Source organism: Desulfobulbus alkaliphilus, assembly GCF_016918545.1.
GTDB classification, from domain to species: domain Bacteria; phylum Desulfobacterota; class Desulfobulbia; order Desulfobulbales; family Desulfobulbaceae; genus Desulfobulbus; species Desulfobulbus alkaliphilus.
In genome coordinates, this window is record NZ_JAFFQC010000010.1 from 1 (window position 1) to 115,343 (window position 115,343).

The 115,343-nt window shown below is 55.0% G+C and carries 102 protein-coding genes and 1 tRNA gene (1 of these 103 running past the window's edge); 44 read left to right on the forward strand and 59 right to left on the reverse strand.

Going from position 1 to position 115,343, the window contains the following annotated elements; genetic code table 11:
* Positions 1 to 211 (forward strand): hypothetical protein (locus JWG43_RS06970; RefSeq protein ID WP_205242117.1); only part of this gene is annotated, 211 nt, incomplete at its 5' end.
* Here the strand turns inward: JWG43_RS06970 and JWG43_RS06975 are convergent.
* The 3 genes from JWG43_RS06975 to JWG43_RS06985 are packed head-to-tail and all read right to left on the reverse strand — an operon-like array spanning position 212 to position 1,895.
* The gene (locus JWG43_RS06975) at positions 212 to 883 is read right to left on the reverse strand and encodes an RluA family pseudouridine synthase (RefSeq protein ID WP_205242119.1); all 672 of its coding nucleotides are present in this window, start codon (positions 881 to 883) and stop codon (positions 212 to 214) included. It abuts the gene before it with no gap.
* Positions 880 to 1,671, reverse strand: a complete 792-nt coding sequence (locus tag JWG43_RS06980) for a hypothetical protein (RefSeq protein ID WP_205242121.1) — start codon at positions 1,669 to 1,671, stop codon at positions 880 to 882. Before JWG43_RS06980 ends, JWG43_RS06975 begins: the two co-directional genes overlap by 4 nt.
* A gap of 23 nt (positions 1,672 to 1,694) precedes the next feature.
* A complete protein-coding gene (locus JWG43_RS06985) occupies positions 1,695 to 1,895 on the reverse strand; it encodes a DUF2905 family protein (protein ID WP_205242123.1) in 201 nt (66 codons plus the stop codon).
* A 230-nt stretch (positions 1,896 to 2,125) separates the two neighbouring features.
* Here JWG43_RS06985 and JWG43_RS06990 point away from each other — a divergent pair, with 230 nt between their 5' ends.
* From JWG43_RS06990 to pgeF, 5 genes are all read left to right on the forward strand, one after another.
* Positions 2,126 to 4,603 (forward strand): hypothetical protein, encoded by a 2,478-nt coding sequence (locus JWG43_RS06990; protein WP_205242125.1) that lies wholly within the window; start codon positions 2,126 to 2,128, stop codon positions 4,601 to 4,603.
* A gap of 9 nt (positions 4,604 to 4,612) precedes the next feature.
* Positions 4,613 to 5,986 (forward strand): DNA polymerase III subunit delta, encoded by a 1,374-nt coding sequence (gene holA / locus JWG43_RS06995; protein ID WP_205242127.1) that lies wholly within the window; start codon positions 4,613 to 4,615, stop codon positions 5,984 to 5,986.
* Between the two features lie 195 nt (positions 5,987 to 6,181).
* Positions 6,182 to 6,499 (forward strand): ATP-dependent Clp protease adapter ClpS, encoded by a 318-nt coding sequence (gene clpS / locus JWG43_RS07000; RefSeq protein ID WP_205242130.1) that lies wholly within the window; start codon positions 6,182 to 6,184, stop codon positions 6,497 to 6,499.
* Between the two features lie 267 nt (positions 6,500 to 6,766).
* Complete coding sequence (clpA, locus tag JWG43_RS07005) at positions 6,767 to 9,043, forward strand: ATP-dependent Clp protease ATP-binding subunit ClpA (protein WP_205242132.1); 2,277 nt, start codon at positions 6,767 to 6,769, stop codon at positions 9,041 to 9,043.
* Between the two features lie 90 nt (positions 9,044 to 9,133).
* The gene (pgeF, locus tag JWG43_RS07010; RefSeq protein WP_205242134.1) at positions 9,134 to 9,889 is read left to right on the forward strand and encodes a peptidoglycan editing factor PgeF; all 756 of its coding nucleotides are present in this window, start codon (positions 9,134 to 9,136) and stop codon (positions 9,887 to 9,889) included.
* 158 nt (positions 9,890 to 10,047) lie between these two features.
* Here the strand turns inward: pgeF and JWG43_RS07015 are convergent, their stop codons facing one another.
* Genes JWG43_RS07015 through JWG43_RS07025 form a run of 3 tightly spaced genes read right to left on the reverse strand, consistent with a single transcriptional unit; the run spans position 10,048 to position 13,261 of the window.
* Positions 10,048 to 10,779 (reverse strand): endonuclease/exonuclease/phosphatase family protein, encoded by a 732-nt coding sequence (locus JWG43_RS07015; RefSeq protein WP_205242136.1) that lies wholly within the window; start codon positions 10,777 to 10,779, stop codon positions 10,048 to 10,050.
* A 22-nt stretch (positions 10,780 to 10,801) separates the two neighbouring features.
* On the reverse strand, positions 10,802 to 12,220 hold the full coding sequence (gene pcnB / locus JWG43_RS07020) for a polynucleotide adenylyltransferase PcnB (RefSeq protein ID WP_205242138.1): 1,419 nt from the start codon (positions 12,218 to 12,220) through the stop codon (positions 10,802 to 10,804).
* Between the two features lie 54 nt (positions 12,221 to 12,274).
* Positions 12,275 to 13,261, reverse strand: a complete 987-nt coding sequence (locus tag JWG43_RS07025; RefSeq protein WP_205242140.1) for an NAD(P)H-dependent flavin oxidoreductase — start codon at positions 13,259 to 13,261, stop codon at positions 12,275 to 12,277.
* Between the two features lie 452 nt (positions 13,262 to 13,713).
* Here JWG43_RS07025 and hisS point away from each other — a divergent pair, with 452 nt between their 5' ends.
* The 3 genes from hisS (at position 13,714) to JWG43_RS07040 (ending at position 17,234) form a co-directional block, all read left to right on the forward strand.
* On the forward strand, positions 13,714 to 14,988 hold the full coding sequence (gene hisS, locus JWG43_RS07030; protein WP_205242142.1) for a histidine--tRNA ligase: 1,275 nt from the start codon (positions 13,714 to 13,716) through the stop codon (positions 14,986 to 14,988).
* A 101-nt stretch (positions 14,989 to 15,089) separates the two neighbouring features.
* A complete protein-coding gene (gene aspS / locus JWG43_RS07035) occupies positions 15,090 to 16,877 on the forward strand; it encodes an aspartate--tRNA ligase (RefSeq protein WP_205242144.1) in 1,788 nt (595 codons plus the stop codon).
* 186 nt (positions 16,878 to 17,063) lie between these two features.
* Complete coding sequence (locus JWG43_RS07040; RefSeq protein WP_205242145.1) at positions 17,064 to 17,234, forward strand: ankyrin; 171 nt, start codon at positions 17,064 to 17,066, stop codon at positions 17,232 to 17,234.
* Between the two features lie 182 nt (positions 17,235 to 17,416).
* On the opposite strand, the gene gap is transcribed toward JWG43_RS07040, so the two are convergent.
* Together gap and JWG43_RS07050 are read right to left on the reverse strand one after the other, a co-directional pair.
* Positions 17,417 to 18,421: a type I glyceraldehyde-3-phosphate dehydrogenase gene (gene gap, locus JWG43_RS07045; RefSeq protein WP_205242147.1), complete on the reverse strand. Its 1,005-nt coding sequence runs from the start codon at positions 18,419 to 18,421 to the stop codon at positions 17,417 to 17,419.
* A gap of 294 nt (positions 18,422 to 18,715) precedes the next feature.
* Positions 18,716 to 20,989, reverse strand: coding sequence for a shikimate kinase (locus JWG43_RS07050; RefSeq protein ID WP_205242149.1), 2,274 nt, complete (start codon positions 20,987 to 20,989; stop codon positions 18,716 to 18,718).
* Between the two features lie 126 nt (positions 20,990 to 21,115).
* Here JWG43_RS07050 and JWG43_RS07055 point away from each other — a divergent pair, with 126 nt between their 5' ends.
* The 9 genes from JWG43_RS07055 to JWG43_RS07095 all read left to right on the forward strand — a co-directional run bounded on the left by JWG43_RS07055 (position 21,116) and on the right by JWG43_RS07095 (position 28,218).
* Positions 21,116 to 22,063, forward strand: a complete 948-nt coding sequence (locus JWG43_RS07055) for a DnaJ C-terminal domain-containing protein (RefSeq protein WP_205242151.1) — start codon at positions 21,116 to 21,118, stop codon at positions 22,061 to 22,063.
* A gap of 1 nt (position 22,064) precedes the next feature.
* Positions 22,065 to 22,373 (forward strand): chaperone modulator CbpM, encoded by a 309-nt coding sequence (locus JWG43_RS07060; RefSeq protein WP_205242153.1) that lies wholly within the window; start codon positions 22,065 to 22,067, stop codon positions 22,371 to 22,373.
* Between the two features lie 36 nt (positions 22,374 to 22,409).
* The gene (locus JWG43_RS07065; protein WP_205242155.1) at positions 22,410 to 23,765 is read left to right on the forward strand and encodes a DNA recombination protein RmuC; all 1,356 of its coding nucleotides are present in this window, start codon (positions 22,410 to 22,412) and stop codon (positions 23,763 to 23,765) included.
* Entirely contained in the window at positions 23,762 to 24,202 is a 441-nt protein-coding gene (locus JWG43_RS07070; protein WP_205242157.1) for an RT0821/Lpp0805 family surface protein, read from the forward strand. Before JWG43_RS07065 ends, JWG43_RS07070 begins: the two co-directional genes overlap by 4 nt.
* Before the next feature lie 43 nt (positions 24,203 to 24,245).
* Positions 24,246 to 24,626 (forward strand): secondary thiamine-phosphate synthase enzyme YjbQ, encoded by a 381-nt coding sequence (locus tag JWG43_RS07075; protein ID WP_240193439.1) that lies wholly within the window; start codon positions 24,246 to 24,248, stop codon positions 24,624 to 24,626.
* A gap of 171 nt (positions 24,627 to 24,797) precedes the next feature.
* A complete protein-coding gene (locus tag JWG43_RS07080) occupies positions 24,798 to 25,013 on the forward strand; it encodes a hypothetical protein (protein ID WP_205242159.1) in 216 nt (71 codons plus the stop codon).
* Positions 25,014 to 25,227: 214 nt separating this feature from the next.
* On the forward strand, positions 25,228 to 27,000 hold the full coding sequence (locus JWG43_RS07085; RefSeq protein ID WP_205242161.1) for a UbiD family decarboxylase: 1,773 nt from the start codon (positions 25,228 to 25,230) through the stop codon (positions 26,998 to 27,000).
* Between the two features lie 66 nt (positions 27,001 to 27,066).
* Positions 27,067 to 27,810 carry a pseudouridine synthase gene (locus JWG43_RS07090; protein ID WP_205242162.1) on the forward strand — a complete coding sequence of 248 codons (744 nt, stop codon included), beginning with the start codon at positions 27,067 to 27,069 and terminating at the stop codon, positions 27,808 to 27,810.
* 123 nt (positions 27,811 to 27,933) lie between these two features.
* Complete coding sequence (locus tag JWG43_RS07095; protein ID WP_205242164.1) at positions 27,934 to 28,218, forward strand: HU family DNA-binding protein; 285 nt, start codon at positions 27,934 to 27,936, stop codon at positions 28,216 to 28,218.
* A gap of 13 nt (positions 28,219 to 28,231) precedes the next feature.
* Here JWG43_RS07095 and rimO read toward each other — a convergent pair whose 3' ends face one another.
* The 7 genes from rimO to hemL all read right to left on the reverse strand — a co-directional run bounded on the left by rimO (position 28,232) and on the right by hemL (position 33,754).
* Positions 28,232 to 29,581, reverse strand: coding sequence for a 30S ribosomal protein S12 methylthiotransferase RimO (rimO, locus tag JWG43_RS07100; RefSeq protein ID WP_205242166.1), 1,350 nt, complete (start codon positions 29,579 to 29,581; stop codon positions 28,232 to 28,234).
* 102 nt (positions 29,582 to 29,683) lie between these two features.
* Positions 29,684 to 30,490, reverse strand: coding sequence for a nucleoside phosphorylase (locus JWG43_RS07105; RefSeq protein ID WP_205242168.1), 807 nt, complete (start codon positions 30,488 to 30,490; stop codon positions 29,684 to 29,686).
* 139 nt (positions 30,491 to 30,629) lie between these two features.
* Positions 30,630 to 30,890 (reverse strand): ATP synthase F0 subunit C, encoded by a 261-nt coding sequence (gene atpE, locus JWG43_RS07110; RefSeq protein ID WP_205242170.1) that lies wholly within the window; start codon positions 30,888 to 30,890, stop codon positions 30,630 to 30,632.
* A gap of 87 nt (positions 30,891 to 30,977) precedes the next feature.
* Positions 30,978 to 31,700 carry a F0F1 ATP synthase subunit A gene (atpB, locus tag JWG43_RS07115; protein WP_205242172.1) on the reverse strand — a complete coding sequence of 241 codons (723 nt, stop codon included), beginning with the start codon at positions 31,698 to 31,700 and terminating at the stop codon, positions 30,978 to 30,980.
* 14 nt (positions 31,701 to 31,714) lie between these two features.
* Positions 31,715 to 32,161, reverse strand: coding sequence for an ATP synthase subunit I (locus tag JWG43_RS07120; RefSeq protein WP_205242174.1), 447 nt, complete (start codon positions 32,159 to 32,161; stop codon positions 31,715 to 31,717).
* Complete coding sequence (locus JWG43_RS07125) at positions 32,154 to 32,381, reverse strand: AtpZ/AtpI family protein (RefSeq protein WP_205242176.1); 228 nt, start codon at positions 32,379 to 32,381, stop codon at positions 32,154 to 32,156. The genes JWG43_RS07120 and JWG43_RS07125 overlap by 8 nt, the downstream gene beginning before the upstream one ends.
* 83 nt (positions 32,382 to 32,464) lie before the next feature.
* Positions 32,465 to 33,754 carry a glutamate-1-semialdehyde 2,1-aminomutase gene (hemL, locus tag JWG43_RS07130; protein ID WP_205242178.1) on the reverse strand — a complete coding sequence of 430 codons (1,290 nt, stop codon included), beginning with the start codon at positions 33,752 to 33,754 and terminating at the stop codon, positions 32,465 to 32,467.
* 485 nt (positions 33,755 to 34,239) lie between these two features.
* On the opposite strand from hemL, the gene trxA reads away from it, so the two are divergent.
* The gene (gene trxA / locus JWG43_RS07135) at positions 34,240 to 34,569 is read left to right on the forward strand and encodes a thioredoxin (RefSeq protein ID WP_205242180.1); all 330 of its coding nucleotides are present in this window, start codon (positions 34,240 to 34,242) and stop codon (positions 34,567 to 34,569) included.
* 164 nt (positions 34,570 to 34,733) lie between these two features.
* Positions 34,734 to 35,582, forward strand: coding sequence for an outer membrane protein assembly factor BamD (gene bamD, locus JWG43_RS07140; RefSeq protein ID WP_205242182.1), 849 nt, complete (start codon positions 34,734 to 34,736; stop codon positions 35,580 to 35,582).
* A 140-nt stretch (positions 35,583 to 35,722) separates the two neighbouring features.
* Here bamD and JWG43_RS07145 read toward each other — a convergent pair whose 3' ends face one another.
* Together JWG43_RS07145 and JWG43_RS07150 are read right to left on the reverse strand one after the other, a co-directional pair.
* The gene (locus tag JWG43_RS07145; protein WP_205242184.1) at positions 35,723 to 36,340 is read right to left on the reverse strand and encodes a P-loop nucleotide/nucleoside kinase family protein; all 618 of its coding nucleotides are present in this window, start codon (positions 36,338 to 36,340) and stop codon (positions 35,723 to 35,725) included.
* The gene (locus tag JWG43_RS07150; protein WP_205242186.1) at positions 36,337 to 37,353 is read right to left on the reverse strand and encodes a hypothetical protein; all 1,017 of its coding nucleotides are present in this window, start codon (positions 37,351 to 37,353) and stop codon (positions 36,337 to 36,339) included. The genes JWG43_RS07145 and JWG43_RS07150 overlap by 4 nt, the downstream gene beginning before the upstream one ends.
* A gap of 376 nt (positions 37,354 to 37,729) precedes the next feature.
* Between JWG43_RS07150 and larB the strand changes: the two genes are divergently transcribed.
* The 5 genes from larB (at position 37,730) to JWG43_RS07175 (ending at position 43,543) form a co-directional block, all read left to right on the forward strand.
* The gene (gene larB / locus JWG43_RS07155) at positions 37,730 to 38,485 is read left to right on the forward strand and encodes a nickel pincer cofactor biosynthesis protein LarB (protein ID WP_205242188.1); all 756 of its coding nucleotides are present in this window, start codon (positions 37,730 to 37,732) and stop codon (positions 38,483 to 38,485) included.
* A gap of 395 nt (positions 38,486 to 38,880) precedes the next feature.
* Positions 38,881 to 41,448 (forward strand): protein translocase subunit SecD, encoded by a 2,568-nt coding sequence (gene secD / locus JWG43_RS07160; protein ID WP_205242190.1) that lies wholly within the window; start codon positions 38,881 to 38,883, stop codon positions 41,446 to 41,448.
* Complete coding sequence (locus JWG43_RS07165) at positions 41,441 to 42,184, forward strand: YkgJ family cysteine cluster protein (protein ID WP_205242192.1); 744 nt, start codon at positions 41,441 to 41,443, stop codon at positions 42,182 to 42,184. Before secD ends, JWG43_RS07165 begins: the two co-directional genes overlap by 8 nt.
* Before the next feature lie 5 nt (positions 42,185 to 42,189).
* On the forward strand, positions 42,190 to 42,882 hold the full coding sequence (locus tag JWG43_RS07170; protein ID WP_240193440.1) for an HD domain-containing protein: 693 nt from the start codon (positions 42,190 to 42,192) through the stop codon (positions 42,880 to 42,882).
* Between the two features lie 10 nt (positions 42,883 to 42,892).
* Complete coding sequence (locus JWG43_RS07175; RefSeq protein WP_205242193.1) at positions 42,893 to 43,543, forward strand: HAD family hydrolase; 651 nt, start codon at positions 42,893 to 42,895, stop codon at positions 43,541 to 43,543.
* A gap of 109 nt (positions 43,544 to 43,652) precedes the next feature.
* On the opposite strand, the gene JWG43_RS07180 is transcribed toward JWG43_RS07175, so the two are convergent.
* On the reverse strand, positions 43,653 to 44,309 hold the full coding sequence (locus JWG43_RS07180) for a DUF4388 domain-containing protein (RefSeq protein ID WP_205242195.1): 657 nt from the start codon (positions 44,307 to 44,309) through the stop codon (positions 43,653 to 43,655).
* 353 nt (positions 44,310 to 44,662) lie between these two features.
* On the opposite strand from JWG43_RS07180, the gene JWG43_RS07185 reads away from it, so the two are divergent.
* Positions 44,663 to 47,050 carry a ubiquitin-conjugating enzyme family protein gene (locus tag JWG43_RS07185; protein ID WP_205242197.1) on the forward strand — a complete coding sequence of 796 codons (2,388 nt, stop codon included), beginning with the start codon at positions 44,663 to 44,665 and terminating at the stop codon, positions 47,048 to 47,050.
* 47 nt (positions 47,051 to 47,097) lie between these two features.
* On the opposite strand, the gene JWG43_RS07190 is transcribed toward JWG43_RS07185, so the two are convergent.
* The 10 genes from JWG43_RS07190 to dnaG all read right to left on the reverse strand — a co-directional run bounded on the left by JWG43_RS07190 (position 47,098) and on the right by dnaG (position 60,102).
* Positions 47,098 to 48,069 carry a KpsF/GutQ family sugar-phosphate isomerase gene (locus JWG43_RS07190; RefSeq protein WP_205242200.1) on the reverse strand — a complete coding sequence of 324 codons (972 nt, stop codon included), beginning with the start codon at positions 48,067 to 48,069 and terminating at the stop codon, positions 47,098 to 47,100.
* 400 nt (positions 48,070 to 48,469) lie between these two features.
* Complete coding sequence (locus JWG43_RS07195; protein ID WP_205242202.1) at positions 48,470 to 49,204, reverse strand: biotin--[acetyl-CoA-carboxylase] ligase; 735 nt, start codon at positions 49,202 to 49,204, stop codon at positions 48,470 to 48,472.
* A gap of 532 nt (positions 49,205 to 49,736) precedes the next feature.
* A complete protein-coding gene (locus JWG43_RS07200) occupies positions 49,737 to 49,967 on the reverse strand; it encodes a dissimilatory sulfite reductase D family protein (protein WP_205242203.1) in 231 nt (76 codons plus the stop codon).
* Between the two features lie 77 nt (positions 49,968 to 50,044).
* The gene (dsrB, locus tag JWG43_RS07205; RefSeq protein ID WP_205242204.1) at positions 50,045 to 51,187 is read right to left on the reverse strand and encodes a dissimilatory-type sulfite reductase subunit beta; all 1,143 of its coding nucleotides are present in this window, start codon (positions 51,185 to 51,187) and stop codon (positions 50,045 to 50,047) included.
* Between the two features lie 46 nt (positions 51,188 to 51,233).
* Entirely contained in the window at positions 51,234 to 52,520 is a 1,287-nt protein-coding gene (dsrA, locus tag JWG43_RS07210) for a dissimilatory-type sulfite reductase subunit alpha (RefSeq protein ID WP_205242205.1), read from the reverse strand.
* A gap of 268 nt (positions 52,521 to 52,788) precedes the next feature.
* Positions 52,789 to 54,387, reverse strand: coding sequence for a glucose-6-phosphate isomerase (locus JWG43_RS07215; RefSeq protein ID WP_205242206.1), 1,599 nt, complete (start codon positions 54,385 to 54,387; stop codon positions 52,789 to 52,791).
* 29 nt (positions 54,388 to 54,416) lie between these two features.
* Positions 54,417 to 55,079: a ribulose-phosphate 3-epimerase gene (gene rpe, locus JWG43_RS07220; RefSeq protein WP_205242207.1), complete on the reverse strand. Its 663-nt coding sequence runs from the start codon at positions 55,077 to 55,079 to the stop codon at positions 54,417 to 54,419.
* A gap of 351 nt (positions 55,080 to 55,430) precedes the next feature.
* The gene (gene dprA / locus JWG43_RS07225) at positions 55,431 to 56,558 is read right to left on the reverse strand and encodes a DNA-processing protein DprA (protein ID WP_205242209.1); all 1,128 of its coding nucleotides are present in this window, start codon (positions 56,556 to 56,558) and stop codon (positions 55,431 to 55,433) included.
* A 7-nt stretch (positions 56,559 to 56,565) separates the two neighbouring features.
* Positions 56,566 to 58,095 (reverse strand): sigma-70 family RNA polymerase sigma factor, encoded by a 1,530-nt coding sequence (locus JWG43_RS07230; protein WP_205242211.1) that lies wholly within the window; start codon positions 58,093 to 58,095, stop codon positions 56,566 to 56,568.
* Positions 58,096 to 58,308: 213 nt separating this feature from the next.
* Complete coding sequence (gene dnaG, locus JWG43_RS07235; RefSeq protein WP_205242213.1) at positions 58,309 to 60,102, reverse strand: DNA primase; 1,794 nt, start codon at positions 60,100 to 60,102, stop codon at positions 58,309 to 58,311.
* Between the two features lie 565 nt (positions 60,103 to 60,667).
* Between dnaG and JWG43_RS07240 the strand changes: the two genes are divergently transcribed.
* Complete coding sequence (locus tag JWG43_RS07240; protein ID WP_205242215.1) at positions 60,668 to 61,393, forward strand: hypothetical protein; 726 nt, start codon at positions 60,668 to 60,670, stop codon at positions 61,391 to 61,393.
* A gap of 33 nt (positions 61,394 to 61,426) precedes the next feature.
* On the opposite strand, the gene JWG43_RS07245 is transcribed toward JWG43_RS07240, so the two are convergent.
* Positions 61,427 to 62,890, reverse strand: a complete 1,464-nt coding sequence (locus tag JWG43_RS07245) for a DNA integrity scanning protein DisA nucleotide-binding domain protein (protein WP_240193441.1) — start codon at positions 62,888 to 62,890, stop codon at positions 61,427 to 61,429.
* Positions 62,891 to 63,420: 530 nt separating this feature from the next.
* On the opposite strand from JWG43_RS07245, the gene JWG43_RS07250 reads away from it, so the two are divergent.
* Entirely contained in the window at positions 63,421 to 63,615 is a 195-nt protein-coding gene (locus JWG43_RS07250) for a hypothetical protein (protein WP_205242217.1), read from the forward strand.
* Positions 63,616 to 63,908: 293 nt separating this feature from the next.
* On the opposite strand, the gene upp is transcribed toward JWG43_RS07250, so the two are convergent.
* From upp to JWG43_RS07265, 3 genes are all read right to left on the reverse strand, one after another.
* Positions 63,909 to 64,535 (reverse strand): uracil phosphoribosyltransferase, encoded by a 627-nt coding sequence (gene upp / locus JWG43_RS07255; RefSeq protein ID WP_205242219.1) that lies wholly within the window; start codon positions 64,533 to 64,535, stop codon positions 63,909 to 63,911.
* 174 nt (positions 64,536 to 64,709) lie between these two features.
* Positions 64,710 to 65,585 carry a uracil-DNA glycosylase gene (locus tag JWG43_RS07260; protein ID WP_205242221.1) on the reverse strand — a complete coding sequence of 292 codons (876 nt, stop codon included), beginning with the start codon at positions 65,583 to 65,585 and terminating at the stop codon, positions 64,710 to 64,712.
* A 54-nt stretch (positions 65,586 to 65,639) separates the two neighbouring features.
* Positions 65,640 to 65,972, reverse strand: coding sequence for an FtsB family cell division protein (locus JWG43_RS07265; RefSeq protein WP_205242223.1), 333 nt, complete (start codon positions 65,970 to 65,972; stop codon positions 65,640 to 65,642).
* Between JWG43_RS07265 and JWG43_RS07270 the strand changes: the two genes are divergently transcribed.
* Positions 65,971 to 66,195 carry a 2-thiouracil desulfurase family protein gene (locus JWG43_RS07270; RefSeq protein WP_240193442.1) on the forward strand — a complete coding sequence of 75 codons (225 nt, stop codon included), beginning with the start codon at positions 65,971 to 65,973 and terminating at the stop codon, positions 66,193 to 66,195. The two genes, JWG43_RS07265 and JWG43_RS07270, sit on opposite strands and share 2 nt — an antisense overlap.
* A 235-nt stretch (positions 66,196 to 66,430) precedes the next feature.
* On the forward strand, positions 66,431 to 66,643 hold the full coding sequence (locus JWG43_RS20205; RefSeq protein ID WP_504208222.1) for a 2-thiouracil desulfurase family protein: 213 nt from the start codon (positions 66,431 to 66,433) through the stop codon (positions 66,641 to 66,643).
* Between the two features lie 69 nt (positions 66,644 to 66,712).
* Here the strand turns inward: JWG43_RS20205 and tatC are convergent, their stop codons facing one another.
* Complete coding sequence (gene tatC, locus JWG43_RS07280) at positions 66,713 to 67,444, reverse strand: twin-arginine translocase subunit TatC (RefSeq protein ID WP_205242225.1); 732 nt, start codon at positions 67,442 to 67,444, stop codon at positions 66,713 to 66,715.
* A gap of 202 nt (positions 67,445 to 67,646) precedes the next feature.
* Here tatC and serS point away from each other — a divergent pair, with 202 nt between their 5' ends.
* The gene (gene serS, locus JWG43_RS07285) at positions 67,647 to 68,918 is read left to right on the forward strand and encodes a serine--tRNA ligase (RefSeq protein ID WP_205242227.1); all 1,272 of its coding nucleotides are present in this window, start codon (positions 67,647 to 67,649) and stop codon (positions 68,916 to 68,918) included.
* Between the two features lie 164 nt (positions 68,919 to 69,082).
* Here serS and JWG43_RS07290 read toward each other — a convergent pair whose 3' ends face one another.
* Complete coding sequence (locus tag JWG43_RS07290; protein ID WP_205242229.1) at positions 69,083 to 70,039, reverse strand: D-alanine--D-alanine ligase family protein; 957 nt, start codon at positions 70,037 to 70,039, stop codon at positions 69,083 to 69,085.
* 538 nt (positions 70,040 to 70,577) lie between these two features.
* Between JWG43_RS07290 and rpsU the strand changes: the two genes are divergently transcribed.
* On the forward strand, positions 70,578 to 70,769 hold the full coding sequence (gene rpsU / locus JWG43_RS07295) for a 30S ribosomal protein S21 (protein WP_371925164.1): 192 nt from the start codon (positions 70,578 to 70,580) through the stop codon (positions 70,767 to 70,769).
* A 34-nt stretch (positions 70,770 to 70,803) separates the two neighbouring features.
* Positions 70,804 to 71,730, forward strand: a complete 927-nt coding sequence (xerD, locus tag JWG43_RS07300; RefSeq protein ID WP_240193443.1) for a site-specific tyrosine recombinase XerD — start codon at positions 70,804 to 70,806, stop codon at positions 71,728 to 71,730.
* A gap of 61 nt (positions 71,731 to 71,791) precedes the next feature.
* Here the strand turns inward: xerD and JWG43_RS07305 are convergent, their stop codons facing one another.
* The 13 genes from JWG43_RS07305 to JWG43_RS07365 all read right to left on the reverse strand — a co-directional run bounded on the left by JWG43_RS07305 (position 71,792) and on the right by JWG43_RS07365 (position 85,874).
* Positions 71,792 to 73,966 carry an ATP-binding protein gene (locus JWG43_RS07305; protein WP_205242233.1) on the reverse strand — a complete coding sequence of 725 codons (2,175 nt, stop codon included), beginning with the start codon at positions 73,964 to 73,966 and terminating at the stop codon, positions 71,792 to 71,794.
* Positions 73,967 to 74,223: 257 nt separating this feature from the next.
* Positions 74,224 to 75,006 carry an MBL fold metallo-hydrolase gene (locus JWG43_RS07310; RefSeq protein WP_205242235.1) on the reverse strand — a complete coding sequence of 261 codons (783 nt, stop codon included), beginning with the start codon at positions 75,004 to 75,006 and terminating at the stop codon, positions 74,224 to 74,226.
* Positions 75,007 to 75,127: 121 nt separating this feature from the next.
* Entirely contained in the window at positions 75,128 to 75,589 is a 462-nt protein-coding gene (gene dut / locus JWG43_RS07315; RefSeq protein WP_205242237.1) for a dUTP diphosphatase, read from the reverse strand.
* A gap of 174 nt (positions 75,590 to 75,763) precedes the next feature.
* Positions 75,764 to 77,857, reverse strand: a complete 2,094-nt coding sequence (gene pnp / locus JWG43_RS07320) for a polyribonucleotide nucleotidyltransferase (RefSeq protein WP_205242239.1) — start codon at positions 77,855 to 77,857, stop codon at positions 75,764 to 75,766.
* Between the two features lie 220 nt (positions 77,858 to 78,077).
* Positions 78,078 to 78,347, reverse strand: coding sequence for a 30S ribosomal protein S15 (rpsO, locus tag JWG43_RS07325; RefSeq protein WP_205242240.1), 270 nt, complete (start codon positions 78,345 to 78,347; stop codon positions 78,078 to 78,080).
* A gap of 156 nt (positions 78,348 to 78,503) precedes the next feature.
* A complete protein-coding gene (gene truB, locus JWG43_RS07330; protein WP_205242241.1) occupies positions 78,504 to 79,271 on the reverse strand; it encodes a tRNA pseudouridine(55) synthase TruB in 768 nt (255 codons plus the stop codon).
* 3 nt (positions 79,272 to 79,274) lie between these two features.
* Positions 79,275 to 80,267, reverse strand: a complete 993-nt coding sequence (locus tag JWG43_RS07335; RefSeq protein WP_205242242.1) for a DHH family phosphoesterase — start codon at positions 80,265 to 80,267, stop codon at positions 79,275 to 79,277.
* The gene (rbfA, locus tag JWG43_RS07340) at positions 80,254 to 80,658 is read right to left on the reverse strand and encodes a 30S ribosome-binding factor RbfA (protein WP_205242243.1); all 405 of its coding nucleotides are present in this window, start codon (positions 80,656 to 80,658) and stop codon (positions 80,254 to 80,256) included. The genes JWG43_RS07335 and rbfA overlap by 14 nt, the downstream gene beginning before the upstream one ends.
* A 5-nt stretch (positions 80,659 to 80,663) precedes the next feature.
* Positions 80,664 to 83,438, reverse strand: a complete 2,775-nt coding sequence (gene infB, locus JWG43_RS07345; RefSeq protein ID WP_205242244.1) for a translation initiation factor IF-2 — start codon at positions 83,436 to 83,438, stop codon at positions 80,664 to 80,666.
* A gap of 40 nt (positions 83,439 to 83,478) precedes the next feature.
* Positions 83,479 to 83,685, reverse strand: a complete 207-nt coding sequence (locus JWG43_RS20210; protein WP_205242245.1) for a YlxR family protein — start codon at positions 83,683 to 83,685, stop codon at positions 83,479 to 83,481.
* Positions 83,685 to 85,091, reverse strand: a complete 1,407-nt coding sequence (nusA, locus tag JWG43_RS07355; RefSeq protein WP_205242246.1) for a transcription termination factor NusA — start codon at positions 85,089 to 85,091, stop codon at positions 83,685 to 83,687. Before nusA ends, JWG43_RS20210 begins: the two co-directional genes overlap by 1 nt.
* A gap of 20 nt (positions 85,092 to 85,111) precedes the next feature.
* On the reverse strand, positions 85,112 to 85,654 hold the full coding sequence (gene rimP / locus JWG43_RS07360; protein WP_205242247.1) for a ribosome maturation factor RimP: 543 nt from the start codon (positions 85,652 to 85,654) through the stop codon (positions 85,112 to 85,114).
* A gap of 144 nt (positions 85,655 to 85,798) precedes the next feature.
* Positions 85,799 to 85,874, reverse strand: a tRNA-Gly gene (locus tag JWG43_RS07365).
* A 137-nt stretch (positions 85,875 to 86,011) separates the two neighbouring features.
* On the opposite strand from JWG43_RS07365, the gene JWG43_RS07370 reads away from it, so the two are divergent.
* Both JWG43_RS07370 and JWG43_RS07375 read left to right on the forward strand, forming a co-directional pair.
* A complete protein-coding gene (locus tag JWG43_RS07370; protein ID WP_338033248.1) occupies positions 86,012 to 88,702 on the forward strand; it encodes a CBS domain-containing protein in 2,691 nt (896 codons plus the stop codon).
* A gap of 231 nt (positions 88,703 to 88,933) precedes the next feature.
* Complete coding sequence (locus JWG43_RS07375) at positions 88,934 to 89,560, forward strand: site-2 protease family protein (protein ID WP_205242248.1); 627 nt, start codon at positions 88,934 to 88,936, stop codon at positions 89,558 to 89,560.
* Between the two features lie 171 nt (positions 89,561 to 89,731).
* Here JWG43_RS07375 and JWG43_RS07380 read toward each other — a convergent pair whose 3' ends face one another.
* Positions 89,732 to 91,510, reverse strand: coding sequence for an AMP-binding protein (locus JWG43_RS07380; RefSeq protein ID WP_240193444.1), 1,779 nt, complete (start codon positions 91,508 to 91,510; stop codon positions 89,732 to 89,734).
* Between the two features lie 440 nt (positions 91,511 to 91,950).
* Here JWG43_RS07380 and JWG43_RS07385 point away from each other — a divergent pair, with 440 nt between their 5' ends.
* On the forward strand, positions 91,951 to 93,075 hold the full coding sequence (locus tag JWG43_RS07385; protein ID WP_205242249.1) for a D-alanyl-D-alanine carboxypeptidase family protein: 1,125 nt from the start codon (positions 91,951 to 91,953) through the stop codon (positions 93,073 to 93,075).
* A gap of 209 nt (positions 93,076 to 93,284) precedes the next feature.
* Here the strand turns inward: JWG43_RS07385 and JWG43_RS07390 are convergent, their stop codons facing one another.
* Both JWG43_RS07390 and JWG43_RS07395 read right to left on the reverse strand, forming a co-directional pair.
* A complete protein-coding gene (locus JWG43_RS07390; protein WP_205242250.1) occupies positions 93,285 to 93,656 on the reverse strand; it encodes a response regulator in 372 nt (123 codons plus the stop codon).
* 95 nt (positions 93,657 to 93,751) lie between these two features.
* Positions 93,752 to 94,687, reverse strand: a complete 936-nt coding sequence (locus JWG43_RS07395) for an Lcl C-terminal domain-containing protein (protein WP_205242251.1) — start codon at positions 94,685 to 94,687, stop codon at positions 93,752 to 93,754.
* Positions 94,688 to 95,004: 317 nt separating this feature from the next.
* Here JWG43_RS07395 and glgX point away from each other — a divergent pair, with 317 nt between their 5' ends.
* From glgX to JWG43_RS07420, 5 genes are all read left to right on the forward strand, one after another.
* Positions 95,005 to 97,101 carry a glycogen debranching protein GlgX gene (gene glgX / locus JWG43_RS07400; RefSeq protein WP_205242252.1) on the forward strand — a complete coding sequence of 699 codons (2,097 nt, stop codon included), beginning with the start codon at positions 95,005 to 95,007 and terminating at the stop codon, positions 97,099 to 97,101.
* A gap of 4 nt (positions 97,102 to 97,105) precedes the next feature.
* Positions 97,106 to 97,639, forward strand: a complete 534-nt coding sequence (locus tag JWG43_RS07405; protein ID WP_205242253.1) for a GDSL-type esterase/lipase family protein — start codon at positions 97,106 to 97,108, stop codon at positions 97,637 to 97,639.
* 741 nt (positions 97,640 to 98,380) lie between these two features.
* Positions 98,381 to 99,250, forward strand: coding sequence for a DNA-binding protein (locus tag JWG43_RS07410; RefSeq protein ID WP_205242254.1), 870 nt, complete (start codon positions 98,381 to 98,383; stop codon positions 99,248 to 99,250).
* Between the two features lie 14 nt (positions 99,251 to 99,264).
* Entirely contained in the window at positions 99,265 to 99,843 is a 579-nt protein-coding gene (locus JWG43_RS07415) for a 5' nucleotidase, NT5C type (protein ID WP_205242255.1), read from the forward strand.
* Positions 99,844 to 99,870: 27 nt separating this feature from the next.
* Complete coding sequence (locus JWG43_RS07420) at positions 99,871 to 100,329, forward strand: NUDIX domain-containing protein (protein ID WP_205242256.1); 459 nt, start codon at positions 99,871 to 99,873, stop codon at positions 100,327 to 100,329.
* Between the two features lie 38 nt (positions 100,330 to 100,367).
* Here JWG43_RS07420 and JWG43_RS07425 read toward each other — a convergent pair whose 3' ends face one another.
* The 3 genes from JWG43_RS07425 to JWG43_RS07435 form a co-directional block, all read right to left on the reverse strand.
* Positions 100,368 to 101,120 carry a hypothetical protein gene (locus JWG43_RS07425; protein ID WP_205242257.1) on the reverse strand — a complete coding sequence of 251 codons (753 nt, stop codon included), beginning with the start codon at positions 101,118 to 101,120 and terminating at the stop codon, positions 100,368 to 100,370.
* A gap of 482 nt (positions 101,121 to 101,602) precedes the next feature.
* Positions 101,603 to 103,402, reverse strand: a complete 1,800-nt coding sequence (gene typA / locus JWG43_RS07430) for a translational GTPase TypA (protein WP_205242260.1) — start codon at positions 103,400 to 103,402, stop codon at positions 101,603 to 101,605.
* Positions 103,403 to 103,628: 226 nt separating this feature from the next.
* The gene (locus JWG43_RS07435) at positions 103,629 to 104,948 is read right to left on the reverse strand and encodes a DEAD/DEAH box helicase (protein ID WP_240193445.1); all 1,320 of its coding nucleotides are present in this window, start codon (positions 104,946 to 104,948) and stop codon (positions 103,629 to 103,631) included.
* Between the two features lie 351 nt (positions 104,949 to 105,299).
* Between JWG43_RS07435 and JWG43_RS07440 the strand changes: the two genes are divergently transcribed.
* Both JWG43_RS07440 and JWG43_RS07445 read left to right on the forward strand, forming a co-directional pair.
* A complete protein-coding gene (locus tag JWG43_RS07440) occupies positions 105,300 to 105,920 on the forward strand; it encodes a hypothetical protein (protein WP_205242263.1) in 621 nt (206 codons plus the stop codon).
* Positions 105,921 to 105,956: 36 nt separating this feature from the next.
* Positions 105,957 to 106,298, forward strand: a complete 342-nt coding sequence (locus tag JWG43_RS07445; RefSeq protein ID WP_205242265.1) for a histidine triad nucleotide-binding protein — start codon at positions 105,957 to 105,959, stop codon at positions 106,296 to 106,298.
* 113 nt (positions 106,299 to 106,411) lie between these two features.
* Here the strand turns inward: JWG43_RS07445 and JWG43_RS07450 are convergent, their stop codons facing one another.
* The 5 genes from JWG43_RS07450 to JWG43_RS07470 form a co-directional block, all read right to left on the reverse strand.
* Entirely contained in the window at positions 106,412 to 107,710 is a 1,299-nt protein-coding gene (locus JWG43_RS07450) for a CBS domain-containing protein (protein ID WP_205242267.1), read from the reverse strand.
* Positions 107,711 to 107,771: 61 nt separating this feature from the next.
* Entirely contained in the window at positions 107,772 to 109,787 is a 2,016-nt protein-coding gene (locus JWG43_RS07455) for an acetyl-CoA carboxylase biotin carboxylase subunit (RefSeq protein WP_205242268.1), read from the reverse strand.
* Positions 109,788 to 109,795: 8 nt separating this feature from the next.
* Entirely contained in the window at positions 109,796 to 111,349 is a 1,554-nt protein-coding gene (locus tag JWG43_RS07460; RefSeq protein WP_240193446.1) for an acyl-CoA carboxylase subunit beta, read from the reverse strand.
* Between the two features lie 133 nt (positions 111,350 to 111,482).
* Positions 111,483 to 112,610 (reverse strand): sodium ion-translocating decarboxylase subunit beta, encoded by a 1,128-nt coding sequence (locus JWG43_RS07465; protein WP_205242269.1) that lies wholly within the window; start codon positions 112,608 to 112,610, stop codon positions 111,483 to 111,485.
* 164 nt (positions 112,611 to 112,774) lie between these two features.
* Positions 112,775 to 113,182 carry an OadG family protein gene (locus JWG43_RS07470; protein ID WP_205242270.1) on the reverse strand — a complete coding sequence of 136 codons (408 nt, stop codon included), beginning with the start codon at positions 113,180 to 113,182 and terminating at the stop codon, positions 112,775 to 112,777.
* Positions 113,183 to 114,366: 1,184 nt separating this feature from the next.
* On the opposite strand from JWG43_RS07470, the gene JWG43_RS07475 reads away from it, so the two are divergent.
* Positions 114,367 to 114,831 (forward strand): CBS domain-containing protein, encoded by a 465-nt coding sequence (locus tag JWG43_RS07475; RefSeq protein WP_205242272.1) that lies wholly within the window; start codon positions 114,367 to 114,369, stop codon positions 114,829 to 114,831.
* Positions 114,832 to 114,846: 15 nt separating this feature from the next.
* Here JWG43_RS07475 and JWG43_RS07480 read toward each other — a convergent pair whose 3' ends face one another.
* Positions 114,847 to 115,343, reverse strand: partial view of a hypothetical protein gene (locus JWG43_RS07480; RefSeq protein WP_205242274.1) — the 3' portion only. 100 nt of this gene lie beyond the right edge of the window; 497 of the gene's 597 nt are visible here — the last part of the coding sequence; its start codon lies beyond the right edge, outside the window — the gene reads right to left on this strand; the stop codon is at positions 114,847 to 114,849.

A 115,343-nucleotide genomic window follows, 5' to 3' on the forward strand; every position in this document is an offset into this window, starting at 1 on the left:
TACGTTCATAGAAACCTCCCTGTGGTATATTTTGGGCGAGCTGGTTCTCGACCCAACTGTTGCTAAAACATTATACTCACATGGAGGTTTCTTTTCTTTGCCGGACTTATGCATTCAAACACTTCCCCTATTTTCTGAATTTTGCCGGATGTTCCTGGTTTTTACCCTCAAAATAGGGGAAGTGTCCCTAATTACTGAGGAAGTGCCCTGATTACTCGAGGCTGGTCAGGAAGGTCGGGGCAAAGGGGGGTGGGGAGGTGAATTGCAGCCACTGGTTGCTGTCCGGGTGTCGGAAGGCGAGCTGGGCGGCATGGAGCAGCAGCCCCTGGCCCGGGGAGGGGGTCCCGTAGAGGCGATCACCGACAATGGGGCAGCCGAGTCCCAGGGGATGACTGGCATGGAGCCGCAGTTGATGGGTCCGGCCGGTGAGGGGCTGGAAGGCCACCAGGGTCCGTTGATCCCTGGTGGCAATCTTGCGCCACCTGCTGATGCCGGTTTTGCCGTGGATGGGATCGTATACCTGGCGGGGTCGATTATGGGGATCGAGGCGGAACGGGAGGGCAATCTCGCCCGCGGGTGCGGCGACCACCCCTTCCACCAGGGCGGCATAGTGTTTGACCACCTGCTGGCTGGCGAACTGGGCCGAGAGGTGGCGGTGGGCTGCCCGGGTCAAGGCCAGGACCATCAACCCGGAGGTATCCATGTCCAGGCGATGCACGGCCGGCTGGGTAATGCACCCCGGCAGGAGGTGGCGCAGGCGGGCGACCACCGAATCCGCTCCGGCTGGCCCCCGACCAGGCACGGAGAGGAGCCCGCCGGGTTTGTCGATCACCACCAGGGAGGGATCGCGGTACAGGAAGACCAGGGAAGGGCAGCCGGTCATGACAGGCCACAGAGCATGAAGCCGAGAATCGGTCGGCACTTTTCCGCACAGGCCGGATAGAGGTGGCCGTGCTGCCTGGTGGCCGAGCGGTTGGCCCGCCCCCAGTACATTTCCGCTAGGCCTTCCGGCCGCAACCCCAGCTGGGCGGCGTGGTGGAGCAGTTTCGGGGCGCAGCAGTCGCCCGTTCCGGTCGGTGGCAGGCCCCGACCGAGAAAGACCGTTGTCAACGGGGCCTGGTCACCGCGAAAATTGACCAGCTGATACAGGCCGTGAATGGCGCCCATCAGCTGACGGGACAGGATTCGGCGCTGTTCGCGCAGCAGCAGGCGCGCCGGGGCATGCTCGGGCAGGCGGGTCAACCGACGGCCAAGTGCCTTGATCCGCGATTCCACCGGAGCGCTCAGGCGTTGGAAGGCAAGGGGGTCGAACACCGGCCCCACCCAGCCCGGCACCTGCCACAGCCCGTTATACTGGCCGGAGAAGGCACGGAGCACGACCGGAGTGCCGCCGGCGTCCCGGCAGGTCAGCACCCCGAACATCTTGCCGCCGGCCTCGGCGAAGAGCCCGGCGGTGGCGCAGCGGGGATCGGCCAGGTCCTCGGCCACCTCCAGATCGATGCGTCGATGGCGCTCGAGCTGGACCATTAAATCGTGACAGGCCTGTTGGGCGGCACCACTGGGCAGAAAATGGTCACGCTCGCATCGTCGGCACCAGCCCCCGCTCACCAGGGGGCCGTCGGCCCGGGGGCGTTGCCGGTGTTTGCCGGGAGGAGAAAATAGTTGCGGCATGATCGAAAACCTGCACGCGTTGCTCAGCGACGCAACCACCAGATGAGCAGCGAGAGCACCACACTGATCACAATCGAGCTGCCCAGGGGGAAAAAGAAACGAAAATTTTCCCGGACGATGAGGATATCACCGGGCAGGCGCCCCAGGGGCAGTTGCCGCAGCCAGGGCCAGAGCAGGGCCACGACGATGCAGCCCAGGCCGATAAACAGCAGGGTCCGGTTCACGGGTTCCTCCCGCCGGTGCGGGCCTCGTCAGCGATCCCATGGCGTGCCCGCGGCGGGATCTCCCCCTGCCCTCGGGTTTGAAAAAAGAAAGGGAATACTTTACTTAACCGCTTCATTGGAATAAAATGTCCTGATTAGTATCAGGTCTCAAGTCGGTGGTGGGATTCCCGCCCGAGGCCGATCCCGCTCCCCGGACCTCATCAACCTTTTGCCTATCCATACCGCATTCCATGTACGCTCTCACCTCCGGCAACCGCTCAATCCGGTTCCGCCCCTGTGTTCTGCTCCTGACCTGCGCCCTGCTCCTGATAACCGCTCCCTGGGTCCTGGCCCAGCAGGATGCGCGATTTCAACCCGATGAATTCAGCCGCCAGCAAACCATCAGCCTGTATGAACAGATTCCCGGCCTGACCAGGGACCAGGTGGCCTATGGCCACACCGCCATCCGTGCCATGCACTATAACGCTCAGCGCATCTTTCGCAAGATATGCGCCATGGAAGGCGTCACTTTCCAGCAGGCCCGCGAGGCCGCGGAACTGCTCACCCAGGAACGCTTCACCTTTGAACAGGTGCTGGCCTTCGAGGCCCTGAGCGATCTCGGCCCGCTGCCCATTGACCTGGGCCTGACCGGCCTGGCTGCGGTGCAGACGCTGCGTTTCGAAACCTCCCGTTCCTTCCGCGCCTATCTCGGTGTGCAGGGGGTTGCTCCGGCCCAGGCGATCACCGTCATTGCCCAACTCAACGGCCTCTCCGATGCCCACAACCGGGCCGCCCAGGCCCTGTACGCCATCCCCGACCTGCGGGTCGCCGATGCCCTCCAGGGGATGTCCACCCTGATCCGCCTCACCAATAGACAGGTACGGGCCGCGGAAACCTATGGCCGGGTCAAAGGCATGGACAGTGAAACCATGCTCGACGGTCTGGTGCTGATCCAGCGACTGCGTCAGGATGACGCCTGGAACGCCCGTTCCCTGTTCATGAACCCCTCCCTCTCGGGCCAGGAGGCCTGGGACTGGCTGATCAGCTATTTTGCCCTGCCCATGGATATGCAGGAGGCGCAATACGCCCGGCTCGACGACCGCAACAAGTCCGTCCTGCTCCAGGGGCTCTACGATGGTGGTGAGGAGATCATCTGGAAGATCAACAACCTTCACGATGTGACCGATCAATACGGCTACGAGATCTCCGCCGGGGTCCTCAACCGCTACACCAAGGAACAGCTGCGGGCCCTGTTCAATCGACTCGACCCGCTGGTCATCAACCGCTTCGGCGCCCGCTTTGAACAGGCCGACCGGGCCCAGGCAGTCACCATCCTGCGCGAGGCCACCAGTGCCGCCCGGGTGCAGACCGCCCGCAACCTGACCACGGCCAACATCTACGCCATCATGGCCCAGGGCAGCGAACTCTATGATTCCTCCTTCCGCAATGTCCTGGTCCCCGTGCTCCGCACCAGAATCGCCGATCGCCACCAGGGCGACCTGCTCAACTTTGTCCGCTTCACCGACCCGGAGAACCGGCTGGTCTCGGACTTCATTGTCAGCTGCGCCCAGAAAGGCCGCCTCACCGCCTTTTTCCCCACCGACAGCAACCGACAAAAAGAGATCCTGTCCCTGGTGGCCGACTCCGCCTTTCGCGACGAAGATTCCATCCTCCTTTTTTCCGCTTCCCTGACCCATCTGCTCCAGGTGCTCGAGCCCCAAGCCCGCTCCTATTTGATCGGTCTCATGGGTGAAAAAACGGGCACCGAGAATCCGGTGTTCGCCCGCCTGATCAACGTCATTCTCCAGTATTACCTGCAAAGCCACCCGGACCTGCTCCAGCCGGCGGACCGCTCGCTGATCAGCCGCCTGGCCATCCACCACGGGGCCATCAACCTGGCCGCCTACCGGGTCACCCCTTTCGCGGAATGGAAAAGCAATGGCCGCCTGGGCTCGGTGTCCATGTTTCACCCGGATGATGACGGCCGTCAGTCCTTTATCTCCAACGCCAACCTGCTGCGGCAAAGCGGCTACCGGCTGGAGCCCTCCCAGCAGTACACCCCCGGGGACTGGAGCGCGGAGCGGGAACGGCAGATCCGCCAGACGATTCGCACCGCCTCCCTGCCCGCCCTGTTCGAGGCCATGCGTACCCAGCATTTTGCCGTGACCTTTATCAAAACCATCAACGGCATCACCCTGCACCACACCCAGTTCGTCTACACCGACAGTGCCAATCAGATGGAGATGCTGCGCCGCTTCATCCGTTCCGGTGATGAAATGCTCGCCCAGCGCGGCCACAGCTACTGGCGCTCGGAACAGATCATCGACCCGCTCACCCAGCTGCTGAGGGAAAACCGGATCACCGAGGAGGAATTGCGGGGGAAACAACGCTTTCTCAGCCTTGGCTCCTGCGGGGGGGTCAAGGCCTACACCAAGCTGACCCGCCTGTTCGAGGGGTCGGTGGATCTTCTCGCCACCATCGGCACCGGGGTGGCTCGGATCAATGACCCCTATAACAAGGCCCTGTTCGAGATCGTGGTCAACAACCCGCCGACCATCTCCTGGCAGAACGTTGCCCAGCAGACGGCCTTCATCTTCCAGGGGGGCCATGGCCAGGATTACCTCCAACCCGGTTCGCTCACCGCCATCCTCCACAAACTCCTGGAAGAGAGCCGCTGGGAAGCGGACGCCGATGCCGCGGTGAGCGGCGTGGCCCGGCCGCGGGACTGAGGGACGGGAATGCCGGTCCACACCAGGGAAACCCTGCCGCGGCTTCTGGACCAACCGGACAGCGGCGGTTTTCAGGTCTATGTGCTCTGCGGCGAGCGCTATCTCTGCCGCAATGCCGTGGAGCAGTTGGAGAACAGCCTTCTCCAGGCCGGGGGCACGGTCCATGCCATTGACGGCGACCAGGAGGATATGGCCGCCACCCTGGCCAGGCTGCGCAGTTTCAGCCTCCTGCCGGGACGGCAGATCTACCGGGTGACCGACACCCGCCTGTTTCTCTCCCGCCAGGTGGCCAAAAACATCTGGGACCGGGTGACCAAGGCCCATACCGGCGGCAAGACCGAGCAGGCGGCCCGGACCCTGCGGACCTTCCTCGAATGCGGCGGCCTGGATCCAGCGGCCCCTGATACCGACCTGGAGGCCATGGCCGCGGCCGAGTGGCAGCAGCATTTCGGGTTTGCCAAGCCCGGAGACGATCTTGCCTGGACCAAACCCATCCTCGAAGACAACCGCGCTCGGGCCGGGGCAACGGCGAAGGCTGCCGGCGCCGATCCCGGTGACCTGCTCCTCAAGACCCTGGATGCCGGCATCCCCAAGGCCAATGTGCTCATCCTGGTGGCCGAGGAGATCGATAAACGCAAAAAACTGTTCAAGGCGCTCAAGGAACAGCAGGTCATCATCGACCTCAGCGTGGAGACCGGGGCCGGCGCCCGGGCGCAGAAAGCGCAGAAGGCTGTTTTGCAGGATCTGCTCCGCCAGACCCTGGCCGAGGACAATAAAACCATGGCCCCGGGACTGGCCGAGATCCTGTTTGAGCGGGTGGGCTTCCATCCCGTGGCCCTGGTCATGGAAATCCGCAAGGTGATGCTCTCCATCGGCGACCGCCGGCAGATCAGCCGTGAGGATCTGGATGCCCTGGTCGGGCGCACCCGCCAGGAGGCCCTGTTCGAACTGACCACCGCCATCGGCCGCCGTGACCTCAAAGAGGCCCTGGCCCTGACGGAACGGGTGCGGAGCAACGGCATCCACCCGCTCGCCATTGTCGCCACGCTGCGCAACTTCGTGCGCGGCCTGCTCCTGTTCCGGGCCCTGGGCGAGCGACCCGAGCTGCACTTCCAGCCGAACATGACCCCGGCGGCCTTCCAACAGGTCTGCCTGCCCCGCCTCAAGGAGGGCGATCTCTGGCAAAAAGAGCTGAGCGGCCACCCCTTTGCCCTCTATATGCAGTTCAAGACAGCAGCCGCCTGTCCCCTGACTCTGCTCACCGGCTGGATGAACCTGCTGCTGGAGACCGAACTCCGTCTCAAGGGCTCGCCCATCGCTGAAGCCATCGTGCTTCAACACCTGATTCTCGCCATGCTCGGCCCAAAAACAGCAAAAGAATAACCCAACGGTTCGGGTGACCTTGCAAAATCAAATGCGGGCATTAAAATAGAAACATGGGATGCCGGGTTCGAGGTTTATTCCGCCTCGAGGGGCATGGCCGGAGAAGAGCAACCAATGCATGGATTGCTTCGCAGACCGCCAACCCGAAAACCAGGAGACCTTTTGTGGGTCTTTTCCCCCTGTTGAACAATGGCTATGAGCAAAGAAAAAACGATCCAGGCGGAGCGCATCGAGTCCTCCGCCGAAAACACCGTACAGGAACCACCCCTCTACAGGGTCTTGTTGCACAATGATAATTACACCACCATGGATTTTGTGATCATGATCCTCCAGACTGTTTTTCACAAAGGCCTGGACGAGGCGACCAGAATCATGCTCAATGTGCACCACCAGGGGGTGGGTATAGCGGGAATATACACCCGTGAAATCGGAGAAACCAAGGTGGCCGTTGTCCACCGGATGGCAAAGAAACATCAATTTCCTCTGAAATGTTCTTTGGAGAAAGATTGCTGAACCAGACGCGAGCCCAGGCACCCCAGGTTTTCATGGTCACGGTTGCCCGCATTGAGAGGCCGGCTGCACGGCAGCACGGCAGCAATGGGTATCCAGCCCGGCGCAGACCCGGGCCGCTTGCCTTCGATGACAATAATAGAGGAACATGGTGAACAACCCAGTCACAAAGCCGATGACTGGGGAGCTGAACCTGCCGGGATTGGGTGCGGATGCGCCGTAATCCGACGAACAAGGGAATGCCCCGCATCGCCCTCGAGGTAAGAAATTATGCTGAGTAGAGAGCTGGAACTCGCCCTGATCAAGGCGATCAAGGAAGCCAAGAATCATCGTCACGAATACGTCACCGTCGAACATATGCTCTACGGACTGCTCCATGACGATCTCGCCCGCCACATCATCGACAAGTGCGGGGGCAACAACGACAATATCAAGGAACGCCTGGAACGCTTTTTCGAGTCCGGGATGCCGATCATGAAGGAAATCGGCGGTGAACCGGCCCAGACCGTGGCCTTCAACCGGGTGCTGCAGCGGGCGGTGAGCCATGTGCAGAGCTGCGGGAAAAAACAGGTGGATACCGGTGACGTGCTGGTTTCCATTTTCACCGAGCCCGATTCGCATGCAGTCTATTTCCTGGGCAGCGAAGGCGTGGGACGGCTGGAGGTGGTGGAGTACATCTCCCACAGCCTGCCGGAATTCCTCCAGAGCGAGCCCCTCAGGCAGGCGCCGTCCGGTCCCGGGCAGCCGCAGCCGAAAAAGAAACAGGATAAAGCCACGGACACTCTGGAAGAGTTTACCGTCAATTTTGCCCGACGGGCGGCGGATGGAACCATTGATCCGCTCATTGGCCGCGACTCCGAACTGCACCGGATGATGCAGGTCCTCTGCCGGCGGAAAAAAAACAACCCGCTCCTGGTCGGGGAACCGGGTGTGGGCAAAACCGCCATGGCCGAAGGTCTGGCCCTGCGCATCCATGAAGATGGGGTCACCCGCAAGACAGACAAACCGGATCCCAAAAAGATGGTTCCGGACCTGCTCGCCGACACGGAAATCTATATGCTCGACCTCGGCACCCTGGTGGCCGGGACCAAATACCGGGGCGATTTTGAAAAAAGGCTCAAGGACGTGGTGGCGGCCATCGAAAAGAAAGACAAAGCCATCCTGTTCATCGATGAAATGCACACCATCATCGGTGCCGGTGCCACCAGCGGGGGCTCCATGGATGCCTCGAACCTGCTGAAGCCGGCCCTGCAGGCCGGCACTATCCGCTGTATCGGTTCCACGACCTACGAGGAATATAAAAACCACATAGAAAAGGATCGGGCTTTGTCCCGCCGTTTTCAGAAGATCGACATCGAAGAACCCTCCGTGGCCGATACCTGCCGCATTCTCCAGGGGCTGCAATCCCGTTATGAGGAGCACCATCAGATCCGCTACGCCAAGACCGCCATCGAGGCCACCTCCGAATTGGCGCACCGCTACATCAACGACCGTTATCTTCCGGACAAGGCCATCGATGTCATGGATGAAGTCGGCGCCTTTTTCCGTCTGACCAAAAAGACCGGCCGCACGGTCGGGGTGCGCGATGTCGAGCAGATTGTCTCGAAAATCGCCCGGGTGCCGGTGAATGTCAAATCAGGCAACGATACCCGGGATCTGCTGCTCCTGGAAGACAAACTCAAAGCCACCATCTTTGGCCAGAATGAGGCCATCACCGCCCTGGCCAAGGCGGTAAAACGTTCCCGGGCCGGGCTGGGCAATCCTCAATCGCCCACCGGATCTTTTCTTTTTGCCGGGCCAACGGGCGTTGGCAAAACCGAGGTAGCGCGGCAACTGGCAGCGGGGCTCTCCGTTCATTTTGAACGCTTCGACATGAGCGAATACATGGAAAAGCATGCCGTGGCCCGCTTGATCGGTGCTCCTCCCGGCTATATCGGCTTTGATCAGGGTGGCTTGCTCACCGATGCCATCCGCAAGCATCCCTATTCCGTGCTCCTCCTCGATGAGATCGAAAAAGCCCACCCGGACGTCTTTTCCATTCTGCTCCAGGTCATGGATCACTCCACCCTCACCGACAATGCCGGGCGCCGGGCTGACTTCCGCAACGTCATCCTGATCATGACCACCAATGCCGGTGCCCGGGAAATGAGCGAACGAGCCATTGGCTTTCTCGGTGATTCCACCGGAAAAGAACAGAAAGCCATTAAAAGTCTCTTTTCTCCGGAGTTCAGGAACCGACTCGACGCTGTCATCAGCTTCGCGCCCCTGGCCATGGACACCGTGGAAAAAGTGGTGGACAAGATGGTCATGGAGTTGCAGCAGCAACTCATCGACAAAAAAGTCCACATTTCCCTGTCGCCCGCGGCTCGTTCCTGGTTAGCTTCAGAGGGGTACGAACCGGCCTTTGGCGCCCGCCCTCTGCGACGGCTGATCATGAAGGAAATCGGCGACGTCCTCACCGAGGAAATCCTTTTCGGTGCCCTGACCAAAGGTGGTGCGGTCAAAATCGGCAGGAAAAACAACAAGACCGTATTCACCTACCTGTAAAGCGCCACGCGTGCCACCGGGTTGCTCGACTTGCAGCCCGGTGGGTCTCTTGGCGCTTGGACCAAGAGGGTATGCCGCCTCCCAGATGCCATGAGACTCCACACCCCCTCCCTCTCCTATTACACCAGCAGCCTGCTCCCGGTTCCCCATGGCATGTTCCGCCGGAACGGCGGGACCAGCACCGCTCCCTTTGCCTCCCTCAACTTCAGTGACAATATCGGTGACCAGCAGGAACGGGTGCAGGCGAACCGGACCCTGGCCCTGGAAGCTCTGCGCCTCAGCGCCCTGGTCTCGGTCAGGCAGGTCCACGCCGACCGGGTGCTGGTCGTCCAACCGGCTGACCTCACCAGCGAGGCGGATGGATACGATGCCATCATCTCCACCCTGCCCGGAGTCGGTCTGCTCATTCAGCAGGCCGACTGCCAGGCCATCCTGCTTTCCGCGCCTCGCCAGGGAGTAGTGGCAGCTGTGCACTGCGGCTGGCGGGGCAGTGTCAACGGGATCATCGCCACAACAATCCTCCGCCTGAAAACAGACTTTGGTGTCGATCCCGCTGAGCTACGAACCGCTATCAGTCCATCCCTTGGCCCCTGCTGTGCCGAATTCATCAATTATCGCCAGGAACTTCCTGCCTGGATGCATGCTTTTCAGCCCCGGCCCGGGTATTTTGATTTCTGGGCCATCAGCCGACAGCAATTGATTGCCGCGGGTGTTCCAGCACAAAAAATCGACATTGCCGCGGTCTGCACCCGCTGCGACCCCCATTTCTTCTCCTATCGCCGAGCCTGCCACCACGGCAACGGCACCACCGGCCGCAACGGCTCGATCATCGGCCTGCCGCGGTAAGCGATGGACCGCGCGGGCAAACGAGACAGCCGTGTACCCACCAATCCCTGGTTTCTCGAGACACATTTCCCATTTAATTAGGGACACTTCCCTATTTTTTCGAGAAAAAATAGGGAAGTGTCCCTAATTAAATGGGAAGTGTCCCTAATTAAAGTGCTTCAGAATTCCACGTCACAGATCAACGGGGCATGGTCGGAGAAGCTCACGGTGGGTATTTCGAAATGGACGGTGCGCAGTTCCCGGCTGTGGAGGATGAAATCAAGTTCCCGGGTGGGCGCCCGGCTGGGGAACGAGGCTTTTCTCTCAGGGTTGGCGCTGACCAGACCGGTGGCACCGAGGAACAGTTCAAGTTCCCTTTCTCCCCACAGGACATTGAAGTCTCCGGCAAGGATCATCGGTCGATCCACAGCCCGGATCAATTTATACAAGCGCTCCAGCTGATATTGCCGGTTGCGGTAGGTCAGCGAAAGATGGACCAGAAAAATAGTCAAGCGTTCCGTGCAGACCTGGATGACCAGGCGCTTCATCCCTTCGTCAAAAAAATGAAACCGATGGCTGAGAATGGGCATCCTGGTGAGGACGGCATTGCCCTGGGTGCTGAGCAGAGGCATTTTATGAGCCATCGATGCAGAGCCATACTTGGTCTCGATGACATAATGATAGCCAAGCTGCTCGGCGATCATTGCCGCCTGACAGCATTGACCGGTGCGAAAAGAGCCGCCATCCACCTCCACCAGGCCCATGGCATCGGGTTTCACTGTGCGGATAAACTCGACAATCTTATCAAAGGTCGGCCTGGAGGTGCGCAGATACCCTGCATAGGGAAACGGAACGTGGAAACGATGCCCGTTGCCGGCACCGTAGCGGATATTATACAGCAAAAAACGCAAGCGATTTCCTTCCCTGCTCATATCACCGGCGATGGCGCCGCAGGCCGAACACCCCGCTTCCCGCACTGCTGAAAGCCGGGTTGAGCCCCCGCCGGCCCGTTGGTCCGGAGGTGCCGCCATCGTGCCGGTGTTGCCCCTCGGTCACCACCTCGACCGCTTCCATGACCTTTTTCTCCTCGCGGACCTCGGAGACGAACTGCTCCGCATTGACCTCGCCAACCCCCAGGGACTCGAGATACACGTCATAAAAACGAGAACAATTGGCATAATAGCTTTTCTTGCGCAGCCATTTGGGATCCGGTCCGCCCTGGCTTCTGGCATGATGGAAGGTCGCCAGGTTCACCAGCAAAGTGGTCACCGCATCCCTGGCCATACGCTGAATATTGAACAATTCGCCGAAACAGTGGTCGACATCTTCTCGAATACGCTGGGAGACATGGCGAAACGCCTGCCCGCGAACGTTGGCCTCGGGCAAATTGAACCGCCGCCTGGCCCATGGCAGCAAGAGGGAAGCAAACAGGAGGGCTTCCGGCATCTTGACGGCGTTATCCCCGTCCTTGCTTGCATGCAGTCGATCCAGGGCCATGCAAACATGTATCAGCTCTTGACAGACCGCCGCCCTGTCGTCCCCTTGCAGATATTCCCTGTACATGGGAAAAAGCGTGGCCCACAGGGTGGAGGTCATGCAGAGTTCGGCCCAAGCCCTGCTTGCTCCGGATTGCAGATCCTTGAGAATCTCATCCCGGATCCGGGATGGCGGACAGAGCTTGAGTTTATCCTGATGCCGTTGCAAAGCGGCAAACGTCCGCTCCTCGATGGTGAACCCGGTCCGGGCGGCATGCCTGATGACCCGCATCATGCGGACAGGGTCCCTGGTAAAACGACGATCGGGATCACCTACCATGCGGATGATTCCTTGATCAAGGTCCCGAACACCATCGGTATAATCGATGATGGTGTGATTTTCGATTTCGTAAAAAAGAGCATTGATGGTTAAATCACGGCGAAAGGCATCATCTTCCAGGGTACCAAAGGTGTTGTTGGCCGCCAGCAGCTGATCTTCGCCATTCATATCAAACTCGCTGTGCGAGCGCAGAGTTGAGACCTCGATAATCTTATTGCCACGAAAAAAGACCTGCACCAGACGAAACCGTCGGCCAATCGTCCGGCTGTTGCGGAACAACCGCCGCACCTGGCCGGGCCGGGCATCAGTGGAGATATCGAAATCCTTGGGAGAACGACCAAGATAGAGATCACGGACGCCACCACCGACCAGATACCCCTTGAACCCGGCATCACGGAGGCGATAGAGCACTTTCAGGGCTTCCCGGTCAAGCTGCTGTTCGCGGATGGGGTGGGCCGATTCAGAAATGATAACAGCCTCTTTACAGGGAGGGCGCTCGTCCCCATCAAGAATGGATTGCTGTGGGTCAAAGGTCATGGGTCCGCAGGTGCAGGATGGCTGAAATCTGAGGGTAAGGTTACATTCAAAGAGTTAGCCCTTGACGATATCGCCCTTCTTCTCCTTGTAGACGGATTCGGCTGCCTCGATGAACCGGTCGAAGATCTCGCGAACAGAGAGAATTTCTTTCATTTTATAGGTATTGGCCCCGGCAAAGACCAGCCCCTGGTCGACGTCGCCTTGCTGGGATGCGGTCAGACGATCATTGATACAGTACCGGTAATTGCACTTTTTCAAGCACTTGAACCGGCAGGCTTCCGCGGAAATATCTTCATTGCCAAGCATTTTGTCAACAAAGGGAGTCTTGATGGCCCGACCCGGCATCCCCACAGGGGAAGAGACCAGAACAATATCCTCCTTCCCCGCCTGCAGGAAGACGTCCTTGAATTCCTGGGAAACCGAACACTCCTTGCTGAGGACGAAGCGGGATGCGATCTGTACACCGTCAGCACCGTAGGTGTCCATCATCTCCGCCATGTCATACCCATCGGTGATGCCGCCGGCGGCAATCAACGGAACCTTGGAAACCACCTTGCGAATAGAGGGAAAAAGCTCTCGCAACGGTTCAGTGGTCCCCAGATGACCACCAGCCTCGGTGGATTCGACAATGACGGCCGCGGCGCCGAGTTTCTCTGCCAGCCTGGCAAAGGAAGGCGAGGACACAATCGAAACAATGGGAATATTGTGCTGTTTGCCGATTTTGAAAATATCCCGGGAAAAACCGGCACCGGTGATGATCATATCAGCGCCTGCTTCTATGGACCCCATCACCAGCTCATAAAAATCCCGCATGGCGTACATGATATTGACGGCGATGATGCCTTTGGTTGCACTCTTCGCCTTGTGGATATCTTCCTGCAGCTCCGGCACCGGAATTCCGGATCCGCCAATGGTCCCGATACCGCCACACTCGGCTACCGGAATAGCCAGAGCCGAGGTAGACACCCGGATGGACATCCCGCCTTGAATAATAGGTATTTTGGCAATTAACGAGCCGATCTTGAGTTCTGGCAGTTTCATTGAGCTCACGTGGTCAAATATTGCGGTCTAGGTAGGGTGAACAAAAAAATTCCACTTTCCACGGTCGAAACCGGTCAAGGATGCAAACAGTGCCGCGCTCCCGCTTGTTTGTCAAGCATGGAGGGACATATTCCTGCATCCGTGACGGCTGGACTCTTGTTTAGGATACATTGAGCTGTGCCCAGATTGTACGTACAGCGGAATCCTTGACAATACCTTTCACCAGCCTCCCTTCGGGGCATCCGTGCGCACGCCATCTTCATCGCCCACGGATCCAGGCTATTGAAAGGCAAAAAAAGCTCCAATTTTATACAATAAGAATTTTACCACAAAGAAGCCACATCGGCTTGACTTTTAACCTGTTTTTCGATTAAATTTTCAATTTTTTACTGCTCTTCACCTTCTTTCAGAACTACAGATCATTCACATCAGGTTCCATTCCGGAGTTTTTTTTGAAAATTCAGGCTATCAACGGTTTTAAGGATATTCTCCCCGACAATGCCGGCCTCTGGCGGCGCGTGGAGCAGTTGGCCCGCAACATTTTCGATCGCTTCGGGCTGCGGGAAATCCGGATGCCGATTCTGGAAAAGACGGAACTCTTTACCCGCTCCATCGGCGCCGCCACCGACGTGGTGGAAAAAGAGATGTACACTTTCGCGGATAAAGGTATCACCATGCGTCCAGAGGCCACGGCCTCGATCATGCGCGCCTTTATCGAGCACGGCCTCCATGTCCGCCAGCCGGTGCAGCGCCTCTATACCATCGGCCCCATGTTCCGTCACGAGCGGCCGCAGAAAGGCCGCCTGCGCCAGTTTCACCAGCTCAACGCCGAAGTCATCGGTGCTGCCGAACCCCATGTTGACGCGGAACTCATCGCCATGGGCCGCATGCTGCTCGACGAACTCGATCTTCAGGCGAGCCTGGAGCTCAACTCGCTTGGCTGTCCGGCCTGCCGTCCCCCTTTCAAAACCGATCTGATCCACTATCTTGAACAGCGGCTCGAGGGGCTGTGCAGCGACTGCCAACGCCGCACCCACACCAACCCCATGCGGGTCCTTGACTGTAAAAAAACCTCCTGCCGACAACTTGTCCTGGAGGCACCTTCCATGCTCACAGCCCTGTGTGCGGATTGCGATGAGCATTTCCAAGCCGTCCAGGGAGCGCTGCGGAATCTGGACATCACCTTCCGCCTCAATCCCTTCATGGTCCGCGGCCTGGATTACTACACCCGAACCACCTTCGAATTTCTCACCACCGATCTCGGTGCACAGGCCGCGGTGGGTGCCGGGGGGCGCTACGACGGTCTGATCGAACAGCTCGGCGGCCCATCCCTGGGCGGTATCGGTTTTGCCATGGGTCTGGAACGTCTTGTTCTCCTCCTGGAACAGCGTGATCATTCCGAGCATCTTGGTGCTGACACCACCGATTTTGCCCTGGTTTCCCTTGGCACCACCATCGATGCGGTCAGCCTGCTTGCTCACCATCTGCGCAGACAGGGATGCAGGGCCGCCATCGATTACAGCGGTCGCAGCCTTAAGGCCCAGCTCAAACAGGCCGATCGGGCCAGAGCCCGTTTTGCCCTTATCATCGGCGACGACGAATGGACCCGGGGCGAAGCAGTGCTGCGCAATATGCGCACTCAGCAGCAACAGCCGTTTCCCCTGTCCGGTTCCCCGGAACAGCAAAGTCAACGCCTGGCCGAGCTGCTGCGATCCCAACCAGATTGACAACCGCGCATCGCCGGCGGAAAACGATCCCTCGCCAAAGCGGGCATTGCCTTTTCCAGATCGTCCCCCCGGGTCGATCTGCTTTTTGTGGAGAAAGAGACATGGATTCAATGGGAGCGCTGCGGCGCACACACACCTGTAACGACCTGGATATCGATTCCCTGGACCGGGAAATCACCCTCATGGGCTGGGTTCTCCGCCGCCGTGACCACGGCGGCGTCATCTTCATCGACCTGCGGGACCGCTGGGGCATCACCCAGGTGGTGTTCAACCCGGAAATCAATCCTGATGTCCATGCCAAAGCCCATCAACTGCGCAGTGAATGGGTTATTGCCGTACGCGGCACTGTCTCCCGGCGCCCAGAGAACATGGAAAACAGCAAACTCAAGACCGGGGCCATCGAGGTTCTGGTGCGGGAACTGCGGATTCTCAACACCAGCCAGACCCCGCCCTTCCCCCTGGACGAAGAGGTCGAGGTTGCCGACACCCTGCGCCTGCAGTATCGCTACCTTGACCTGCGCCGACCTGAAATTGCCCGCAACCTGATCCTGCGTCATCAGGCGGTGCAAACCATTCGCGCCTTTCTCAACAGCAACGATTTTCTCGAAATCGAAACCCCCGTGCTCACCCGGTCCACCCCGGAAGGGGCCAGGGACTATCTGGTGCCAAGCCGGGTCCATGCGGGAAAATTTTTTGCCCTGCCCCAGTCGCCGCAACTTTTCAAGCAGATCCTGATGATTGCCGGCATGGATCGATATTATCAGATCGTCAAATGCTTCCGCGACGAAGACCTGCGCGCCGACCGCCAGCCTGAGTTTACCCAGATCGATATGGAGCTGAGCTTTATCAGCGAAGAGGAGATCATCACGCTTGTCGAGGGCATGATCACCACCCTCTTCAAAGCCCTCGGCCAGGTCGAACCCCGGCCGCCTTTTCAGCGCATGACCTATGACGAGGCCATACGCCGGTACGGGACTGACCGGCCGGACACCCGATTCGGCCTCGAACTGGTCGACCTGACAGACACCCTGCGTGACTGCGGCTTCAAGGTCTTTCGCACCGCCATAGAGAACGGTGGCGTTGTCAAGGCGATCAACGCCAAGGGGTGTGGAGGCTTTTCGCGCAAAGACCTGGACGACCTGACAGAATATGCCGGCCGCTTCGGTGCCCGCGGCATGGCCTGGGTCAAAGTCAAGGATAATGAGTGGCAATCGCCGATCACCAAATTTTTCAGCGAGGATGAACTCCATGCCATGGGCGGCGTCCTCGATGCCCAGCCAGGCGACCTCATTCTTTTTGGAGCCGACACGACCAAAACCGTGCACCAGGTCCTCTCCGAGCTTCGCCTTGATCTGGCCAGGCGCCTCTCTCTCATCCGGGAAGGGTCATTCCATTTCCTCTGGGTCACCGATTTTCCTCTGCTCGAATACGATGATGAACAGAAGCGCTACACCGCGGTGCACCATCCCTTCACCGCCCCCAATGAACAACAGCTCCACCTCCTGGAAACCGACCCCGGGGCGGTGACAAGTCGGGCCTACGACCTGGTTCTCAATGGCAGCGAGATCGGTGGCGGATCGATTCGCATCCATAATCCAGCCACACAGAAAACAGTGCTCAAAGCTCTTGGCATCGGGGCCGAGGAAGCCCAGGAAAAATTCGGCTTTCTGTTGCGCGCCCTGGAACTGGGCGCCCCACCCCACGGGGGCATCGCCTTCGGTGTCGATCGACTGATGATGCTTCTCACCGGTTCTTCCTCGATTCGCGACGTTATAGCCTTTCCCAAAACCCAGAAGGCCACCTGTCCCCTCACCGATGCACCGACAGCGGTAGCACGCAAACAGCTGAGCGAATTGTTCCTGCGTCCGGATTGGAAAGACAAAACCTGAATAACACTCACGGATCCAGGAAAACCTGAACAACCCACCCGTTCAGGTCCCGGCCACCCTGGTCCCGCGGGTATTCGCGGTCCGATGTGTGACCATGACGTCGAAGCCATTGATTTTTTCAAATATTGATTCTATATTGAAACAATATTGAGATATTTCGATACCCATTATCCAAAGGAGGTTCCAATGAGCAAAGAAACGAAAAAAAGACCCTGTCCGACCTGCATGGGAACAGGAGTCATCCCCGGCGTATGTGAAACCAGTGGTGAATGGCAGGCCAAGACCCCGGACGGTCAGATCTGTACGCCAGACGCTAACTGCCCGACCTGCAAGGGCAAAGGATACGTTGAAGACTGACATTTTCTGGTGCCGGTGTCCTTGATCCTGGCCGCCGGCTCGCCTGGAGAGTGTTGACAACCGGATGCCCGTTCAATCCACGTGGTGAACCTGAACGGCACATCCGGTTTTTTTGTGTCCGAAGCCCGGGAGTTCTTGCCCGGTGTTTCCCGGAAACAAGGAAGCGGGTCAACAGGACCCGATCATAGCGGCTTGTTGGCCTCCATGTGCAGCACCAGATCCAGCATCCGGTTGGAATAGCCCCATTCATTGTCATACCAGCTCATCACCTTCACCATGGTGCCCTGGGCTTTGGTGCATAAACCATCGACAATCGAGGAGCGGGGATCGCCCTGAAAATCGATGGACACGAGGGGGTCCTCGGTATACCCCAGATAGCGGTTAGCGGCAGCGGCAAGCGCCTTGTTGACCTCGGCCGTCGTTGTTTCCCGCTCGACTTCAATGACCACATCCACCAGGGAAACATTGGGCGTGGGCACCCGAACCGCCAGGCCGTCAAACTTATTTTTCAACTCCGGAATAACCAGGGCCACAGCAGCAGCGGCACCGGTTTTCGTCGGCACCATGGACAAGGCGGCGGCCCGGGCCCGGCGCAGGTCGGAGTGAGGGAAATCGAGCAGTCGCTGGTCCCCGGTGTAGGCATGCACCGTTGTCATGAGCCCGCGCTTGATCCCGAAATTATCGAGAATGACCTGGGCCACCGGGGCAAGACAGTTGGTGGTGCAGGACGCATTGGAGATCACATGGTGGACCGTGGGATCATATTCGACCTCATTGACCCCCATGACAATGGTTTTCACCTCCCCTTTGGCCGGTGCGGAAATGATAACCTTGGCCGCGCCGGCATCAATATGCCCCTGGGATGACTCCTGGTCACAGAAAAGCCCTGTACATTCCAATACATACTCAACCCCCATGGCGGCCCAGGGTATTTCGCCCGGTTTACGATGGCTGGTGATGGGGATGGTCTTGCCATCCACCACGAGATTGTTTTCCTCAGCCCCAATCTGCTGATCGGAGGTGCCCATGACAGAATCATACTTCGCCAGATGGGCCAGGGTCTTCACATCAGTGAGATCATTAATGCCGACAATTTCAATGTCAGCAAAGGCCGGGTCTTGACGAAGTGCCCTGAAAATGTTTCTGCCAATCCTGCCAAAACCGTTGATTCCTACCTGTATAGCCATAATGTCGCGCTCCTTATATTCGTTACGGATGTCGGATACCCGATACCGGGCAGGTGACCGGGTGACGCCCGGGCCCCGCTCGATCGCTGCAAACTGAACGATTCGGGTAATAGCTTCGTTGCAAATGCCTTTGCTGGACAGTACCCTTCGGTACACCGCCAGTGACTGTCCGTCCACTGACTCCGAAAAAACGCGCTTCAACCAGGTTCAACCGATGGCTGGGCGCACGATACAACAGCCCTTTCCCCACGCCCCTTTTCCCCTCACCCGGTCACCTTCACCGCGTGTTCCGGTTCAATCCCGACGGCGCATGACCATGGCCCGCTGATAGAGGTGAAGGTAGGCATTGAGCACCATGGTCCAGGTGTGATACCGGTCAATCCGCTCCACCGCCGCCTTCTGCATGGCCCGGATTGTCTCCGGTTCGTCCTGGTACAGGACCAGGGTTCTCAACACGGCCCGGGCAACAGATGCCGGAGTGTTGGTACTGTAGGCAAATCCGGTCTCTCCGTCAATGACCTTTACCAATCCGCCGACCCGGTGGACAATGGGCAGATTGCCGAGCAGTTGGGCGATATAATCAGTGAGGCCACAGGGTTCGTACCGGGAAGGGATGAGAAAAAAATCTCCGGCAGCATAGACCTTGTTGGCCAGAAGAGAATCATATCCTTTGAGAAAACAGACCCTGCCACGACCAATACGGGAAATCGCCAACTGTTCCAACTGCTTCTCGAACTCCGGATTGCCGGAACCAAAAACCAGGTATTGATGGCTCTTCTCCTGTGACAGGGTCTCCACAATCGCCTCTATGAGCACATCCACCCCTTTTTGTGCGGTCAGGCGCCCAATAAAGGTATACAGTGCTTTATCCACCCGTGGGTCCAGGGTTCCCAATTGCTTGACCCGCTCCCAGGCCCCTCCGGCACTGATCCGCGTCAACAGATCGATCTTACAGTCCCTCTTGCCGTCAAGCTCCCCTGTGCGGAGATCAAAACCAGATGCCAGACCCAGGGTTTCCGGCCGGGTAGGATCAAAGGATGCCGGGTCGATGCCATTGGTGATCCCGGTCAACCGGACCCCCCGTTCCAGCAGGGCATGCCCCAGCCAGCCTGTGCGGACATCATCCGGCGTGCCCTGCAGTTCCCGGCCGTAATTTTCACTGACAGTATTAACAACGGCATAGGGGGCAGCGGCGATGAAGGGATCAAAACTGCCGCCGAGAAGCCCGGCATCAATCACCCGTTGCGGCAGGCCAGTGATGGCCCGGGCAAAGTCGAGATCACCCACTTCCTGGTGGTACCCGACCCCGGCATTATGAATGGTGACCACGGCTCCAGTGTGGCGAAAATAATGCCGGTAGGCACCTGCCTCCCGCATCATCGCCGGTAGGGTCGCCGCATGTCCATCCTGGCAGTGGATGATATCCGGACGGTCATCAAGCAGGATCATCAAATCCAAGGCTGCCTTCTGGAGAAGAATATTCATGGCGAAATAATCGAAATGCCCGTCTCCGCTCCGTTGCCAGCTGACCTGCTGTTCATCCTCATTAGTGTACGTGTACACGCCGCGTTTATCCGCAAATCGGTCCGCTTCCACCAGATAGACCTGCACCCCATGGTGCCAGGCCTCCCAGATCGCCACTCTTTCCCGCCGCTCCTCACCAGGGTAATTCATATCAACGGTAAAAACATGTTCATGACGACGACCGTGGATACGCCCGCCTGTATGCGTCAGGGCCAGAGGCCGGAAACCGAGGCGCAGAGTGTCCATGAAACCATAGCGAGGCAGAATCACCCGGACCCGGCACTCATCCTCAAGGGCCAGTGTTTCGGCAAGCTGCCGGCACACATCCTTGACACCGCCGGCACCAGCCAACCCGTCGTATTCCCGGGTGACCATCCAGACCGATCGAATTGTTGTTCTGTTCTTTTCAATCATTACTGTTGTATTTTTCGTCTCCACCGGGACCTCCGACTGCTTGCCGTTCGTGGGACCGGGCAGTTTTTCTTGATGATATCCGCTGCGAGCCATCTGCCTGATGATTGCCTCCGCCAGTTCTTCCGGCGTCTTCCCGGACGAGGTGTCGAGGCTGAGGTCTGACCCGGCCCTGTACAGAGGCCCGCGTTTTTTCAGGAGTGCTGCAATTTCCTTTTCCGGTGCGGCACCGGTGAGGGATGGACGTTGCCCAGCGGATTGGGGATCACTCTGCATGCGGGCGGTAATGGTGGCAATATCGGCATCGAGCCAGACCACAAAGCTGCGCCGCCGGAGTTGTCGCCATGCATCACTGTGCTCAATGGCGCCCCCTCCGGTGGCGACAACTGCCCGGTCCATGGTGCCTGCCATTTCCTCGAGCAAGCCGCGTTCCTGTCGGCGAAAAAACGCCCACCCGTGTTGCTTGACAATATCAGCCACCGTGGCACCCAACCGCTGGCAAAGAAGGCTGTCGGTATCAATGAATCTGTAGCCGATCTTTTCTGCAAGAACTTGACCCACCGAGGTTTTTCCGGTGGCCCGAAATCCGGTGAGAACAATATGGCCCGCTTTTTCATGCCGTTCTTTACTCATAGGATAAAAGATCCTCCCGCTTCTGTTCAAGAAGAAAGCGTTGTTTGATTTTTTTCTTTTCTTTTCAAGAAGCTGATCTTACTGTAGATAAATGGAAATCACACTCTCTGTTTCCCGGACGATGCCATGGAATATAAAGACTACTACCAGATACTCGGAGTTTCCCGCGAAGCGACCCAGGACCAGATCAAACAGGCCTATCGTAAGCTGGCCCGCAAATATCATCCCGATGTCAGCAAGGAGAAAGACGCGGAAGCCAGGTTCAAGGATGCCGGTGAGGCCTATGAAGTTTTGAAAGACCCGGAAAAACGAGCCGCCTACGACCGTTTTGGTGCCAACTGGCGCGACGGTGAACCCTTTGAGCCACCGCCTGACTGGGATACAGGTTTTGCATTCCGAGGGGCGGGCCCCATGGGGGGAGGCTCTACAGGCTTCAGTGACTTTTTCGAGTCCCTGTTCGGTCAGAGCTTCGCAACGGAAGGGTCGAGATCGTCAGCCTTTCGCATGAAGGGGGAGGACCAGCACGCCAAGATCATCATCAGCCTGGCTGATGCCTACCACGGGACCAAACAGACCATCACCCTTTCCCGGCCGATCGCTGACGAATATGGGCGAGTCAGCACCAGTCCTCATACGCTGCATATCGTCATTCCCAAGGGAATAATCGAAGGGCAGCGCATCCGTCTTGAAGGCCAGGGACAGCCGGGGTACGGCGGCAGTCCTCCCGGCGACCTGTATCTGGAAATCGCTTTTCAGCGTGATCGCCTCTTCCATGCCGAAAAACGGGACATCCATCTCAACCTGCCGATCACTCCCTGGGAAGCGGCTCTGGGGGCCAGCCTCACTGTCCCCACTCTGGGCGGTAATGTCCAGCTCAAAATTCCTCCCGGCTCGCAAGGAGGCAAAAAACTTCGTCTCAAGGGCAAAGGCCTGTCGACTCAAAACCAGCAGGGAGACCAGATCGTCACCCTGCAGATCGTCGTTCCCGAGGCAAAGACCGAAGAACAACGTCAACTCTATGCGACCATGGCGGCCAAGATGCCATACAACCCGCGCGCTGACCTGGGATTTTGATATGATCGAACAACGAACAACCTATATCCAAGGCATAGTCCTGAATGAAGAGACGCTCTGGACCCTGGCGGAGATCTGCAGGTTATGCGACGTCTCCACCGAAACTGTCCTTGCTATGATCGACGAAGGCATCATCTCTCCCCGGGGTGCCGAACCTGAGCAATGGTGTTTCACTCTGGTCGAAATCAAAAGGGTCCAGACCGCTGTTCGCCTGCAGCAGGATCTCCGGATCAATCTTCCCGGATGCGCCCTGGCGCTGGACCTGCTCGAGGAACTCGAAGAGCTGCGCCGTCACGTTCGCCCACGTTGATCCGGATCCAAACGCCCGTTCCACCGCCTGACAGCCGTGCCGGTTCTCCCCGCCTTCCTCGACCAGCTGCACCACCATTCCTTCCTTTTCGGTCTGGCGGCCGGTTTCCTGGCCACCACCCTGGGGGTCCTTGTTCTCCTGGGCATTGGCCAACGGCGGCGCCTGCTCCATGACCTCCGCATGGAACGGCTCCGGGAGGACAACCAGCGCCTGGAGGAAGAAATCCTCCGCCTGCGGCAGGAACGCAACCAGCTTTTCAGTGAGGTCCGAAAAACCGAGGTCGACAGCGCCTCGCTACGTTCAACCTGCCAGGCCCTGCGGGACCAGGTCACGGAACGGGAACAACTCCTCGCCGAGACGCGCAGACAGATCGAGCAGAATTTCCAGGTCCTTGCCGGCAACATTCTGGTCGAAAAAGGCGAGCAACTGCACCGTGAACATCAAGCCAACCTGTCCCTGCTGCTGCAACCGTTCCGCACCCAGCTGCTGGATTTCAAAAACCGGGTGGAAAACATCCATGACCGGGACACTCGGGACCGGGTCGCTCTCCGCACCGAAATCGAACAGCTCAAACAGCTCAACCAGCAGGTCAGTACCGATGCCACCAACCTGGCGGACGCCCTGCGCGGCAAAGCCAAAATCCAGGGGCTGTGGGGTGAAATGGTGCTGACCAGACTTCTCGAGGCCTCCGGTTTACGCAACGGCCGGGAGTTTGCGGTCCAGGTCAGTCTCAAATCCGAAGAGGGAGTGACCTTTCAGCCGGATGCACTCATTTTTCTTCCCGAGAACCGCACCATTATCATTGACGCCAAGGTTTCGCTGCACGCCTTTGTCCAGGTACACAATGCCATTGATGACCCAAAAAGGCAACAGGGGGTGCAGATGCACCTTGCATCAATACGAAAGCATATCAACCAACTGGCCGGCAAACAGTACCACCATCTCATCGGCCCGGGATCCCTTGAATTCGTGCTTCTTTTCATTCCCATCGAAGGAGCCTTCCAGCTCGCGGTGCAACAGGATGCGGATATCCTCACCAGCGCCATGCAGAAAAAAATCATCCTCTCCAGCCCATCGACCCTGCTCGCCATCCTCAAGACAATTCATCATCTCTGGCGTATGGACGAGCAGAATCGCAACAGTTTAATCATTGCCAAACAGGCTGGGAGTCTTTATGATAAATTTGTTGGTTTTGTCGAGGCCCTGGAGGACATCGGATTCCGGCTCAACCAGAGCCAGCAGGCCTGGCATACGGCCAGAAATCGCCTGACCACCGGTCAGGGAAATCTCATCGCCCGAACCGAGGCCCTGAAACACCTGGGAGTACAGGCAAGCAAGGAACTGCCCGCCTCCCTCAAGCATAGCTCAGCCACACAAGAGGACACACCATGAAACATCTGACAGCTATCATTGCCCTGTGCTTTCTGTTCACCCTTTCCTCCTGCGCCACCAAGGGACAGACCGGGGCGGTGGGAGGAGCCGCGGCCGGAGCCCTCGTCGGCCAGGCCATCGGCCACAGTACCTCAGCGACCCTGATCGGCGCCGCGGTCGGCACCATGCTCGGCTACATCGTCGGCAACGAAATGGACAAATACGACCGGCAACAGCTCAATCACGTCTACGACCGAGGCGTTTCCAACCAGCCCACCTCCTGGATCAATCCCGATACCGGTCATCAGTATGCGGTGACCCCGCAACCTGCGTTTCAGGACCCCAGCACCCAGCGTATCTGCAGGCGGGCCGAAATCGAAGCCCTTATCGACGGCAGGGTCGAGAGGACCTACAGCACGGCCTGCAGGAACCCGGATGGCAGCTGGGAACTGCAATAACTGACCAAAAGAGGCAGGCGTGACCCTCACAGGAACAATATCGTTGCCCACCGCCAGCCAGCGGGCCATGATTGATGTCACCCGGGAGGTCCAGGAACTGGTCGCCGGCAGCGGTGTCGCTGCCGGCATCTGCATCCTGTACACCCCCCACACCACCTCCGGGCTCATCATCAATGAGGGGGCGGACCCGGACGTCGGTCAAGATATTCTCGGCGCACTCGAGCACATTGTCCCCGCGAACTACCCGTACCGCCACCTGGAAGGAAACTCGCCTGCCCATTTGATGGCCGCGCTGACCGGCACCAGCATCACCGTCTTCATCACCGGGTCGCGATTGCAGCTCGGGACCTGGCAACGCCTTTTTTTCTGTGAATTCGATGGGCCGAGGCAGCGCTCACTGTGGTGGAAAATACTCGCGGGATAACCCCGGGATCCGTGAGCGCTATTCCGCCCCGAAGGGCGGCCGGTGCAAGGTGTTGTCAATATTGTCAAGGGACTTGCTGCAATGATACTTTGATTCCAGCAAGATATATCCAAAACAAAAGTCCAGCCATCACGGATTCAGGTCATTTTTTCTGACCGCAAGGGACCTGCTATGTTTTTTGGAATGAACCGCACCACGGATGAGCAATCCCTCGTCACTTTTCTCCAACGCTTCAGCGATGAACGTTTGACCAGCATCCTCGTCCCCCGGATGGCGGAGCAGGAGATCCATCAGCTTGTCGACCTGTGCACCGCCATCATGCGGAACCATCTCTCCGGCGAGGAGTACCATGCGCTTTTCCTTGGTGAAGAACATCACCACGACTGATCGGCTTCCTGCTAATCGACCACGGCACCCTGTCTCTACCCCGCCGGGGCTGCCCGCATCAAGGCGCCGGAACGGGTAGCCACGGCGGGATCAATCCACCGGATCCTGTGACCGCTTCCATGGCGGGAGCACGGTCAACCCGAACATTGGGACCCAAACCCCTGATTGGGTCTCCGTTCACTTCTCCCCTGAACCCTCTAACGCGAATGTCTCCATGCAAGCACTTGTCAACCTGCAAGCTTTTCTCGATGTCCTCAAAAAAAACGACCAATTGCTGACCATCGACACACCGGTCGATCCCTATCTGGAAATAGCGGAAATCCATCGCCGGGTCATCGCCAGGGGCGGTCCTGCCCTGCTGTTCACCCGGGTCAAGGATTCCGCTTTTCCCGTGGTCACCAACCTGTTCGGGACCTCTCTGCGCCTGGAACTGGCCTTTGGCCGCCGTCCGCTCGACTTTGTCCGCGACCTGGTACACCTGGTGGAACATTCGCTGCCTCCTTCCCTGTCGACCCTGTGGGATGCCCGCTCCCTCCTGCACCAGGGTCTCAAGGTCGGTCTCAAACAGGTGAAAACCGGCCCGATCCTGGCGCACTGTCAGCAGCCAGCCCGCCTGTCAACCCTGCCCATGCTCACTTCCTGGCATTCCGATGGCGGTCCTTTTGTTACTCTGCCCCTGGTCTACACCGAGCACCCTGACGGCCAGGGGCACAATCTCGGCATGTACCGCATCCAACGCTATGACGACACCACCACCGGCATCCACTGGCAGATCCACAAAGGGGGCGGATACCATTACCATGCCGCCGAACTCAACAACCAGTCCCTGCCCCTGACCCTCTACATTGGCGGCCCACCGGCCCTGATGCTGGCAGCCATCGCCCCCCTCCCGGAAAACATACCGGAGCTGGTTCTGGCTTCCCTGCTGCAGGGGCGGAAATTACACATGGTTGCCGATCCCAGGGGTGGCCATCCGCTTGTTGCCGAAGCCGAATTCGCCATCAAAGGGACGGTGCCTCCCCACCTGAGACACCCCGAAGGACCGTTTGGCGACCATTACGGCTATAACTCCCTCCAGCACGACTATCCCGTTTTCCAGACCAGCCACCTCTACCACCGCCGGAATGCCATCTATCCGGCCACGGTTGTCGGTCGACCGAAACAGGAAGATTATTTCATCGGTGATTTTCTCCAGGACCTTCTTTCACCGCTCTTTCCCCTGGTCATGAAGGGAGTGCTGCAGTTGAAAACCTTTGGAGAAACCGGTTTTCATTGTCTGGCAGCGGCCCGAGTCACCGACCGCTATCCCCGGGAAGCTTTTGCCGCCGGTCTCCGCATCCTCGGCGAGGGACAACTCTCTCTGACCAAATTTCTTCTCCTCACCGATGGCAGCATTGATGTCGCTGATTTTCCAGCTTTATGGCAGCATATTCTTGAGAGAATACACTGGGAAAGGGACCTCTTTGTCTTTGCCAATGTCTCGCAGGATACCCTCGACTACACCGGACCCTCGGTTAATAAGGGCTCCAAGGCCATGATGATGGGACTGGGACAGGAAAAATGCCGGGAATTGCCCCGGGAATTCCAGGGCACCCTGCCCGACCAGTGCCACAGCCCGGAGGTCTACTTACCAGGAACCCTTGTTGTTGCCGGCAGCCCCTATGCGACCGCCCCGAACCTGGCCCGGGAAACAGCCCGGCATCCGGGAATCTCCTCCTGGCCGGTGGTCATCCTGGTTGATGACACCGGGGCCGCCACCTGCTCCCTGCAGGAATTTCTCTGGACCTTTTTCACCCGCTTTGAACCAGCCGCCGATATCCATGGCAGGGAGCAGAATGTCCATCGTTTTCATGTCGGCCTGCAAGCTCCCATTGTCTTTGATTGCCGGATGAAGCCCTGGTATACGGAAGTGCTCGAAGTGGACAAACCGACCAGGGAAAAGGTGGATGCCAAAATTGACAGCTTCCTGCCGGCACGATTCCGCTGAGCAGGCCGAGTTTCAAGGTGCTCCGGGTGCCATGACCGGTACGTCTGTTTTTTATGCCAGTATCTCATGAAAGAACGGCTGCAGAAAATCCTTGCCAAGGCCGGCATCGCCTCCCGCAGAGGATCTGAACAGTTGATCAGAGCCGGACGCATCCGCGTTAATGATGCGATTGTCACTGAGATGGGCATCAAGGTCGATCCAGGAATCGATATCGTCACCTTTGATGGTCAGTGCATCAACATCGAGGAAAAGCAAACGGTCCTTGTCAATAAGCCTCCCGGGTACGTCACCACCCTGTCTGATCCCCAGGGTCGTCCTGTCGTTGCCGACCTGGTGGCGGACATACCCCTCCGGCTTTTTCCGGTCGGCCGCCTCGATCTTGAAAGCGAGGGAGCTTTGCTCATGACCAACGATGGTGAACTCGCCGACCGCATTCTCCATCCCCGCTACGAAGTAAAGAAAACCTATCAGGCAGAAGTCGTGGGGATGCCTTCAAAGTTCCAACTCAAACGACTGGAACAGGGCATCAGCATTGACGGGGTGCAAACCAGGCCGGCATCCATCCGGGTTCTGCAACAGGGGCAGAATCGAACCCTGATCGAAGTCGTCATTCATGAAGGTAAAAAACGACAGGTACGGAAAATGTTTCTCGCCATAGGGCACCGGGTGCTGCGCCTTAAGAGAACCGCCTATGGCTGCCTCCACCTTGGCACTCTTTCCCCCGGAAAATACCGGCGCCTGAGCCAGGCGGATATAAAAAAAATCTTTTCGGAAAAAATTCCCTTTACAATCAAAAACATACCTGCTTAAATTTCACATGACACCCGGGATCATCGACATGGCCAATACATCGCACTAATCCTTACCGGTTGCCGGGTGCAAAGAGGTTGACCGTTATCAGGTAATCCGAGAGAAGCCGCAGGGAGAACAGGTATGAACAAATCCGAACTGATTGAAGCCCTGGCCGAAGCGATGAACATTCCCATACGTGAAGCCGCTTCAATCACCAACACGATTATTGAAACCATGAGCGATGCTCTCGCAAAAGGTGAGTCCATCGAAATTCGTGGTTTTGGCAGCTTTGTCGTCAAAGAATATGAATCCTATACCGGCCGAAACCCGAAAACCGGCGAAAAAATTCAGGTGAGACCGAAAAAACTGCCTTTTTTCAAAGTCGGGAAAGACCTTCGGGAACAGGTCAATAGGGGAAAAGTCTAAAACAGCCTGACCCTTATTCAACGTTTATTTTCTTGCTGATAACCTCTCCCACCAAATCATAGGTGTGCGCCTCGGTGATCCGCACGGCAACGATGTCACCGGGGCGAACCTCACCAGCGGTAATATAGACGCAGCCATCTATCTCAGGTGCCTGAAATCTGGTCCGCCCTTCCAGGAGCAGATCACTCTCTTCACTGACGCCTTCGATCAAAACCGGTTCCACGCCTCCGACATAACGCTGCTGCAGTTCCGCGCTGATCGCAGCCTGAACCCCCATGATCCGCTGATACCGGTCAACCTTTGCTTCTTCCGCCACTTTTCCGGAAAAGGTTGCCGCGGGACTGCCCTCTTCGTCCTGGTATTGAAAGACGCCGACATGTTCAAGTCGCCAGGCCAGCAGAGCTTCGGCCATCAGGTCAACATCCTGCTCGGTTTCTCCTGGAAAACCAACCATGAGGGTGGTGCGCAGCGCGCACCCCGGCAGGTATCGCCTGACCCGATCAATCAGATCGTCCAATGAGGTGCGGTCGTAGTGACGATTCATCCGGGTGAGAACAGGGTCACTGACGTGCTGAAAAGGAATATCAAGATAGGGCAGCAAACGCTTCTGCTCCGCCATAAGCTGCAACAGATCGTCAGTCACACTGGCCGGATACAGGTAGAGGAGGCGAAACCAGGGGATGCCGGTCTCCTTGAGCAGAACGGAGAGCAGATTGACCAGGTCTTTTTCCCCGGTTCGATCGGTGCCATAGGCGGTGAGATCCTGGGCAATGAGGGAGAGTTCCAGAACCCCTGAGCGCTCCAGAGCTTTTGTTTCGACCAGCAGGTCGGACTTGGTTCGACTGCGAAGCCGTCCGCGAATGGATGGAATCATGCAATAGGCGCAGCGATTGTCACACCCTTCGGTGATCTTCAGGTAGGAACGAAAGAAGGGGGTCGCAATCCTCCTGGTGACCGAACTGTCCATGACATAGGTCGCGCCCCCGGGATTGACGGTGAGGTTCGAAGGTGCTGCCGGCGCGGCAAGCATCTGATTGATCCGGGGGAAATCATCCAAACCGACAAACAGATCCACCTCCGGTAATTCATCGAGCAAAGAACGCCCATAGCGTTGCACCATGCAACCGGTAACGACCAGGCGCACCGCAGGATTCAGTTCCTTGCACGCCGCCAGTTCGAGAATAACGTCAATGGCCTCCTCCACTGCCGGCTGGATAAAGCCGCAGGTGTTGACCAGGAGCACGCTGGCGTCTTCCGGTTGCTCCACCGTTTCATATCCATCTCTTTCCAGAGCAGCGAGCATCACCTCGGAGTCAACCAGATTCTTGGGACAACCGAGACTGACCAGGTACAGTGTTTTCATGATATCATTCGTATAGGTTGCTGCTGCCCGGATCCGTGAGCGTTCCCGAACCCAGAATGATTACAGTGCGATAGAGGCAAAACAAGTCCGGCCGTCACGGCTTCAGGTCATTGTTTGCATGAAGTTGCATAGTCTTGCGAGCAGATTATGAGAACAGGCGCGGAAATTTTTCTGCCTGTAGTTCGGGTTCCACTCGGCGGCATACAATTCATCTGAAACCAGCAGAACCGCGGCCAGCGATACTCCCCGAAACCTGGCCACCGCCTGAAGAGCGGCAAATTCCATGTCGACAGCGAGAATCCCGTCAGCGCTGTATCGCTTTATTTTCTCACGGGTTTCCCGATAAACCGCATCCGTGGTCCAGATACAACCCTTTTTTGGCTCAAGGCCCCAGGTGGCCAATGCAGCAGCCAGCACATCCGACAGCACATCGGCCACCACTTCTTTGACCTGATAGTGACTGCTGGTCCCCTCTTCACTGAAAGCGCTTGTCGGCACAAAGACATCACCAACCCGAAGGGCAGGGGTCAAGGAACCGCACCAGCCATACAGGACTATCTTTGAGGCACCGAGGACGATGAGCTTTTCCAGGCAGATGGCAGCCATGGGGGCGCCAACGGCGGGTCCGGCGACAAAAAACCTGTCACTGGCATACAAGTGCGCATTGAAGAGAAAAGAACGCTGTAAATCGTACCGTTGGGCAAGGTGAGAAAAACTGTGCTTATCTGAAGGGTTGACAGCAAGAATTCCAGTCGCGGGGAGTTGCGGTTCGCCGGGCAGGCGCTGTGGATTGATGACGCAGGACTCCTTCATCGGCGATGGGCTCTTAATGATGATTATTTCAGCGGCGCGCCGGCTGGGCCGAATATCTGGACCGGCAGCAGCCAATCTCGAGGAAAAAATCTGCATCCGTGACGGCAGGATTCTTGCTTTGGATACATAGTACTGTCAACATGTTATACTGGCAGAAGCGCTGGAAATGGCAAAAAAAAGGGGCCGTGGCAACAGCCACAGCCCTTATGCCGGTGTTGGTTCTCAGTGTTGAGAATTACAGGCCGAGTGCAGCACCAAAAGGATTCGCATAGAGGAGAATAAATGCGATAACCAGACCATAAATAGCGATGGACTCACAAAGAGCCATACCGATGATCATGGTGACGGTGATGGCACCCTTGGCCTCGGGATTACGGGCAACACCTTCACAGGCACCCTGGAGACCACTTCCCATACCAATACCGGCGCCAAGACCGGCAACACCGACGCTGAGAGCAGCACCGATACAAATCAAAGCGAGACTAAGATGTTCCATTGTTTGGTTCCTCCGTACATAGTACTTGTTATATTTAAGTTGGCCTTCTTCTCCGTTGAACGGCAATCTAGGTAGAGACAACAGGGATCAATGCGCTTCCTCCATGGCCCCGGCGCAGTAGATCATGGCAAGCATGACGAACACAACCCCCTGGATAACGGAAACGAGTACACCAAGGGCAAGAATGGGCAGGGGGGCAAAGTAGGCGCCGGCAAGCATGAACAGAACGGTCAGCAGGACTTCCTTGGCAAATATATTCCCGAAAAGACGCATGGAGAGGCTGATCAGGCGGGCAAAGTTGCTGATCAGTTCGATAATGAACATAAAGGGTGCCAGCACTTTGCTCGGCCCCATGAAATGTTTGTAATATTTGAGCCCATGATACTTGAACCCCAGGAAATGGTGGGTGACCCAGACAATGAGGGTCATTGCCAGAGTGATGTTCAGGCTCGATGTCGGTGACAGAAAGCCGGGAATGACTCCAATCAGATTGGAGACAACGATATAGAAGAAAAAAGTCGCCAGCATGGGGAAGAGCATTTTCGCTCCCTTTTCCCCCAGAGTGTCCGTACAAGCGCCCATGAGTCCACCAATGGTCACTTCCCAGAAATTCTGACCGCTGCCCGGGATCATCTCCATTTTACCAAGGGTTAATTTGGGGACGATAATAAGAAACGCCATGACCATCCAGGTGTAGGTCATGTAGGGTGCGCACAGTTTTTCCAGGAAGGTGTGGCCGATCGGGGTGTGCGGGACCGGCAATCCTAATAATTCAAGAATCAATGAAATAAAAAGTATCGGGTGTTCCATGGCCTACACTCTCCTCAAACTTTGCTCGGCATCCTGCATAACCCTGTGCTCAAGCCGATAATGACAACGCTGAACATGACCGTCATCAGTCCCAGGGTCAGGCCGATCATGTCGATCGTCATCCTGGAGGCCAACACGGCAAAAAGTAAAAAAAGGACCACCAGTCTGGCAAAAAATTTCAGCATAAACTGGGTTTTCTGTAAACGAATCAACGACGCATGCCGGTCCTCGGATGCACTTACTTTGTGCACTAACCCATGGACATCGCGCTGCAACAACCAGAAACTGACGTTCACCAGCAAGCCGCCGATGAGCACGGACCTGACAAAAACCCAGGAATAAAAAAGCCAACCGCATCCCGCCAGCAACACCAGCAACACCAGACTGAAGATCATAATGCGGCGAATGGCCAATTCCCAAGGGTCGGCCACAGCACCAGTCTGCGTTTTTTCTTCAGTCATTGCTGATTTGTTTAGTCAGTGTCCACAGGGTTTTAAAGCCTGCGACAATACCGAAGGCGAAAAAAACAAAGGTCAAATAAGGTGCCGTCTTGCCAGAAAATACTTTGTGGTCAAGCACCCAACCCAGACCGAAGCCGATCAGGATTGAAAAAACGAAACTCATCCCCACATGGCTGTAGAGTACCAATTGTCTGAACATCTCCCTACGTTCATCAGCCATCTGGTATCCTGTCCTTCTGGCCCGGACGTTATCGGTGAAGCTACTGGTAGCATGCGCGACGGGCCAGCGCAATAATTTTTTAATTAAACCATCAATTTTTTGAATGATGCTTCAGTCATAGTCAGCGCTTTTTCCAAGTCATTCCGTTGATGCGCCGACGAGATGAATGCCGCCTCGAACTGGGAAGGCGCCAACCATATCCCCTGGGCCAGCATCTGACGATAATGCTGACCATAGCGCTCGGTATCAGCCCGCATGGCCGAAGTGAAATCGGTCACCGGTCCTTCGCTAAAAAAACAGGTCATCATCGAGCCAATGCGGTTGACAACCACGGGCACCGGCGACCTGGCAATTATCTGTTCCAGTTCCTCGCCAAACCAGGCGCTCTTTTCTTCCAGTTCTTCATAAAAGCCGGGGCGGCCGACAACGTCGAGCATGGCCAGGCCGGCGGCCATGGCCAGAGGGTTGCCGGAGAGAGTCCCGGCTTGATACACGGGACCTTCGGGGGCAATCATATCCATGATTTCTCTTTTACCACCATATGCACCCACGGGTAAGCCGCCACCGATGATTTTGCCAAGGCAGGTCATGTCAGCCTCGATTCCAAACCGTTCCTGGGCGCCCCCCGCGGCCAAACGGAAACCGGTGATCACCTCATCAAAAATCAAAACAATACCCAACTCGGCGGTCAACCTGCGCAGGGTGCGGAGAAAAGCGGGATCCGGAATCACAACGCCCATATTGCCGGCAACCGGCTCGACAATCACGCAGGCAATGTCCAGTTTTTCATCCCGCAGCGTCTGTTCGAGAACCTCGACATCGTTATACGGAATGGACAAGGTATTTTTAACGATATCTCCAGGCACCCCCGGACTTCCCGGAATGCCGAGCGTGATCAGCCCGGACCCGGCCTTGACCAGAAACGAATCGGCGTGCCCGTGGTAACAACCGTCGAATTTGATCACCATCCGCCGGCCGGTATACCCTCTGGCAAGCCGAACCGCACTCATGGTGGCCTCGGTGCCGGAATTGACGAATCGCAATTTTTCAAGGGAGGGCATGGCGCTCCGCACCCGTTCCGCCAGCGCAACCTCAAGAGCACAGGGCGCTCCAAAACTGGTTCCGGCAGCGGCGGCCTCACAGATTGCCGCCACTACCTCCGGATGGGCATGCCCTAAAATCATGGGTCCCCAGGAACCGACAAAATCAATGAAGGTGTTGCCATCCACATCAACAAGCCGGCACCCAGCCGCGCTGGCAACGAAAAGCGGATCGCAGCCCACTGACCTGCAAGCCCTGACCGGTGAATTGACTCCCCCTGGGATAGACCTTTGCGCCTGGGCAAAAAGCTCTGCCGAACGTTCGGTTTTCATCTCTCTCCTGCAATAATCCTGAATCGGTGAGCGTTCGTCCGTGCGTCAGCTTCGTTGTTCGTGGCCATTCGATTAAAGTTGACTTTATCGGACGGTTACGGGGAATGAAAATGGCGTACGGACGGATACCCCGAAGGGCGGCTGGTGAAAGGTATTGCCAAGGGTCCATCTTCAATTATAAAATAATTACAACGAGATATACCCAAAACAAAATTTCAGCCGTCACGGATTCAGGATAATCAATGCCCGATATCGGGCCTTCGCTGATACCGGGGTATATAGCATGGTCGTTTCGGCCCTGTCAAAAGCAAAAATGATTTCAGCCCATTTGATCATTGACAGAGTCGCAAAGATGTTACATTTTTCTTGTCACCAGAAAATGAGCGAGGTAGAGTACAATTTTACATTTATTCAACAAATAACCGGCGGAAATGCAACATATCTTCACCGTTTTTCCCACGGTTATTCTTCAAGGAGACACATCAATGGCAACAGACAAAGTAGCACATGTATCAGACGGCGAATTCGACAGCAAGGTTCTTGGCAGCGATCTTCCCTGCCTGGTGGATTTCTGGGCCCCCTGGTGCGGCCCGTGCAAAGCGATCGGTCCGGTAATCGATGAACTCGCGGCAGAATTCGACGGCAAAGTCGTTATTGCCAAAATGAATGTCGATGACAATCCGGCAACCCCTGGAAAGTTCGGTATCCGCGCCATTCCCACCCTGATCCTGTTTAAAGGCGGTGAAGTTGTCGATCAGATCACCGGTGCTGTCGGTAAATCACAATTGCAGGACCTTATCAACAAGGCCCTCTGATCCTTTCAGATACGGCTTCCGGAAAGACGTTCTCCGCCCACCTTGGCGGGATTCAGGCAAGCCACTGTACCCCATGCCTGAATCCGTGACAACTGGACGCTTTTTTGGAATATATTAACTGTAATCAGGTTATAGAAGTTCAGACAAGGCCGCGAGGAAAGGACATGATGAAAATGCGGCACTCACACCCGGCAAATCACCGCCTTCTCGCGCTGCTGCTTTTCCTGGCCCTGACAGGTTTCAGCCTCTCCGGGTGTGCCACATTTGAAGGGATGTTCAGCAGTTTTACCTTTGGTGAACAGCAACCAGCTTTGGATCAGCAACCTGAGATGCTGCTCATCAAAGGCATGGAGGCCTTTGATGTCGGCAACTACAGCGCTGCCATCAAGGCTTTCAACACCATTCTCGATGAGCACCCCTTCAGTCCCCAGGCCATGCTCGCCGAATTGAAAGCAGCCGATGCCCACTATTACAGCGGAAAATACCCAGAGGCCAAAGCGCTGTACACAGCCTTTGAGGAACGCTACCCCACCAACGAGGCCATCCCCTACGTCCTCTTTCAGAGCGGCATGAGTGACTTTAAGCGTACCGACCGCATAGACCGGGACAAGTCGAGCGCTCAGGATGCCATTCAATCCTTTTCCCGCCTGCTCCAAGCCTATCCACAATCACCCTATGCCGGCGAGGCCAGGGTCAAAATAGAGGAGGCCAGAGAATTTCTGATCAACCACGAATACATGGTCGCGGTTTTCTACGTACGGACCAAAAGGTACGATGAAGCCAAGCATCGGCTCAATTACCTGCTGACCGTGTACCCTGAGTCGACCATCGCTCCAAAGGCCAGGGCCCTTCTTGATCGCCTGGAAGCAGACAATCCCCCAGTCTGGGGACTTGGCAGATGGCTGCCTCGTTTCATGACCTCTGAGCGAGACAGCGTTGATGAGGAGGCATTGACCCGAACCGATCTGTCACCCATGGGAGATGGTGAGTATCCCGGCAGCGACAGGGATTGATTTTTTCCTGAATCCGTGACGGCTGGACTCTTATTTTAGATTCATTTTATCTGTAAGCAGATTATAATTGCAGCGGAATCCTTGATAATAACCTTCACCAACCGCCCTTCGCGCGTCCGCTCCCCGGATCCAGGGCTTCTTCACCGGGGCGGAAGAAGACCACACATATAAGGATGGGCCTCCAGGTCTGTCACCAGCCGTTCTACCGGTCGTTCCGTGTCCAGGAGAATGTACGAACCCTCTTCCAGCGCATCCGGTAGCTCGTAGGTCTTTTTCTGATGCAGGTAAATCTCCCAGCGACCATCAGAGACCGCCCTGGAATCTTTTGCACGTTGCTCAAGCCGTCGACGAACCTCGTCATCAGGGCAGATGCAGAAAATAAAGACAGCAGAGCCACCCAGGTCCCGCGCCACCCCCCGTACCGCGTCACGATATCGGCGGCGGCTGTATGACCCATCAAGGATCACCACCGCAGCCCCATGGGCAGAATCATCACGGACCCGATCGAGCATGGCCTGGTAGGTCGCCTCTGTAAAGGCTGTGGAATAAATCCCCGCCCCGACCTGGTCCGGCCTCCGTTCCGTGGCCTGAAGGCCTGCCAGTTCTTTGCGAATCCGATCGCTATTATGATACGGAACCTGGTATCTCTGTGCCAGAACCTGACCGAGGGTCGATTTACCGGAAGCGGTCATGCCGGCAAAAACCAGTATGGCTATGGCCGCCTTGCCCGGAGGTGCCCCTCCTTTTACCGCGGTCATGTTGCGGTGTACCGGGCAGCAAGCTGGAAATATTGAGCAGCCTTGACCAGGCAATCGGCCCGAACCAATTCCGCCACTGCCGGATCATTCGCCGTCAACAGCCCGATCTTGGCGCGCACAACGGCACGATAGACCTTATAAAAATCTATCATTTCCGTCAACCCGGTATCACCAGTTCTCTTGATGAAGGCCTCGATGAACCGCCGGGACAATGTCTCCAGACCGTGGAAATCCAGATCCATGGCCAGAAAAGCGACATCGCTGGCGACGTCACAGTAGCGAAAACGCTCGTTGAACTCTATACAATCGTAAATATAGACCTTTTCCGCCAGACAGATATTCGCGGAATAGAGGTCGCCGTGGCAGTCGCGAATAAACCCGCCCTGAATACGTTGCGCAAAGAGTTCCTCTCTGGCGAGGAATCGTCGGGCATATTCGGAGAGCATATTGAACAGGTCCCTTGACAACCCTCCCTGGCCGATAAAAGGTTCGATCTGGGTAAAATTTTCAAGGACATTGACGCCAACCGCCGCAGCGGTACCAAACCGACTGATCGCCTCTCCACTTTCCGCCCGCTGATAAAAATCGGCCAGCACCTCCACCAGGGCTTCAATATGCTCTTTTTGTAAAGTGCCGGAGGCGATAAGTTGCGGCATCATCCGTTCTTCCGGCATACGCACCATCTTGACACCATACTCCATCACCTCTCCGGCACCATCCAATGCCCATCCTCCTTCCGGAGACATGGTCACCTCAACCAGGCTGAGATAGATGTCCGGACAGAGTCGACGATTCAAAATCAGTTCCTGCTGGCAGTAAGAGCGCCGCTTTTCCAGGGTGGTGAAATCAAGAAAACCTAAATTAACTGGTTTTTTGAACTTATAGACATACTCACCAGCAAGGATCACATAGGAAATATGGGTTTGAACAAGGCGGATATCGGCTGCGGGATGCGCATAGCAATCCGGCCACAACAAAGCCTGCACAAAAAGGGGAAGATGGGAATTGGTCATGGAATATCCTTCGGCCGTAACGGACGGCCCGGTTGTTCGTAAGAGGTGGCGGCAATCTAACAGAAGCAATCTTAGGCGTAAACTGTTTACGTCTCGCTTGCCTCATGGTAGGTTCGTAGCCGCTCGACGGTCAGGGAGGTACAAGGCCGCAAGCAACCCAACTCTCCGGTCATGGCGTTCCGCTGCCAGCCGGGATCGACCGTTCTGATCTGTTCGCTATCCCTGACGGCTGAGCTGTTACTCTGGATCTATTTCACTGAAGTTACTATACAAATACGCCTGGTTTTTTTCAATATGCCCCTTCCCGCCACCCTTGACGACGTGTCGAGTGCCACGATCGCAGCCCACCACGACGGCGAACATATCTGACCTTCTCATGAACGAACAACATCTTACCGCTCTGCTCGATCAAGTGCGCACCGGAAAACTTGAAGTCACGCATGCCCTTGATCAACTGCGCAACTGGCCCGTGGAGGTTCTGCCCTCGGCCCGCCTCGACCATCATCGCACCCTCCGCACCGGGTACCCCGAAGCAGTTTTTGGTGAAAACAAGTCCTCTGACCAACTGGTGGAAACTCTCGGAGCACTGCAGCAGGCCTCGGCCGTTGTTCTGGCAACCAGGGTCTCACCGGCAAAAGCGGCAGCCGTCACCACCCGCCTGGATGGCCTCACCTACCATCCCGAAGCCAGGGTACTGACCGGCAACGACCACCACATTCCGCAGGATATCGCCGCCGGTACAGTCGCCATCGTCACCGCCGGCACCTCGGACAAAGCGGTTGCCGAAGAGGCCCGCATCACCCTGCAATGGTATGGTCATCCCGTGAAGACCGTCTATGATGCGGGGGTGGCTGGTATCCACCGTATTCTGGTCCACAGCGACCTCCTGCGACAAAGTCGGGTGATTATTGTCGCAGCCGGCATGGAAGGCGCCCTCCCCTCGGTGGTTGCCGGCATGACCACTTCGCCGGTTATTGGAGTGCCGACCAGCATCGGCTATGGAGCCGGTCTGGGAGGGTTTGCCGCACTTTTAGGAATGCTGAACAGTTGCGCGCCTGGCCTGGCTGTTGTCAACATTGACAACGGGTTCGGTGCAGCCTGCATGGCTGCGGCCATCAATCGAAAAACCTGACCTGGCTCTTACCACGGTCGCCAACGCAGTGTGCAGACAGCGAACTCCAGTGCCTTTTTCCTCAATCCGTGACGGCTGGACGCTTTTTTAGATATATCTTGCTGTAATCATGATTTAATTGTAACGAAACCCTTGATAATCAATTTCATCAATCGCCCTTCGGGGCATCCGTCCGCACGCCATCTTCATTGCCCGTACCCGTCCGATAAAGTGTACTTTAATCGAACGGTCACGAACAACGAAGCTGACGCATGGACGAACGCTCACGGATTCAAGGTTTTTCACAAAAAAACCTTACGACCATTGCGTCGAGAATTGTAACAACGTATAATTGAATATTTTATGTGCGAATTCCGTCCCTTTCGTCGAGACATCCAGCAACAGGTACCTTGTCAATGAATACCAGCCTCAAACTTAAATTAGGGTCCGTTTTTTTCCTGCTCTTTTTTTCCGCTCTGGTCCTCTATCCCTCGCTGACTGACGATATACCTGAATGGTGGCAGCAGTATATGGCTCCCGCTGGCCTCAAGCTCGGCCTCGATCTGCAGGGAGGAATACACGTCGTCCTCCGGGTTGATATTGACAAAGCGGTCGAAAACTCGCTGGATTTTGCCGCAACGGATTTCAAAACCATTCTTGCCCAGAAAAATATCAGCGCTGTCCGCATCGATTCAGGAGATCCTAAGATCGTTCTCTTTACACTACCCAACATAGGGGTACTGCAGACAGTGGAGCAGGTTCTCAAAGACAGTTTTCCCAACCTTGACGCGCAGGTTCAAGCCGAGGAAGGTACCTTTCCCCGGGTTCTCCTCCAGCTCAGTCGGGATGAAGTCAACTTTATCGAAAAAAATGCCGTTATTCAATCTCTTGAAATAATCCGCAACAGAATTGATCAATTCGGGGTCGCTGAACCGCTCGTCCTCCGCCAGGGGGAAGACCAGATCATCGTGCAGCTTCCCGGGGTCAGGGACCCGGACCGGGCCATGGCCCTCATCGGCCAGACCGCGCAACTGGAATTCAAACTGGTTGCAGACGCCCCTGGTATCAATCCGGCGCAACTCATCGCCGAAGTAGTCCAGGCCGGACTTTGGCAGGAAGGGGACAGCAGAAGACAATTGAACCAGGCGGTGCAGCACAGACTGCCCCGCGGCACTGAAATCTATTTCGAACGGGTCGTCGACAACTTGACCAGACAGGAATCACGGGTGCCCATCCTTCTGGAAAGCCCGATCCTGATGACCGGTGACATGGTCAGAAATGCCCAGGTCCGCATCGGCGGAACGTTCAACGAACCCTATGTCAGTCTCGATCTTACCGGCCACGGTGGCCAGGTTTTTGCCAATATAACCGAAAACAACGTCGGCAGAAGGCTCGCCATCATTCTGGATGAAAATGTCCGTTCCGCTCCGGTTATCAGGGAAAGAATTCTCGGTGGCAGTGCCCAGATTTCCGGCAACTTCACCCATGAAGAAGCCACCGACCTGGCCATCGTTCTGCGGGTCGGCGCCTTGCCGGCCCCGGTCGATGTGATTCAGAATCTGACGGTGGGGGCCAGTCTGGGCCAGGACTCCATCAATAGAGGCCTCTTTTCCGGTCTGCTGGGAGCCGTATTGGTCATATCCTTCATGATCATCTATTATCGGCTTTCCGGCATCATCGCCAACGTTGCCCTGGCCATGAATATCCTGCTGGTCTTTGTAGGCCTGGCCTTGTTCGGCGCCACCCTGACTCTGCCGGGCATAGCCGGCATCATTCTTTCCGTCGGCATGGCGGTGGACGCCAACATTTTGATTTTCGAGCGGATGCGGGAGGAGTTCGGCCTGGGCAAATCTCCAAGAGCCGGTGTCGATTCCGGCTTCAACAAGGCATACTGGAGCATCGTCGACGCTCAGGTCACCACCCTGATCACCGCCCTGGTGTTGTTTCTGTTCGGAACCGGCCCCATCAAAGGATTTGCCATCACCCTGAGCCTGGGGATTATCTTCAATCTTTTTGCCGTGCTGTTCGTCAGTCGCCTGATCTATGACACCCTGTTCAGCTTCAAACGGCTCAAGGCCATCCGCTTTTTCAGCCTGATCGGCCCAACAAATTTCAACTTCATGGGGGTCCGGAAAATTGCCTTTGCCGTCTCCGGGATTATGGTATTCATTGGTACTATTGCCTGTGTGCAAATAGTCCGCGGTCATGCCAACCTCGGGGTTGATTTCACCGGTGGCAGCATGTTGCAATATAAGGCGGAACAACCCTTTGCCCTGGAAGAAGTCCGCAGTGCGCTGACAGATGGCGGCTTTGCCGGAGTCGACCTGCAACAGGTGACCAATGAAGACAGGCTCATTGTCAAAATGAAAGTCGCGATGGAGACCATTGGTGACGAAAGTGACCAGATCACCGCGATTCTGCTCAACCAGCTGCCGGATACAGGCTTTTCCCTGGAGAGTAAATCGGAGATAGGCGCCTCCATCTCGGCCGACCTCCGTAACAAAGCCATTTTATCCATCGCCCTGTCCATGCTGGGGGTGGTCCTGTATCTTGCCCTGCGCTTTGACATGCGCTTTGGCCTGGCCGCCACGGTCGCCACCTTTCACGATGTTCTGGTTGCTGTCGGGATCTGCTGGTTATTCAATAAAGAAATCACCCTGTTGATTGTCACGGCCCTGCTCACCCTGGCCGGCTATTCCCTCAACGATACCGTGGTCGTTTTTGACCGCATTCGTGAAAACATGCGTAAAAATGAAGAATTATCTCTTCATCAAATCATTAATAACAGTGTCAACCAGATTCTGGCCCGGTCCGTGATCACCACCCTGACCCTGATGTTCACAGTGGCCGCCCTCTTTTTCTTCGGCGGCATCGCTATTCACGACTTTTCCTTTGTTCTCCTCGTTGGCCTGATCGTCGGCATGTACTCCTCCATCTTCATCGCCAGCCCTCTGCTCACCCTCAAGTGGAGCAAACATGCCTGAGGAACAACTGTCGCAACCTTTCCAGCCGACCACGGCGGAACAACCCCTGGTGTTTGCGTGTCATCCCGGGGTCGCCTGCTTCACCGAGTGCTGCCGAGAACTGGACCTTGCCCTGTCGCCCTATGACGTTCTCCGACTCAAACAGCACCTGCAGATCCCGTCAGAAAGGTTTCTCGATCAATACGTTCTCATTGAACAGAACAACCAGCAAACCTTTCCCACCTGCTACCTGACCATGGTCGACGATGGTCGGGCCAGTTGCGTTTTTCTCCGCGCAACGGGTTGCTCAGTGTACACTGACCGACCGGGAAGCTGCCGCGGCTATCCAATTGGCCGGGGCGCAGCATGGACCAAGACATCGCAGGCAGAGCAAACCCTGGTGCTGATTCAGGAGCCGCATTGCCTGGGATTCGCAGAATCAACCGAGCCTCGGACAACGGCAACCTACCTTGCGAGCCAGGGTATGGAGGAGTACAATCGAAAAAACGATCTGCTGCTGCCCCTCCTCCAGCACCGACGTATCCAAAGCGGTCAATTCCGCCCTTCTCGCCATCAGCACCATCAATTTCTGCTTGCCTTGTACGATCTTGATCAATTCAGGCGGCAAATGACTGCCGGGCATATCGCCCTGCATCGCCCCCTGGATGCCGGCCACCTGCGTGGCCTGGCCGGTGACGACGAAGAACTCCTGCTCCTTGGTATCCACTGGTTGCTGCAGGAATTTTTCGGAGAATAGCGACCATGTCTCCTCAACGACACCCCAACATGCCCCCACCAGCGCTCTCCTGCGCCGCGGATCGCCTCCAGCAACTCAGAAGCATCAGTGCTTCTTTTTCTTTCGCCGAAGGGGGATCCCATGGACCCGATCACAGTGAACGGGTCCTGCGGACAGCTCTGGTCATGGGTCGAATCATGGTGGCCCGTTGCGACATCCTTGCTCCGGCGGCGCTGCTGCACGATATTGGTCGAAAAGAAGAGAGGACAAGCCAGGGTAAGATCTGCCATGCGCGGTACGGTGCCGAAATCGCCGCTGAGTTGCTTAAGAAGACCGGGTACAATGACGAGGACATGAGAGCCATCTGCCACTGTATACGTACCCATCGGTTCCGTGGCGGGATAGCTCCGGAATCCCTTGAAGCCAGGATTCTTTTCGATGCCGACAAGCTCGACTCCATCGGAGCCGTGGGTATTGGTCGCGCCTTTCTCTTTGCCGGACAGATTGGTGCCCGCCTGCACAATCCCGAGCAGGACCACACCCAAACCCGGGCATACTCCATCGAAGACACCGCGTACCGGGAATTCCGGGTAAAGATGTCTCGGGTCAGAGGGCAGATGCTGACCCCCATCGGACGGCAAATAGCGAAAAAAAGGCATACGTTCATGGAACTTTTTTTCGCCCAACTCACCAGGGAGACTTCAGGCATCCTTTCCTGATTGATCGCCAATGCATCACTTCAGACTCAAACTCGTTGTTTTTGACTGTGACGGGGTCCTGTTCAGCTCACGCGAGGCCAACCGTCACTACTACAACGCTCTCCTGGACGCTTTTTCCTGCCCCCCCATGAATGAAGAAGACCTTCACTATGTGCACATCCATAACGTCCACAACTCGGTGCGCCATATTTTTCGCAACCATCATCATGTTTCGCTGGATGCGGTCAATGCGTATCGCGATAAGCTCGATTATCGGCCCTACCTGCAATACATGGAGATGGAGCCAGACCTGATGGCCTTCCTCCGGATCATCAAGCCCAGCTACCACACCGCCATCTCCACCAACCGGACCGACACCATGGAGACCATTCTCGATACCTATGCCCTGCGCCCCTGGTTCGACATGGTCGTCACCGCATCCACGGCACCCAGACCCAAACCGGCGCCGGACGGACTGGAGATGATCCTCAAGCACTTTGATGTTGAGCCGGAGGAAAGTATTTATATCGGTGATTCAGTTATCGATCGTGACCATTGTGCCGCTGTCGGGGTTGATCTGATCGCCTTTAGAAACAAAACCCTGAATGCCCGTTACCATGTGGATAATTTCCTGAGCATCATCAACCTGCCGCCTTTTCAGGAAAAGACCTGTGCATCATGACCAGCTTGCCTCCGGTACGCGTTACCGAGCAGACAAATCCCTGAAACCGTGACGGCCGGACGTTCACGGATCCAGGAGATCCTCTCCCCGGAATCAGTCAACCCGGCAGCTATTCGCTTTCATCGATTCTCCGCAGCCCTTCCATGAGAATCATCATGAAATCACCAATTTCCCGTGTTTTCATTAAGATGTCAGGAAGACCGGGGAAAAATTGAAAGGTCCCCTTTTTTTCCGCAAGAATGGCATAGATCGCTTCCTGATTATCCAGATCTTCATAGCGGGCGGCCAGTAACCCTCCTTCCCGGAAGGTGACCCTGGCTGCACCGCTTGCGAATGCAAGCACAAGTCTGCCTGTCTTCTGGTGCATGTGAAACACCTGGAGCAATTCAGCCGGAGCAATCGCCTCTATATGACCACTCATAACGGATTCGTTCTTACCGGGGTCCGCCTCGGCCGGAGTGATGGCGTGGGGGTCAACTGCTTTCTGGTTTAATTTGAATTTGATTAGACCGGTACATCCACCACAGGTAAACACCTGCTCCCGGAACTCGCTGAATTGTGTGGATTCATGGGGCAAGAGAGTCAACAACAGGCCGGTGAGCTCTCGAACCAGAATAAGGCAGGATGATCGCCCCAGCGGCATTTTCACCGCCTTGTCAGTGAGAATAAAACATTCCGCCAGCCCGTAAATCGGACAATGACGAACGTGGGTGATCTCAAATGAGGCTTGAAAGGTATCCATTTCCTTTTCGGCACATGCTGACATCTGTCTTTCTGAATCCGTAACGGCTGGACTCTTGTTTAAGAGATCTTGCCACCGGGCACCCTCTCTTTTTATCACGGCCCTGAAGGATTCTCTGTCATGGGTGAATATACACCCATTGTACTGTACCTGTGCACCATGGTCCACCCAATCTGTTGCTCTCGAAATCGGCTTCTGGTCACTTTTTCTCGATGGCCACCAAAGCAGCTTGTTTCAACATCATAAATGCTATATCATAATTTTACTACCAAACGGTGCCTTTCCGCCGGACAGCACGATATGCTTCCTATTCGATATATCCAGCACCATACAACCTGACCTGAATCGCGACCAACAGCACACCACAGGACACTCTTATGGCCATGGGTTCCCAACAGCTCGCTGACGATTACGGACAACTCAAGGATTTCCTTGAATTATATCCCAATATCAGCCTTATCAAAACAGATGGCCAGCCACCTGACCATTACGAACTGGAATACCGGCTTAAAGGATATGTCAAGGACGCTGACAATGCCGTTTCCATTGAAACCACCCATAGAGTCCGTATCAGTCTTCCTTTTGGCTATCCTCACTTCGCGCCCGTAGCCAAACCGCTCACCCCCTGTTTTCATCCGGATTTTGATCCAGCCGCCATTCGCATTGCCGACCAATGGCAGAAGAATCCATCCCTACCCGATCTTGTCCTGTATATAGGCGAGATGATCAGCGGCAATATCTATACTCTTGACGATCCCTTTAATCTGGAAGCTGCTGAATGGTACAAGGCCAATCAGCAGCACCTCCCTCTGGATACCCTCAATATCGCTGAAATCGAAGAGTCCGACATCGGCCTCGACAGTCTCGTTGATGACACCTTTGCTTCGTTGGGTTTGGAAAACGACACCTTTCTCGATCCTGAGCGTACCGTCGGCCCCGCGGACATACAGCAGATCCGTGACCTGCTTGCAGAAAACCGCATCTTCACCGCCAACAGACTGCTGGCGGACATGCCGCCTGCTCCTCATTTTGAGGATCGGGAAGAAATACAGCAAAACATCGGAAAAACACTGCGCAAAACCGATCAGCTTTTCAAACTGGCCGAACAGCTTGAAGACATGGGCAAACTCGATGAGGCCCTTGAAGTCGTCAACGATCTGTCGGCTGTGGCTGCCGATGCTCCCGGAGCCGAGGCGCTGGGTGATCGAATCCGTCAATCGATGCAACTCGCCCAGTCGGTTGGCAGTCTTGACAAAGGAAAAGAATCCGCCAAAGCCACAACAGCAGTTCGGCCCGTACCGCCAAGCGAAAAATCACTGCCAGCGAAAAAAAAGAGCAAACCTGATTTTTTCTCGCCGGGCATATCCTTTAAACCCCTGCTTGCCATCATGCTCGTCCTCGGGTTATGCATCGGTGCCATCTCTCTGTACTTCAAGGATCAGAATATTCTCAGTCAATTCCAGGCAAATATCCTGAGAAGCCAATTGCTGATCGACAAACAGCAGTTTGATGCTGCCCGGGAAACACTCGCCGCAGCCCAGTCAGCTCTTGCCGAGTTGACCATCTTGCGATATCGCAAGCCTGCCCTGGAAAAAGAACTCTCAACCCTGTTGAACATGCCGGCACTCCAGGAAGGCTTACAGGGACGCGTTTTTTTCCAGGGAGAATATATCCCCTTTGCGACCGCGACCGCGCTGAGCGAACTGACGGTGTTGACCGACCAGGCGCAGATGCTTGTCGATCAGGATAAAATCGCCGAAGCTCTCACCCTCTATCGCCAGGCCGAGGATCATGCCAACCACCATGATATCGACATTCATCAACTCGGCATCCCGGAACAAATCAAGGCACTGGAACTGCGCCTGGCGCTCATTTCCGCCGAGCAGGCCGAACGGGTGCAAAACTGGGACGAGGCAGCAGCCTCGTATCGCAGGGCGCTCCAGATTTCCCAACAGATTACCGATCTTGGCACCGCAAGTGAAATTACGGACCGGTTAACCGCTGCCACCTTTCGCCACGAACTTGACCTGTCCAGGAAAGCCTTTACTCAGTCGCAATGGCAGGAGACCATACGATTTCTCGAACATGCCCAGCAGACCATTACCAACAATCCCGATGTAGTTGATGCACAGGATCGCCAGGACCTGCATCGACTTCTGGTCAATGCCCAACTCTACAGCATTCTCTCGACAGCCCGGATGGCATACCAGGAAAAGGACTGGCAGCTTGCCATCGACGAATACCAGCAGGCCCTCAATCTGCTGGCCCGCGAGTCCGATAACCTGCGGGATGCCGTGGGTGAATCAATGACCAAGATCGAAAAGACCCTGATGCTGGTCAAAGTTGCTCAAATTCAGGACAAAATTCTTCTTGCCGAACGAAATGATGATCTGGCCCGGGCGATTATGCATGGTAAACAGGCCGAGCGACTGATTCGCGCCAGCGTTTTTACCGCTGACGAGGATGTCAGGCATATATTGCGCAGGATAGGGGACAAAATACAAGCGAATGAGAAACAACTGGCCTTCGACGAAAAAATCGCCTGGCTTGAGGAAAACTACGAATCAATATTTCGAACCCACTACCCTACGTTTCAAGGCTCCCGACTTTCACAACCCACGGCCAGATTCCTGAAACAGCTGGACGGGGCCATAGTCTTCACCCTCAGCTGCGTAGAGCGCAGCAGGGGCAGTTCGTCCAAGCTGGAGCTGGATTATATGTTTGATGAGAAGACCGGTACCTGGTCCATTTATCATGGCCGATAAGGGGGATAGGGTCTGCATCGACTTGCCGAGGCGGTCAGTCGATCCTGTCAAATCAAAAACCTGAACTTACCTTTTCCCAGCAGATTGTGCAGATGAAGAATGCCAACCAGTAAGCCCTGACCGTCAATCACCGCCAAAACAGTTATTTCATGTTCCTGCATGAGACTCAAGGCATCGGCGGCCATGACCGTGCCGGTAATGGCTACCGGATCCTGGGTCATCACCAGATCCAGCGTTCCATTCTCAACAGCGCCACTGGATGAAAGAAATCTCCTGATATCACCATCGGTGACTATACCTTCGAGGGCACCAGATTCCGAGACGATGAAGACAGCTCCAAGGTTTTTCCGGTTCAATTCTGCTATGGCGGACTCCATGGTTGCCTCCCTCCCCACCACGGGCACCTTGTCGCCAGTGAGCATGACCTCCCTGACCGCCACTTTCAGACGTTCGCCAAGACTGCCTCCTGGATGATTGCGGCGGAAATCCTCGGCACGAAATTGTTTCCTGTTCAGCAAAACAACCGCCAGGGCATCTCCCAGAGCCAATGTTGCGGTGGTGGACGTGGTCGGTGCTAAACCCAGTGGGCAGGCTTCCCTGGGGACAGCTGTATTCAAGGTCACTTCTGCATGCCGGCCAAGCCGTGATGCAGGATTGCCGCAAAGCGCAATCACAGGGATAGCACGTTCTTGTAAACTTCCCAACAACGTGTTCAATTCCGCTGTTTCGCCGGAGTAGGAAATGGCGAGCACCACGTCTGTCGATGCCACCATGCCTAGATCGCCATGCATGGCTTCCACCGGATGGAGAAAAAAAGATGGGGTTCCGGTCGAATTGAGTGTCGCTGCAATCTTTTGACCTACCAGTCCGGACTTGCCGATACCTGTGACCACGAGTCGACTGGGGCAGGCCATGATCATATCGATGGCCTGTTCAAATTCCTGCCCAAGGTGGTCTCGGACCGCCTGGATCCCCTCAGCCTCAATAGCTAAGACCTCTTTTGCCAATGCGGTGGTCACTGGTACACCTCCAGATCAACAACCAAACGTCCTCTTAAATTCCCCGCAATCATGATGGTCAGTTCTCTCTTCAGTTCACCCTGGGAAAGAGGGCGACACAGGTCAAAGCAGAATCCTGGATCCGTGAGCGTTCGTCCGTGCGTCAGCTTTGTTGTTCGTGACCGTTCGATTAAAGTACACTTTATCGGAAGGTTACGGGCAATGAAGATGGCGTGCGGACGGACGCCCCGAAGGGCGGCTGGTGAAGGTTATCTTCAAGGATTCTGCTGCAATTATACTGTGAGTTACAGCAAGATATATCCAAAATAAGAGCCCAGCCGTCACGGATTCAGGTGAATGCAACCTGCTCCAAACTTGGATTGAAGTTGTTGTCAACCGCTCAACAACACCCCAGATGTTTTCAGGAACTGATGCGAAGCTGGCCCCCGATAATATGATGCTTCACACCCTGTGCATCCAGCAGGCAGTACCGGCCAGTGTGATCTATTCCTGATCCAATACCAAACAGGGAGGTCGACCCTGCCGTGTACTCAATCTTTTTCCCGAGAAGATAATCATATTGCTGCCACTGATGGAGAAGGGAGGACGCCTCTTTGCCTAAGGCGACCACAGCCCCCTTGATCGCAGCGAGAAGGGTCTGCAATAAGGAGGCAAGATCTTCTTCCTTGCCGGTGTGGGTAAAAAGGCTTGTCACCAATGGTTGCAGATCTTCGGGGAAATCCTCGAGCCGGACATTGACATTCAGGCCCACACCAATGATCACACCGCTGGCCAGGGGATCACCTGGGGGACCAACAGAGTTTTCACAGAGTATTCCAGCTAGTTTACGACCCTGGAGATAAATATCATTGGGCCATTTCAAGCGAGGATGAAGCGATAAATGTGCCGCGATCACCTGGCAACAGGCGAGCCCAGTGACCAGGGTAACCAAAGGCAGTCGGGCTACATCAAATTTTGGCCGCAAAAGCAGGGAAAAATAGAGCCCCCCGGGAGGAGAGCTGAAACGTCTTCCATGCTGCCCACGACCCGCGGATTGTTGACCAGCCTGGACAACGGTGCCATCGGGATACCCTTGTCGCATCAGGTCAAAGGCAATGCGATTGGTGGAGTCGGTTTGATCGTAAAAGATAATCACGGTATGTTGAAGAGAAGTACTGTTGGCCTGCCGGAGCGAGATGTTCTTGCCTCAATACACAACCTCCCGTTCATGCACCTATGCAACCGGCCTTATGCAGAGGGCTGAAAAAGGAAGCCTCTCTGGGCTACCGGTGACCTGCATCCGTGAGCATTATCCTGAAACAAGAGTCTGGCCGTCACGGATTCAGGGGAGAAAGATCGCCTGACCCGGACCAGAAGCCCAGCGCTCCACTTGTACACAGGTACACTGCCGGGATGATGCCATCCATAACCAACTGTTTTCCCTGAGGAACACGATAACAAAAAAAGCAGAGATTCATAGAGAATCTCTGCTTGCTCACATATGGCCTGACTGATGAGGATACTTCTGTGCTGGTCCAGGAGATGGCCTCAGGCTTCACCCCTGTTCATGCCCAGGTCTTACCGCATCGCCCATGCAAGTTCCATGGCAGCTGTTTGCAGATTTTCAACATGTTCGCAGGTCTGCTGTGACGTCTGCAGCTTACGGCCCCTGCAGGGTTCATCTTTTTTTACTTTTCCTCATTCTGAATACGAGAAGGAATGGCATACATGGTGGTGGATCCCGAGGACCAGAACATCAGCAGACCTTCTCTGACCATCTCGTTGGCGATATTTTTGATTTCCCGCGGTTTGGCATCCGGGTCGCAGGCGTAAAAGTCCTTGATATACAACTGCGGTTTCGGGGACTTGGTGGCTTTTTCTACTATTGCCTTTTTTAAATCTTCTTTACTCAGTGCCATAATGCGCTCCTGGAAGGTGGATAAAACACAAAATTGATCGGCTCTGGACACCAGAGCCGATCAAGGATCATCAGGTCTTACTTGTTGGTATAGGCGGCAGTATGACTGGTGTATTTGAACTGAGTGCTGGTCCGCCAGGTATCATAGGCCAGTCGATAATCATCGATGGATTTCTCCGTGAACGGAAGACCGGTTTTCTCGAAGAATTTCTCCCAGCTAATACGCTCCGCCCATTCACCCAGACGCTCATATTTTTTGGCGTCTTTTTCATAGGCTACGAGGATTTGGCGAACACACTCGACGGTTTCCGGCCAGCGCGGGGTGGTGTTGGGCAGGAAGGGGACCACCAGTTTAGAGAATTTCGGGGCCGAACGGGCGTTGGAGACCTTGCCGCCGACCAGGATGGCAATACCGTCTCCTTCCGCATCCGCCATCGGCAAGGCCGGGCACATGGTATAGCAGTTTCCGCAGAACATGCACCGCTCGGCATTGATCTGCACGGATTTGATTTCTTCACCGTTGACAATGGCCTTGGCCGGCTTGACCGCGCCGAGCGGACAGGAGGCGATGGCCAGGGGCAACTCACAGACACCGGTGATGCGGGCGTGATCGATCATCGGTGGCTTACGATGCACTCCGAGGATAGCGATGTCAGAAGCATGAACCGCGCCACACATGTTCAGGCAGCAGGCCAGGGCAATACGGACCTGGGCCGGCAAAGTCATGGAGCCGAAATATTCGAACAGATCGTCCATGACCGCTTTCACCGGTCCGGAGGCGTCGGTGGCCGGGGTATGGCAATGGATCCAGCCCTGGGTATGGACAACGTTGGTCACACCGGCACCGGTCCCGCCGATAGGAAATTTGTTGCCATAGCTCTTGATGGTCTCCTTGAGCGGAGCGACTTTTTCGAAGGCATCCACCATGAACTCAATGTTGTTTCTGGTGGTGAAGCGGACGAAGCCGTCACAGTGCTTGTCGGCGATGTCACAGATATCGCGGACATAATTAACAGAAACCAGTCGGGGAGAACCACAGCGAACGGTAAAAACTTTAGCACCGGTCTCGGATACATGCACCAAGACGCCAGGCTCAAGGATCTCGTGATAGAGCCATTTGCCCTTGTTTTCTTTGATCACCGGCGGTAGGAAATCGCCGTAATAGCGCGGTCCCAAGTCGGAAATCCGACCTTCCATAGGATTCTTCGGATCGTAACCCATGAGTATATCTCCTTATAAATAATTCCGTTAGCGTAAATGGTCTCGATCAGGCTGCGTGACGCCTTCTGTATTCCTCGATATCACGATCCCAGCCACCTTCGACTTCCTCTTCCTTCCAGAAGACATACGGGTTGGAGCGTGGCTCCTTGACATGTTGTGGCATGGGCTCAACTTCCATGACGCTGAGGAAGGTCGGGAGACCGACACGCTGCATGGTCTCGCCGACACGCTCACGGTTCTTGCCAACTTCCATCCACCAGTCCCATACCTTCTCGATCACGTCGACCACTTCCTCGAAATCATTCTCTTTGTTCACTTCGACAAAGGGGACGACCAGAGTGGAGAACTGGGCACCGTCGAGAATGGGCGCTTTGGCACCGATGAGGATGCTGGCGCCTTTCTGGAGACCGGGACGCAGGGCGCGGGGCAGGACGTTGATGCAATGCATGCAGCGGGTACATTCAGAGTCATCGATCTTCAGCTCGTTGCCTTCCATCCACATACACTGGGTCGGGCAAAGGTCGATAACCTCCGCCTGAATGTCGAATGGACCCCAGTCGCGGCCTTTATGGGAACCACCATTGGAGGGATATTCAGGATCATTGGCGATGTATTTCTGTACCGCGGCCTGATCGATACGGATGTTGTCCTTCCAGGTACCAATCACGGAGAAATCGGAACGGGCGATGGCGGCAACACAGTCGTTGGGGCAGGCGGAAAATTTGAATTTAAACTTATAGGGGAAGGCCGGGCGATGGATTTCATCCTGATAGCGCTGGGTCAGGCTGTTGCAGACCTCCTGAGCATCAAAGCAGGCCCATTCGCAACGGGATTCGCCCAGGCAACAGGACGGGGTACGCAGGTTGGAACCGGAGCCGCCAAGATCCTGCTTGAGATCATGGGTCAGGTCCCAGAACAGGGGTTCGAGATTCTCGGTGCGGGTGCCGAGGAAGATCATGTCCCCGGTGGAGCCATGCATGTTGGTGACGCCGGAGCCATATTTCTCCCACAGGTCCATCAGGGCGCGGAGGTTCTCGGTGGAGTAGTACAGACCCGAGGGCTGGGCTATACGCACGGTATGAAAATGCTCAACACCGGGAAACTGTTTGGGGACATCCGAATAGCGGCCGACGATACCACCGCCATACCCGAAAACACCAACGATACCACCATGCTTCCAATGGGTGATCCGATCCTTGAATGAAAGCTCAAGCTGGCCAAGGATGTCCCAGACCTCGGGCTTGGTCTCGGCCTGCTGCTTGAGGTCAGTGACGAAACTCGGCCATGGACCTTTTTCCAGTTCGTCCAATAGAGGCGTTTCATGCTTTGCCATCAGTGTTCCTCCTAAAGAGTATGTGGGTTAAATGAACCTGTAAATTTAAGTAACCTGAACAAGAATTGCACGTCAATACAGGCAGGAGCGCACAATATCAAATTGAATGCTCATTCAGAGGGCGAGCATAAACGCCTGACAGATCTTTGTCAACAAAAAATCATAAGCCATTGTCCCGCCATGAAAAGCGTCCCTGTGACCACATACAATACAGGAGCTTGGTAACCACATGGGACCAATCCTCTGACCACTGGTCCACATTCCTGTCTCAGAGCAGCCCAGCCTCGCGCAGCAGAGTCTCTTCGATCGGATCAACATCAGCGGTTTCAGAATCACCACGCATGCGGTGTAACAACCGGCCGGCCAGCACTTTGCCCAACTGCACCCCCTCCTGGTCAAAGGAATTGATGTTCCAGCAGAAACCCTGAAAGGCAATGCGATGTTCGTACATGGCCAGCAGTTCCCCCATGGTTCGCGGAGTCAGTCGGTCCGCGATGAGTATGGAACTCGGCCGATTGCCGGCAAAGGTGCGGGCCGGATTGGGGTCTTTCCTGCCTAAGGCCAGGGCAAGGGACTGGGCCAGCATGTTGGCGATCAATTTCTGCTGGGAACCGGTGCCCTCCACTTCGACATCGGCACCATACTGACTGGAGCGAAAACCGATGAATTCCGCGGGAACAATTTCGGTTCCCTGGTGGAGTAACTGGTAAAAAGCGTGTTGACCGTTGGTCCCAGGTTCACCCCAGACAATCGGACCGGTTTGCCATTGCACCAGATGGCCTGCACGGGTGACCGACTTGCCGTTACTCTCCATGTCGCATTGCTGCAGGTGGGCCGGAAAACGGGACAAAGCCTGGCTGTAGGGGAGAATCGCCACCGTGGCATGGCCGAGAAAATTATGGTTCCAGATCCCCAGAAGCGCCATGAGCAGCGGGATGTTGGCCCGGATATCCGCCTCTTCCGCCGCCTGATCCATGGCCTGAGCACCCTGGAGCAGTTCGATGACGGCATCGTATCCCAGGGCAAACCCCAGGGCCACGGCCCCGACCATTGAGGTCGCCGAATAGCGTCCGCCGATATAATCATACATGTACAACGAGGTGAGATAGCGGGAGGGATCATCCATGGGGCCGCCTTCCCCGGTGACCGCGACCAGGTGAAGGGCCGGATCAAGCCCTGCCTGCTGCAAGGCCGCCCGTATCAACTGTTCATTGGTTCGTGTTTCCAGGGTTGTCCCGCTTTTTGAAACAATGTTGAACAGGGTCGTTGACAGGTCCAGGTCCCGCAGGACTTCAGCCGCATCATCGGGATCGACATTGGCGATGAACCGGACCGACCGACCGGGCCGGCGGTATGCCTGCAAAGCCAGGCACAGGGCTCGTGGCCCCAGATCGGACCCGCCAATACCTACCTGCACCATGGTGGTAAACGCTTCACCCTGTCCATTGACAATACGTCCGTCTTCCAGGGAATCGAGAAAAACCCGCAGCTTGGCCAGCTCTGCTTTTGCCCTGGCACTCGCCTCCGGTGCGCAGGGTCGCTCGCCGAAAACATCCCTGGAGGCGGTATGCAGCACCTGACGATTTTCACTCTCATACCCCTCGATCCGGTTGAGCACAGCCCCTTTTTTCATGGCGATGAAGGTCTCGACCAATCCTGCCTCATCCGCCAGTTCCTGCAAAGCAGTGAGGACATCTGCGTTCACACGCTGGGTACCGTATAGGAAATCAAACCCCAGCATCGATGACTTGAAGGTGCTCATCCGTTGCGGGGACAGTCCGTTGACAGCTGTCAGGTCGTGGGAATTTTTGGCCAGTCCGGTCAGCCGACTAAAAGCGCGGTAGGTGGAAAAATCATGAAACTGCATGGATCCTCCTTTGGTCCCGGGGCGGAGACTCAGCCCCTGGCCAGTTCTTTCATTTCCTTGATGACAGCCTGATAATCCTTGTGGCCGTAGATGGCTGAACCTGCCACAAAAATATTGGCCCCGGCTGCAGCCGTCCGGGCAATAGTGGCGGGGCTGATTCCACCATCAACCTCAATACCGGCCCGGGGATTGGCCGCATCAAGCAACCCCCGGAGCCGGCGAATTTTTTCCAGGGTCGATTCAATGAAGAACTGACCGCCGAAACCGGGATTAACACTCATCAGCATGACAAAATCGACATCACCCAGGACATACTCCAGGGTGGTCAGGGATGTGGCCGGATTGAGCACGGCACCGGCTTTTTTCCCCCTGGATCGGATGGCGGCCAGGGTTCGGTGCAGATGGGTGCAGGCTTCGACATGGACGCTGATCCAGTCAGCCCCGGCATCGATGAAATCATGGAGATAGCGATCCGCATCAGTGATCATCAGGTGCACATCCACGGGCAAAGCGGTGACCGCGCGCACGGCCTTGACGATCAGAGGGCCGATGGTGATGTTGGGAACAAAGTGGCCGTCCATGACATCGACATGAATCACTTCGGCACCCGCGGCCTCAACAGCTCTGATCTCATCGCCAAGTCGGGAAAAATCGGCGGAAAGAATGGAAGGGGCAATCATAAGGGAACGCATAGTATCATCCTTGCAAAAAATTGGTTGGCAACGGGAGTAAAACGTTGCGCCCACAGGCAGATGCAACCTACCCTGAATCCGTGATGGCTGGTTACTTGTTTAGAATATATCTTGCTGTAATTATATTACAATTTAGGCAGGATTCTTGATAACACCTTTCACCAGCCGCCCTTCGGGCAACCGTCCGCACGCCATCTTCATTGCCCGTATCCGTCCGTTAAAGTGTCCTTTCATCGGACGGTCAAGGACAATACAGCCGACGCACGGACGAACGCTCACGGATCCAGGATACCAGACTCTCCAGAAAAACCGAGGTGTTCGCAAGCAATTCACAAGAAAAAAACAAGAAGCTCATTCGGCCACCAGTTTTTCGTATCGTTGACCGGATACCTGGCGAATATACCCTTTCAATTCAAGACCGAGGAGGGCCGGATGGATGTCAATCAGCTCCAGGCCGGTTTTTCGGACGATCTCTTCGATATCGAGCGCATACACGTCAAGGCAGGCAAGAACATGCTCCTCTGCCGGCGCGAGGGGGTTCATCGCACTGCTATCCTGCCCGCGGGGTAGCGACTCCACCCGCTCAATCTTCCAGGACAGCCCTTCGACAATATCCTGCACCGATTGAACAAGACATGCACCCTGCTGGATAAGCGAATGAGTCCCTCGGCTTTTGGGAGAATCGATCCGGCCGGGAACGGCGAACACTTCCCTGCCCTGCTCCAGAGCAAGTTTGGCGGTGATCAGCGAACCCGATTTTTCAGTGGCCTCCACCACCACCACGCCTTGGACCAGACCGCTGATGATACGATTTCTGGCCGGAAACCGGAATCCTTCCGGCGCGGTGCCCAGCGGATATTCGGAGAGCAGCATACCGGAAACAGCAATATCCTTGAACAAGGCTGCATGGGCAGGGGGGTACACCTTGTCGACCCCGCAGCCGAGCACGGCGACCGTTCCGCCGCCGGGTGCTGTCAGTGCACCGATGTGGGCCGCGGCATCAATGCCGTGCGCACCTCCGGAAACAACGGTGATTCCAGTGGCGGCAAGCTCGGCGGCAAATTGGGAACTGATCCGTCGACCGTATTCAGTGGCACTGCGTGCCCCGATAACCGCAACCGCCGGACGTTTGAGCCAGTGGGTCTCTCCCCGGCAATACAGCAGTACCGGCGGATCAGGCAGGTTTCGGAGAGAGGGCGGATACTGCGAGCAGTGCAGCGAAAGCAGGGAAATTCCATGGCGGTGCAGGAGGTCGAGTTCACGCCGTGCCCGTTGTTGGCTCGCAGCGATAAGGGAAGGGCTGGCAAGAGTCTTTCTCAGCTGAGATCCAATACCAGGGATCCCTCGGGGGAGGGAACCTGTCCGTACCACAGCCTTGGGCGAACCGGTTTCCTGGATCAAGCGATTGATCAAGGTCGAGCCAAGCCCGGGGAGAAATGTCAGCGTCAGCCAGTCTTCGGCTTCGGAGCAGAGGTACAAGACTGGCCTAATCGGTCATGAATGCCTGCAACTCCTGACTCCTTGACGGATGGCGCAATTTTTTCAGGGCCTGGGCTTCAATCTGACGAATACGTTCCCTGGTCACGGCAAAACACTGACCGACCTCCTCAAGGGTGTGATCACAGCCGATTTCAATTCCATAACGCATTCGCAACACTTTTTCTTCACGGGGGCTCAAGGATCCCATCACTTTGCACAGACATCGCTTCAGGCTTTCGGTCAGGGAATGTTCCTGCGGATCTGGGTGGGCATGATTTTCAATAAAATCGCTGAGCAGAGTATCCTCCTCATCGCTCACCGGAGCATCAAGAGAAATAGCGTCCTTGGCCGTCTTCAGCGCCACAAGCACTTTTTCGACATCTGTCTCCAACTGTTCCGCCATTTCCTCCGGTGTGGGCTCTCGACTCTCAACCCTTTGGAAATCCTTGGAAAAACGCAGAAGCCGATTAATCGTTTCAATCATGTGGACCGGTAGACGGATGGTCCGGCCCTGATCAGCAATACCACGGGTCACGGCCTGTCGAATCCACCAGGTGGCATAGGTGGAAAATTTGTACCCGCGTTTGTAATCATATTTTTCCACCGCCTTCATCAGACCGATATTTCCTTCCTGAATGAGATCTGGAAGTTGCATACCGCGATTCAAGAATTTTTTCGCCACCGATATCACCAGGCGAAGATTGGCGCGAACCAGCACATCCTTGGCCTGTTTTGCGGTTTCCCTGCCCATTTCAATTTCCTGCTGCACCTCAATGAATGCAGGCCATGAGATCCCTATGGTTTCGGCAAGTTCAAGGGTTATGCGCTGCTCGATCTCCACGGGATTGACCTGAGTGCTTTGCTCTTCGAGGCTCTGTAGTCTCGCCGCCTGCAACAATTCGCGCTGCCTCGTGACCACCCGGACCTTGTTGAATTTTTGCGCCAACTCTTTGACGGCATCGGCAACGGAAAGAATACCCTTCGAACATAACCGGTACTCCTTGAACAGATCGGAAATCTCAATGCCTAAAGCAAGGATTTCGGTCACCAGTTGCGTTTCCCGGGTGTGGTCTCCGACCGCTTTTTTCAACTCCGCGAATAACTCGCGCCGCCGCCCGTCAAGTTCATTGGCTTTTTCGATATGATCCAAAAAAGCATCACGTACCGAGGCAAATTCCTCTTCATCGTTTTCCGAGAGTCCTCGCACAACGGCATTGATACGCAAAGTGCCCCGCAACAGATTTTCAGCGAGATCGTTCAACGCGGTCACGCCCAGAGTCAAGCGCAGCACTGCATACTGGATACGTGTTTCCCCATCCTCCATCATCCGGGCAAGTTCCATCTCCTCTTCATGGCTGAGCAAACGCTGGCTGCCCATCTCCCGAAGATAGATATTCATAGGATCAATGCTGCTCCCCTGGCCGCGCCGATCGCCACTGCGACGTTCGCCACCCATTCGACGATCCAGGGAAGAACGACGTTCAATGCCATTACGTAGCGCCCACTCGTCTGCAAAGGTGTCATTTTCCGAACTCATTATCTCTCCCCATAACAGCCTGAGCGGTCAGTACCTACTCCAGGATAGAACTGTCGGTTTCGTTCCCGGGATAACAGCAGGCCGCCCGCCAGGAACCGTCATCGCAGCGGATCAGAGTACCATTCAATGCCCTGACAGAAAAATTCCCAAGAACACTTCCCGAATACAATTTTTTAAACTTATCCGATTTTTATCTTTTTTCAACATGTTATATCAAGAGCCCTTTCTTTTTTTTCCAATTTCTTTTTTCTCCTGCATCAATTGCATCAACATCTCAATATTCCCAAGGCGTTCAGCCTCCTGAATACGTTGCTGCAGATCAGCTCCGACACGCTTACATCGTATCGATTCCAGCCAGACCAGAATCTCATCGCATGCGTGCCTTCCCGGGTTATCGATTCCCGGATCCAGCTCCGTTCCAGTCCCCCGGGTAAGCAATTCAACAATATAGGACCGCTCATCGGCATGGGTGGCCGCGGACAACAAGCGCTCCGGATAGCTTGAGTCATCATTGTCATCACGCTGATCCAGCAGGGCAATAATCCGGCGGACCAGGGGCTCCCGGACGATCTCGTCGAGCCCGGCAGCTTTGAGCTCTGTAAGATATTCCGGATAATTGAGGAGAAAATCAATCAGCTGGCGCTCCTGGCGAGACATCTGCTGCAGACAAGACCCCGCGCTGGTGGCCTTATTTGCGGTTGCGGAGGTGGCAAGGGGCTGCCCGCTGGTGAAATATCCTGGGGAAATTCCCATTTTTTCACTGAAATGAGCAATCATCAAGGCACGTTGTCCGGGGTCGGCAGCTGCGGCAAGCAAAGGAGAAAGCTCGCCGATGATCCGACTCTTGCCTGACAGGGTCAGACCGTGGGTCCGGACCAAAGTGTCAAAGGCGAATTCAGCCAGGGGACGGGCCTGCTCCACCAGCCGGACAATCGCCTCCGGGCCATGTTCACGGACATAGGAATCCGGATCATGGCCCGGAGGCAACAAAGCAACCCGCCCTTCAATTTTTTCTTGCAAAAAAAAAGGAACGCTCCGCATGGCCGCCTTCAAGCCGGCGGCATCGGCATCAAAAAGAAGCACCACCTCTTCACCATACCCACGCAAGGTGTGGATATGACTGCGGGAGAGTGCCGTACCCAACGGAGCGACAACATGATCGATACCGTGCACCGCCAGGAGAAGCAGATCAAAGTTTCCTTCAACAACAAGCGCACGACGCTGTCTACGAATGGCCTCTCGATGCTGGAATAAACCATAGAGAAGCCGACTCTTGTCGAAAATCGGACTCTCGGGAGAATTCATATACTTCGGTTTTCCTTGTCCGACGATCCGCCCACCGAACGCCGCCAGGCGCCCGGTCATATCGAGAAGAGGAAACATGATCCTTCCCCGGAAACGGTCGTAATACCCGCCTCGATCATTACGCACAGCCAGTCCCGCTGTTTCCAGAACCTGAGGCGACAGCCCCTTGCTCCCCAGCTGATCTATGAGATAACTCCAGCCTGCCTGTTCCGGTTCAGGAGCATAGCCCAGGCGATACCGCTCCGTGAATTCGGCAGGAATCCCTCGCTCCTCCAGATACTTTCGGGCAATCTGACCCCATTTCATATGCAACAGACCCTGACGATATACTGTGCTTGCTGCCTCATTGGCTGCATACAATGCATCTCGCTGACGCAGTCGCGCCTTCTCGGCCTCGCTCAGCTCCTTTTCCGGAAGAGCAATACCGTATTTTTTTGCCATCGCCTGCAAGGCCTCGGGAAAATCGAAGTGATGGTATTTCATCAGAAATGAAAAGACATCGCCGGATTCACCACAGCCAAAACAATGAAAAAACTGCCCCTGAGGATTGACAGTGAACGACGGGGTTTTTTCAGCATGAAAAGGGCACAAGCCGGAAAAACGGACTCCTGTTTTTTTCAATGCCACATACTCACCGACCACCTCGACAATATCGGCGGCCTCCTTCACTTCATTTTTGATCTGATCCCGTTCAGTTGCCATTTGCACATCCACCACAAAGCCTTTCGGCGGTTATAGAACATTGCCCAGATAGCCGGTACGGAACGTTCCGGCAGCCAGAAAAAGCTGTTTGCCTTTTGAAATTTTGCAAGGTTGTGACCGCTCCCTCAACACTGAAGCTTTTTTTCTTTGAGTCCATTATTATACCGTTGCACAAAAAAGAAGATACCCCCGCCGGTCCTCTGCCTGCAAAGACTTGACCCGCGACCGGCTACCTGCGGTAGACGTTACCGGGTGCAGACCAAGACCGTGACGACTGGACGTTTTCTGGATATATCTTGCTGTAATTATATTATAATTTTAGCAGAATCCTTAAAGAGGGCCTTCTCCAGGCACCCTTCGGGGCGTCCGCTCACGGATCCAGGCAAGAGCCTGCCTGCCCGGGAAAACAAAACCGTTGACCAGCGTTTCAAGGACGGACAGACAGATTGCCGGCCTGCAGTCATCCTTGTGCACAGGCCCCTGATCGTCTGCAGATGGAGTGCTGGTGGACGGGAAATACCTGCACAGTGTGCAACACGGGCGTGCATCGCCCCGGAGGTTCATCATGCAGAATGTGGAGCAGATGCTCTCCCTGGAAATCAAAAAAGAGATGGCAGACCGGTATTTTGGTTTTCGTAAATTGATTGAGGAAGACCGGCAAACATTTGACCACCGGGTCGGAGAGGCACGCCAACTTCTGGAGAAGACCGTGGGCGTGGAGTTGGTCAGAGTTTATTTTTTACTGCATTCAGATCATCTGATTCACGAGTTTTTTCGCCTGACAGGCCTCCGGGACTCGCTCTTTTTTACCCCCAAGGGACCCGAAGATGCCCATACTCGCCATCAGCTGTTTTCCGGCCTGCCACTCCGTGGCCTGACGCGTCGGGCACGATTTCGCTTTTTGTTTCTGGACACCTATACCCGAATGGCGCAGGCGCTCGCAGACTACGAAGTCGTCCTCAACAGGCTGCGTGAAGAGCGGGACACCATTGCCGAGGAAATAAAGATCTTCTACCGAAAAAATGACCTGAGCCTCATGATGGGATTCATGCGCGGTCTGAACGGTGACCCAGGGGGAGAGACCGCTCATCTCAGCGGCGATCTGACAATGCACCGCGACTGCCGCCTTGAACAGAAGATGCTGATCGAACCACCACCCGAGGTGGACCAACTGCTACCGCCCTATGCCGTTCCACCACCATTGAAAAAATGTAAAAAGGCTCTGGTGCAACTGATTGACACCGCCTTTGCAGAGCAGGGGCATCCCGAGGTCAGAAGCTATGTCCGCTGATACGCCCTGGGTCAGCGCTCACCGGCCACCAGCTTACGATCGCACCCATGTCCGCAACAGTTCGAAATCGTACACACACCCGCCTTTCTGGCTCCAGGCACAGACGCTGTGGACATCGACGCCCTGATGGATGACGGAAACCGGACGATCGGAAGAAACGACCACGATAATAACCCCCTGGTGTTCGGCCGTAAAACGTAACGCTGAATTGTATCGTGCCCCCCGGGCTAGATCTTCTCCGGCAAAGGACCGTCCGGCCAGCAGGCAGGCAAAACCATGCAGATGCATGTCCGCGCCGATGTGCAGGGCCCCATCCACCTTGGTCAAGGATTTCGCCATTTTCAGCATGCGGGGCATGCGCAGATCCAGGGGTGGCGACAGGACCTGTCCTGAAACTGTCACCGGGGAACTGTTCAGGTCAATGACAATGGTGCAGCCGTGTTTACGGTTCTGTGCATGATGGACAAGGCTGGCAACAATTTTAAAAATGAAATAACTCTTGGAACTGCCCAGTGGTGATTCGAGCAGCAACTCTTCCAGGTGCACCAGTTTGGCCTGATAGGTGGTTGAGCTGAAACGTCCATCAGCAAAACTGCAGATCTTGTTTCGATTCACCTTCAGAAAGCCGTGTCGGCCGCGGAAATCGGCACAAAGCGAGAAACAAGGCAGCTTATCTCCGCAAATACCCAGAATGGAACGGCCGTCGCTCACCAGGTGGTGACCGGAGCGCTCAACAGTCAGCAACAGTTTGCGGACATACTTGTAATTCACCAATTGCGGCCGGATTTGCTCCTGAAACTTCACCAGAAAGACCAGATCGTCCATCGTTACTGGATCGATGAACAACAGTCGCCCCTCGGGCCAGGATCCTTCTTCCTGTGTTTCGGAAATCATCAGGACAGCATCAAGCACCGGATAAATGCGCAACAGACTGTCCCAACCAAGCGACAGATTCATCAAATCTATGATATGATCACGGACCGCATGCGACGCATATTCCTTAAGAAAGTACCCGGAAATACCCGTGTAGAGATCAACCTCGTTGGCGAGATCATGGGAAAACCGCCAGACGGCATGTTCAAGCCAACATTCAGTCGGGCCGGCGGAACAGAGATCGGGATGATGCTCGGTGAACCATTGCTGAAAAAAGACTGATCCTGAATACCCGCCGTGGGAGAGCAGGCCGGCAAGGCCGGGATCCTTGACCGGGGTTATATCGGCATACTGTCGCCGATCTTGCTCAACACTTTCGCGGGCCCGCCAATGCTGATTATCGACATACAGTGACTTTAAGATGGGTTCGTGCCCCTTGAGCAGATTTTGCGGATCGCAGAGCATCATCGGACTGTCGGGCCGCAGGGCAAAAAGAACCGCAGCTCGGCTGGTTCCCGAAAAATGGGTCAACCCATCACTGAGCCCATTGAGAATATCACTAGCACAGCGGCGAACAAATGAATATCGCGCCTTATCCTCGAGCATGGCAACTGAATAAAACAAACTGGATCATAGCGTTATTGATGATCGAGAACGTTCCCCGGCAAAACGAAAAAAGGACAGTATATATGTGTAAACCTACAGGTTGCAACCCCGAGCGTCAAGACGTAACTGGTGTCCATTCAGGAACGAGATATTTGACTCTCAATCGCAGCGCGCTGGCGAATCCAACCGCAAACATGGAGTCAATTTTCCTAAATTAAATTTGACCATCTAACAAAGACCTGGACGCCCCAAAGGGCGGCTGGTGATAGGTATTGTCAAGGGTTCTGCTGCAATTATAAGATGAGTACAGCAAGAAATATCCAAAAAAGAAGTCCAGCCGTCACGGATTCAAGGCAGGGGATTTGTACCTTATCAGCTACGCGCCAACACCCCGGAGTGATCAGAAAAAAGAACTTGGCCCAAGGGCTTTTTCATCCTATCATGGCCGCGAAAACAGCAAGGTGCAAACCTCTCCAGACAATGCATAATGTACCCCCCGGTCCCTTTGACGGACAACACGAAACTTCTCGCGGACATTTGGTGCCCCCATGGATGATCTCATTGCCCAGGAACTCGTCAACATTCTCAAAAAGAATACACAATCAGACTATCAGGAAGCCTTTGATCGGGCCTTTGAACTGACTAAATCCTATGCCGGCTCAGCCAATGCCCAGGCCTCGGCCATCCCTTTTGTTTTCGAAAAACTGTTCGAGCTTTTTGTCACCGGGAAAAACAAATCGTGACCAGCCGGAGCTGACGCGAATTTCTCCCAGCAGGCTAATTTATCCTGGATCCGTGAACGTCCGTTGTCGGTGCGTCAGCTTGGTTGTCCGTGGCCGCTCAATGAAAGGGCACGTCATCGGACGGGTACGGGCAATGAAGATGGCGTGTGGATGAACGCCCCCGAAGGGCGGCTGGTGAAGAGGTATAATCAAAAATGTCACCGTATGTATAACCTGATGACAGGAAAATAAATCTTCACAAACGTCCAGCTGTCACGGATTCTGGTTATGGTATGAACCCTCCACCGACCCAGTCATGGTGCACCAAAAAACCTGTCCCCGGCATCACCGATCCCGGGGAGAATATACCCCTGCCGGTTGAGCCGCTCGTCAATCGCCGCCACATACAGATCCACTTCGGGATGCATTTGCCGTACCCTGGCAATCCCCTCGGGAGCTGCCACCAGAAACAAACCGGAAATATCCTGGCATCCCGCTTTTTTCAGCAGGTCAATGCTGGCCACCAGCGTTCCGCCGGTGGCCAGCATCGGATCCAGAATCATCGCTGTACAGCGGTCGATGTCGTGAACCAATTTTGCATAATAGGGTACAGGTTGCAGGGTTTTCTCGTCTCGATACAAACCAACTACGGAAATCCTGGCACCGGGCACAACCTTGAGGACTCCATCCACCATACCCAAACCAGCACGGAGGATGGGCACGATGGTGATCTGCTCCTCCCTGACCTGCTCCACCTCAACCAAACCGGACCACGAAGCGACTCGTTTTTTTTCCAGGCGGAGATTCCTGCTTGCCTCATAGGCGAGGCACATGCCTATTCCCGAGACCAAGGCCCTGAAATCCTTGCTTGCCAGCTCCTGCTGACGTAAGCGGCCCAGTTTATCGCGGACAATGGGGTGATGAATCTCATGGACGGCCATACACTTCTCCGGCAAGAATATTCTTTGAATCCTCGACAACTGGACTCTTGCTTTGGGTATATCTTGCTGTAAGCAAATTATAATTGCAGCGGAATCCTTGACAATAACCTTCACCAGCAGCCCTTCGGAGCGTGCGGACGAACGTTCACGGATCCAGGTATTCTCAATCCGGTCTCAGCTGATTGCTGCTGGGTCCAGATGTTTCTGCACTTTTTGCAAATCCCCCCAGGCCGCCTTCTTCATGTCCGGGTGCCGAAGAAGAAAACGGGGGTGAAAACTCACAATGACCGGGATTGTCTGATGCCGATCATCACCGCAGCGGAACTGATGGCGCCGGCCACGCAACCGCAGGAGCGTTGCATGGTCGCCCAGCAAGGCCTGCGCCGCCATCTCACCCATGGTGCAGATAACCCGTGGTCGAAGCAGGTCAATCTCCCGGTGTAAAAACGCACGGCATCGTCTAAGGCTTTCGCGGTCGGGATGCAGAGAGGCCGGTAAACGGCATTTTATCACGTTGGTGATAAAAACCTGTGCGGGCGTACAACCAATGGCCCGCATCATATTCCAGAGCATGACATCTTCCTCGACCCCAAAGTGCGTGCCCTCGGATATGTCCCCATTGAGGATGCAATAATCGCCAACAACCAGCACCGAAGGCGGACCGGCGGGTTCGCCGCCAAGGCTCCTCCCCTGCCCCACTTTGGCAAGCCCGCACTGCGAGCAGGACTTCACCTCTTCGTGCACTACCCGCAGGCGTTCCAACATCGCTTCGGCTGTCCAGGGCGGTGTGACATCCGAAGATGGCACGACATAATCAGGCCGCTCCCCTGATCCTGTCGATACATGCACCGTTTTTTGCCTCGCACCCTTGATTTTCTCCCGGTCCTGTCGCCAAGAAAAGGTCAGCGGATAGCTGTCGATACCCATTTGGCGATGAAAATGTAAAATATTCCGGATTCCGTTGGCAATTCGGACAACAGGGGGCGGATCAAGTCCAGGCATTTTGCCCTGACTGTCCTTGTTGACCGTGTCTTTTTTCTCAGATGACAAACAATACTCCCCTTCGTATGATCATATCCACCGTTGCATTATCCGTTAGTGCACTCATCTCCTGGCCCTGCCACTGTCGAATTCAAAAACGGTTTCGTTTTTCTTCAACAGATTGTGCCGCTTGCGGGCTATATCCTCAAGGTAATCGTCATCGGATCGTAATCGCTTGATTTCTTCAGCAAGCTCGATATTTTTTGCCTCGAGTCGATCAACCTCCAGGTTCATTGCAGTGATCTCTTTCTGCAGTTTGCGATACTGGATATACCCGCGCTCCGGGGCGAAAAGAATCCATATCAGCAAAAAAACAGCGATCACCACGCCAAGATAGACAATTTTTCTCTTTTCGTGCCGGATAGGTTCCTGTTTCTTACGCTTGACCGTGTTCATGACCGCACCAGTACTACTCACCCTCGGGATGTATGAAAAAACAAAACAAACCTGTTTGGTCAGCGCCTGCCTGACCGGCCTGTGCACCAGATACGATGGCCAAAGCAGCCTCAGCCAATCCTGCATGCGGGAACTGTCAGGGTACCTCTGGATCCCTGTCTGCCTTGACCAGTTGGGCGGCCTGACCACACCACGTCCGGCGGCCGACCTGATGAATGCCTGAATCCGTGAGCGTTTGTCCGTGCGTCAGCTTTATTGGCTGTGACCGTTCGATTAAAGGAGACTTTTATCGGACGGTTACGGGCAATGAAGATGGCGTGCGGACGGACGCCCCGAAGGGCGGCAGGTGAAAGTTATTTTCAAGGATTCCTCTGCTATTTTAAAATGATTGACGCAATATATATCCAAAAAAGCGTCCAGCCGTCACGGATTCAGGGAATGGCGACGGCCACGTTGTCCTGGCCGGTACGGCTCAGGTTATCGATCGAAACGGTCATGATCTATCCGAATCATTCATCCGTGGCGCAACCATGGTGCTCAGCATCGCTCGACAACAGGAGGTCAGATGCTGTTGTCTCAAAGCCGGCAGCCCGTCCTGTGGCCTGGCACCCCGAGTTGGGGTGACAACAGCTCTGCTTCTGGCCCATGATATTCAGGTGTTTTCCTTCTGATTGTCCGCGGATAATGCTCTTGAAATCAGTCTGGTGCGGGGGATGAAAACCCTGCGCACGCAGGAAATTTCACGGACCCTGGTCCCCGGCAACGGAAGCACTGGTATCGGGGAGCAAAAAGCGGATCAGCAGTATGCCTGCTTCATAAAGAAAATAAAGGGGCACCCCCATGAGCGCCATATTGAAGACATCAGGAGTCGGGGTCAGCATTGCCGCCAGGATTGCAATGGCCAGAATGGCATACCTTCTGTTTTTTTCATAAAAACGTTTCGTCAACAGTTTGACCTGGACAGTGAACACCATGAAAACAGGCAATTCAAATACAAGACCAAAGGCTAAGATGAACAGGGTGACAAAATTGACAAACCTGGAGATGGATATAATGGCCTGTAAATCCTCGGTCTGAAAGCTGAGCAGAAATTTTATCCCAAAAGGCAGCGTGACCAGATAACAAAAAAGGGTCCCACTGTAAAAGAGCAGACAAGTAAAAAAAACATAGACAAACAATCTCTTGCCGGTTACGGCAAAGGGCTTCCCCAGCGCCTTCCAGAGGATAAACATGCATAGAGGCATGAGGAGATACAGCGCAGCAAAAAGAGCCACCTTGACATGGGCAAGAAAGGGTCCGGCCACGGTAAAAAAATGCAGCTTTTCGTCCAGGTGATCCCGGAAGAAGGCCAGCAGGTCCCCGGAAACCAAAAAAAGAGCCGCGGTGACCGCAACCACCAGGAAGGCCAGCCACTTGATGGAACGGCGCAGTTCATCGAGAAATATGATTATCGATTTGCCAAATTCATGCATCGCAAAAGGTATGAAGAAAACACCGGGGAACTGCCAAAAGGGACGACAAAGAGTAAAAATTTAGCAAAACAGAACAATTAATGCAATTGAATACCCATTGCGTTTCCGGAACTTGCGTGATAAAAAAGTCGGGTCACCCCGCTATCGAGCGTCCCAACCTACAACAACCTCCCCACTCCCCCAAAGCCAGCCAACATACATTATGCTTGAATTACGATTTGTCCGGGAAAACCTTGACCTTGTCCGCAGAAAAACACTCGCGCGGGGAGTTGACCCGCAGCTCATTGATCGTTTTACCGCAACAGACAATCAGCGCCTGGCATGCCTTACCGAAGTTGAATCGTTGAAAAACCAGCGGAACACCGTTTCGAAAACCATAGCCAGGCTGAAACAGGCCGGGGACGAAGCCGGGGCCGATCCACTGATTCTTGAAATGCGCACGGTCTCCGAACGGATCAAGGAGATGGATACCACCCTGGCTGAAATTGAAGTCCAGCTCAGGGATATCATGCTCACCATCCCCAATCTCCATGATGACAGCGTCCCCCCGGGCAGGGATGAGCAGGCCAATGTGGAAACAAAACAATGGGGTAGGATTCCTGACTTCTCCTTTCCACCTCTGCCGCACTGGGAAATCGGTGAACGCCTGGACATCCTTGATTTCGATACCGCCTCCCACCTTGCCGGAGCTCGGTTCGCTCTACTGAAGGGATTCGGTGCCCGTCTGTCAAGGGCCCTGGTCAATTTCTTCCTGGATCTGCACACGCAGAAGCATGGCTACACCGAGGTACTGCCGCCGTTTCTGGTCAATTCAAAAACCATGTCCGGCACCGGACAGCTGCCCAAGTTCGAGGAAGACCTGTTCAAGATTTCCGGCCGTGATCTGTGGCTCATTCCCACCGCCGAGGTGCCGGTCACCAACATACATGCCGATGCAACCCTTGACGAAGACGAGCTGCCGTTGAAATATACCGCCTACACCCCTTGTTTTCGCGCCGAGGCCGGATCCTATGGCAAGGATACCCGGGGGCTCATTCGTCAGCACCAATTCGAGAAGGTGGAACTGGTGAAATTCACCACGCCGGAAACGTCCTTGGAGGAACTGGAAAGCCTGTTGGCTGATGCGGAGGAAGTCCTGCAACTGCTTGAATTACCCTACCGAGTTGTCACGCTCTGCTCTGGAGATCTTGGCTTTTCAGCGGCTAAAACCTATGACATCGAAGTCTGGCTGCCGGGTCAGAATACCTATAGGGAGATATCCTCCTGCTCCAATTTTGTTGATTTTCAGGCACGCCGGGCCGGTATTCGCTATCGCCCCAGAGGCGAAAAAAAGAGTCGGCTTGTCCATACCCTCAACGGATCGGGTCTTGCTGTGGGCCGCACCTTACTGGCCATTCTGGAAAATTATCAGCAGGAGGACGGCACAGTGCGGCTGCCTCCCGTTCTTGAACCCTATTTCCACAAGCGTTTTTAACTGTCCCCTGAATTCGTGACGGCTGAACTCTTGTTATGGATATATCGTGCTGTCATCAGCTTATGATTGCAGCAAAATCCTTGACAACAACCTTCACCAACCGCCCTTCGGGGCGTGCGGACGAACGCTCACGGATCCAGGAGTCTGGAACAGGAGGCTGGTTTCTATCCCTGCACACCCGCGGGTTTCTCCAGGGCCAGTTCTATCAGGCGGTCCAGCAGGGCACTGAAGGACAGCCCGGCCTCGGCAGCCGCCTGAGGGAGCAGGCTGGTCGGGGTCATCCCCGGTATCGTATTTGTTTCAAGCAGATAGATATCATCCTCCGCCAGGATCATATCGGTACGACTGTAGCCCCTCAAGCGAAGAGCCCGGTGGGCGGTCATGGCATATTGCTGCGCCTTTTTCCGCACCTCCTCACTGACCGGTGCCGGACAGATTTCCTCACTGGCGCCGGGTTGGTATTTCGCTTCATAATTGAAAAATTCGAAACGACTGTCGGGAATGATCTCGATCAACGGCAATGGCATCAGATCGTCGTTGCCAATAACTCCGACCGTCAGCTCACGGCCGTTAATGAACTGCTCCACCATTATCTCGCTGTCATGTTGCCCGGCCAGGCGCAGGGCCTCGGCAAGCTGCCCTGCCTCCCGCACAATGGTCATGCCAATGGACGACCCCTGGCGAACAGGCTTGACCACATAGGGCAATGTGAGCATTCCAGAAATACGTGAACTGTCCTTGAAATCCTTGGGCTCAACCATCACCCATGGCGCCACTGGCAAGCCGGCATGGGCATACAGTGTTTTTGCCAGATGCTTGTCCATGGCCAAGGCACTGCCAAGGACCCCGGCACCCTGATAGGGAATTCCCAGCAGATCCAGAAACCCCTGTATCGTGCCGTCCTCACCATGCACGCCGTGCAGGAGAAGAAAAGCAACGTCAATTGCTGCCGCGTCAACTGCAATCCTGCTCAGATCAGTCGCCGGATCGTACCTGACGACCTCGTACTTGTCAGGGTCAAGCGCTTTTTCAACGCCGATTGCTCCCCGCAGTGAAACTTCACGTTCATCGGATGTTCCGCCAGCGATAAGCGCCAATCGCTTTTTAACTTGTGCCATCATTGCTCTCCATGCAAAGGGAAAGGGGCGCGGGGTTGGCTGTCAACCCCGCCGAAGGGCTTGCCGGACATGGTACCATCGTCATCGACAAAAACAAATCAAAAGCCTGAATTCGTGACGGCGGGGCTCTTGTTTTAGACATATCTTGCTGAACTCATGTTTTAATTGGAGCAGAATCCTTGGTAATATATTTCACCAGCCGCCCTTCGGCACATCCGTCCACACGCCATCTTCATTGCCCCTACCCTTCCGATAAAGTCTCCACTCATCGAATGGTCACCAACAACGAAGCTGACGCACGGACGAACGCTCACGGATTCAGGAAAAGGTGACCTCCTCCCGCTTTGTATCCACCCTTGCCGGCATATCCTCTCCTCGATTGCCGCTCTCATCGACAGGATCTGGGGCATGGGTTTTCGGACCAATTGTTGCCCGTTGTTTTCTTGACAACCAAGTGCAAAAGAGATATTTTCTAAAAATTTATAGAATCCATTTTTATTAACGGCCTTGGCCAACCATCAAAGGAAGTGATGCGATTATGATCGAAGTAGATGTCAGAGGTGATCTTGAATACGCGATCAGGCAACTGAAAAAGAAGATGCAGATCGACGGTATCAAACGAGAGCTGAAACGACGTGAATATTATGAAAAACCCAGCGTAAAAAAACGCCGTAAAGCAGCTGAAGCCCTGCGCAAACTTCGCAAGTTCAACCGGATACGAAGCCGGTTCTGAGCTGAAAGCCCCGACGGACTCCGTTGGGGCTTTCTTGTATTTCCCCAGGATTTCCCCTCTGCAGCCCCCCGACTACACCGGACATTTGCAACTTTTTCTCCAGTACCTGACCGTACAGAGACGGCTTGCCCACCTTACTGTTACCGCTTACGGGGCCGATCTGGAGTTTTTCTTTCGTTTTCTTTCCCAGGAGATTCCCAGCGTCCAGGAGCACATCGGCAAAGAACATGTCCGCCGATTTTTTCTCTACTGCCAGCAGCAACGGATCGGAGCACGTTCCAACGCGCGAAGACTGGCCTCAATCAAAGCCTATTTTCAATTTCTCCATACACAGGGAATCATCGCTGCCAATCCCATGGCGGACCTGCAAGCGCCCAAAACCGGCATCAGTCTTCCCAAAGCCCTGACGCTTGCCGAAGTGGAAACCCTGCTCCATCCACCGACACCTCCCTCACCCTTGGCCTTGCGCAACCATGCCATGCTCCATCTGCTGTACGCCACAGGCATGCGTGTCTCGGAACTGGTGAATCTGCCAATGAACAGCTGCAATCTGCACAGCTGCCATATCCGCATTCTCGGCAAGGGCAACAAGGAACGAATCGTTCCCTTTTCCTCCTCGGCCGCTCTGATCATCAAAGACTACCTGGAGAAAGCGCGACCTATGATCTGGTCAGGTCGGCCAAGCCCCATGCTGTTTCTCACCAACCGGGGAGCAGCAATGACTCGGCATCGTTTCTGGCAGATTATCGGAGAGATGGCTTTTAATGCCGGGATCAGCAAAACCATCAGCCCGCATATGCTCCGCCATTCTTTTGCCACCCACCTGCTCTCCGGAGGAGCTGATCTTCGTTCCGTGCAGATGATGCTCGGCCATACCGATATCTCCACAACCCAAATATATACTCATATCGATACAGACCGCCTCAAAGCCGCGCACCAGCGCTTTCACCCCCGAGGCTGAGGTTTTCCGGCAACCGCTTCCGGTCACGAGTCATGCACCGTTGCCAAACTCCCGCTGCACCTCAGGCTGCCGGCCTATCAGTATCCGGAAAAAAAGGAGGCGAACCAGCACTGTTTGTGTTCACGGGCAACCTGACCGAAAATGTGGTTTGACCGGGCGTCGACTCAACCTCGATCGTCCCTCCATGGGCTCGAATGATGCCGTAGGAAACCGGCAGACCGAGGCCTATTCCCTCTACCGCTGATTTGGTGGAGAAAAAAGGCTCGAAAATACGATCAAAATTTTCCGGGTCTATGCCCGGTCCGTTATCACCTATCCGGATCCAGACCTCGGTCTCCTGCGCTGTTGTCACGGTCATCACACCGCCCCCTTGCGTAACCAGGGCATCATGGGCATTAAGGATCAGGTTGATAAATACCTGACGAAGCTGGTCTTCCACCCCATGAACAAAAAGGGGTTGAGGCGCGAATTCCTGCACGACCCGGATCTTTTCCTTTTTCAGCATATTGCGATGGAGCAGCAGTATATCCTTCAAGGCCCGATGCAGATCAATACGCGTTTTCAGCCCGGTTGACGGCCGGTTGAAACACTGGAGATCGCGGATGAGCTTTCTCATCCGGTCACATTCATTCTCCGCCAGTTGCAACAGCTTTTTATCATTGGCATCAAGCCCCTGTCGCTGCTGAATATCACGAATAGCAAAACGGATCCCCAGGAGAGGGTTACCAAATTCATGGGCAATGGAGGCCGCCAGTTTACCGATGGCTTCCATTTTCTGGGCATGATGCAACTGCTCGGTCAATAGCCGCTCCCTGGTGATATCCCTGGCCATGGCCACCACATTGGTTCGCTGGCCGAATTGATTCAAGATAGGAAAAACAGTGGCATCAAGATCGATAGGGCGCCCGGAGGCTCCGGCAAGGGACAGGGTCCCGATCCACGTGCCTCCGCTGAGAATCACCTGACCTACCTCGTCCACCTGATTGATGAGATTCTGGTCCTGGAAACATTCGAGCACCGGTTTTCCCACCAGAAACTGGGAGTCAGTTCCGATAATCTGCTGGAAACCTGCATTGACATACTTGATCAACCCCTCGGCATCGAGAATGAGGATGAGAGCCGGGGCCTGCCGAATAACCTTGGTGAACAGTTTTTTCTCCTGCTCGAGTTTCTGCTGACGACTGAGATCAGTAAAAAAAACCACCGCACCGGTGCAGAGGCCAAGCTCAAGGACCGGATACGAGCGCAGACTTACGAGGAGCAAAGAGCCGTCCGCACGGTACAGCACAGCTTCGTCTGTCAGTAACACCTCCTGGGCAGCAATTGTTTTTCTGATCTGTTCAGAGAAGATACAGGGCTGGAGAGTATCACGCTGATGTTGTGTCAGCATGGCCAGGATGTTGTGCCCCAGAAGCGATTTCCTATCGTGCATCAACAGATAATCCAAGCCCTTTCCATTGATGAATGTGCACCGCCCCTCGGCGTCAACCCCGAAAACAGCTTCCTCGGTGGCATCGAGGAAAAGGCGCAGTCGCTGCTCCTGGGCATGAAGATCGGCATACGCCCTGTATCCACCCTGACAGAGAGCATTGAGGACCTCGGTAACCTGGTCCAACTCGTCGGGACCGCGGTGCCGGCGGCGTTCGAGCACTATGGCATCCGGCTGTTTCTGCCGGATGTCAATTCCCTGAACATGTTCGGATAACCCAATCAGATGTCTGGTGATATTGCGATGAAACAGAAAAAGGATGAACCCTGATACCAGGAATGTTTTCAACGTATTCGTACTGACCAGGGTGATGACTCGACGCAACAGTCGAGCATGGATGCCTTCCAGAGAGGCGACAACGTGCAGCAGGCCAATCTCTTTCAGATCCCCGCGCACCTGATAGAGCAAAGGGAAGGTGTAACCAATGCTGTTTTTGACAACCGGTGTACCCTTGGACCAGGCGATTTGATTGTCCATTTCCACCGCTGCATAGACAATATCCTGCCGCTTGGTGAGCCCTTCGATCTGCAGATTGACCTGGAGATCGTCCAGGATCCAGACGCTCTCTTCAAGTGGACGGATACTGGTCTCGGCAATGGAGACGAAGAACTTTTCAATGCCTTGTATTTCTTGGCGATAATCGAGATACAGCTGGAATATGGTGACCAACAGGGCCATCATCGTGCTGAACAAAATGACCTGAAAGGTCAGGCGGTAGGCAATACTGTTTTTTTTCCAGTCAAACAATGGCAGTTCCCCTGTTCAGCAGTTCATCGGCAAGTGACATCCTGTCCATTTTTCATCCGGCCAGAAATCGCTCAACAGACGGAGCGTGATAAGCCACACAGCTTTGACTCTCGCGGGCGGTCATGTCCCGGGTATTACCAAACCCTTGAATCCGTGGACGTTCGCTCCGAAGGGCGGCTGGTGAAGGGTATCTTCAAGGATTCTGCTGCAATTATAATTTGATGACAGCAAGATATACCCTAAAATGAGCCCAGCCGTCACTGATCCAGGGAAACGATATCCAACAGAGGACCAGCCTGCTCCTGGGCGGCAATACTGACGTGCAGGTCTTCATATTGTCCGAGGACGCGCCGGACCTCCACTGTAAGCAGATCCGGATGATTGTTGGCAGCGCTGAGATGAGCCAGAACCAGCCTTTTCAAACACCCCCCGGCGAGACGGCGGGCAAAAGCAAGCGAATCACTGTTCGCCAGGTGACCTCCTCCCGACAAGACCCGCTGCTTGAGGGGGAACGGATACGGGCCGCTTTTGAGCATTTGCACGTCATGATTGGCCTCCAGAATCAAGGCCTGGCAGGCCTGAAGACGATGCTCAATGAGTCTGGTGATTTTTCCGGTGTCGGTGCAATACCCCAGGGTGTGCTCACTATCGCTGACCGTGAAACCTACCGGATCAACAGCGTCATGCGACACGGAAAAGGGGTGGAGGCACAGCCCTTCGACAAAGAATGGTTCACCGACAGCAAATTCCCGGGGCGATGGCAATGCACCCACTGTGGCCGCCATGGCCCGATGGGTAGCCTCGTTGGCATAGACAGTGAGATTGCATCGCCTGGCAAGCACACCCACCCCCTTGACATGATCACTATGTTCGTGGGTCACAACCAGAGCCGAAAGCATATCAGGCGCCACGCCCAACCTGGCAAGACGTTCGACAAGCTCCTTACCGGAAAAACCGTTATCAATGAGGAGGCAGGAATCCCTGGATTGCACCAGAGTACAGTTGCCCCGGCTGCCACTGCCTAAAACAGAAAATCTCACCGCTTGCTCTCCCCTGAATCCGTGACGGTTGGACGCTTTTTTGGATATATCTTTTTGTAATCATATGAAAAAAAATTTCACCAGCCGCCCTTCGGGGCATCACGGATTGAGGTCTCCGCAATCAGGACTTGAGGCCGGTATGACCAAAACCGCCTCTTCCCCGCGCCGTGTCTTCCAGTCTGGCCTGCAAGACCAGGTTGGCTCTGACCACAGGCGCCAGGACCATTTGAGCGATCCGGTCGCCTCGCCGGATAATGAAAGGTTGACGCCCGAGATTGATCAAGGCGACTTTGATCTCTCCCCGATAATCAGCGTCAATGGTCCCGGGAGCGTTGACAACGGTAATACCGTGTTGCACCGCCAATCCGGACCGCGGTCGAATCTGTAATTCATAGCCTGGGGGAAGAGCCACGGCAAAGCCACAGGGAACAAGCCCTATGGCCCCCGGATTCAATGTCTCCGGAACTTCAACAGCCGCACGGATGTCCATTCCCGCAGCCAGTTCCGTCGCGTACGCCGGCAACGACAGATCTGCACTTTGTTCGGGGTCCAGCCAGAGACAATCAACGGATATGGTTTTCATCTCCCTTCTTCCTCGAGTCCGCGGACTGCAGGCAGGTTATCGTATTCCCCGCACCCTTTGTCCACGGCTCCGCCCACTGTTTGTTCTGAGCAAAAGACTCCACAAAAAAAGCCGGCCCCTACCAAAAGGAAACCGGCTCCAAAGACAACCTGCGTACGGGCATTATGCCCAAACTTATTGTTCGCCCTCGGCGAGGGCCGCTTTACGGCTCAAGCGAATGCGACCGCGATTGTCGACATCAATGACCTTGACCCGGATGATATCCCCTTCCTTGACCACATCAGTCACATTTTTCACCCGCTCATTGGTCAACTCGGATATATGAACCATACCGTCGGTCCCAGGCAATATCTGCACAAAAGCACCGAAGTCTTTAATGGTCCGCACTTCTCCCTCGTAAATCCTGCCTACCTCCGGTACGGCTGTGATCTGTTCGATTCGCTTGACCAGGGCATCAGCGGTTTCGGCATTGGCGCTGAAAATTTTAATGGTGCCGTCATCATCCACATCGATCTTGGACTCGAATTCGGTGGTCATTTCCCGGATGATTTTCCCGCCGGGGCCAATGATGTCCCGAATTTTGTCAGGATGAATTTTCATGGTCACATACTTGGGTGCGTGCTCGGAGACCACTGCCCGGGGTGAGCTGAGCGCCTCTTCCATTGTATCCAGGATGTGGACCAGACCCGATTTTGCCTGGGCCAGGGCTCGGCCCATAATCTCCCGGTCTACACCGTCGATTTTAATATCCATCTGCAGGCCGGTGATGCCCTTGCGCGTACCGACAACCTTGAAATCCATATCCCCGAGGTGATCCTCATCACCAAGAATATCGGTGAGGACCACCACCTGATCACCTTCCTTGATCAGGCCCATGGCCACACCCGAGACCGGCGCCTTCACCGGCACCCCGGCGTCCATCAGTGCCAGACTGGTCCCGCAGACCGTGGCCATGGATGAAGAACCGTTGGACTCCAGCACTTCGGAGACAATGCGAATGGTATACGGAAAAGTGTCCGCCGCCGGCAGGACCGCCTCGACTCCCCGTCGGGCCAAAGTACCATGGCCGATATCACGCCGGCTCGGCCCCCGCAGAAAACGGACTTCACCAACGCAGAAGGGGGGGAAATTGTAGTGGAGCATGAAACGTCGATACACATCTCCGCCCAGACCTTCCAGGTGCTGTTCATCACGTTCACTGCCCAGGGTGCCGATAACCAGGGCCTGGGTCTCGCCCCGGGTAAACAAAGCCGAACCATGAGCCCGGGGCAGTGCGCCGACTTCACAATGTATCGGGCGAACATCCTCAAACGAGCGCCCATCAAGACGCAGTCCCTTGCGGACAATGCGATCACGCATAACCTGTTTCTGGTACGCGCTCAACAGACTGGTGACCTCGGAGGGGTCGGTGTACAGATCCGGATCGATCTGGGCCAGCACCTCCTCTTTGAGACGGTTGTAGCGATCCGCGCGGGCCATTTTATCGGCGATCAGAACGACCTCATCCATGCCGGCAGCCGCGGCAGCCTCGACCTGCTGCCGTAACGGTACATTCTCTTGCGGAGGCAGAACCGGTCGTTTTTCCCTGCCGGCCTGGCGTTGCAGTTCCAGCTGCACCTCGATGAGTGGCTGAATGGCCTCATGGGCAAAAAAAATCGCCTCAAGAACCATGTCCTCACTCATCTCTCCAGCCTTTCCCTCCACCATGACCACATCATTACGGGTGCCCGCGACGACCAGGTTGATCGAGGTTTTCGCCAACTGTGCTTTATCAGGATTGACAACAAACCGGCCATCAATATAGCCGACCCGGGCGGCGGCCACCGGAACGGTAAAAGGAATATCGGAAAGGAGCAGCGCTGCGGAGGCCCCGTTGACAGCCAGGATATCAGGGTCAACATTCTGATCCGCGGAGAAGACCGTGGCAATCACCTGGGTCTCGCTTGAATATCCTTCCGGGAAAAGGGGGCGCAGCGGCCGGTCTATCAGCCGGCAGGTCAGAATTTCCTTTTCACTGGGACGTCCGATCTCGCGGCGAAAATAACTGCCCGGAATCCGCCCCGCCGCATACATCCGCTCCTGGTATTCAATGGTCAACGGTAAAAAACCGAGTTTTTTCGATTCTTTTTCCGCCACCGCAGTCACCAGAACCATGGTATCGCCGCTCGTGACCATCACGGAACCACTGGCCTGTTTTGCTATTTTTCCGGTCTTAAAAACGATGGAGCGACTACCAATATCGACTTCAATACTTTTCTCGTTAAACATACATACTCCTGTACCGGCGATGCCGGCATGTGCAATAATCAAGTGACGATGAGCTTGATACAAAATTTTCGTCACAAAGGCACAAAGGACGCGGAAACAAGCATTAATGATGTTTCCCTGTCCTTTGTGTCTTTATGACTGCCATACCGCCAGCAGGCGGGCATATCGCATCAAACACAACGGGCGGAAGATCCCGATGACCCTCCGCCCGGTACATATTTTACTTGCGGATACCGAGTTCCTGAATCAGGGTCCGGTACTTGTTGATATCTTTTTTCTGCAGATATTTAATTAAATTACGACGTTGCCCGACCAGTTTCAGCAGCCCGCGCCGGGAATGATGATCTTTGGCATGGGTTTTGAAATGTTCGGTCAGATACACGATACGCTCGGTCAAGAGAGCAATCTGCACCTCGCAGGAGCCGGTATCGTTGTCATGGGTTTTGAATTTTTCGATGATTTCCTTTTTTCTTTCAGTTGTCTGTGCCATGGGCACCTCCGTATTGCATCCTTCTGCTGCCAGAAAAGCGTTGCCCCTCAGCCTTTACTGGAGTCTGGAAAAGAGTTCCCTGATCCGCGACAGAGGGATGGCGCGGGGGAACGGTCTGCCGTGTTCTATACTCTACACCCATGCACTTGGGCAAGTTCAATCCGGCTCACTCGCTGTGAGGCGAACGGCGGCCGCGATGTCCATCCTGCCCTGTTGCAACCGGGCCAGGCCATTATCGGTAAAGAGCTGTTCTCCCGCGAGCGCATCTGTAACCGAAAACGGTCCGCTGGCTGTCCGTCGCAGTGCAATCAGATGCGCTCCGCACCCCAGGGTGGCCCCAATATCTGCGGCCAGTACCCGAATGTATGTCCCCCGGCTGCAGGTCACCTCAATATCCAGTTGCCTGGCGACCTGATCATAGTGCTGATGGATCAATGAAAAAATTTCAATGGATTTCGGATCCTTGCGAATAAACACTCCTTGACGGGCATAGGTGTATAGCGGTTTCCCCCTGTGTTTTGCGGCCGAGTACGGCGGTGGCGCCTGCAGTTGAGGGCCCAGGTGCCGCGACAGAACCCTGTCAATGGCAGCAGGCTCGAAGTCAGGCACCTCCGTTATGGCCGTAATCCTGCCTTCCGGATCCTGGGTCTCCGTTTCCACTCCGAGCTGCAGGCGGGCGGTGTATGTTTTTCTACCCGCCATGAACAGTTCTATCCATCTGGTGGCTGCCCGGCCAGCGCAGACGATCAGCAGACCCGTGGCAAAGGGATCAAGCGTACCGGCATGGCCGACCTTTTTGATCTTGAGCAGCCAGCGGATTTTACGGACGATGGCAAACGAGGTTATGCCAGCCGGTTTGTCAACCAGAAAGACTCCACCGCCGCAGCTGACCCCATCGACGGACTCAGGACATGGGACCGTCATCCATCAGACTCGCATTTCCTGCAGCAATAATGGCAGGATCTGATCGCGCACCGCATTCAGCGACAGATCCCTGATGCGAAATCCACTGGCGTTACGATGGCCGCCACCGCCGAAACGGGCGGCAATGACCGAAACATCGCACTGCCCTTTGGCCCGAAGACTGACGGACACCAGATTGTGGTCGATCTCCTTGAGAAAGACCGCCACACGTACCGAGCGAACCGCCCGGGGCAGGTTGATAAAATATTCGGTGTCCTCCATGGTGGTAAAGGTCCGGTCCAGCATCTTCTGGGTCACCCGGATGACAGCTATCCGATCCCTGTCATACATTTCCAGGGTCGCCAACACTTCCTGCATCAGTCGCAGTCGTCCCAAGGTATAGGTATTGTAAAGGTTATTGGCAATGACTTCCGGACGCACCCCCCGCAGGATCAGTTCGCCGGCCACGGTGAAGGTGTGTTGACTGGTGGCCTCGTACTGAAACGACCCGGTATCGGTAGAAAGGGCCGTGTAGAGACATTCGGCGGCCTTGGCGGATATTTCAGCACCAAGAGCTTCGGCCAGATCAAAAACCATCTCACCGGTGGACGAGCGGTGTTTTTCTATCCATGACAGGTCTCCGAATCCGGTATTCCCCTGGTGATGATCGATGACCGCCAGGGGCTGAATGGTCATCAGTGCCTCACTGTGCCTCCCCAGGCGTTTTTCATCGCTGCAATCCAGACAGATAAAGAGCAGGTCCCCATGGGCCTGAGCAGCAAAGTCCATGATCAGATTGATATCTGTCTGCACCTGGGCGCACCCGGGAAGAAAACGATAGAGCGGCGATACCGGCTCTTCAAGATAACGGACAACCCGCTTGCCCATGCCTTCAAGGATCTCCCCCAGTCCGAGCAGGGAGCCCAGCGCATCCCCATCCGGATTGAAATGGGTCGCAAGCAGAACAGCCCCTTTACTTTGCACCTCCGCGGCGATAAGCTGTTCAGGACGGCTCATTCTTACGTTCCTCCTCAATCTGACGGAATAAAGCGTCGATCCGCTCAACTTCCTCGTGGACATTGTCGAAATAAAAGGCCAAATCGGGGGTATAGCGCAGATCAAGAACCTTGGCCAGGTGACTGCGGAAGAACCCTCGTGCCCGGTTCATGCCCTTCAAGGCTGGACTGGTCTCGCTCCCGGCCGGCACGGTGAAATAAATTTTTGCCGTTTTGAGATCCGGGGTGACAAGAACCCGGGTGACGGAGACCTCGGCCAGCCTGATGTCTCGGATATGCTGGACAAGCAGAAGCGATAACTCGTTTTTTATTGCTTCCGCCACCCGCTTGGGCCGGGAACTTTCCGGCCGCCCCAGACCAGGCAGCTTGAAATCAAAATCCTGCGCAGTCACGGCACTTACAGCGTCGCCTCGACTTCATCAAGCACAAAGGCTTCGAGATGATCGCCGATTTTGATGTCGTTGAAATTTTCAACACCTATCCCGCACTCGTACCCGGTCAAAACTTCCTTGACATCATCCTTGAATCTTCGCAGGGAAGCTATCTTTCCTGTATAGACGACAACACCCTCCCTGAGCACCCGCACCCTGGCGTTCCGTTCCATTTTCCCGGAGATAACCGAACAGCCGGCAATAAGACCGACTTTGGGCACCTGGAACGAATCGCGCACCTCGGCCGTTCCGATGACACGTTCCTCAAAGGTCGGTTCCAGCATCCCCTTCATGGCCTTCTCGATATCCTCCAGGGCGTGATATATGACATCGTACGTGCGGATGTCCACCTGCTCCCGTTCGGCGAGTTCCTTGACCTTGACCGTTGGCCGAACATTAAAGCCGATAATAATGGCATCGGAGGCCGCGGCAAGGTGGATATCGTTTTCGGTAATGGATCCCGTTCCTTCGTGGAGAGAGCGGACGCGAATAACATCGGTGGACAGGTTTTCCGCTGCCTGCCCAAAGGCCTGCAGCGTTCCCTGTACATCGGCCCGCAGAATGACGCGCAGTTCCTTGACATCCTGCTCCGCCATTTTTTCGAAGAGATTTTCAAGCGAAACCTTGGACGCCGAGGCCAATTCGGTTTCCCTGGCCTTGAGTTGCCGGGAGGCCGCCACCGACTTGGCCATTTTCTCGGCCGCAAGAACTATAAACTCGTCCCCGGCCTGCGGTACTCCCGAAAGCCCTTGCACTTCAACGGGGATGGCTGGTCCTGCTTCATTGACCTGTTCGCCCCGCTCATTGGTCAGCATGCGGACTTTACCACTGTAGATACCGGCGACAAAATGATCTCCGGGATGGAGAGTGCCGTCCTGGACCAGAACCGTGGCTACCGGCCCTCGTCCCTTGTGCAACTGAGCTTCTATAACCGTACCCTTGGCTTTCCGGTTCGGATCGGCCCGCAGTTCAAGAATTTCCGCCTGCAGCTGAATCGATTCGAGCAACTCCTCAATGCCGAAACCTTTTTTCGCGGACGTCTCGCAGAAAATAGTCTGACCGCCCCATTCTTCAGGGATAAGACCATAATCACTCAATTCCCGTTTAACCCGGTCAGGATCGGCATTGTCCTTGTCGATTTTATTGACCGCCACCACGATGGGGACGTCGGCTGCCTGGGAATGGGCAATGGCTTCCTTGGTCTGTTCCATCACCCCGTCGTCGGCCGCGACCACCAGAACGACAATATCCGTCACCTTGGCACCCCGTGACCGCATCTCCGTGAATGCCGCATGTCCCGGGGTGTCCACGAAGGTCAGGTCACCGGATGGTGCCTGCACATGATAGGCGCCAATATGCTGAGTAATCCCACCAGCTTCACCGGCCGCGACATCCGTTTTGCGGATGGCGTCAAGAATGGAGGTTTTGCCATGGTCAACATGCCCCATAACCGTGACCACCGGTGGCCGGAGGATGGCATCACCGCCCATCTCAGCCTCTTGCTCCTGCTGGGCCTCCATTTCCAGTTCTTCCGTCATGGCCTGTTCGACTTCATAACCGAAATCGGTAGCCACCAGAGCAGCTGTTTCAACGTCCAAGGCCTGATTCAATGTAGCCAGTACTCCCATCCCCATGAGGGCAGCAATGACTTCATTGGCTTTCACTCCCATGCGCCTGGCCAGATCACCGACACTGATGGTTGCCACCACCTTGATTCGTTTTTTAATTGCCTTGGTTTCCGGGGTCTGTAGCTGGGAAAGCGCCTCCTTTCTGGCGCTGTCTCTCTTTTTGCGGCCCTTGCGGGGACGCATATACTCCACGTCACCATCCGGAGAGAGTTCCACGCGGTCACGCCCTCTTTTCACTGCCTTGACCGCTTTTTTACCGGGTTTTTCCTCATCGGCCTTGATAGCTACAACTCTCTTGGCCTTTTTCTTTCCCTTGCCATCGACCTTGGTACCCTCATCCCTGGCCAGTACGTCTGCAGGCTTTTCCGTGCCGGGAGATTTGACCGGTCGCCCCGCCCGTTTCACCGGTGCCCTGGTTTTTTTCTCGGGAACTGGAATAACAACCCTGCCAACGATTCGTGCCATGGGCTTTGGCTTGGCTGCATCGTCAGCTGCGGCCATTTCGCTGTCGTCCACCTGTTCAGGCGTACCGACATCTTCAAGGTCATGGTCATCGGTGGACATATCGGCCGCGGTTACCTCCTCGGCAATCTGCTCCTCGGCAGATTCCTCGACGATCTCTTCGTCTGCATCCATCGGCTCGGCAGCGGTCTCCGGTTTTTCCGGCGTCATCGGTGGAACTGCTTCCCCGGCATCCCTGGGTACCGGTATACTTTCCGGCTCATGGGGCAAAGGAGCAACATCGGCTGTTTCCGCCAGTTCCTGCTCACGGTCTCTGGCTGCCTGTTCCTGGGCCTGGGCTTCCAGGGTCTGAGCTTCCGCTTCCTCCTGCATTCTGGCGGCATCCTTCTCAGCCTTGGAGCGGCGGCGAACGACTGTCCTGGTCTTCGGGGGAGTGCCTGGCTCGGGTCGGCTTCTCAGCCCAACGCGCCCATCCACCGGTCCCGTCATACCCTCACTTTTCAGTTTTCTACGAATATCCGCGGCCATATCATTATCTACGCTTGAACTATGACTTGCAACGGGGTACCCCATCGCGATAAGCTTTTCCGCCAATTCCTTACTTTTCAGTCCAAATTCCTTCGCCAGTTCATACACCCGAACCTTGCTCATCAATTGCTCCCTTCTTTTGTCACTCGTCAAGCCTAGAGGTTCAGACTGCTTTGAGGACTTTCCTGTTCTTCGTCAGCCTCTCACGACAGTGATTGCCCAAACAGCTGTATATCCCTCTACCGGGCTTCGAGCCCAGGTGGTCCTCTATCAGCCGCCCGCTGACAACGACAAAGCGTGTCAGATCAGAACGAGGACGCTTCCGTTGACAGCCTCGGCAGGTCCGTTCCGGTACATGCCCCCTGCGCATTACTCCCGGTCGCCTTCCACATTCTGTTCCGCTGCCTTTGAAGGAGCAGCGGCTGAATCATCGGTATACTGTTGTCCTTCACTCTCCGGGCTTTCACCCTTTTGGTCCAGCAACGACTCCTCGGTCGTACCTTGATTCGGCTCATCCTCAGGCGCCGCGATCATGCCGGCCTTCTCAAGCAGGTTCACCGCGTTATCCTGATCAATCCTGACCTGGAGCATGAGTTCGTCGACATTCATTGCCGCCAGCATGGCCGGAGAGGTGATGCCGGCGGCAAAAAGACGATCGGCGAGCCCTTCATCCATCCCCTCGATCGAGGTTAAGCCACGATATCCGGAATTTTCGAGATTATGGTAGCGTTGCTCGCTCTTTACATCAATTTTCCAGCCCAGCAAACGGGAGGCCAAACGAACATTTTGACCTTGCCGGCCTATGGCCAGAGAAAGTTGATCATCCGGGACGACTACCTGCAGCGATTTTCGGTCATCATCGACAATCACCATGGAAACTTCCGCCGGCGCCAGGGCGTTACAGACGTACTTGGCCGGGTCAGGACTCCAGGGAACAATATCGATCCGCTCACCCTGCAACTCCTGCACCACGTTCTGCACCCTGGAGCCTTTGAGCCCAACGCAGGCACCCACTGGATCGACATCGGATTCGATGGAGGAAACGGCGATCTTGGCCCGGAAACCCGGCTCACGGCTTACCCTCATTATTTTCACTATCCCTTCAGCTATTTCGGGCACTTCCATTTCAAACAATTTTTCAAGAAACTCGTTGCAGGTCCGGCTGAGAATAAGCTGCGAATCACGAAACCTGCCTTCGCGGACGTCACGACGTACATCCAGTAGATAGGCACGGATTCTGTCCCCTTGTTTGTAGGATCTTTTTGGAATCTGGCCATCTCTGGGCAGCAACGCATCGGTGCGACCGAGGTTGATGATCATGTCTCCTCGCTCAAAACGCTGCACGATACCATTGACAATATTTCCTTCCCGATCACGAAACATCTCGAAAATAACGTCACGTTCGGCATCACGCATGCGGTGAATGATGACCTGCTTGGCTGACTGGGCGGCAATGCGCCCCAGATCGGCAATCGTATTCATCTTCTCACCGAGATCGTCGTCCAACTCAACCTCAGGGTCAAGACGGCGGGCCTCGTCCAGGGATATCTCCGTTTCTTCGTCAAAAACCTCGTCCACCACGGTTCGATACTGGAAGATCTCGACTTCACCCAGTTCTTCGTTGAACTGAACTTCAATCTCTCTCCGAGTTCCATATTTTTTCCGCACAGCGGAACGGACGGCCTCTTCGATGGCATCGATCAGCAAGGTGCGATCGATCCCTTTATCTCTACAGATCTGATCGATGATCCGTTTCAGATTTTCTGTTCCTACCATGAGCCTACTCCATCCTCAGGCTATCGTTTCCGGTGTTTCCGCGGCCTGGGGGCAAGGCCATTCCGGCCGGTGCCGGATTCGATGTCTGCGTCAACCGATCCTTCAAGAGACAAGCGTGCCTTCGATATATTCTCTTGATCCACAAAAACCATTCCTGTCTCCATCTCCAGGGCCACCGCATCACCCTCAAGACCGCGCAATATGCCGGTCAGTACCCGTTGGCCACCCAGGGGGTTGTGCACTTTGATTCGTACCGGTCGATCGGCGAAACGGAGAAAATCTTCTCTTTTTTTCAACGGTCGTTCCAGTCCCGGAGAGGAAACCTCCAGGTGAAAGGGATGATCGATAAGGTTTTCCACCTCAAGATACGCACTGATTTCGCGACTGACCCTGGCACAGTCGTCAATGGTTATACCACCGTCCTTATCGAGAAAAAACCTGAGAACCCAGCCGTGGCCTTCCCGGCGGTATTGAATATCCACCAACTCCATTGCCATATCGGCCAGCATGGGTTCGACAAAGCTCTGAATGGTTGTTATCAGTGTATCTGTATTTGCTTCCAAGTGTTCGTGTCCGCTCCTGTTGTTCCGTCCCTCCGGAGACAGTTTACGACAAAAGGCAATAAAAAAAGCGGGCAGAGCCCACTTTCACGTGCACCGGAGGTTCGGGTACCGCCCTGCTGGCAGATTCCCTTCCCCTTCTCGGTATGGAGCGGGCAACGGGGCTCGAACCCGCGACCCCAAGCTTGGGAAGCTTGTGCTCTGCCAACTGAGCTACACCCGCCCGAAAGATCCCTAACAAAAAAAAGAATATATTGTGCTGATAATTGATTGTCAAGCAACAACAAAACGATGCTCCGTATTTTTTGGGGGACCAGCTCAGCGTGGAGCCGTGGGAATTCTTTACAGGCGCGGTGGTTCGTGTATACTTCCGCCATGGATATCATCACCACACATATCGGTGCGGATTTTGACAGCCTGGCGTCCATGGTTGCCGCCAAGCGGCTGTACCCCCAGGCCGAGCTCGTCTTTCCCGGAGCCCAGGAAAAAAGCGTCCGCGATTTCCTGAGCCAGGAGTTCCGGAACATTTATGAATTCAAAAAAATCAAACACATCGATCTCACCCGGGTTCGCCGCCTCATCGTTGTCGACACCAGGCAACCCGAACGTATTGGCAAACTGGCCGAATGCCTGAAAAATCCAGGTCTCAGCATCCATCTGTACGACCATCATCCCGACGCCGTCGGCGACCTGACCGGCGACCTGACAAGGGTTGCACCCCTGGGCTCCACCACGACATTGTTCACGCAGATTTTTCAAGAACAGGGAATCATACCTTCCCGGGACGAAACCACCCTGATGGCACTCGGCATCTACGAGGACACCGGCAGTTTCCTGTATTCCTCCACCTGCCCCGAGGATCTGACCGCCGCCGCATGGCTTCTGAGCCATGGCGCCAACCTCGATATTGTCACCCAGTTTGTATCCCGTGAACTCTCCGCGGAACAGATCAACTACATCGGCCAACTGCAGCAGCAGGCCCGAGCCTATGTCATCCGCGGCGTGTCCGTGGTGGTGAGCAAACTGATCCTGGCTGAATATATCGACGATTTTGCGGTCATCGTTCAGCGCCTGATGGTGTTGGAAAACATCGACGTGCTCTTTGCTCTGATCAGTATGGGGGGACGGACCTTTCTTATTGCCCGCAGTCGTATCCCCGAAATCAATGTCGGCATGGTGGCCAGGGAGTACGGAGGAGGAGGGCACGCCGCCGCCGCCTCGGCGACCATCCAGGGGATGACCATTGCCCAGGCCGAGGAAAAACTTGTTGGCCTGCTGCACCGCCATATCCGCCCCAAGGCCATTGCCAGCGAGATGATGAGTTCACCGGTCATCAGCGTGACCCCGGAAGTGACCATTGCCCAGGCCAACCAGCTCATGACCCGGTACAATGTCACGGTCCTGCCGGTGGTCACGGCAAACAGCGGACAGGATAAAGGCAGTCATCCCGTGGGGCTCCTGGGCATGATTTCCCGCATGGTGGCGGAAAAAGCCATCTACCATCAACTGGGCGGTCTGCCGGTTGGCGACTATATGACCACGGAGATCGCTACTCTGCCCGAAAATGCGACCCTTGCCGACATCCAGAAACTGATCATCACCCATCGGCAACGACTCATCCCGGTCGTCCAGGACGACCGTATTCTGGGGGTTATTACCCGAACGGACCTGCTCAACCAATTGATCCATGACCCCGCAAACCTGTCCAAGGATCTGCTCCGCGAAGATGAACGGCCTTCTGTCGAGCGCACCCGCAACCTCAGCAATGTCATGACCCAGGTTCTCTCCCGGGACACGATCGTTCTCCTGCGGGAAATAGGTGAAATAGCCGCCCGCCTGCATTGCACCGCCTTTGTGGCGGGGGGGTTTGTCCGCGACTTGCTCCTGCATGTGCAGAATACCGATATCGATATTGTCATCGAAGGCGACGGCATCCGTTTTGCCAGGGCACTTGCCGAACAGAACCGGGCTATTGTGCATCCTCACGAAAAATTCGGCACGGCCACCGTCATCTACCCGGACCAGACCAAAATTGATGTGGCCACAGCCAGACTTGAGTATTACGAGCATCCAGCGGCCATGCCCACAGTGGAACTCAGCTCGATCAAACTTGATCTCTACCGTCGAGATTTTACCATCAATGCCATGGCGATCCACCTCAATCCAAAGCGGTTCGGCACGCTGGTGGATTATTTCAACTGCCAGAACGATCTCAAGGAACGACGTATTCAGGTGCTGCACAACCTGAGTTTCGTCGAAGACCCGACCCGGATCTTCCGGGCTGTCCGTTTCGAAGGCAGACTTGATTTCACAATCACCCAGCACACGGAAAAATTGATCAAAAACGCTGTGGAGATGAATCTGTTCAATCAGTTCTCTGAACCCCGTTTTTTCGATGAACTCAAATTGATCCTTTCGGAAGGCAATCCGATCCCGGCCCTGCGGCGATTGGCCGCCTTCAAACTTTTCCCCTTTCTCTGGCCGGACCTGCGCCCCAATCTCAAATTCGACCGCCGGGCGCTGCATACCCTGAACCAGGCACAACAGGCGATATCCTGGTTCCACCTCCTCTATCTCCCGGAAAAAATTGAAACCTGGATGGTGTATCTCCTGGCCATTTTGAGTCGATCACGGGTCAAGGAATTGAGCAGCTTCTGTCATCGATTCGATATTCCGCCAAAACAAAGCAGAAAAATGATCCGGCAGAAAGTGGAGGCTGAAAAAATCGCTCAGGAAATGCAAAGGCGCCCTTTCCTCAAGCCCAGCGAGATCTACTGGCTTCTGGCTGAAATGGACAACGAAGGCCTGCTATACCTGATAACCATTGCCCGCAAACGATACATTCAGCAGGCTGTCTCCCTGTATGTCACCACGCTGCGCAAGGTGTCTCCCCTGGTCAACGGCAATGAACTCAAAGCCATGGGCTACATCCCCGGTCCACAGTTTCGCGCCATGCTCAATCACCTGATCGAAATGCAACTCAATGGCGAGGTGACGACCCATGCCCAGGCGCTGGCCTTTATTCGCTCAACGTATCCGCTCTCTTCCTGAGCCCACCGTCACCTGCCGTTTTTTTCTGGCTTTTCATCGAGAGCTTCTTATCGTTATTTCATGGCAACCTGATGTTCTCTGCAAAAATAACCCCCTGAATCGTAAGCGTTCCTCCCCGAAGGGCGACTGGTGCAGGGTATTATCAAGGATTCCACTGCAATTTCAATCTGAATACAGCTGGATATACCCAAAACAAGAGTCCGGCCGTCACGGATTCAGGATACAAAAACCATGGACTTTGATGTATATGCCCTTATCCGGCAATTGATCCTGCTGGCGCCTCCCTTCCTTTTTGCCATCACAGTACACGAACTCGCGCACGGCTACGTCGCCTACCGTCTGGGCGATCCCACTGCCAAAAACGAGGGGCGGCTGACCATGAACCCCTTGAAGCATCTGGACCCGCTGGGTGTCCTCGCCTTTATCATCATGAAAATCGGCTGGGCCAAACCGGTTCCCGTGAACCCCGGCTATTTCAAGGATCCGCAACGCGGCATGCTGCTGGTCGCCCTTGCCGGACCAGGAGCCAATGTAGCCATTGCCATTTTCAGCGCTTTCCTTGCCCACCTGCTGATCCTGATCCCGATCCTGCCGCTCTTTTTTCTGCAGCCATTGGTGGGCATGCTGGTGGCCAGTGTCTGGATCAATATCATGCTGGCCGTTTTCAACTGCCTCCCGATACCTCCACTGGACGGTTCCAAAGTACTGATGGGCGTATTGCCGCCGGATGTGGCACACAGCTACGCCCGGCTCGAGCCCTTTGGCTTCATCCTCCTCCTGGTTCTTTTTTATACCGGTGTCATCGGCTGGTTCATCATACCGATCATTCAATTCTCCAATCGCCTGCTCCTGGGCTGAGAGTTGCCCGTTCGCCAGGATGCACTCCATTCCACCGCGAACAGCCGCTTCTAGATCGCGGCTGTTTTTACCGGCAGCGAGGAGAGAGGCGACCGACAACAAGAACGAGCAGCAAAGCTGAAGCACAATAAAAATGCGTACGGATCCAGGGTCCTGCGGTGAGAGTGGCGCTTAAAGCTGCATGGTGCCGGTGGAATACAGGTATCGTTTTATCTTGTGTGTTGCGGTTTTGACAAACGGTACCCGACGCTCCACCACCCTTGCCAACCGGGAATGGGACGGGAGCTGTTTATTCACCGCAGTCCGCATCTCTTCAAGGATGGCGGTGATGTAATGATGCCGCTGTGAGCGACTCTGCCCTTGGGTCTGGCCATCGATGAACTCGTAATCGGGATAGACCCAGACCTCCAGCGCCCCTTGGGTGTCCACCACCAATGATTCCACAACGCAGGGAAAGGCATTGACTTTATGTTCAATCGCCTCGGGGTAGACATTTTGCCCATTGGACAGCACAATCACCGATTTGGCGCGCCCCTTGATGAAGAGGTTACCAAAGGAATCAATCCACCCCAAATCCCCGGTTCGCAGCCATCCGTCCTCGGTGAAGGTTTCCCGGGTCGCTTCACTATCGTTATAATAGCCGCGCATGATGTTTGGTCCCCGTGCCTGGATCTCACCGATGCCAGTCATGGGATCAGAATAGCCGATCCGCAACTCCACCCGGGGAACGGCTTTACCCACCGATCCCATGGCAACGGTTGCATCTCCGTGGGGTCCGCCTGAAAGCAGGGGCGATGATTCGGTCAGTCCGTACCCTACCAGAAAAGGAAAACCGGACTCACGGAGAAACAGTTCCACATCCGGGTTCAGGGCTGCACCGCCGATTCCCATCAGGACAAGGCGCTTACCGAAAAAAGCTTTCAGTTTAGCGCCGATGGTCCGATAAATCATTTTTCGACTGACGCTGAACCGGCAGAAAAACGTCAGCATCCGGCTCTGTTCCATCGCCGGAACGATCCGTTTCTTATAGATCTTCTCGATAATCAAGGGAACAGCCAGCATGACATGCGGCTGCTCTCTTTCGCAAATTTTCTGGAGAAGAGCCGGTGTCGGTGTCTTGCCGGCATAAACAATCCGACAGCCGGTTAACAGGGGAAGAAGAAATCCGACCGTGAATTCATAGGTGTGGGAGAGGGGAAGCACGGAAAAAAATACCGACTGGGGATCGATATGCATGACAGCACTTGCCGAATAGGCATTGGCGCAGAGATTGGCGTGGGTGAGCATGACCGCCTTGGAAAAGCCCGAGGTGCCGGAGGTGTAGAGGATGCAGGCGAGTTCGTCTTTGCTCACCGGTGGAAACAGCAGCTCTTCGTTGCGGGCCGCAACACCAAACTGCTCCAGCGCCTCGGCAAGAAAATCACTGAACGTCCGCAGAGCTACCAACCCCGTCGCATCACGATAATCGTCCAGGGTGATCACTTTCTTCAACTGCTGTTGACAGTCGTAGATTTTTTCTATCTGCCGCTGGGTGACAAAAATAACCTTACACTGCATTTCTCGCAGGATGTGGTGCACATCGGCATCGGGCAGGTCGGGAAAAATGGGAACGGCCGTTGCCCCAAGACGCATCGCCGCCAGGTACACGGTCCCCCATGTATGGGAATTTTCACCAAGTAAAGCCACCCTGTCCCCCTGCTTGACTCCATCGGCCTGCAGGCGGGCGGCTATCGCAAGGATACGTTCATGCAACTCCTTATACGTCCAAGAATCCTCCAGAGCCATGCCAATGGCGGGCAATTGGCGGTATTTTCGACAGCTTATGTCGATAAAATCATTGAGAGTGGTCGCATTTTCCTGAATAACCGGGAGATATTGACCGGTGTGCTCCCCACTGACCATGACGTTGTCCCTCCTGCCACCGTCGATCGATGCTGGTGATGTTCCCATATTGCTCCCCAATGCCGTCATTGCGTGCATCTTCTTTGCAGGGACCACCGTTCAGCAGCGCTTCAACTCCATCCCTGTCCACCCACAAACGAAATCCTGAATCCGTGACGGTTGGATCTTTTTTGGATATATCTTGCTGAAAGCATATAGTAATTGCAGCAGAACCATTGACAATACCCTTCACCAGCCGCCCTGCGTGGCTGGGCTGATCTTCGGGGTATAGCACTCCTGAATCGCTGATCAACGGCTCCAGGTCCCGCCAAAGACCCTCCTTATTTGCACCCGATACAAGGTGTACTCTCTCGTTTTACCGGAGGCCTGTTTACCACAAGAAGCGACTTCTTTCAAAGAAAACGAGGGATTCACTTGACAGTCAACGCGAAGAATTATTAAGTTCATCCAGCTAAATACCTCCTCTCAATCGACGGTCCGCACACACCATGCAACAACACCACCCCCTTCTCCTGGCCTTTTTTTTCACCTTCATCTTCCTGTGTATGCCGACAATTTCCGCGGATGCCAAAATACCGGTACTCAAGGCCACAGCTAAAAATCAGGTGACAACACCACCATCCCGACCCGTTCTGCAAAGCGAGACGGTTAAAATGGCCGCCCAGCCAACCCAGGACACATCGACCCGCACACAAGCACTGACAACAACCTCCAAATCGGCACCGCAGCGCCAGATCCCCAGCAGGGCGAGACCAGCTGAACCCATTTCTTCGACCCCGTCGACTCCTCAATCCGAAAGGGTGACCAGTACCCCATTCGGACTTCCCGATATCTCCCGACAGATCAGCTCGCAAAGCTTCATGGTCATGGATGCGACAACCGGAGCAACTCTCTACGCCAAGGCACCGGACACCCCGCGCCAACCCGCCTCCACCATCAAAATCATCACTGGTCTGATCGCATTGAAAACCTTGCAGGGCGATGACACTGTCAGTGTCAGCCGTAATGCCGCCGCCATGCCCAGCTCAAAAATCCATCTTGACCCCCAACGCACATATCTGGCCGACGACCTGATCAACGCCGTCCTGCTTTCCTCGGCCAACGACGCCAGTGTCGCCCTGGCGGAAAAAATTTCCGGTTCCGAGGACAATTTCGCCAACCTGATGACCCTCAGCGCCAGGATGTGGGGGGCAAGGAACACGGTCTGCCGTACAGCTTCCGGCCTGACCGCCCAAGGTCAGCAGTCGACCAGCCGGGATCTGGCCAACCTGTTTCGCTACGCGATGCAGGATGAAGAATTCGTAACCCGAATGCGGGAAAGAACGCTTGCCACCGCTTATGGCCGGTCTCTGAACAATCACAACAGAGCCCTCTGGCGCATTGCCGGCACGGATGCCGGCAAAACCGGTTATACACGGGCTGCGCGGCAGACGTATGTCGGTCACTTCACCCGGGCGGGGCACTCGATCGTGGTGGCTATTTTAGGGAGTGAATCCATGTGGTCTGACCTGGAAAAACTGGTCGATTATGGATTCAAAGTGCAGGAACAAAGGGCAAAGGCAACCAGTCAAGAAGAGGCATCAACCTCTTTTTCGCCCTCTCCACATCCATGACGGAACTGAAACCTCGGGCTCGGCAAAGTGTTTTTTACAGACCGCCCATACACCTCTTGGCCTTGGTAAAAAAAAAGCCGGCAACGTCTTCGTTGCCGGCTTTTTTACAAACTCCGTAACCGTTCAGCCGGTGTAGAGAGATGACTGCAGGACTTGGGAACCGGTTACAGAACTCTCATCGATCACAAGAGGGAATATCACCTGAAATCTCATTCAGGATCAAGCTGTTTTTTGACGATATCAAGCAATGCTTCACGTTTAAACGGCTTTTCCAGGGTGGCGATATCGCCCAGATAGCCAGCCATGGTCAGATAACGCTCCGCCTTGATGGCACCACCTCCTGAAATGGCCAGGATCCGCAAATCCGGGTAGTCGCGCACCAGTTCCATGATGAATTTAAGTCCGTCCTTGACCGGCATAATCATATCCGTGATCACCAGGTCAAAAGAATGGCGGCCCACTAAAACGAACCCTTCTTCACCATTTTCAGCAGTATGCACTTCATACCCTTCCTGCTCCAGCATCTGGGTCAGCATAGTGCGTATCTGCGCTTCATCATCAACGACCAGTATCCGTTTCAAGACAAGTCCACTCCCCGACCTGAAAACATATGGGTTTGAATAGCGACATCCTACAGCCTCTCCCTTGTCTAATCAACACTTTCTTGCCGGATCCCCTACTTTTCCCCGCGACACAAACGTCCGAAACCACCAGGAATAGTCCCGGATGACCAAAACGCTCGACCCTGTTTATAATCAACAAACCAGTGACCGCCGGGTTTTCTGGTCGCCTCGACAAATATAAACGGCTGTTCTACGGAAAAGCAGGGGTGGATATATTGCCCTGTTTCAGTCTTTTCAGGTTCCAGCAAGGAAAGCGCCTCTGCCATGGAAGGCAGGCGCCAATCGGTATATCCGGCAAAGCCTTGCGTATTGAGCCGCTCAACCTCCCTGTGTATACCCCTGCTGCTCATAATATCAAGGCCACCCCGTTGCCACATCAGGCCTGTCACTCTGTCGGTCACAGTCAGACCATCACCGTTATCGACCAGAATGGACTTGAACCTGCCTTGAGGATTGCGTTCCTGCTCACTGAAATCATAGCGGGCAATCAAGGTATTCACATCCTCTTCATTCAATTCTTCCGGTCCGCGGGGCAGAGCCACCGTCTGGGCAACCGTGACCCCATCATGGCGGCCCGGCAACCCGGTGGCAACCAGGTCTTCATTGCTCTCAGTTTCCACGGGAAGAATTCGCGAATCATCTTCAGTATCGATCACATTGGCAATCAACCACTCCTTCAATGCATCGTTGATGCCGTGGGTCCGTTCAAACAGGGCCACCTTGCCCTGTTCCTGCACACACTGCTGCAGCATTGTCAGGGGTGCTCGTATTTCAGCCACCACCCTGGCATGCTTGATGCCGCGCTCCATGAGAAGCAATTTTGGTTCCTCGTCCCAGGCGTCAATGAAAAAATAATATATCCGTTCATTTTTACTGCGGATCCGCTCCTTTCCTCCCCAACTCTCAAAGGTACCAAAGGTGTATTCCGGAGTCATATCCCAATCGATATTCTTTATGCCCGTGCGTGCCAACTTCCTAAACAGTCCCATACGTACCTCCTTAATGGTTTTAAAAAAAGCACTAACCTAGTATGCTGACTTGCGCCTGAATCCGTGACGACCGGGCTCTAATTCTGATTTATTTTGCTGTAATCAGGATATTAGTACAATAGTGTTTTTGATTCACCCTTACCAGCCGCTCCTCGGGGCACCCGTTTGCACGCCATTTTTATTGCCCGTAATCGTCCGAAAAAATTCCACTTCAATCGAACGGTCACGAACAACAAAGCTGACGCATGATCTAACACTCACGAATCCAGGGTGCAATGGTCACTTAAAAATATAATAATAATTATTATCAAATCAAGATGAAATATAAACCGCGCACAGAACCGGGTTCCCCTTTGCCTCTTGGCAGCGAGATAACGCCATGGGGTATCAATTTCGCTCTTTTTTCCAGACATGCCGAAGCGGTTTCCCTGATGGTCTTGCCTGATCCGGAAAGCCTGGAACTCACAGAGTTTCCCCTGGATCCCGCTGTCCATAAAACCGGCGACATCTGGCACATCCTGCTGGTCAATGCTCCTGCCACCCTGCGCTATGGGTACAGTATTGCCGGTCCCCACGACCCTCAGGGAACCGGTCATGCCTTTGACGCATCCCGTATCCTCCTGGATCCCTATGCCAAGGAAATTCACTCACCGCATTGGGGTGGAGAGCGGACCTGCCTTGGCCGGGAACCCTGCTGCCTGCTTGATCGCCACGACTATGACTGGGAGGGCGACCGCCCCCTCAACATCCCGCTCAAGGATTCCATCATCTATGAGCTCCATGTCCGTGGCTTCACCCGCCACCCGTCTTCCCAAACCAGAGCACCGGGAACGTTCCGGGGTATCACCGAGAAAATAAGCTATCTCAAGCGGCTGGGAATCACCGCAGTCGAGTTGCTGCCGGTGACTGAGTTTAATGAAAACGAAACCACCTTTGTCAATCCTGACAGCGGCGAACGATTGAAAAATTTCTGGGGATACAGCCCGCTTTCTTTTTTCGCGCCCAAATCCGGATACAGCAGCGATCCTGAAGCACCCCTCAACGAGTTCCGCGACATGGTCAAAGCGCTGCACCGGGCCGGCATTGAGGTCATCCTTGACATTGTCTACAACCACACCGCCGAAGGCGGTGCCGATGGACCCACCACCAGCTTTCGCGGTATTGACAATACCATTTATTACCTGCTCGATCCCTGGACCAGGGCGTATCTCAATTTTTCCGGCTGCGGCAACACCTGCAACTGCAATCACCCAATTGTCCGCAACCTGATCATGGATGCCCTGCGCTGGTGGGTGATTGAAATGCATGTGGACGGTTTTCGTTTCGATCTGGCCTCGATCCTCGGTCGAGATGCTCGGGGAGAGGTGCTGGCCAATCCCCCGGTAGTCGAAATGATCGCCGAGGATCCAGTGCTGGCCGACACTAAAATCATCGCCGAGGCCTGGGATGCCGCCGGTCTCTACCAGGTCGGCAATTTCTCCTCGCACCACCGCTGGGCCGAATGGAACGGCCGATTTCGTGATGATATCCGCTCGTTCATGTGCGGTCATCCCGGTATGGTTCCGGCCCTGGCCACCCGCATCGCCGGCAGTTCCGACCTGTATCAGATCAATGGCCGCCGTCCCTGCAATTCGATCAATTTCATCACCAGCCATGACGGTTTCACCCTGGCCGACCTGGTCAGTTACAATGAAAAACACAACCTGAACAACGGGGAGGAAAACCGGGACGGCGACAACCACAACCTCAGTTGGAACAGCGGAATGGAAGGGCCGACTAACAGCTCGAAAATCCAGGCACTCCGCTCCCGCCGGATCCGCACCATGGCGGTCATCCTCTTTCTTTCCCAGGGCGTTCCCATGCTGGTTGCCGGCGATGAGTTCGGACGCAGCCAGGAAGGCAACAATAATGCCTGGTGCCAGGATAATACCATCGGCTGGGTGGATTGGTCCCTGGCCAGGAAAAATCACCGTTTGTTGCGCTTTTTCAGAAAATTGATCCAACTGCGCACCACCCATCCCGTGTTCCGCCGCGACGATTTTTTTGCCAGTAACGATCGATCCGGGGTGGCAGCCAACCCGCCGGACATTGTCTGGCAGGGTCTTCATCCCGGCGAGCAGGATTGGTCGGCACAATGCACAACCCTTGGTTTTTTCCTCAGCGGCGCACACCTCCCGGAAAAGGACGACGATTTTATGATCCTGCTCAATGGCAGTGCCGATACTCCGGCGACCTTTACCATCCCATCACCCTCTCGGAACAGGATCTGGGCCAAAATTATCGACACCGGCCAACGGGCCCCCCTCGACTTCGTTGACCCTGGGGCGGGAGATAGAGTACAGTGCGGATCCGCAATCAAGGTTGCCAACATGGGATGTGTTGTCCTCCAGTCCATCAACATACCAAAGGGGTAAGCATATGATTCAATTGCTGATGCTGGGTGATTCCCTGGTGGAGTGGGGCGACTGGCCGACACTGCTTCCGGATGTCGCAGTGATCAACCGCGGTATCGCCGGCGAAACTACGGGAGAATTGGCGGTGCGGCTGGGAGCTGAAATCGAGGCCTGCCCCGATCCCGATGCTGTGCTCCTCCAATCCGGCACCAACAATCTGTTGTTTGGCGATCTTTTTTTCCCCGTGATTTTCAACACTATGATCCCACGACTGCGGCTGTTCTATCCGCAATGCCCTTTGATCATCACCTCCCTGATGCCCATGCCCATTGTCCTACGGTCGCAGCTTGACCAGGTCAACCGGGAGTTGGCCGAGGTGACCACGGCAACACCAAACTGTCACTTTCTTGACATGACCAGACCCTTTTCCGAGCAATGTCTGCCAATCACCCATCCGGGTTTCCTCAACGACCAGGTACATTTGAGTACCAGAGGTTACCAGGTTTGGGCTGGAGAGATCCGCCGGTGCCTGCAGTCCCTGTTTTCCGGACCCGGTTGAGGTTGACAGACGGACTCCCTCTTCTTATTTACTATCCAAGGACAAGCAAAGTTACCAATCACGGGGTTTGTAACCGCTTGTTTTATAAAGCTCGGGTACTGTAATCGGTCACAGGTGCCCCAGATTTGTGCAGGCGCGGTTGCCCGCTATAGCCCTTCTATGCGGGCAGCCGCGTTCGTGCAAAGATGGGGTACCTGTGATCGCTTACCAAGCAAACCCTGTCCGCCCTTGAAAATACGGCACTGCCAACCTACCTGACCACCGGTTGCGACTCATTTTTCACCATATCCTGCGGATGGAATGGAGCAGTAGCACTGTACGCTCAGTGAAAACAACAACGAACTACACGACAGAAGCACGACAAACCGAACTGATGCACCCCAGCGACAGGCTGCCACCACACCAGGCTGAACCGGAGCTGAACGCCGGACAGTTGCCTGCATGCTTTTGATCCGATGATCAAGTACAGAACACATACCTGGATCCAAGAGCGTTTGTCCGCCCCGAGGGGCGGTTGGTGAAGGAGAATTGCCTAACTATCGTCGTATTTTTAACCCGAGTTCAGCAAATTACATCAACAACAGAGCCCAGCCTTCACGGATTCAGGACATGCACCTGGTGCAAACAGAAAGGCCGCATGACCTGAAAAGTCGAATCGGTGCCCGAGCAGAAAATTTCCACCATGCACATGTCCCACGTGCCCAACACCCCGACGTATTTCCCATTGCAGGAGAATCATAGATGATATCAAGACACGTACTGACATCCTTTACCGCTCTTTTTTTTCTTTTCAATACCTCCACGCTGCACGCTGATTCCCAGAGAACCAGGCCCGGGACTGTCCCTGCCGGCCAGATGGAGGCTGTTATGGAAGGAATGGGCCTGCGGGGCTCGGTCCTGGAAACCATGAACAGCGCCGGATACACCTATCTTCACCTGGAGACGGCTCAAGGCAGGGTCTGGGTGGCTATCCTCGAAGATAGTGTCCAGAAGGGACAAGAGGTCATCGTTGCCCCGGGTATGATCATGCGTAATTTTGAATCGAACACCCTGGGCCGTACCTTTGAGACCATTCTTTTTTCGTCCGGCCTCGACCGTGAGGCTATGGCACAGTCGACCACACCGGTCGCTCCCGCCGACAACGAACCACAACACATGTTCAGTTTCGCTGAAGCCCTGCAGGCAGAAAGAAGTGGCGGCGCCCCGGTGACCGGTCCGCCGGTTGGTGAGGATGCGCTCATGGGGGATTCTCCCGGCAGCGCCGGCGCCATTGTCCCCGCCAAAAATGTTAAGGTTGAAAAAGCTTCCGGTGACAACAGTTTTACCGTGGAAGAACTCTTTGCTCAAGCAGCTGCGCTGCATGGCACCACGGTCAGGGTCCGGGGCAAGGTCGTAAAAATCTCCCGCATGATCATGGGTAAAAACTGGGTCCATATTCAGGATGGCTCAGGCAACCCGCTCCACAACCACCATAACCTCGTGTTCACCACGCTCGATGATCCCGGTGAGGGGGCTATTGTTACCGTGGAAGGTATTCTCAAAGCCAACCGCGACTTCGGTGCAGGGTACAGGTACGAGGCCATCATCGAAGACGCCAGCGTTGAACGATAGCCCTGGTACGCCCCGTGTTTGCCCCTAAAATTCACCCGGCTGAGATCGGCTTTGATTTTGATGGTGTCATTGCCGATACGGTCGAGGCCTTTCTCCGTCTTGCCTGTGAACAGTACAACCACTGCGGTCTCCGTCCGGAAGATATCACCGATTTTTCCGTGGAGCAGTGTCTGTCCCTGGATGCCGGCATTGTCGAGACCATCTTCACCACAATTCTTCATGACTCGGTGGGCACCGGGCTGCTACCCATGCCTGGAGCTCCGGAAGTTCTTGAAGCGTTGACCCGACAGGCGGAAGTGACCATCATCACGGCACGTCCCCATGCCGCTCCCGTGTACGATTGGCTGGAAACAGCACTACCGGTGCCCGTGGGGCAACGAATCAGAGTGGTGGCCATGGGTGATCACAACGACAAGGTCCGCTACGTCAAAATGTCAGGTCTCTCAGCCTTTGTCGATGACCGGGCGGAAACCTGCCTGCAACTCAATGAAGCAGGCATTCGTCCCTTTGTCTTTTCTCAGCCCTGGAACCGGAAACGGCACCAACTGCCCACCGTGCGTAACTGGAACGATATCCACGCCCTTTGCTTCTGACCTGTCCTCTCCTCCGGAGTAGAGCCCATGCCCTGTCCCACCAGCGAAGTCGCCCGACACCCATACAGAAACCCAGCCCCCACCGTGGATATCATCATCGAAACAGAAGGAGGGATAGTGCTGATCGAACGAAAAAACCCACCCCCTGGGTGGGCCCTGCCCGGCGGCTTTGTCGATTACGGCGAGTCCTATGAACAAGCCGCCCGGCGTGAGGCCGCCGAAGAAACCGGTCTTGCAGTCACCCTGCTGCTCCAGTTTCATACCTACTCAAATCCAGATCGTGATCCCCGCCAGCACACCGCATCAACCGTCTACATTGCCTCTGCCTCCGGACAACCAACGGCCGGGGATGATGCAGGCCGGGCAGCAATCTTTCATCGCCACAACCTGCCGCCGCTGGCCTTTGACCACGCGCGAATTCTCGAGGATTATTTTACCTTCAAGGAAACAGGCAAATTACCCCTGTTAAGGCCGACAACTGGCTGATTTTTCACCCTGGAAACTGGCACCCTTTGCCGATGATTTTATCGGGCGGTTTCCTCAATCTGCAGGGTCCCGACGCTGACGGTCGGGGGACGATCAACCGGCTTCGCCACGGTGGAATCACCGGATACGGTCGAATCATCGGACGACTCTTCTCCGATCTCTGTGATGATCACGGTAGCAGTGTCTGATGGGGGCAGGGTCAATGGCCTGATCAGAATTGCCTGATCACCCTCTTCCGGTTCCGTCAGCACAGGTGGCTGTACGCCGCGAAAAAGGGCAACAAGAACGACAAGAGCAACAAGAAACAAAACACCAACACTCCCCAGGACAATCATTCGTCCCCGGGCCAACCCGTTGAAGCTCACCTGAGAAAAGGCACCGGCCGGCTCATGTTCCACCTCTCTCTGCTCGGCTTTCACCATCGGTTCATCCGGTTTCGTGGCCGGTTCCGGTTCCGGCGTATGAGTCCGCCCGGTTATCCTGGCAACAAGGGGCTCGGCACCCACCAGTTTCGCTCGCTCCTCCTGCAGACCAGGAACATCAATGGCGATCCCTTCAATATCCCGGTACACGGAATCGGCTCTTGTCCGTCGCCCTTCCTGCGCATGTGCCCTGGCCTGCTGCCGCAGCTCATCCACCCGGGCGACCAGGCTGTCCAATTCCTGCTGCAAGGCGGTTTTTTCCCTGGGATCGATTTCAGTACCGAGTTGCCGACAGAGGAAACCGGCTTCGAAAATGCGCTTTTCACTGATCCTGGAACGGATCAAGGCTGTGGGGTTCTTTACGGTCACGGACGGCTCAGGGTGCATATCGGTACGCATCAGCTATGGATGGAAACAAGGGAAGGGCAACCCTTCACCAGCACCTCATCTGCAGACGACCAGGCAGCCGCGCAGAGGATCAATAGAACTCGTCAGCCTGCTTGTCGCTTGTGAAGCGCCGTTAAAAAGTCCCAGGTCATGCGCTCTTGTCCCTGTACCCGGTGCAGCTGCGCATTAAACACCGGCACGTAATACTGGTCTGTACTGGCATCTACTGGCATCTACTGGCATCAGGCAACAACGAGGGACAGAAAGAAGAGAAGGGGATCAGAAAAGATATCTGAGTATCAAATAGGCCGCCAGTCCCGCGCCCGCGGAACCATAGAGCAGCAGTCAGGGCATGCACTCTCCTCCTGATCGCCTGACAAGAATCGTCAGGGTGGCGATTCCAACCATCACAGCAGTGCCGAGCACAAACAGCTCTTTCATCCCGCCTCCCTTGAGAAAGCCAACTACCCTCTTATTTTTACGCCCTTTTTCTTGCGCAGACGGATTGCCTTCGGGGTAATCTCCACCAGTTCATCATCATTTATATACGATATGCAGTCTTCAAGGCTCATGTCAATGGGTGGTGTCAGAATGACGGCGTCATCCGATCCGGAAGCGCGGACATTGGTCAGCTTTTTCCCCTTGGCCGGGTTGACGATCAGATCGGCCGGCCGACAGTGCTCGCCAATTATCTGGCCGGGATAGGTCTCGATGCCCGGACCAAGGAACAATCGCCCTCGCTCCTGCAGATTGAATAAGGCATAGGCCACGGTTGTGCTCGGCTCTTTGACAACCATGACTCCGTTGACGCGGTTCTGGATCTCACCGGCATAGGGACCCCATTCCGCAAAAATATAATTCATCACCCCCATACCGCGGGTATCGGTCATAAAAACCGAGCGATAGCCAAGCAATCCCCTGGTCGGCACCTTGAATTTCATCCGGGTCATGGCCTTTTCCACCTGCATATCGACAAGGATTCCCTTCAATTTCCCCAATTTTTCAATAACCACTCCCTGGTACTGCTCATCCACCTCCACCGACAACTCCTCATACGGCTCCAGAGTTTCACCGTCCACTTCCCGCATGATAACCTGGGGTCGGGTGACCTGAAACTCATACCCTTCCCGACGCATCTTCTCGATGAGGATTGAAAGGTGTAATTCGCCGCGCCCTGAAACCCGGTAACCGATGCCTTCGGTCAGCGGCTCCACCTGCAGGGCCACATCGGACAATGTTTCCCTTGACAAACGTTCTTCAAGATGACGGGAGGTGACATATTTCCCATCCTGGCCGGCAAAAGGTGAATCATTGGCAATAAAATGCATGGAAATGGTGGGTGGGTCAATTTCGATAAGGGGAAGAGGCCGTGGAAAATCCGGATCAGTGAAGGTGACCCCGACCGTGACATCTTCCATACCGGCGACAGCGACTATATCCCCGGCTGAGGCACTGTCGATCGGCACCTTTTGATCACCCCGGAAACCAAAAATTTTGTTGATCCGCACCGGCGAGATGGAACCATCTCGGCGGGCGACCACGAGGTTCGTTCGCAAATCCAGATACCCGTTGACCAGCTTACCAATGCCCAGACGACCGAGATAAGGAGAGTAATCGATGGTATTCACCTGCAACTGCAAGGGAGCTTCAACACTCCCCGAAGGAGGCGGCACGTGGGCGATGATCATCTCTGACACCGCCTGCATGCCGGTTTCCTCGGTCACCGGTACCTCAGGGGAGGTGAGAGCATACCCGGCTTTGGAAGAAGCATAGACAACAGGAAAATCAAGAACATGGTCGGGTGCATCCAGTCGATCGAGCAGGTCAAAGACCTGATCCACCACCCATTCGCACCGGACAGCAGGTTTGTCAATTTTGTTGATCACCACCAGGATGGGTAAACCGGCGGCCAACGCCTTTTTGACGACAAAAAAGGTCTGCGGCATTGGCCCCTCCTGAGCATCGACCAGAAGGACGGCTCCGTCGGCCATGCGCAACACACGTTCAACCTGGCCGCCAAAGTCAGCGTGACCCGGGGTATCGATGATATTGATCTGATAGGGACCATGGACGTAGGATCCATTTTTTGAGGCAATGGTAATCCCGCGTTCTCGTTCAAGGTCCATGGAATCCATGAGACGTTCCGCCACCTGCTGATTGTCGCGGAACATACCGCTTTGACGGAAGAGCTGATCAACAAGAGTGGTTTTCCCATGATCGACATGGGCGATGATGGCGACATTACGAATATACTGCTGTTCCATACTGCTCCTGCCCCGGAAAGGGCACTGATAGGCATCTGCTCAAGGGCCAACCTGACACGCAGACTTGGTGGATGTGGTGGTACCACAATCGGGAGACCCGGGGAGGTAATTGGACAGGCAGCGGTGGAATGTCCAGTATACCGCTCACAGGAAAGTGATCCGAACAAAAAGGTGCTTTTATACAAAGGAAACGACTAAAAGACAAGGAGATTGCCGGGAGGAGCATTTACCAGCGCAAAAAAACGTCTCGACGGGCTGCAGCTGAACGCCGCAGTGCCGGGATATGTTCATCAACATAATCAATGACCCGAGCTTTTTTTCCTCGTGCCGGCCGCATGATCCGACCGACCACCTGCAACAGCCGGCCCTCGAACTTGATCGGAGTGGCCAACACCAGGGTGCTGAGACCAGGGCAGTCAAAGCCTTCACCGATGAGCTGCAAAGTGGCGATCAGCACGGCGACCCTCCCCTCACGCAATTCCGTCACGATGCGCTCCCGATTGTCGGAAGTCGCTCGACCTGTGAGCAAAGAAGCGGTGACACCTTGCTGCTTGACTAGCTGCTTCAGGGCCCGGCAATGCGCAACCCGATCTGAAACCACCAGAAGCGTGCCCTGGTGCCCCTGACGAACAAGGGTAACAATATCGCTGGCGATCAGACAATTCCGCTGCTCATCATTAACCAGCGCCTTGATCAAAGAGCTATAGTCCCACTGCCGGCAGGCAACGAAACCGGTGGACCGCTGGAGGAGATCCGGTCGCACAACAGCACCACTGGCCTCGAGAATACGGTTGTCCACCGTATACACCCGATCACCCATATACGCATAGATCAACCTTGTCATAGCGCCTTCCCGGCGAAAAGCGGTGGCGGACAGCCCCAACATGTAATAGCTGTCAAAGGCTGCAACAACTTCGGTAAAAAGGCTGGCCGGAACCCGGTGGCACTCATCCACCACAATCTGGCCAAAATGCCGGGGCAGATTCACCAGGTTTTTTCTGGCGGAATTGACAATGGCCACCGTCACCGGTTGAAGGTCGAAAAGACCATCACCGACCTGGCCCGTTTCGATATCGAGAAACTGGCGAATCCTGTCCCGCCACTGGTAGAGGAGTTCCTTGGAGTGCACCAGGATAAGCGTCGGCTGTCGGCGCAGGGCAACAATATTCAGACACATGACCGTTTTGCCGGATCCGGTGCCAGCTTCAAGCACTCCGAAAGAGCGAGCCAGAACCGCCTCCACCGCTCGTTGCTGGTAGGCGCGCAACCGTCCATGGAAACGGAATTCTATCTCCGGAAGCAGTCGACGCTGGTCGTCAATTTCCGGAGGTTTTCCGGTTGTACGACGACAGAGCAACACCGCCTGATTACCGAAACCGCGGGGAAACACTAAGCCATTTTTTTCTTCACGATAATACAGCAGATGAGGTTTGAGTTGCCTGCCGACCCAACGACCATAGCGCTTTGCGGCCTGATATTTGGGATTTTCCAGAGTCAAAGCAGCGCGAATGGCGGCAGTCAGCTCTGGCGGTGCTCCCGTGATCATGCATTCTTGACCGACGGTGAGACGGACGGAAGAATGACTGCATGCCGGTTGTGACCCTTTGCTCATACTGCTCTTTTACAAGATCTGTGCCAGCAACAAGGATAAAATCGGCCGACGCGGCAATAGAACCGTTTTTTATCCACCCGTACCTTGACACCGACTGAAAAATAATGCATCTTAAGAGGCTTTTTCTGAAACTTGATTTGATCGATCAGCAGCAGTCCCGCTGAATCGCTGTCCAAGGACATACACAGGAGCATTGCCCTACATTGTGCTCCATTCTGCCCGAGCACGAACTCACCATAACGGACAGCGTTCCCGACACTCCGATTTTCTTTTATCGAGCGCAACATGGCAATACACCCTTATTACCGCAGTCTCAGCTACCTTATCATCCTGCTGCTTGCCGCATCGATGACCCACGCCCGGGAAAGATCTCCCCGAGACCTGGTCCTCTCCATCCCGGCGGAAACCGTGCAGGCAACCATACAATCCATCCTGCCCTTGACAATCCCAGCACACCATGAACTGTTACGAGGGGAAATCATACTCGAATCCCTTGATCAGTTATCCATTGACAACAATATTATTACCGTGAGTGGCATGCTTTCCGGAAGAAACCTGGTGGCGGTAACCAACATTGCCGGTCAGGACATCCTGCTTCGACTCGGTCAGGCTCGCCTGCCGGTCACCTGCGACTTGATCACCCGCTTTGATTCCGAACGTAGGGAACTCTATGTCACCCCCAGGTTCCGCAATCCGGGGCAAAACAACAACCAGGAAAGCTCGCTTGCTCCCTTGCTCGGCGCCTTGGCCGGCAGGGAGTTTCATGTCGACCTCGATGCGTTGCGTCTCATTGGCATCACCATCGGCGACCGATTAATCCCCCTTGCCCTGGACCCGGTCAACATAGTCAGCGAACATAATTCCCTCATCGTATTTCTCCAGCCCAAAGTTCACGCGTCCAATTGATCACGTACGGTATCTTCATTGTCCAGGAGGTCCAGCATGTCTGAAAACTGTCTTTTCTGTAAAATTGTCGAGGGTGAAATCCCGGTCACCATCCTCTATGAGGATGAAGACATCATTGCCTTCAACGATATCAATCCCCAGGCACCGATACACTTCCTGCTCATCCCTAAAAAACACCTCAGTGGCCCGGAAGACGTGGCCATTGAAGATGAACGGGTGGCGGGAAAGCTGATGCGGATGGGAAATGAAATTGCCCTCCAGGAAGGATGCTCCCAATACCGGGTCGTGGTGAACAACGGTCCCCAGGCAGGTCAGACGGTTTTCCACCTCCACATGCACATCCTTGGCGGACGCGATATGTCCTGGCCTCCGGGGTGAAAACACTATTCGCAAGCTATCACAGGTACAAAAGCTTTAAACAGAGGGGCTATAGCAGACAGCCACGCTTTCCCGCAGCACCGGGCAGTATTGGCTTCTGAGCTTCTGAATAGCTACGCCGGGAGCATGCCGTACAGGTAGTTGATAATGTCGGTTCGGGTGACAATACCAATGACCTTCTCGCCCTGTACCACAGGGAGATGACCGATATTTTTCCGCACCATCAGGTCCGCCGCCTCGTCTGCCGGTGCATCCGGAGATATGGTGGTCACGTTCCGGTTCATGAAGGCCTTGACCGGACTGTTCCACTGTTTCTGCAGACGTAGTTTTTTCAAGTCCCAGAGGACCACAATACCGAGCAGCCGATCCTCCTCTTCCACCACCACTCCGCGAATCTTCTCCTCCTCCATGATATGCCGAACCTGGTGCATCGGTGTATCCGGATTGACGGTTGTCACCGGGAAGGACATCATGTCGGCAACCAGCGCTCCGCCCACTTGCACCTCATGAAGAGCGGCAATGATTTTCTGACGAATCTCCCCGGCGGTCATCGACCCGCCGGTAATGGTGGCCGACCCGGCCCCCGGATGGCCGCCGCCGCCAAATCGCTGCAGCACGGTGTTAACGTTGATCTCCGGAACACTGCTGCGGCCAATGATAAAAAAACCGTTGCCTTCGTTGATAAAAATGACGAACACTGCGTCGGCGTTGACGATTTTTCCATACAACTGCACCACCATGGCCAGTTCAACGTGCTTGTTGATGGTCACAACCCCAATATCGACCCGTTTGCCTTTGATCTCCTCCTGCTCGGCATCACGCATCAGCCGGAACAGAACTTTTTTCTGCACCTCACCATACGCCATATTGAGAAAATCAACGGCAATATTCAGATCGGCCCCCTGTTCGAGGAGAAAGGCAGCAGCCCGGGCATCCTCCGGGGTGGTGGAACTGAAGGTCAGTTGACCGGTATCTTCGTATATGCCGAGAAGGAAAAGGGTGGCCTGCAGTGGAGTCAAATCCAGGGACTGGCGCTGAATCTCTCGCAGGAACAGAGTGATGGTGGCACCGACCTTTTCAACGCATTGCCAGTGAGGATTGATATCACCGATTCCCGGGTGATGGTCCCATAAAAAAATCTCCACATCGTCACGCTCCTTGAGTTGCCCCATTCCCTCCAGGCGCCGCCACTGATTGGTGTCGGTGATAATCATCCGGGTGACGGTCGCCGGATCGACCTCCTTGGCCAGGATGATATCAAAGGAAGTTTTATGCAGGGACAAAAAACGCTGGACATTGGGGTTGACGTTTCTGGGGCACACCGCAACAGCGCCCGGATAGAGCAGAGTGGCCGCGATGATGGAAGACAGGCCGTCAAAATCAGTGTTTTTGTGGGTTGTTGTTATTTGCATCGCTTCAATTCACAGAGAAAAGTCCTTCGTGGGGGAGCAGCAGAGATGAAAGGCATCGTCCTTATTCGATCTCAAACGACATCAGCACTTCATCAGCCCCCACCGCCTGACCTTTTTGCACCAGGACATCAGCAACAACACCGTCCACCGGAGAAGCCACCCCGCTTTCCATTTTCATGGACTCGAGAATCACCAGATTCTGACCGCGGTGGACACGTTCGCCTTTTTGAGCAAGGACATCCACCACCAGACCCGGCATGGGGCACAGGAGGATGTTGTTAAGCACCACATCGGCTTTCTCCGGCATATACTGCATCAGGGCCCATTCTTTCGGAGTATAGACCTCAAACAAACGGGAAATACCATTGAATGACATAAACATGAAAGACTCATCAAAGCGGATCCGGAAACGGTAGTCCTGGCCGTTGATATTGAGTTTGAGGCGACGGCGAAAGAATTCAAAGGTCGGAATTTCTACCTCATGCCTGGTCCCGTCGACCTGGATGGTGCACAGGCGACCGCTGACCGGCGTGCCCTCCAGAACCACCTCGAAGACATCCCCTTGGCAGCGAACCATGTACGGGTGCATCCGATCCGCCTCCCGCTTACCGCCGATGTTGGAGATCATGGGCCGCAGTGATTCCCGTACCGCTACGGTGCGGGTATGGTAAATAAGGGTGGCCGCCAAGGCAGACAGTTGCAGATGTCGCAGGGCCGGTGACCGCTTGGATGTTCCACCGTCAAAATGCTGCTCAACAAAACCGGTACTCAGGCTTCCCTCGGCAAATTCAGGGAGACACAGCACCCGGGTGACAAAATCAATATTGGTTGCAACACCCTCAATGTGATACCCATTGAGCGCTTCAATCAGGATCCTTCTGGCATCCTCTCTGGTTTTTCCATAACTGATGACTTTAGCCAGCATGGAATCATAAAAGACGTCTACCTTGCCGCCGATATTGATACCACTGTCCACCCGGATCCCCTGCCCCCGTGGTGCAGCATAGCGGGTGACCATACCGGTTGCCGGCGTGAATCCCCGCTCCGGTTCCTCGGCGCAGATCCGCGCTTCAATAGCCCAACCGCTGAAATTAATACCACTCTGCGCAAAAGGCAATGCTTCACCGGCTGCGATACGCAACTGCAATTCAACCAGATCGAGTCCAGTAATCATTTCGGTGACCGGGTGCTCGACCTGCAAACGGGTGTTCATTTCCAGAAAATAAAAATTGTGCTGGTTGTCCATGACAAACTCGACCGTGCCGACATTGACATACCCGGCATAGCGGGCAAGGTCACAGGCAGCCTGGCCCATCCGTCGCCGCAGATCGGGCGAAACCGCTGGTGACGGTGATTCCTCGATGACCTTCTGATACCGCCGCTGGATGGAACACTCCCGTTCACCCAAATGAACGATATTACCATGAATGTCCGCCACTATCTGCACCTCGATGTGACGGGGTTGCTCGATATAGCGTTCGACAAAAATACGGGTATCGTTGAACGCTTTTTGCGTTTCCTGGCGGCTGGCGGCCAGAGCCGCCGACATATTTTCGGGGGTCCGGACAATACGCATCCCTTTGCCGCCACCACCGGCGGCCGGCTTGAGCAGAATCGGATACCCGACCGCTTCGGCCGCCTGCAGAGCTTCCTCCACATCCTTCAATGCTTCGATGTGGCCGGGAATAACCGGTACTCCGGCCTTTTTTGCCAGTTCCTTGGAGGTTATCTTGTCCCCCATTATCTCAACGACCTTTGCCGGCGGGCCGATAAATGTCAGGCCAGCTTCCTGTACGGCCTCAGCGAACCGAGGGTTTTCCGAGAGAAAACCGTAGCCGGGATGCACGGCTTGGCACCCGGTAGCCTTGGCTGCATTAATGATTTTTTCGATCACGAGATACGACTGCTGCGAGGGTGAAGCACCAATATGCACCGACTCATCCGCCAGGTGGCGGTGCAGACTACGACTGTCGGCATCGGAGTAGACCGCCACGGTGGCAACACCAAGCCGGTTGCAGGTTCGAATGATACGAATGGCTATTTCACCACGATTAGCGATCAAAATTTTGTCAAACATATCGAGCCTCAAAGAGGAATATTTCCGTGTTTACGATCTGGTCCCTTGGTTCTTTTACTGTCCAGCACCTGCAGGGTACGGATGAGATGCGGTCGCGTATGCCGGGGAAAAATAACATCATCAATGTAGCCCCGCTGGGCAGCAAGAAAGGGGTTGGCAAAGGTGCTACGATATTCCTCCATTTTTTCATTAAGCACACTTTCCGGATCATCAGCTTCATAAATAGCCTTGCGATGAATGACCTCAGCCGCACCCTTGGGACCCATCACCGCAATCTCCGCCGTTGGCCAGGCATAATTCACATCGCAATGGATATGTTTGGAATTCATCACCAGATAGGCCCCCCCGTAGGCCTTGCGGATAATGACCGAAATTCGGGGGACAGTAGCCTCGGTGAAGGCATAGAGCAGTTTGGCGCCATGACGGATTATGCCGCCATGCTCCTGATCCGGCCCGGGCATGAAACCGGGGACATCGACCAGAGAAATCAGTGGAATATTGAACGCATCACAAAAACGAACAAAACGTCCAGCCTTGAAGGACGCATCGTTATCCAGTACCCCGGCAAGCACGGCAGGCTGATTGGCCACCAAGCCCACAGTCTGACCGCCAAGCCGCCCCAGACCGCAGATTATGTTGCGGGCAAACCCGGCATGAACCTCCATGAACTCGGCGCCGTCGAGAATACTATGGATGAGCACATGCATGTCGTAGGTCTGGTGGGAATTGCCAGGGACAAGATAATCGAGTACCGGGTCGGAACGTTCCGGTGAGTCACTCAAATCGAGAATAGGCGCCCGATGCTGATTGCTCGAGGGCAGATAGCTGATCAGACGCCGTACCTCGCGCAGGCAGAGTACATCATTGGGCACGGTAAAATGGGCCACACCGCTTTTCTGAGCATGCACCCTGGCCCCACCCAGATCCTCGGAGGTGATGTCCTGATGGGTGACCGTTTTGACCACACTCGGCCCGGTCACGAACATGTAGGAAGAATCCTCGACCATAAAGACAAAATCGGTAATCGAAGGACTGTACACGGCACCACCGGCACAAGGCCCCATGATGCAGGAAATTTGCGGTACGACACCGCTGGCGCGGACATTACGGTGAAAAATTTCACCATAAGCGGCCAAGGCGTCGACACCTTCCTGGATTCGTGCTCCTCCGGAATCATTGAGTCCGATAATGGGTGCACCCACCTTGACGGCCAGATCCATGACTTTACAGATTTTCTGGGCATGGGCCTCACCCAGCGAACCGCCGATGACCGTAAAATCTTGACTGAAAACAAAAACCTCCCGGCCGTCAATGGATCCATGCCCGGTGATAACCCCATCGCCAAGATAACTTTTTTCATCCCTGAGGCTGCCGCCCCGACCGAGTTTGAGGACATCGAACTCTTCAAAGGAGCCATCATCCAGCAGCAGATCGAGCCGCTCCCGGGCCATGAGTTTGCCTTTCTGATGCTGGGCTTCCTTCTGCTGGGGCCCACCGGCAGAGATCGATTCCGCCCGCAGTCGTTCTAGAGTTTCTAAGGTTGCGTGATATTGGGTATCCATGCTCCTCACCTGGTAACGGAATCCGATGTCCCGCCCAGGCAGGGGCGGGAACCGATTCTCGATTATTGGTTTTTTTGTTATAGTACGCAGCCGACCTGTTCCACAGTACAATCGGCCTGCTTGCCTTGCACTTTCAATTGAGCAGGGCCAGGAATATCCCCGCCGCAATGGCTGAGCCGATTACCCCGGCAACATTGGGCCCCATGGCATACATCAGGAGGAAATTGGAAGGGTTGGCCTCCCGACCGACGGTCTGGCAAACCCGTGCCGCCATGGGTACCGCGGAAACACCGGCCGCACCGATGAGGGGGTTGACCTTGCCACCGGTGAGTTTATACATCAGCTTACCCATGAGAACACCAGAGGCTGTGCCGATGGCAAAGGCGACCAGGCCCAGGACAATGATCTGAATGGTTTGGATGGTGAGGAAATATTCGGCACTGGCCTTGGCGCCAACGGTTAAACCTAAAAATATCACGATAATATTATTCAGTTCGTTTTGAGACGCTTTGCTGAGACGATCAGTGACCCCACACTCACGAAACAGATTACCAAGCATCAGCATACCCAGCAGCGGCAAGGCGGCGGGTAGAAAGAGACCGGTAATCAGAATGACAACAATGGGAAAGAGGATTTTTTCGGTCTTGGAGACCTCACGCAATTCCTCCATAACCACGGCTCGCTCCTTTTTGGTGGTCAATGCCCGCATGATGGGAGGCTGAATGATGGGGACCAGAGCCATATAGGAATAGGCGGCCACCGACACGGCACCCAGAAGATGTGGAGCCATCATGGATGTCAGATAGATGGCTGTAGGCCCGTCCGCGCCACCGATAATACCGATGGCCCCGGCCTCCTGCGGGCTGAAGCCAAAGGCAAGAGCCCCAAGAAAGGTGATGAATATCCCCACTTGAGCAGCAGCGCCAAGGAGCAGGGTCTTGGGGTTGGAAATCAGGGGGCCAAAATCGGTGAGAGCACCGATACCAAGAAAAATAAGCGGTGGGTAGATTCCCAGCTCAATCCCCATGTAGAGATAATACAACAAACCTCCAGGTTGACCATTGTCAGGCGACAGCATCAATGGCGACAGGGGAAAATTGACCAGAAGCATACCAAAACTGATCGGCACCAGCAACAGCGGTTCATACCTTTTGGCTATGCCGAGATAGAGTAAAAACAGGGCAATGGCCATCATCACCAGACTGGACACACTCGCATTGGCAAATCCGGTTGACTCAATAATTTCCAAGATCATTTCCATTGGCACACTACCTCCATGAACGATGGATGGTTGTGGGAAGGTTCAAAAGTGTCCTATCCCCGCACCGAAACCAAGCCACCTGCCTGTCCTCATAGACCGCGCCGGTGAAAGATCCCTCTCTGCTCTTCAGGTTATGGAACCATTTCCTTGCACCCGATGCTCGTTTACTCTTCGCAGCTTGGGATAAAAATAAAGACCCCCTCGCCAAGAGGTTGCAATGTACCGTTTTCAATAAGACAACGGATGGAAAGGTGAGGATGGGGCAGGTGATATTCTTTGGCAAGGGCGTATAACTCGGATAATTGAAACTCCGAGGGTAATTCTTCAATCAAAGGAGTAAACACCCGCGCAGTCGTCTCAACATCACTGGGATCTGGGGGGGGAACGCGAATAGTGGGTTTGGTTTCTGGGATCACCTCAGGTTTGGCGGTCAATTTTTCCATCAATGCCAGCACATTGTGCAGTTGGGAGATGATCAGCGTGAGCACAATCAGACCGATGAATACCATGCTGACCCCGGTTGCGGCAATAAACCAACCATTGTTGGCTGAAATAGCATCAAAACCGTACATTTGAGGTCTCTCCTCAGCTTAGCCCTCAACCTGAATCCGTGACGGCTGGACTCTTGTCTTGGATGTATCTTGCTGTAATAAAATTATAATTATTGCAAAATCCTTGATAATACCTTCACCAAACGCCCTTCGGAAGCATCCGTTCGTACGCCATCCTCATTGCCCGTACCCGTCCGATAAAGTTGTCCATTAATCGAACGGTCACAGACCATAAAGCTGACGCACGGACATACGCTCATGGATCCAGGATTTTGGCGTGCACACTGCTGATACGCAGTGCATGAATTGCTGCACTGCCGGATGATTACCTGAAGCTGTTATAACGGGCTCAGAGCCTGGGCATTTTTACCTTCTTTGCAGCAAAAACCAGACTCCGTACTCGTGAATATTCTTGCTGAAACTACTTCAATCTTGTCTTAGCAGCATTCCTGGGTCCAGGAAGCGCTCCAGAAGATGTCATACTTGCTTGTGATAATACAGTACCGCGCACTGTATCCGACAAGTTGCAAGCAGGCAGGTGATTATCGCATCCAGCATCCAATCACAACATCGCTGGGCAGTGCAAAGATTGAAAAAGACCTTTATTCTTGCGATAATGTGCTGGAGTGGGTTGATCACTGGCGAAGATTTTTACAACTCTTCATACCCGAAATAGAACCACGATGTCAAATCCTTAGTGCAAGCCGGCACCGATGTACCCGTACAGAACGATAATGATCCTGTCCAGGTTGCAAGAAACCTTATCCGGCGGTGTTTCCACTGCCTGAATCTGTGACGGCTAAACTCTTTGTGGATATATCTTTCTATAATAACATTATAACTGGAGCAAAAAACCTTGATAATACCCTTCACCGGGTGCAGGCATGAGACTGCATGATCTGAATGCGTGAAACCTTCAACCGCATCCGGAGAGCGATGCCGGAGACCAAGGCTGCCTTCTTGTCATCGTCTGATTCCCATGGAAAAAAAAGACAAAGTGTGGAACATTGTGCTCCTCCATATCAATCCCGACCCCGACCTTGTTCCATGCTGTCCGCTGCTTCCACACATGTTCCCGGGAAACAAAATGGGTTGAAAAAACAACACGATTCCTTCAAGAACATCTCGCCTTGCCATGTCCCTCTACCAGAAGCCGGTTCATTGGAACCGGTCACTGCTTTGCAAGCCATCCAAGGAGCGAAACGATGCAATTACTTGCCAGAGACCTGATGAGCCAAGAATTCGAAACTATCCACATGGAAGCCTCGGTGGATAAGGCCATCAAAAGAATATTCAATGCTAAAACCAGAGCAACCGGCCACAAGACCGTCAGTCTGATGGTTGTGAACGATGCCTGCTCCCTGGTCGGCACCATCAGCATGTTTTATATCCTCTATCACCTGCGGCCTTCCTACCTCAATTATGGTATTGACGGCAGCGAACTCTCCTGGAGGATCGAACTCGATGGCTTCATCAAGGACGTCAAAGGAAAAAGGGTCGAGGACATCATGAATTCCAACGTGCTCAGTATCCCCCCTGACGAACCACTGATGGCTATTGTTGACCGCATGATCAAGGACAGGCTTCGTCGCTTATCGGTGGTGGACAATGGCAAACTTGTCGGGGTGGTTTATATATCGGACATTTTTTATCATTTGTTCAAAGAGTAACCGAAATACCGTTGCTCACCCACGGGGAGAAAGGGTGCGCAGCATCTCAACCGCATCGAGGGCCTGCCTGGGATTGAATATCTCAATGCAGACCAGCATTTCCTTGGTGAGATACGGGAGCGCATACCGCAGGGTGGTGGCATCAAGGGCCAGGTGATCAACGTGCCCGTCGGTGCCGGAAAGGTGCAGTTCAACGATGTGGGGATGATAATGATCGGGCAGTGTTATCCCCAGCAGGCTGTGCGTGAGATCATAGGTGAAACGGGGGTGGAATTCGATCCGATCAATCAGATTCTCCACAGCCACCAGGGATGGCCAGGGCAACTGCTGCCAACCGGGGAACGGGTGCAGGGTCATATTGAGTAGAGGGAAACCGCTCTCCTGGAAAAAAAGGGCCGCAGCCAGGGCCTTTTCAGCCGAGTCGGTGGGCAGGTGCACCGTGTACTCGAGATCCAGCGCGGCCAGAGGTTCAAGCCAGGAGATGACCTTGGCGCGCATATCTCTGTCCCACG

Excerpts from the sequence above, each read along its gene's own strand:
- JWG43_RS07060 (WP_205242153.1), top strand. The coding sequence starts at position 22,065 with ATGATCGAACAACGAACAACCTATATCCAAGGCATAGTCCTGAATGAA.
- JWG43_RS07475 (WP_205242272.1), top strand. The coding sequence starts at position 114,367 with ATGCAATTACTTGCCAGAGACCTGATGAGCCAAGAATTCGAAACTATC.
- JWG43_RS07375 (WP_205242248.1), top strand. The coding sequence starts at position 88,934 with ATGGACTTTGATGTATATGCCCTTATCCGGCAATTGATCCTGCTGGCG.
- JWG43_RS07290 (WP_205242229.1), bottom strand. The coding sequence starts at position 70,039 with ATGATGGCACAAGTTAAAAAGCGATTGGCGCTTATCGCTGGCGGAACA.
- JWG43_RS07465 (WP_205242269.1), bottom strand. The coding sequence starts at position 112,610 with ATGGAAATGATCTTGGAAATTATTGAGTCAACCGGATTTGCCAATGCG.
- atpE (WP_205242170.1), bottom strand. The coding sequence starts at position 30,890 with ATGGAACATCTTAGTCTCGCTTTGATTTGTATCGGTGCTGCTCTCAGC.
- JWG43_RS07240 (WP_205242215.1), top strand. The coding sequence starts at position 60,668 with ATGCAGAATGTGGAGCAGATGCTCTCCCTGGAAATCAAAAAAGAGATG.
- dsrA (WP_205242205.1), bottom strand. The coding sequence starts at position 52,520 with ATGGCAAAGCATGAAACGCCTCTATTGGACGAACTGGAAAAAGGTCCA.
- JWG43_RS07250 (WP_205242217.1), top strand. The coding sequence starts at position 63,421 with ATGGATGATCTCATTGCCCAGGAACTCGTCAACATTCTCAAAAAGAAT.
- clpA (WP_205242132.1), top strand. The coding sequence starts at position 6,767 with ATGCTGAGTAGAGAGCTGGAACTCGCCCTGATCAAGGCGATCAAGGAA.
- hemL (WP_205242178.1), bottom strand. The coding sequence starts at position 33,754 with ATGAAAACCGAACGTTCGGCAGAGCTTTTTGCCCAGGCGCAAAGGTCT.
- JWG43_RS07265 (WP_205242223.1), bottom strand. The coding sequence starts at position 65,972 with ATGAACACGGTCAAGCGTAAGAAACAGGAACCTATCCGGCACGAAAAG.
- JWG43_RS07440 (WP_205242263.1), top strand. The coding sequence starts at position 105,300 with ATGGCAATACACCCTTATTACCGCAGTCTCAGCTACCTTATCATCCTG.
- secD (WP_205242190.1), top strand. The coding sequence starts at position 38,881 with ATGAATACCAGCCTCAAACTTAAATTAGGGTCCGTTTTTTTCCTGCTC.
- JWG43_RS06980 (WP_205242121.1), bottom strand. The coding sequence starts at position 1,671 with ATGCCGCAACTATTTTCTCCTCCCGGCAAACACCGGCAACGCCCCCGG.
- truB (WP_205242241.1), bottom strand. The coding sequence starts at position 79,271 with ATGACGGTCCCATGTCCTGAGTCCGTCGATGGGGTCAGCTGCGGCGGT.
- upp (WP_205242219.1), bottom strand. The coding sequence starts at position 64,535 with ATGGCCGTCCATGAGATTCATCACCCCATTGTCCGCGATAAACTGGGC.
- pgeF (WP_205242134.1), top strand. The coding sequence starts at position 9,134 with ATGAGACTCCACACCCCCTCCCTCTCCTATTACACCAGCAGCCTGCTC.
- JWG43_RS07070 (WP_205242157.1), top strand. The coding sequence starts at position 23,762 with ATGAAACATCTGACAGCTATCATTGCCCTGTGCTTTCTGTTCACCCTT.
- JWG43_RS07080 (WP_205242159.1), top strand. The coding sequence starts at position 24,798 with ATGTTTTTTGGAATGAACCGCACCACGGATGAGCAATCCCTCGTCACT.
- JWG43_RS06975 (WP_205242119.1), bottom strand. The coding sequence starts at position 883 with ATGACCGGCTGCCCTTCCCTGGTCTTCCTGTACCGCGATCCCTCCCTG.
- JWG43_RS07445 (WP_205242265.1), top strand. The coding sequence starts at position 105,957 with ATGTCTGAAAACTGTCTTTTCTGTAAAATTGTCGAGGGTGAAATCCCG.
- JWG43_RS07125 (WP_205242176.1), bottom strand. The coding sequence starts at position 32,381 with ATGGCTGATGAACGTAGGGAGATGTTCAGACAATTGGTACTCTACAGC.
- JWG43_RS20210 (WP_205242245.1), bottom strand. The coding sequence starts at position 83,685 with ATGCGCAGGGGGCATGTACCGGAACGGACCTGCCGAGGCTGTCAACGG.
- JWG43_RS07175 (WP_205242193.1), top strand. The coding sequence starts at position 42,893 with ATGCATCACTTCAGACTCAAACTCGTTGTTTTTGACTGTGACGGGGTC.
- JWG43_RS07085 (WP_205242161.1), top strand. The coding sequence starts at position 25,228 with ATGCAAGCACTTGTCAACCTGCAAGCTTTTCTCGATGTCCTCAAAAAA.
- JWG43_RS07145 (WP_205242184.1), bottom strand. The coding sequence starts at position 36,340 with ATGACCGCGGTAAAAGGAGGGGCACCTCCGGGCAAGGCGGCCATAGCC.
- bamD (WP_205242182.1), top strand. The coding sequence starts at position 34,734 with ATGATGAAAATGCGGCACTCACACCCGGCAAATCACCGCCTTCTCGCG.
- JWG43_RS07180 (WP_205242195.1), bottom strand. The coding sequence starts at position 44,309 with ATGTCAGCATGTGCCGAAAAGGAAATGGATACCTTTCAAGCCTCATTT.
- JWG43_RS07380 (WP_240193444.1), bottom strand. The coding sequence starts at position 91,510 with ATGGGAACATCACCAGCATCGATCGACGGTGGCAGGAGGGACAACGTC.
- JWG43_RS07435 (WP_240193445.1), bottom strand. The coding sequence starts at position 104,948 with ATGATCACGGGAGCACCGCCAGAGCTGACTGCCGCCATTCGCGCTGCT.
- trxA (WP_205242180.1), top strand. The coding sequence starts at position 34,240 with ATGGCAACAGACAAAGTAGCACATGTATCAGACGGCGAATTCGACAGC.
- dnaG (WP_205242213.1), bottom strand. The coding sequence starts at position 60,102 with ATGGCAACTGAACGGGATCAGATCAAAAATGAAGTGAAGGAGGCCGCC.
- atpB (WP_205242172.1), bottom strand. The coding sequence starts at position 31,700 with ATGGAACACCCGATACTTTTTATTTCATTGATTCTTGAATTATTAGGA.
- rimO (WP_205242166.1), bottom strand. The coding sequence starts at position 29,581 with ATGAAAACACTGTACCTGGTCAGTCTCGGTTGTCCCAAGAATCTGGTT.
- glgX (WP_205242252.1), top strand. The coding sequence starts at position 95,005 with ATGAAATATAAACCGCGCACAGAACCGGGTTCCCCTTTGCCTCTTGGC.
- JWG43_RS07185 (WP_205242197.1), top strand. The coding sequence starts at position 44,663 with ATGGCCATGGGTTCCCAACAGCTCGCTGACGATTACGGACAACTCAAG.
- tatC (WP_205242225.1), bottom strand. The coding sequence starts at position 67,444 with ATGCATGAATTTGGCAAATCGATAATCATATTTCTCGATGAACTGCGC.
- JWG43_RS07410 (WP_205242254.1), top strand. The coding sequence starts at position 98,381 with ATGATATCAAGACACGTACTGACATCCTTTACCGCTCTTTTTTTTCTT.
- JWG43_RS07230 (WP_205242211.1), bottom strand. The coding sequence starts at position 58,095 with ATGAGTTCGGAAAATGACACCTTTGCAGACGAGTGGGCGCTACGTAAT.
- rpsO (WP_205242240.1), bottom strand. The coding sequence starts at position 78,347 with ATGGCACAGACAACTGAAAGAAAAAAGGAAATCATCGAAAAATTCAAA.
- larB (WP_205242188.1), top strand. The coding sequence starts at position 37,730 with ATGAACGAACAACATCTTACCGCTCTGCTCGATCAAGTGCGCACCGGA.
- pcnB (WP_205242138.1), bottom strand. The coding sequence starts at position 12,220 with ATGACCTTTGACCCACAGCAATCCATTCTTGATGGGGACGAGCGCCCT.
- holA (WP_205242127.1), top strand. The coding sequence starts at position 4,613 with ATGCCGGTCCACACCAGGGAAACCCTGCCGCGGCTTCTGGACCAACCG.
- JWG43_RS07215 (WP_205242206.1), bottom strand. The coding sequence starts at position 54,387 with ATGCAGTTTCATGATTTTTCCACCTACCGCGCTTTTAGTCGGCTGACC.
- JWG43_RS07335 (WP_205242242.1), bottom strand. The coding sequence starts at position 80,267 with ATGAGCCGTCCTGAACAGCTTATCGCCGCGGAGGTGCAAAGTAAAGGG.
- dsrB (WP_205242204.1), bottom strand. The coding sequence starts at position 51,187 with ATGGGTTACGATCCGAAGAATCCTATGGAAGGTCGGATTTCCGACTTG.
- JWG43_RS07170 (WP_240193440.1), top strand. The coding sequence starts at position 42,190 with ATGTCTCCTCAACGACACCCCAACATGCCCCCACCAGCGCTCTCCTGC.
- JWG43_RS07025 (WP_205242140.1), bottom strand. The coding sequence starts at position 13,261 with ATGAAACTGCCAGAACTCAAGATCGGCTCGTTAATTGCCAAAATACCT.
- JWG43_RS07385 (WP_205242249.1), top strand. The coding sequence starts at position 91,951 with ATGCAACAACACCACCCCCTTCTCCTGGCCTTTTTTTTCACCTTCATC.
- JWG43_RS07420 (WP_205242256.1), top strand. The coding sequence starts at position 99,871 with ATGCCCTGTCCCACCAGCGAAGTCGCCCGACACCCATACAGAAACCCA.
- serS (WP_205242227.1), top strand. The coding sequence starts at position 67,647 with ATGCTTGAATTACGATTTGTCCGGGAAAACCTTGACCTTGTCCGCAGA.
- JWG43_RS07150 (WP_205242186.1), bottom strand. The coding sequence starts at position 37,353 with ATGACCAATTCCCATCTTCCCCTTTTTGTGCAGGCTTTGTTGTGGCCG.
- clpS (WP_205242130.1), top strand. The coding sequence starts at position 6,182 with ATGAGCAAAGAAAAAACGATCCAGGCGGAGCGCATCGAGTCCTCCGCC.
- JWG43_RS07040 (WP_205242145.1), top strand. The coding sequence starts at position 17,064 with ATGAGCAAAGAAACGAAAAAAAGACCCTGTCCGACCTGCATGGGAACA.
- typA (WP_205242260.1), bottom strand. The coding sequence starts at position 103,402 with ATGGAACAGCAGTATATTCGTAATGTCGCCATCATCGCCCATGTCGAT.
- aspS (WP_205242144.1), top strand. The coding sequence starts at position 15,090 with ATGGATTCAATGGGAGCGCTGCGGCGCACACACACCTGTAACGACCTG.
- JWG43_RS06990 (WP_205242125.1), top strand. The coding sequence starts at position 2,126 with ATGTACGCTCTCACCTCCGGCAACCGCTCAATCCGGTTCCGCCCCTGT.
- JWG43_RS07455 (WP_205242268.1), bottom strand. The coding sequence starts at position 109,787 with ATGTTTGACAAAATTTTGATCGCTAATCGTGGTGAAATAGCCATTCGT.
- infB (WP_205242244.1), bottom strand. The coding sequence starts at position 83,438 with ATGAGCAAGGTTCGGGTGTATGAACTGGCGAAGGAATTTGGACTGAAA.
- nusA (WP_205242246.1), bottom strand. The coding sequence starts at position 85,091 with ATGGTAGGAACAGAAAATCTGAAACGGATCATCGATCAGATCTGTAGA.
- JWG43_RS07095 (WP_205242164.1), top strand. The coding sequence starts at position 27,934 with ATGAACAAATCCGAACTGATTGAAGCCCTGGCCGAAGCGATGAACATT.
- JWG43_RS07105 (WP_205242168.1), bottom strand. The coding sequence starts at position 30,490 with ATGCAGATTTTTTCCTCGAGATTGGCTGCTGCCGGTCCAGATATTCGG.
- JWG43_RS07470 (WP_205242270.1), bottom strand. The coding sequence starts at position 113,182 with ATGTACGGTTTTGATGCTATTTCAGCCAACAATGGTTGGTTTATTGCC.
- rpe (WP_205242207.1), bottom strand. The coding sequence starts at position 55,079 with ATGCGTTCCCTTATGATTGCCCCTTCCATTCTTTCCGCCGATTTTTCC.
- pnp (WP_205242239.1), bottom strand. The coding sequence starts at position 77,857 with ATGTTTAACGAGAAAAGTATTGAAGTCGATATTGGTAGTCGCTCCATC.
- JWG43_RS07055 (WP_205242151.1), top strand. The coding sequence starts at position 21,116 with ATGGAATATAAAGACTACTACCAGATACTCGGAGTTTCCCGCGAAGCG.
- JWG43_RS07200 (WP_205242203.1), bottom strand. The coding sequence starts at position 49,967 with ATGGCACTGAGTAAAGAAGATTTAAAAAAGGCAATAGTAGAAAAAGCC.
- JWG43_RS07120 (WP_205242174.1), bottom strand. The coding sequence starts at position 32,161 with ATGACTGAAGAAAAAACGCAGACTGGTGCTGTGGCCGACCCTTGGGAA.
- JWG43_RS07460 (WP_240193446.1), bottom strand. The coding sequence starts at position 111,349 with ATGGATACCCAATATCACGCAACCTTAGAAACTCTAGAACGACTGCGG.
- JWG43_RS07270 (WP_240193442.1), top strand. The coding sequence starts at position 65,971 with ATGACCGCACCAGTACTACTCACCCTCGGGATGTATGAAAAAACAAAA.
- JWG43_RS07450 (WP_205242267.1), bottom strand. The coding sequence starts at position 107,710 with ATGCAAATAACAACAACCCACAAAAACACTGATTTTGACGGCCTGTCT.
- JWG43_RS07165 (WP_205242192.1), top strand. The coding sequence starts at position 41,441 with ATGCCTGAGGAACAACTGTCGCAACCTTTCCAGCCGACCACGGCGGAA.
- JWG43_RS07090 (WP_205242162.1), top strand. The coding sequence starts at position 27,067 with ATGAAAGAACGGCTGCAGAAAATCCTTGCCAAGGCCGGCATCGCCTCC.
- JWG43_RS07405 (WP_205242253.1), top strand. The coding sequence starts at position 97,106 with ATGATTCAATTGCTGATGCTGGGTGATTCCCTGGTGGAGTGGGGCGAC.
- JWG43_RS07050 (WP_205242149.1), bottom strand. The coding sequence starts at position 20,989 with ATGAGTAAAGAACGGCATGAAAAAGCGGGCCATATTGTTCTCACCGGA.
- gap (WP_205242147.1), bottom strand. The coding sequence starts at position 18,421 with ATGGCTATACAGGTAGGAATCAACGGTTTTGGCAGGATTGGCAGAAAC.
- JWG43_RS07395 (WP_205242251.1), bottom strand. The coding sequence starts at position 94,687 with ATGGGACTGTTTAGGAAGTTGGCACGCACGGGCATAAAGAATATCGAT.
- dut (WP_205242237.1), bottom strand. The coding sequence starts at position 75,589 with ATGAAAACCATATCCGTTGATTGTCTCTGGCTGGACCCCGAACAAAGT.